113 protein-coding genes and 2 tRNA genes (1 of these 115 cut by a window edge) are annotated in these 113424 nt (G+C 57.0%); 3 read left to right on the top strand and 112 right to left on the bottom strand.

Features of this window, described 5'->3' with window-relative positions; all coding sequences use genetic code 11:
* The 30 genes from Q8Q08_08585 to Q8Q08_08440 all read right to left on the bottom strand — a co-directional run.
* The coding region (locus Q8Q08_08585) for a hypothetical protein (protein ID MDP2654072.1) at window positions 1-5032 on the bottom strand (5032 nt) is incomplete at its 3' end.
* Window positions 5033-5601: 569 nt separating this feature from the next.
* Window positions 5602-7353, bottom strand: coding sequence for a hypothetical protein (locus Q8Q08_08580; GenBank protein MDP2654071.1), 1752 nt, complete (start codon window positions 7351-7353; stop codon window positions 5602-5604).
* A 26-nt stretch (window positions 7354-7379) separates the two neighbouring features.
* Window positions 7380-8495: a tetratricopeptide repeat protein gene (locus tag Q8Q08_08575; GenBank protein MDP2654070.1), complete on the bottom strand. Its 1116-nt coding sequence runs from the start codon at window positions 8493-8495 to the stop codon at window positions 7380-7382.
* A gap of 123 nt (window positions 8496-8618) precedes the next feature.
* The gene (locus Q8Q08_08570; protein MDP2654069.1) at window positions 8619-10406 is read right to left on the bottom strand and encodes a secretin N-terminal domain-containing protein; all 1788 of its coding nucleotides are present in this window, start codon (window positions 10404-10406) and stop codon (window positions 8619-8621) included.
* Window positions 10403-11113, bottom strand: coding sequence for a hypothetical protein (locus Q8Q08_08565; protein MDP2654068.1), 711 nt, complete (start codon window positions 11111-11113; stop codon window positions 10403-10405). Before Q8Q08_08565 ends, Q8Q08_08570 begins: the two co-directional genes overlap by 4 nt.
* Window positions 11114-11125: 12 nt before the next feature.
* The gene (locus tag Q8Q08_08560; GenBank protein ID MDP2654067.1) at window positions 11126-12049 is read right to left on the bottom strand and encodes an AAA family ATPase; all 924 of its coding nucleotides are present in this window, start codon (window positions 12047-12049) and stop codon (window positions 11126-11128) included.
* 286 nt (window positions 12050-12335) lie between these two features.
* Complete coding sequence (locus tag Q8Q08_08555) at window positions 12336-13319, bottom strand: glycosyltransferase (protein ID MDP2654066.1); 984 nt, start codon at window positions 13317-13319, stop codon at window positions 12336-12338.
* 38 nt (window positions 13320-13357) lie between these two features.
* Entirely contained in the window at window positions 13358-14038 is a 681-nt protein-coding gene (locus Q8Q08_08550; protein MDP2654065.1) for a class I SAM-dependent methyltransferase, read from the bottom strand.
* Window positions 14035-14394, bottom strand: a complete 360-nt coding sequence (locus Q8Q08_08545; protein ID MDP2654064.1) for a DUF2304 domain-containing protein — start codon at window positions 14392-14394, stop codon at window positions 14035-14037. The genes Q8Q08_08550 and Q8Q08_08545 overlap by 4 nt, the downstream gene beginning before the upstream one ends.
* 1 nt (window position 14395) lies before the next feature.
* A complete protein-coding gene (locus Q8Q08_08540; GenBank protein ID MDP2654063.1) occupies window positions 14396-15154 on the bottom strand; it encodes a glycosyltransferase family 2 protein in 759 nt (252 codons plus the stop codon).
* Complete coding sequence (locus tag Q8Q08_08535; GenBank protein ID MDP2654062.1) at window positions 15154-15510, bottom strand: F0F1 ATP synthase subunit delta; 357 nt, start codon at window positions 15508-15510, stop codon at window positions 15154-15156. The genes Q8Q08_08540 and Q8Q08_08535 overlap by 1 nt, the downstream gene beginning before the upstream one ends.
* Window positions 15511-15681: 171 nt before the next feature.
* Window positions 15682-16992 (bottom strand): S41 family peptidase, encoded by a 1311-nt coding sequence (locus Q8Q08_08530; protein MDP2654061.1) that lies wholly within the window; start codon window positions 16990-16992, stop codon window positions 15682-15684.
* A 295-nt stretch (window positions 16993-17287) separates the two neighbouring features.
* Window positions 17288-17710, bottom strand: a complete 423-nt coding sequence (locus Q8Q08_08525; protein ID MDP2654060.1) for an EF-hand domain-containing protein — start codon at window positions 17708-17710, stop codon at window positions 17288-17290.
* 112 nt (window positions 17711-17822) lie between these two features.
* Window positions 17823-18581: a lipoate--protein ligase family protein gene (locus tag Q8Q08_08520; GenBank protein ID MDP2654059.1), complete on the bottom strand. Its 759-nt coding sequence runs from the start codon at window positions 18579-18581 to the stop codon at window positions 17823-17825.
* A gap of 44 nt (window positions 18582-18625) precedes the next feature.
* The gene (gene gcvPB, locus Q8Q08_08515) at window positions 18626-20137 is read right to left on the bottom strand and encodes an aminomethyl-transferring glycine dehydrogenase subunit GcvPB (protein ID MDP2654058.1); all 1512 of its coding nucleotides are present in this window, start codon (window positions 20135-20137) and stop codon (window positions 18626-18628) included.
* A 15-nt stretch (window positions 20138-20152) separates the two neighbouring features.
* Window positions 20153-21493: an aminomethyl-transferring glycine dehydrogenase subunit GcvPA gene (gene gcvPA / locus Q8Q08_08510; GenBank protein ID MDP2654057.1), complete on the bottom strand. Its 1341-nt coding sequence runs from the start codon at window positions 21491-21493 to the stop codon at window positions 20153-20155.
* Between the two features lie 50 nt (window positions 21494-21543).
* Entirely contained in the window at window positions 21544-21921 is a 378-nt protein-coding gene (gene gcvH, locus Q8Q08_08505) for a glycine cleavage system protein GcvH (protein ID MDP2654056.1), read from the bottom strand.
* A gap of 22 nt (window positions 21922-21943) precedes the next feature.
* Window positions 21944-23044, bottom strand: coding sequence for a glycine cleavage system aminomethyltransferase GcvT (gene gcvT, locus Q8Q08_08500; protein ID MDP2654055.1), 1101 nt, complete (start codon window positions 23042-23044; stop codon window positions 21944-21946).
* A gap of 185 nt (window positions 23045-23229) precedes the next feature.
* Complete coding sequence (locus tag Q8Q08_08495) at window positions 23230-23799, bottom strand: hypothetical protein (protein MDP2654054.1); 570 nt, start codon at window positions 23797-23799, stop codon at window positions 23230-23232.
* Window positions 23800-23801: 2 nt separating this feature from the next.
* Window positions 23802-24056 carry a GIY-YIG nuclease family protein gene (locus tag Q8Q08_08490; GenBank protein ID MDP2654053.1) on the bottom strand — a complete coding sequence of 85 codons (255 nt, stop codon included), beginning with the start codon at window positions 24054-24056 and terminating at the stop codon, window positions 23802-23804.
* 244 nt (window positions 24057-24300) lie between these two features.
* Window positions 24301-24377: transfer RNA gene (locus Q8Q08_08485), tRNA-Arg, on the bottom strand.
* A 112-nt stretch (window positions 24378-24489) separates the two neighbouring features.
* Window positions 24490-25263 carry a toxin-antitoxin system YwqK family antitoxin gene (locus tag Q8Q08_08480; protein MDP2654052.1) on the bottom strand — a complete coding sequence of 258 codons (774 nt, stop codon included), beginning with the start codon at window positions 25261-25263 and terminating at the stop codon, window positions 24490-24492.
* Window positions 25264-25285: 22 nt separating this feature from the next.
* The gene (locus Q8Q08_08475; protein MDP2654051.1) at window positions 25286-26788 is read right to left on the bottom strand and encodes a glycosyltransferase family 39 protein; all 1503 of its coding nucleotides are present in this window, start codon (window positions 26786-26788) and stop codon (window positions 25286-25288) included.
* The gene (locus Q8Q08_08470) at window positions 26785-27060 is read right to left on the bottom strand and encodes a hypothetical protein (protein MDP2654050.1); all 276 of its coding nucleotides are present in this window, start codon (window positions 27058-27060) and stop codon (window positions 26785-26787) included. The genes Q8Q08_08475 and Q8Q08_08470 overlap by 4 nt, the downstream gene beginning before the upstream one ends.
* Before the next feature lie 19 nt (window positions 27061-27079).
* The gene (locus Q8Q08_08465) at window positions 27080-27688 is read right to left on the bottom strand and encodes a thermonuclease family protein (protein MDP2654049.1); all 609 of its coding nucleotides are present in this window, start codon (window positions 27686-27688) and stop codon (window positions 27080-27082) included.
* A 4-nt stretch (window positions 27689-27692) separates the two neighbouring features.
* Window positions 27693-27890 (bottom strand): exodeoxyribonuclease VII small subunit, encoded by a 198-nt coding sequence (xseB, locus tag Q8Q08_08460; GenBank protein ID MDP2654048.1) that lies wholly within the window; start codon window positions 27888-27890, stop codon window positions 27693-27695.
* Between the two features lies 1 nt (window position 27891).
* Window positions 27892-29250, bottom strand: a complete 1359-nt coding sequence (xseA, locus tag Q8Q08_08455) for an exodeoxyribonuclease VII large subunit (GenBank protein MDP2654047.1) — start codon at window positions 29248-29250, stop codon at window positions 27892-27894.
* A complete protein-coding gene (locus Q8Q08_08450) occupies window positions 29243-29713 on the bottom strand; it encodes a histidine phosphatase family protein (GenBank protein MDP2654046.1) in 471 nt (156 codons plus the stop codon). Before Q8Q08_08450 ends, xseA begins: the two co-directional genes overlap by 8 nt.
* 28 nt (window positions 29714-29741) lie before the next feature.
* Window positions 29742-30656 (bottom strand): sugar phosphate isomerase/epimerase, encoded by a 915-nt coding sequence (locus Q8Q08_08445; protein ID MDP2654045.1) that lies wholly within the window; start codon window positions 30654-30656, stop codon window positions 29742-29744.
* Between the two features lie 42 nt (window positions 30657-30698).
* On the bottom strand, window positions 30699-31130 hold the full coding sequence (locus Q8Q08_08440; protein MDP2654044.1) for a hypothetical protein: 432 nt from the start codon (window positions 31128-31130) through the stop codon (window positions 30699-30701).
* A gap of 147 nt (window positions 31131-31277) precedes the next feature.
* Here Q8Q08_08440 and Q8Q08_08435 point away from each other — a divergent pair, with 147 nt between their 5' ends.
* The gene (locus Q8Q08_08435; GenBank protein ID MDP2654043.1) at window positions 31278-31874 is read left to right on the top strand and encodes a YceI family protein; all 597 of its coding nucleotides are present in this window, start codon (window positions 31278-31280) and stop codon (window positions 31872-31874) included.
* Window positions 31875-31955: 81 nt separating this feature from the next.
* On the opposite strand, the gene Q8Q08_08430 is transcribed toward Q8Q08_08435, so the two are convergent.
* The 7 genes from Q8Q08_08430 to Q8Q08_08400 all read right to left on the bottom strand — a co-directional run bounded on the left by Q8Q08_08430 (window position 31956) and on the right by Q8Q08_08400 (window position 36566).
* Window positions 31956-32462: an O-acetyl-ADP-ribose deacetylase gene (locus Q8Q08_08430; protein MDP2654042.1), complete on the bottom strand. Its 507-nt coding sequence runs from the start codon at window positions 32460-32462 to the stop codon at window positions 31956-31958.
* A 97-nt stretch (window positions 32463-32559) separates the two neighbouring features.
* Window positions 32560-32763: a DUF4032 domain-containing protein gene (locus tag Q8Q08_08425; GenBank protein MDP2654041.1), complete on the bottom strand. Its 204-nt coding sequence runs from the start codon at window positions 32761-32763 to the stop codon at window positions 32560-32562.
* Between the two features lie 357 nt (window positions 32764-33120).
* Window positions 33121-33666 (bottom strand): DUF2059 domain-containing protein, encoded by a 546-nt coding sequence (locus tag Q8Q08_08420; GenBank protein ID MDP2654040.1) that lies wholly within the window; start codon window positions 33664-33666, stop codon window positions 33121-33123.
* Window positions 33667-33803: 137 nt separating this feature from the next.
* Window positions 33804-34202, bottom strand: coding sequence for an HIT family protein (locus tag Q8Q08_08415; GenBank protein ID MDP2654039.1), 399 nt, complete (start codon window positions 34200-34202; stop codon window positions 33804-33806).
* Between the two features lie 20 nt (window positions 34203-34222).
* Window positions 34223-34831: a CDP-alcohol phosphatidyltransferase family protein gene (locus Q8Q08_08410; protein ID MDP2654038.1), complete on the bottom strand. Its 609-nt coding sequence runs from the start codon at window positions 34829-34831 to the stop codon at window positions 34223-34225.
* A 4-nt stretch (window positions 34832-34835) separates the two neighbouring features.
* On the bottom strand, window positions 34836-35531 hold the full coding sequence (locus tag Q8Q08_08405) for a protein-L-isoaspartate(D-aspartate) O-methyltransferase (GenBank protein ID MDP2654037.1): 696 nt from the start codon (window positions 35529-35531) through the stop codon (window positions 34836-34838).
* 96 nt (window positions 35532-35627) lie between these two features.
* The gene (locus tag Q8Q08_08400) at window positions 35628-36566 is read right to left on the bottom strand and encodes a hypothetical protein (GenBank protein ID MDP2654036.1); all 939 of its coding nucleotides are present in this window, start codon (window positions 36564-36566) and stop codon (window positions 35628-35630) included.
* 241 nt (window positions 36567-36807) lie between these two features.
* Here Q8Q08_08400 and Q8Q08_08395 point away from each other — a divergent pair, with 241 nt between their 5' ends.
* Window positions 36808-37143 (top strand): hypothetical protein, encoded by a 336-nt coding sequence (locus tag Q8Q08_08395; protein ID MDP2654035.1) that lies wholly within the window; start codon window positions 36808-36810, stop codon window positions 37141-37143.
* 431 nt (window positions 37144-37574) lie between these two features.
* Here Q8Q08_08395 and ftsA read toward each other — a convergent pair whose 3' ends face one another.
* The 63 genes from ftsA to Q8Q08_08080 form a co-directional block, all read right to left on the bottom strand.
* Window positions 37575-38813 (bottom strand): cell division protein FtsA, encoded by a 1239-nt coding sequence (ftsA, locus tag Q8Q08_08390; protein MDP2654034.1) that lies wholly within the window; start codon window positions 38811-38813, stop codon window positions 37575-37577.
* Between the two features lie 20 nt (window positions 38814-38833).
* The gene (locus tag Q8Q08_08385) at window positions 38834-39589 is read right to left on the bottom strand and encodes a cell division protein FtsQ/DivIB (protein ID MDP2654033.1); all 756 of its coding nucleotides are present in this window, start codon (window positions 39587-39589) and stop codon (window positions 38834-38836) included.
* A 40-nt stretch (window positions 39590-39629) separates the two neighbouring features.
* Window positions 39630-40589, bottom strand: a complete 960-nt coding sequence (locus Q8Q08_08380; protein MDP2654032.1) for a D-alanine--D-alanine ligase — start codon at window positions 40587-40589, stop codon at window positions 39630-39632.
* A complete protein-coding gene (gene murC, locus Q8Q08_08375) occupies window positions 40586-41986 on the bottom strand; it encodes a UDP-N-acetylmuramate--L-alanine ligase (GenBank protein ID MDP2654031.1) in 1401 nt (466 codons plus the stop codon). Before murC ends, Q8Q08_08380 begins: the two co-directional genes overlap by 4 nt.
* A gap of 5 nt (window positions 41987-41991) precedes the next feature.
* The gene (locus Q8Q08_08370; GenBank protein ID MDP2654030.1) at window positions 41992-42777 is read right to left on the bottom strand and encodes a peptidase MA family metallohydrolase; all 786 of its coding nucleotides are present in this window, start codon (window positions 42775-42777) and stop codon (window positions 41992-41994) included.
* 5 nt (window positions 42778-42782) lie between these two features.
* Complete coding sequence (gene murG / locus Q8Q08_08365) at window positions 42783-43868, bottom strand: undecaprenyldiphospho-muramoylpentapeptide beta-N-acetylglucosaminyltransferase (protein MDP2654029.1); 1086 nt, start codon at window positions 43866-43868, stop codon at window positions 42783-42785.
* A gap of 30 nt (window positions 43869-43898) precedes the next feature.
* On the bottom strand, window positions 43899-44993 hold the full coding sequence (ftsW, locus tag Q8Q08_08360; GenBank protein MDP2654028.1) for a putative lipid II flippase FtsW: 1095 nt from the start codon (window positions 44991-44993) through the stop codon (window positions 43899-43901).
* Window positions 44994-45008: 15 nt separating this feature from the next.
* On the bottom strand, window positions 45009-46262 hold the full coding sequence (murD, locus tag Q8Q08_08355; protein ID MDP2654027.1) for a UDP-N-acetylmuramoyl-L-alanine--D-glutamate ligase: 1254 nt from the start codon (window positions 46260-46262) through the stop codon (window positions 45009-45011).
* A 4-nt stretch (window positions 46263-46266) separates the two neighbouring features.
* Window positions 46267-47355, bottom strand: a complete 1089-nt coding sequence (gene mraY, locus Q8Q08_08350; GenBank protein ID MDP2654026.1) for a phospho-N-acetylmuramoyl-pentapeptide-transferase — start codon at window positions 47353-47355, stop codon at window positions 46267-46269.
* Window positions 47356-47370: 15 nt separating this feature from the next.
* A complete protein-coding gene (gene murF, locus Q8Q08_08345; GenBank protein MDP2654025.1) occupies window positions 47371-48738 on the bottom strand; it encodes a UDP-N-acetylmuramoyl-tripeptide--D-alanyl-D-alanine ligase in 1368 nt (455 codons plus the stop codon).
* Window positions 48739-48763: 25 nt separating this feature from the next.
* Complete coding sequence (locus Q8Q08_08340) at window positions 48764-50263, bottom strand: UDP-N-acetylmuramoyl-L-alanyl-D-glutamate--2,6-diaminopimelate ligase (protein ID MDP2654024.1); 1500 nt, start codon at window positions 50261-50263, stop codon at window positions 48764-48766.
* Window positions 50260-51963: a penicillin-binding transpeptidase domain-containing protein gene (locus tag Q8Q08_08335; protein MDP2654023.1), complete on the bottom strand. Its 1704-nt coding sequence runs from the start codon at window positions 51961-51963 to the stop codon at window positions 50260-50262. Before Q8Q08_08335 ends, Q8Q08_08340 begins: the two co-directional genes overlap by 4 nt.
* An 82-nt stretch (window positions 51964-52045) precedes the next feature.
* Window positions 52046-52441 (bottom strand): hypothetical protein, encoded by a 396-nt coding sequence (locus tag Q8Q08_08330; protein MDP2654022.1) that lies wholly within the window; start codon window positions 52439-52441, stop codon window positions 52046-52048.
* A 32-nt stretch (window positions 52442-52473) separates the two neighbouring features.
* The gene (gene rsmH / locus Q8Q08_08325; GenBank protein ID MDP2654021.1) at window positions 52474-53361 is read right to left on the bottom strand and encodes a 16S rRNA (cytosine(1402)-N(4))-methyltransferase RsmH; all 888 of its coding nucleotides are present in this window, start codon (window positions 53359-53361) and stop codon (window positions 52474-52476) included.
* Between the two features lie 42 nt (window positions 53362-53403).
* Entirely contained in the window at window positions 53404-53841 is a 438-nt protein-coding gene (mraZ, locus tag Q8Q08_08320) for a division/cell wall cluster transcriptional repressor MraZ (protein MDP2654020.1), read from the bottom strand.
* 271 nt (window positions 53842-54112) lie between these two features.
* Window positions 54113-55045 (bottom strand): bifunctional riboflavin kinase/FAD synthetase, encoded by a 933-nt coding sequence (locus Q8Q08_08315; protein ID MDP2654019.1) that lies wholly within the window; start codon window positions 55043-55045, stop codon window positions 54113-54115.
* A gap of 54 nt (window positions 55046-55099) precedes the next feature.
* Window positions 55100-55762, bottom strand: coding sequence for a tRNA pseudouridine(55) synthase TruB (gene truB / locus Q8Q08_08310; protein ID MDP2654018.1), 663 nt, complete (start codon window positions 55760-55762; stop codon window positions 55100-55102).
* A gap of 15 nt (window positions 55763-55777) precedes the next feature.
* Window positions 55778-56740 (bottom strand): bifunctional oligoribonuclease/PAP phosphatase NrnA, encoded by a 963-nt coding sequence (locus Q8Q08_08305; protein ID MDP2654017.1) that lies wholly within the window; start codon window positions 56738-56740, stop codon window positions 55778-55780.
* Window positions 56741-56753: 13 nt separating this feature from the next.
* Window positions 56754-57113: a 30S ribosome-binding factor RbfA gene (gene rbfA, locus Q8Q08_08300; protein ID MDP2654016.1), complete on the bottom strand. Its 360-nt coding sequence runs from the start codon at window positions 57111-57113 to the stop codon at window positions 56754-56756.
* Window positions 57114-57126: 13 nt separating this feature from the next.
* On the bottom strand, window positions 57127-58383 hold the full coding sequence (locus Q8Q08_08295; protein ID MDP2654015.1) for a hypothetical protein: 1257 nt from the start codon (window positions 58381-58383) through the stop codon (window positions 57127-57129).
* A gap of 19 nt (window positions 58384-58402) precedes the next feature.
* Window positions 58403-59290 carry a site-specific tyrosine recombinase XerD gene (gene xerD, locus Q8Q08_08290; protein MDP2654014.1) on the bottom strand — a complete coding sequence of 296 codons (888 nt, stop codon included), beginning with the start codon at window positions 59288-59290 and terminating at the stop codon, window positions 58403-58405.
* Complete coding sequence (locus Q8Q08_08285) at window positions 59287-59838, bottom strand: hypothetical protein (GenBank protein ID MDP2654013.1); 552 nt, start codon at window positions 59836-59838, stop codon at window positions 59287-59289. The genes xerD and Q8Q08_08285 overlap by 4 nt, the downstream gene beginning before the upstream one ends.
* The gene (gene ligA, locus Q8Q08_08280; GenBank protein MDP2654012.1) at window positions 59825-61846 is read right to left on the bottom strand and encodes an NAD-dependent DNA ligase LigA; all 2022 of its coding nucleotides are present in this window, start codon (window positions 61844-61846) and stop codon (window positions 59825-59827) included. Before ligA ends, Q8Q08_08285 begins: the two co-directional genes overlap by 14 nt.
* 8 nt (window positions 61847-61854) lie before the next feature.
* A complete protein-coding gene (locus Q8Q08_08275) occupies window positions 61855-62580 on the bottom strand; it encodes a metallophosphoesterase family protein (protein ID MDP2654011.1) in 726 nt (241 codons plus the stop codon).
* A gap of 28 nt (window positions 62581-62608) precedes the next feature.
* Complete coding sequence (locus Q8Q08_08270) at window positions 62609-62884, bottom strand: acylphosphatase (GenBank protein MDP2654010.1); 276 nt, start codon at window positions 62882-62884, stop codon at window positions 62609-62611.
* A gap of 374 nt (window positions 62885-63258) precedes the next feature.
* Window positions 63259-63335: transfer RNA gene (locus Q8Q08_08265), tRNA-Pro, on the bottom strand.
* Window positions 63336-63467: 132 nt separating this feature from the next.
* Entirely contained in the window at window positions 63468-63890 is a 423-nt protein-coding gene (locus Q8Q08_08260) for a DUF1318 domain-containing protein (GenBank protein MDP2654009.1), read from the bottom strand.
* On the bottom strand, window positions 63887-64120 hold the full coding sequence (locus Q8Q08_08255) for a hypothetical protein (GenBank protein MDP2654008.1): 234 nt from the start codon (window positions 64118-64120) through the stop codon (window positions 63887-63889). The genes Q8Q08_08260 and Q8Q08_08255 overlap by 4 nt, the downstream gene beginning before the upstream one ends.
* A 25-nt stretch (window positions 64121-64145) precedes the next feature.
* The gene (locus tag Q8Q08_08250) at window positions 64146-65486 is read right to left on the bottom strand and encodes a hypothetical protein (GenBank protein ID MDP2654007.1); all 1341 of its coding nucleotides are present in this window, start codon (window positions 65484-65486) and stop codon (window positions 64146-64148) included.
* Window positions 65483-65707 carry an RNA-binding S4 domain-containing protein gene (locus Q8Q08_08245; GenBank protein ID MDP2654006.1) on the bottom strand — a complete coding sequence of 75 codons (225 nt, stop codon included), beginning with the start codon at window positions 65705-65707 and terminating at the stop codon, window positions 65483-65485. The genes Q8Q08_08250 and Q8Q08_08245 overlap by 4 nt, the downstream gene beginning before the upstream one ends.
* Window positions 65704-67338 carry an ATP-binding cassette domain-containing protein gene (locus tag Q8Q08_08240; protein MDP2654005.1) on the bottom strand — a complete coding sequence of 545 codons (1635 nt, stop codon included), beginning with the start codon at window positions 67336-67338 and terminating at the stop codon, window positions 65704-65706. Before Q8Q08_08240 ends, Q8Q08_08245 begins: the two co-directional genes overlap by 4 nt.
* A 100-nt stretch (window positions 67339-67438) precedes the next feature.
* Window positions 67439-68014, bottom strand: a complete 576-nt coding sequence (locus Q8Q08_08235) for a hypothetical protein (protein ID MDP2654004.1) — start codon at window positions 68012-68014, stop codon at window positions 67439-67441.
* Window positions 68015-68142: 128 nt separating this feature from the next.
* On the bottom strand, window positions 68143-69216 hold the full coding sequence (gene ychF / locus Q8Q08_08230; protein ID MDP2654003.1) for a redox-regulated ATPase YchF: 1074 nt from the start codon (window positions 69214-69216) through the stop codon (window positions 68143-68145).
* 88 nt (window positions 69217-69304) lie between these two features.
* Window positions 69305-70000: a hypothetical protein gene (locus Q8Q08_08225; GenBank protein ID MDP2654002.1), complete on the bottom strand. Its 696-nt coding sequence runs from the start codon at window positions 69998-70000 to the stop codon at window positions 69305-69307.
* A gap of 47 nt (window positions 70001-70047) precedes the next feature.
* On the bottom strand, window positions 70048-70683 hold the full coding sequence (locus Q8Q08_08220) for a rhomboid family intramembrane serine protease (GenBank protein MDP2654001.1): 636 nt from the start codon (window positions 70681-70683) through the stop codon (window positions 70048-70050).
* A 65-nt stretch (window positions 70684-70748) separates the two neighbouring features.
* Entirely contained in the window at window positions 70749-70973 is a 225-nt protein-coding gene (locus Q8Q08_08215) for a hypothetical protein (protein ID MDP2654000.1), read from the bottom strand.
* 86 nt (window positions 70974-71059) lie between these two features.
* Entirely contained in the window at window positions 71060-72286 is a 1227-nt protein-coding gene (locus Q8Q08_08210) for a glycoside hydrolase family 1 protein (GenBank protein ID MDP2653999.1), read from the bottom strand.
* Window positions 72283-72735 carry a hypothetical protein gene (locus tag Q8Q08_08205; GenBank protein MDP2653998.1) on the bottom strand — a complete coding sequence of 151 codons (453 nt, stop codon included), beginning with the start codon at window positions 72733-72735 and terminating at the stop codon, window positions 72283-72285. Before Q8Q08_08205 ends, Q8Q08_08210 begins: the two co-directional genes overlap by 4 nt.
* Entirely contained in the window at window positions 72722-73429 is a 708-nt protein-coding gene (locus tag Q8Q08_08200) for a TIGR02206 family membrane protein (GenBank protein MDP2653997.1), read from the bottom strand. The genes Q8Q08_08205 and Q8Q08_08200 overlap by 14 nt, the downstream gene beginning before the upstream one ends.
* 37 nt (window positions 73430-73466) lie before the next feature.
* Window positions 73467-75656 (bottom strand): hypothetical protein, encoded by a 2190-nt coding sequence (locus tag Q8Q08_08195; protein MDP2653996.1) that lies wholly within the window; start codon window positions 75654-75656, stop codon window positions 73467-73469.
* Between the two features lie 244 nt (window positions 75657-75900).
* Window positions 75901-80691 (bottom strand): hypothetical protein, encoded by a 4791-nt coding sequence (locus Q8Q08_08190; GenBank protein ID MDP2653995.1) that lies wholly within the window; start codon window positions 80689-80691, stop codon window positions 75901-75903.
* A gap of 19 nt (window positions 80692-80710) precedes the next feature.
* The gene (locus Q8Q08_08185; protein ID MDP2653994.1) at window positions 80711-81112 is read right to left on the bottom strand and encodes a hypothetical protein; all 402 of its coding nucleotides are present in this window, start codon (window positions 81110-81112) and stop codon (window positions 80711-80713) included.
* Window positions 81113-81417: 305 nt separating this feature from the next.
* Window positions 81418-82173, bottom strand: coding sequence for an exodeoxyribonuclease III (locus Q8Q08_08180; GenBank protein ID MDP2653993.1), 756 nt, complete (start codon window positions 82171-82173; stop codon window positions 81418-81420).
* Window positions 82174-82188: 15 nt separating this feature from the next.
* The gene (locus tag Q8Q08_08175) at window positions 82189-82668 is read right to left on the bottom strand and encodes a hypothetical protein (GenBank protein MDP2653992.1); all 480 of its coding nucleotides are present in this window, start codon (window positions 82666-82668) and stop codon (window positions 82189-82191) included.
* Window positions 82669-82681: 13 nt separating this feature from the next.
* Entirely contained in the window at window positions 82682-85105 is a 2424-nt protein-coding gene (locus Q8Q08_08170; GenBank protein ID MDP2653991.1) for a DUF3536 domain-containing protein, read from the bottom strand.
* Window positions 85106-85297: 192 nt separating this feature from the next.
* Entirely contained in the window at window positions 85298-85861 is a 564-nt protein-coding gene (locus tag Q8Q08_08165) for an ABC transporter permease (GenBank protein ID MDP2653990.1), read from the bottom strand.
* A gap of 15 nt (window positions 85862-85876) precedes the next feature.
* A complete protein-coding gene (locus Q8Q08_08160; GenBank protein ID MDP2653989.1) occupies window positions 85877-86920 on the bottom strand; it encodes an ABC transporter ATP-binding protein in 1044 nt (347 codons plus the stop codon).
* A gap of 89 nt (window positions 86921-87009) precedes the next feature.
* Complete coding sequence (locus tag Q8Q08_08155; GenBank protein ID MDP2653988.1) at window positions 87010-87651, bottom strand: glutathione S-transferase family protein; 642 nt, start codon at window positions 87649-87651, stop codon at window positions 87010-87012.
* Window positions 87648-88049 (bottom strand): DUF2203 domain-containing protein, encoded by a 402-nt coding sequence (locus Q8Q08_08150; GenBank protein MDP2653987.1) that lies wholly within the window; start codon window positions 88047-88049, stop codon window positions 87648-87650. The genes Q8Q08_08155 and Q8Q08_08150 overlap by 4 nt, the downstream gene beginning before the upstream one ends.
* Before the next feature lie 14 nt (window positions 88050-88063).
* Complete coding sequence (gene elbB / locus Q8Q08_08145; GenBank protein MDP2653986.1) at window positions 88064-88729, bottom strand: isoprenoid biosynthesis glyoxalase ElbB; 666 nt, start codon at window positions 88727-88729, stop codon at window positions 88064-88066.
* 12 nt (window positions 88730-88741) lie between these two features.
* A complete protein-coding gene (locus Q8Q08_08140; GenBank protein ID MDP2653985.1) occupies window positions 88742-89476 on the bottom strand; it encodes a UPF0489 family protein in 735 nt (244 codons plus the stop codon).
* Between the two features lie 5 nt (window positions 89477-89481).
* A complete protein-coding gene (locus Q8Q08_08135; GenBank protein MDP2653984.1) occupies window positions 89482-90072 on the bottom strand; it encodes a glutathione S-transferase N-terminal domain-containing protein in 591 nt (196 codons plus the stop codon).
* A 55-nt stretch (window positions 90073-90127) separates the two neighbouring features.
* On the bottom strand, window positions 90128-90463 hold the full coding sequence (locus Q8Q08_08130) for a hypothetical protein (protein MDP2653983.1): 336 nt from the start codon (window positions 90461-90463) through the stop codon (window positions 90128-90130).
* Window positions 90464-90505: 42 nt separating this feature from the next.
* The gene (locus Q8Q08_08125; protein ID MDP2653982.1) at window positions 90506-91483 is read right to left on the bottom strand and encodes an FHA domain-containing protein; all 978 of its coding nucleotides are present in this window, start codon (window positions 91481-91483) and stop codon (window positions 90506-90508) included.
* Complete coding sequence (locus Q8Q08_08120) at window positions 91471-92751, bottom strand: serine protease (protein MDP2653981.1); 1281 nt, start codon at window positions 92749-92751, stop codon at window positions 91471-91473. Before Q8Q08_08120 ends, Q8Q08_08125 begins: the two co-directional genes overlap by 13 nt.
* A 94-nt stretch (window positions 92752-92845) precedes the next feature.
* The gene (locus Q8Q08_08115) at window positions 92846-94297 is read right to left on the bottom strand and encodes a trypsin-like peptidase domain-containing protein (GenBank protein ID MDP2653980.1); all 1452 of its coding nucleotides are present in this window, start codon (window positions 94295-94297) and stop codon (window positions 92846-92848) included.
* Between the two features lie 8 nt (window positions 94298-94305).
* On the bottom strand, window positions 94306-96225 hold the full coding sequence (locus tag Q8Q08_08110; GenBank protein MDP2653979.1) for a M48 family metalloprotease: 1920 nt from the start codon (window positions 96223-96225) through the stop codon (window positions 94306-94308).
* A gap of 43 nt (window positions 96226-96268) precedes the next feature.
* Window positions 96269-96754, bottom strand: a complete 486-nt coding sequence (locus Q8Q08_08105; protein MDP2653978.1) for a hypothetical protein — start codon at window positions 96752-96754, stop codon at window positions 96269-96271.
* On the bottom strand, window positions 96747-96965 hold the full coding sequence (locus Q8Q08_08100) for a hypothetical protein (GenBank protein ID MDP2653977.1): 219 nt from the start codon (window positions 96963-96965) through the stop codon (window positions 96747-96749). Before Q8Q08_08100 ends, Q8Q08_08105 begins: the two co-directional genes overlap by 8 nt.
* Window positions 96966-97035: 70 nt before the next feature.
* The gene (gene radC / locus Q8Q08_08095) at window positions 97036-97734 is read right to left on the bottom strand and encodes a DNA repair protein RadC (protein ID MDP2653976.1); all 699 of its coding nucleotides are present in this window, start codon (window positions 97732-97734) and stop codon (window positions 97036-97038) included.
* An 87-nt stretch (window positions 97735-97821) separates the two neighbouring features.
* Complete coding sequence (locus tag Q8Q08_08090) at window positions 97822-98622, bottom strand: trypsin-like peptidase domain-containing protein (GenBank protein ID MDP2653975.1); 801 nt, start codon at window positions 98620-98622, stop codon at window positions 97822-97824.
* Between the two features lie 129 nt (window positions 98623-98751).
* On the bottom strand, window positions 98752-99111 hold the full coding sequence (locus Q8Q08_08085; protein MDP2653974.1) for a CoA-binding protein: 360 nt from the start codon (window positions 99109-99111) through the stop codon (window positions 98752-98754).
* Between the two features lie 12 nt (window positions 99112-99123).
* Window positions 99124-101739, bottom strand: a complete 2616-nt coding sequence (locus Q8Q08_08080) for an AsmA family protein (protein MDP2653973.1) — start codon at window positions 101737-101739, stop codon at window positions 99124-99126.
* 197 nt (window positions 101740-101936) lie between these two features.
* On the opposite strand from Q8Q08_08080, the gene Q8Q08_08075 reads away from it, so the two are divergent.
* On the top strand, window positions 101937-102794 hold the full coding sequence (locus Q8Q08_08075; GenBank protein ID MDP2653972.1) for an LOG family protein: 858 nt from the start codon (window positions 101937-101939) through the stop codon (window positions 102792-102794).
* Window positions 102795-102812: 18 nt separating this feature from the next.
* On the opposite strand, the gene Q8Q08_08070 is transcribed toward Q8Q08_08075, so the two are convergent.
* The 12 genes from Q8Q08_08070 to Q8Q08_08015 all read right to left on the bottom strand — a co-directional run.
* Window positions 102813-104135, bottom strand: coding sequence for an MFS transporter (locus tag Q8Q08_08070; protein MDP2653971.1), 1323 nt, complete (start codon window positions 104133-104135; stop codon window positions 102813-102815).
* Between the two features lie 20 nt (window positions 104136-104155).
* Entirely contained in the window at window positions 104156-104356 is a 201-nt protein-coding gene (locus Q8Q08_08065; GenBank protein MDP2653970.1) for a hypothetical protein, read from the bottom strand.
* An 89-nt stretch (window positions 104357-104445) separates the two neighbouring features.
* On the bottom strand, window positions 104446-106272 hold the full coding sequence (locus tag Q8Q08_08060) for a chloride channel protein (GenBank protein MDP2653969.1): 1827 nt from the start codon (window positions 106270-106272) through the stop codon (window positions 104446-104448).
* 351 nt (window positions 106273-106623) lie between these two features.
* The gene (gene fabZ, locus Q8Q08_08055; GenBank protein MDP2653968.1) at window positions 106624-107058 is read right to left on the bottom strand and encodes a 3-hydroxyacyl-ACP dehydratase FabZ; all 435 of its coding nucleotides are present in this window, start codon (window positions 107056-107058) and stop codon (window positions 106624-106626) included.
* A 172-nt stretch (window positions 107059-107230) separates the two neighbouring features.
* Entirely contained in the window at window positions 107231-107974 is a 744-nt protein-coding gene (locus tag Q8Q08_08050; GenBank protein MDP2653967.1) for a 3-oxoacyl-ACP reductase family protein, read from the bottom strand.
* 18 nt (window positions 107975-107992) lie between these two features.
* Window positions 107993-109231: a beta-ketoacyl-[acyl-carrier-protein] synthase family protein gene (locus Q8Q08_08045; GenBank protein MDP2653966.1), complete on the bottom strand. Its 1239-nt coding sequence runs from the start codon at window positions 109229-109231 to the stop codon at window positions 107993-107995.
* A 71-nt stretch (window positions 109232-109302) separates the two neighbouring features.
* Window positions 109303-109917, bottom strand: a complete 615-nt coding sequence (locus tag Q8Q08_08040) for a riboflavin synthase (GenBank protein MDP2653965.1) — start codon at window positions 109915-109917, stop codon at window positions 109303-109305.
* Between the two features lie 3 nt (window positions 109918-109920).
* Window positions 109921-111033 carry a bifunctional diaminohydroxyphosphoribosylaminopyrimidine deaminase/5-amino-6-(5-phosphoribosylamino)uracil reductase RibD gene (gene ribD / locus Q8Q08_08035; GenBank protein ID MDP2653964.1) on the bottom strand — a complete coding sequence of 371 codons (1113 nt, stop codon included), beginning with the start codon at window positions 111031-111033 and terminating at the stop codon, window positions 109921-109923.
* Window positions 111033-111848 (bottom strand): PHP domain-containing protein, encoded by an 816-nt coding sequence (locus Q8Q08_08030; protein ID MDP2653963.1) that lies wholly within the window; start codon window positions 111846-111848, stop codon window positions 111033-111035. The genes ribD and Q8Q08_08030 overlap by 1 nt, the downstream gene beginning before the upstream one ends.
* Window positions 111849-111955: 107 nt before the next feature.
* A complete protein-coding gene (nusB, locus tag Q8Q08_08025) occupies window positions 111956-112402 on the bottom strand; it encodes a transcription antitermination factor NusB (GenBank protein ID MDP2653962.1) in 447 nt (148 codons plus the stop codon).
* 4 nt (window positions 112403-112406) lie between these two features.
* Entirely contained in the window at window positions 112407-112871 is a 465-nt protein-coding gene (gene ribH, locus Q8Q08_08020; protein ID MDP2653961.1) for a 6,7-dimethyl-8-ribityllumazine synthase, read from the bottom strand.
* A gap of 23 nt (window positions 112872-112894) precedes the next feature.
* Window positions 112895-113424: the 3' end of a bifunctional 3,4-dihydroxy-2-butanone-4-phosphate synthase/GTP cyclohydrolase II gene (locus Q8Q08_08015; protein MDP2653960.1), read on the bottom strand. Its footprint extends 673 nt past the window's final position; 530 of the gene's 1203 nt are visible here — the last part of the coding sequence; its start codon lies beyond the right edge, outside the window; it ends in the stop codon at window positions 112895-112897.

Raw genomic sequence — 113424 nt, 5'->3', positions numbered from 1 at the left:
TCAATTCATTGATGTCCTCACAGTTAATCCCCGTGTCAATCATCACATCGATATCCGCCCAGTTGATCCCCGAGTCACTTAAAACATCCAGATCCAGCCAGTTCACCCCGGCGTCACTCAATACATCCACATCCAGCCAGTTGATCCCCGTGTCGCTCAACACATCCACATCCGCCCAGTTGATCCCCGCGTCACTCAGCATGTCCAAATCCAACCAGTTGATCCCCGCGTCACTCAAGGCATCCACATCCACCCAGTTGATCCCTGTGTCGCTCAGCACATCCAGATCCACCCAGTTGATTCCCGCGTCACTTAAGTCATTGATGCTCACCCAATTCACCCCGGCATCACTCAAAACGTCCAGGTCCACCCAATTGATCCCCGTACGGCTCAACTCATTAATATCCGTCCAGTTGATCCCCGCGTCGCTCAGGCTCTCCACGTCCACCCAGTTAATCCCCGCATCGCTCAGCACATCCATGTCCAACCAATTGATCCCGGCATCGCTCATCACATCCAGATCCACCCAGTTGATCCCCGCGTCACTTAAAATATCCAGGTCCACCCAGTTGATTCCCGCGTCATGCATGGCATCCAGGTCAACCCAGTTGATCCCCGCATCACTCAAGACATCCACATCCACCCAATTGATCCCCGCATCGCTCAAGGCCTCCAGATCCAGCCAGTTGATCCCCGCGTCACTCAAACTGTCCACATCCACCCAATTGATCCCCATGTCGCTCATCACGTCCAGATCCACCCAGTTGATCCCCGCGTCACTTAAATCGTTGATGCTCACCCAGTTCACCCCGGAATCGCTCAGCACATCCAAATCCACCCAGTTGATGCCGCTGCGGCTGAGGACATCCAACTCCGCCCAGTTGATCCCCGCATCACTCAGCACGTCCAGGTCCAGCCAGTTGATCCCCGCATCACTCAAACTGTCCACATCCACCCAGTTGATCCCCGTATCACTCATCACATCCACGTCCAGCCAGTTGATCCCCGCTTCACTTAACACATCCAGGTCCAGCCAGTTGATCCCCGCGTCACTCAAAATATCCAGGTCCACCCAGTTGATCCCCGTGTCCGACAGAGTATCGATGTCAATCCAATTGATCCCTGCGTCATGCATCGCGTCCAAGTCCACCCAGTTGATCCCGGCATCACTTAGAGCATCCAAATCCATCCAGTTAATCCCCGTGTCACTCAGCACATCCAAATCCACCCAGTTGATCCCCGCGTCGCTTAAGTCATTGATGCTCACCCAGTTCACCCCGGCATCACTCATCACATCCAGGTCCAGCCAGTTGATCCCCGTACGGCTCAATTCGTTGATGTCCACCCAGTTGATCCCCGCGTCACTCAGCACGTCCAAGTCCAGCCAATTAATCCCCGCATCCGACAACGCATCAATGTCGACCCAGTTGATCCCCGTATCACTCATCACATCCAGGTCCACCCAGTTGATCCCCGCGTCGCTCAAAATATCCAGGTCCACCCAGTTGATCCCCGCGTCGCTCAAAATATCCAGGTCCACCCAGTTGATCCCCGTGTCACTCAGCACATCCAGGTCCACCCAATTGATCCCCGCGTCACTCAGCACGTCCAGGTCCGTCCAATTGATCCCCGCGTCGCTCAGATCATTGATGCTCGTCCAATTGATCCCCGTGTCACTCAAGACATCCAGATCCTTCCAGTTGATCCCCGTGTCACTCAAGACATCCAGATCCATCCAGTTGATCCCCGCGTCACTCAAGACATCCAGATCCTTCCAGTTGATCCCCGTGTCACTCAGCTCATCCAGGTCCACCCAGTTGATCCCCGCGTCGCTCAACACATCCAGGTCCACCCAGTTGATCCCAGCATCGCTCAAGGCGTCCAGGTCCACCCAGTTGATCCCCATGTCGCTCATCACGTCCAGGTCCACCCAGTTGATCCCCGCGTCGCTCATATCCCCCAGACTCACCCAATTGATCCCCGCGTCACTCATCGCGTCCAGGTCCTTCCAGTTGATCCCTGTGTCGCTCATCTCATCCAGGTCCGCCCAGTTGATCCCCGCGTCACTCAATGCATCAATATCCACCCAGTTGATCCCCGCGTCCGAGAGGGAACCAATGTCGATCCAGTTGATCCCGACATCCGACATGACCTCGATATCCTCCCAGTTGATTCCCGCGTCACTCAGCACGTCCAGGTCCACCCAGTTGATTCCCGCGTCCGAAAGGATGTCAATATCCCCCCAATTGATGCCCACATCGCTCAAGGCGTCAATATCCCGCCAGTTGATCCCCGTGTCCGAAAGGACCCCGATATCGCGCCAGTTGATCCCGGCCGTCGCCATTTCCCCGATGCTCGCCCAATTGACGCCGCTCGTGGACTGGACCACCATGTCCGCCCAATTGATCCCGGACGTGCTCAGGGAATCAAAATCTTCCCAATTGACCCCGGCGTCGCTCAGGACGTCGAGGTCGGTCCAATTGATGCCGGCCCTACTCATAGTGTTGATATCCCCCCAGCAGATGCCGGCGGTGGACATCTGACCGATGTCGCCCCAGTTGATCCCGGAGAGGGTCATGGTCCCGATGTCATACCAGTTCACCCCGGTGTCGCTCAACACATCCAGATCCAGCCAGTTGATGCCGGAGTCCGAGAGGGTGTCGAGGTCCACCCAGTTGATCCCGGCGTCATGCATGGCGTCCAGATCGAGCCAGTTGATCCCGGCGTCGCTCAAACTCTCCATATCCTCCCAGTTGATCCCGGCGTCATGCATGACATCCACGTCCAGCCAATTGATCCCGGATATGGTGAGGACACTCATGTCATACCAGTTGATGCCGGTCCTGCTCATGACATCGAAATCGGTCCAGTTGACGCCGGTGTCGGACATGACGTCGAGATCGGTCCAATTGATCCCAGCCGTGGTCAATTCGGCCAGACTGTCCCAGTTGACGCTGGCGGTCCAGTTCGTGCCGGAGCCGGACATGTAGGCGATGTCGCGCCAGTTGATGGCGGCGTTGGACATTTCACCGATGTCGGTCCAGTTGACGACAGCCATTTCGTCAGTTTCAGTCTTGATGCTTCTGACGTGAGAAAAAACCGGCTCATAGGCGATATAAGTCGACAAGGTGCCGATACCAGGTTTCGTAATACTTACGGCAGCATACTGGGCAGATGATGCCGCGTACATCGCCGACTCGAAGGTGCTGGTAGATGTCGCCACATTGGCGTTCCCTCCTCCATAGTTGATCGAACACCCCAAGTCGCCACGGTCATACGGCCCCCCGCCTTCAGAGTCCCACATGTGCATCGTGCAGGTTTCCGTGCCGTTAAATTCCACCAAAACGCCATTCAGCAGCGCCCAAGCATGGAGATACGTCCCGCCAGCATTGGGGTCATATATCCACGCCCCGTGGATAGCATAACCAAGACTGGTCGTGAGGATATTCCAGTTGATCCCCGCGTCGCTCATCTTATCCAAATCAATCCAGTTGACTCCGGAATCCGAAAGGGTGTCGAGGTCGATCCAATTGATTCCGGCGTCCGAAAGGGTGTCCAGGTCGATCCAGTTGATGCCGGCGTCATGCATGGCATCGAGGTCCAGCCAGTTGATGCCGGCGTCGGAGAGGGCGTCGAGGTCCATCCAGTTGATGCCTTTGGTGGTCATGACGGAGATGTCGTACCAGTTGACGGCGAGGTTGGTCATGGCGCCGATGTCCAGCCAGTTGACGCCGCCGGCGGTGATGGCGTCGGTGACGGTTTTGATGTCATAGAGCATCTTGGCAGACGGCCCCCAATCTCGACGGACAGAATATGTTTTCCCCCCATAATCCAATTCTGCGATGAGTACATAAGCATCTTCCGGTCTCGTGGGAACCAAAGACCAGGTGTAGCAAAGCCCACTTGCGAACGATGCTCCTGTCACAGCATCATTCATGTTCCCATCTGCATCATAAAGCCAAAAGTCGCAATTTGTGACCCCAGATGTAACCAGCCGCCCATTATAGTAAAGGGCAGATTCAGCTTCATAGGCAGAGGTCGATGGCTTATCTCTCATCCATACGTACATTTGATACCCCTGGAAATCCTGCTCGGACCAATTGATGCCGGCGGTGGTCATTCGTCCGAGGTCGGCCCAGTTGATGGCGGAGGTGCTCATGATCCCCAAGTCATCCCAATTGACCGAGGAGTCCAGGCCGCCTCCCCCGATGTCGAGCCAGTTGACGCCGGAGGTGGTCATCTTGCTGAGGTCGGCCCAGTTGACGGCGGAGGTGGACAATGTGACGACATCGGTCCAGTTGACGCTGGCCTGCTGGTCGGTGACGGCTTTGATATCAGAAATATTGGCTACCAAAGAGTCCATATTGGACCCCGGCGGCGGGACATTGGCTATCGTGTCGTAAGTTTGACCTCCATAAGTCATCGTGACCCTGATTTGGTACAAGTTATAATCCCCGGCCCCCAAAGAGATCGTATCCGAACATACGCCACTGGCGAAGCTCCCGGAGCCTGTGCTGTCCGGGGTGGTCGAAGTAGAATACAAATACCAGCTGCAAGAAGTGACTCCCGAGGTTATGAGCACCCCATTATTGTAAAGCCGCCACGTCGTAAACATATCCCCTTGACTGGCCGTTGATTCCCCAATAGACACTTTCACATCAAACCCGCCAATGATCCGGAACGCGTTCGACAGGCCGGTGACGAGCTTGGTCACGCCGTTCACCACGACGTTGGCCGTGGCCTTGAGGACATACATGTCGCCGGGGGTGGTGATGTCCAGCCCTTTGCCGGAGAAGTTCGCGACACCGGCGTTGAAGCGCGTGGTGGTGGTGCCGTTCAGGGCGACGCTGGCGCCGCCGGAACTCGAATAGATCGCGATGGAAACGGTCGTGGTTGTGGCGTAGGACGTCAGGGTGTTGCCCTGGGAGTCGACGATGCAGATATACGGCTGGGGATTGAAATCAACGCCGGGGTAAGAATCCGGAACGCCCCTGTTGCCCGCGGTGGGGTTACAGAAGAAGTCCAGATACATGCCGGGGTCGTCCGCATTGCCGCCGGCCAACTCGGATGAAGACGCGCCCGCGGAGAAGCCGTCGTAGCCGCCGCCGGTGTATTGGGCGGAGGCGGGGGAGGCGAGAAGGAAAATTGTTATGAAGATGGAAAATGGAAGATGGAAGATGGATAGACGAAAAGAAAATGGAGAATGGAAGATAGAAGATGGAAGATGGAGGATGGAAAAGAGAAGAGGAAATGGAGGATGGAAAATTGAAGATGGAGATGAAGGATGCCGGGCAGAGCCGGGCCCCTGGGGATCAGAGGCCTTATCCATGCTCCCTTTTCGATTTTCCATTTTCATTTTTCTGCTACAATCCGGCATATTTTTTAGTCGCCCCGTTGGGGTTGTTACTTTCCGCAACCCCTTACCGTCCCCAACCCCCGGGGATGGCATTCGCCAACCCCGGGGGTTGGTTGTCAGACCGGAGATGGCTCCCGCCAACCCCGGGGGTTTTTGTGCTTCTCGTCACATTAACCCCGGCAGCCCTTAACGCTTCGCAGGGCTCACCGCCGGGGTTAAACCGTCCCGCCGGTTGGCGGGACGATTTAAGGCACGCAAAAGCCGGCGCCTTCGCACGTGCGCACGCCGCGGCCGCCCCAATTGTTGCGCCGCTTCAGAGAACCGGCGGCGGCCCAGGTGCGGTTCGCCAGGTAATATTCAAGACTGGTCTCTACCCAGGACCCGCCGCGCAGGCCGGAAAAGGTCGCCTTGGTGACATATCCAGACGCATCAATACCTGGCCAATACGCAACATTGGCGAAGCCTATGGTCGAGCTGGTGGTGACGTCGCCGTCGCCATGGTTTCCGGTATACCAAAACGCGTCGGTGCTCAAGGCAATCACATAGGCGACATACTCGGCCACATTGCCGCTCAATTCCATGGCCCCGTAATACCCCGCGCCGGAGGTGTTGCGGGTGGAATCGCTGCGGGCGAAAAGGCCGGCCCGCACCGGGCCTTTCTTATATAAAGTGGGCGCACCCAAAAACGCATCTCCTTCTGACAATGTTGTGTCGTTATATCTGATGTTCGCGTCCGCGGGGGCACCGGGCGATTCGTTTCCCGATTCGGGACTGACGTCAAAACTGGCCAGAGGACGGTAGCTGGTGGCAACGCCCCAGACCGTTTCCCCGGGCACAACCGCGTTGGGGCCCCGGGCGACTTTTTCAAACTCCAACTCGGTCATGGGGCGCAGGGCAAACCAGTCCAGAACGGCCGCCAGATCCGTCCAGGACATATATGACATGGCCCTGTCCGGACGCGAGGTTGAATAAGACGTCGAGGTCCCTCCGGCGGACCCGGAGACCGTGTTGCGGTAAACTACACTGTCACCCTTGTCCGTAGTGATGTCCCGCGCGGCCTGCTGGGTGGCGTTCAAAGAATTGAGGAATTCCACATACAGCCCTTCGGTCACCTCGTATTTCATGCAGTAAAAGGACTGATAGCCCTTGGGAAAGGCTGCGGGGATGTCTGCTGTTGCTCCTGTGCTTGCTCTCTCGGCAGAGTTGACCGAGTTGGACGTGGGCGGGGCCACGTAATAATAGGCACCGGAGGTGGACGTCAGCTGGATGGCCGCTTCCGAGGAGATATACCAGGGCAAATTTGTGTACCCCAGGAATGCCCCCTCTGTTCCTGTGCCGTCCGTGGAATTTCCCACGTAAAACGGGCCCGTGGGGACAAAGACCATCTCGACGCCGACGACCTTGGCCGATATCGAGGTGGTCGACGAGACGGTGCAGCCGGCGCCGTAAATATCCGTCACCGTGAGCTCGACCCCGGAGGAACTCACGCCCCCCGAGCCCTGGGATTTCCTGCGGATGAGCGCGCCTTCCGTGTCCGGAGAGACCGCCAGTTCCAAATCCTGATTGGAGCCGACGGACGTGCCCTGCGGGTTGATCCCCGACGCTATCAAATTTTTCTGGCAGGTCGGGTTTGCCGCATCGATTAATCTGACGATGAGCCAAACCCCGTCGTGGTTCGTGGAGTTGCGCCAGGAGTTGTCCCAGGCGATGTCGAATTTGACTTTGAGATTGGTGACAGAGCCAGAGACGGTCCTGTCTTCCATGGTCACGTTGGTGATGCGCAGGTTGTTGGCGGAAGACGGAGTGGCAAAGAGCAAAAGGGCAATGAAGATGGAAGATGGAAGATGGAAGATTGAGGGATGAAAAGAAAATCGAGGATGGAGGATGGAAGACGGAGGATGGTTACCGCCGATCCCCCGTTCAACCCCCGGGGATGACTTCGTCAACCCCGGGGGTTGAGGAATGTATTTGCCCAACGTCCATCCTCGATTTTCCATTCTCATCGCTTTTCCTTTCATATTCGTCACTCCTGATAGGCGCGGTACATTTTTTTATTCACTTCCGATTCCAGGGAGGAATCGATCATGGCCTTCAGATGCAGCTCGGCCTCCACGATCTTTTCCATGACCAGGGCCGAATCCGCGGCCTGGGGGCTCAGGTCCAGATACTTCTTAAAATGGTCAAGCGCGGTCCTGTAATCATTCAGATATTCGCCGCTCACAAAGGCCAGGTTGAAATGGGCGGCGGAATCATCGGGCCACAGGCGCACCGCGCGGCGGTATTCGCCGATCGCCCTGCGGTAGTTCCTCTGCTTGACGTACATGTTGCCCATGTTGTAATGGACCTTGGCCTCGTTGGCCCTGACCGCGTCACGCTGTTTGTTGTACTTCTCGATCATGGCCAGCACATCCGCGCTCTTGGCCTTGTCCCCGACAACGGTGTCCGCCTGCCAGGGGTCGAACAACGGCTCTTCCATCGCGGCCGAGGTTTCGTCCTGCAGGACGTCCGGCGCCTCCAGCATCTTCGGCTGTTGCGCGGCCAGCTTCTCGGCCTCTTCCAGTTTTTTGCGCAGGTCCGCGACCTCCTGCTCCGTGGACAGGTTTCCCTGCATCATGGTCTGAAGCTGTCTTTTCAAATCCTCGATCTCATTTGAGGCGGACGTCAGGCGGTTTCTGTCGATCCTCTCCTGCCCCCGCAAGCGCCGGGCCTCGCCATCCAAATTTTTGTTCTCGCGGCTGAGCTTTTCGTTCTCCTCGATCATCTTGCGCAGCGTCCGGTTGAGCTTGATGACCTGGTGTTCGTTGAGCTCGCCCAGCCCCCAGCCCTCCCCGTCCGCCCGGCCCCCTGCCGGGGCTTCGTAACCGGTATCCGGCTTGAGCAGCATGTCCTTCTTCACGATGATCTGGTCCAGGCCGATCTCGGTGGTGATGAATTCGTCCGCGAGGTCCTCCTCCAGAATTTCCTGATTGGCCGCGGGATCATCGAGCATGAGATCGACATCCTGGGCCGCGACGGGAACAGAAACAAAAAGGAGAATTGAAAATGGGAGATAGAGGATGGACAACGGGAAAACAAAAAGACACCGCGGCGTCATTCCTCCCTTAAAGGCTTTTTCCATTTTCCATTTTCGATTTTCCATCTTCGTCCTCCATCCCCGCTCAACAACGTTCGCTCGCATGCTCGCTCACTTTCGCGGGGCCTTCGGTTCGCGCGGATGAGTTATGTCGCCCGGCGATCCCGGGCTCCATAACTCATGCGCTCATTAATCCTTTAACTTCAATGCCCGGACTTTCCCATCCGCCTCTTTCCGAGACCCGTCTTTTTTCAAATAAAAATCATTCGGCGGCTTGATCTCCCCCCGGACCTTGTCGTACGCCTCGGCGCCGGTGATGATGTGGGGGGTGATGAAAATCACGATCTCGGTGGACTCCAGGCTCTCCGACGTCTGGCTGAAGAGCTTGTTGATGTACGGAATATCCATCAAAAAAGGAATGCCGCGCTTGGTGGAAACCTTGTTGTCCTTCTTGAGCCCTCCGAGAATGATCGTGTTGCCGTCCTTGACCATGACCGTGGTCTCGACCTCGGTCTTGTTGACCTGCGGGATGCCGCCGCCCTGCGAGGTGATCCGGTCCACCACGGTCGAGATCTCGGGGCGCAGGCGCATGGTGATAAAGCCGTCGTCATTGATCATCGGGGTGACGTTGAGCTTGAGCCCCACATCCACGAAGCGCACGTCCTCGCTGGTGATGGCGTTGTCGCCGGTGCCGGAGGTGGTGGAGATGATGTAGGGGATCGTGTCTCCGACATGGATCTTCGCTTCTTCGTTGTTGGTCACCAGGATCTTGGGGTTGGAGAGGATCTTTGTGTCGCTCACCTGTTTGAGGGCGCGGATGGAGGCCTCGAAATCATTCACATTGATGTCGCCGATGGTGAGCCGGCCGTAACGCGTCAATAAATTGTCGCTGGAGGTCAGGCCGCTTTCGTTGAGCAGGTTGGACTTGAGGTCCACCTTCTTCATCTCCTTCCAGGAGCTGCTGGAAAAATCCAGGTCCCAGTCGATGCCGTAATCCATCTGCGGCTTGAACACGACCTGCAGGATCCTGGCCTCGACCAGGACTTCCTTGGTGGGGATGTCGAGGCTCCGGATGAGTTTCTCCACCTCCTCGCGCCGGCCGGGCAGGGCCCGGACCACGAGACGGTTGGTGCGCTCGTCCACGGTGATGGAGCCGACCGTGTGGGCGTCGATGCGGGCCCTGAGTTTTTCCGCCGTGACATCCGCTTTGGCATACTGCAGAGGATACACCACCGCCTCCAGGGGCGATTCCATGTTCTCGATGGCGGCCTTCATTTTCGCAATGGACTGGGGCGTGTCGATCATGACGACGGACCCGGTGTCTTCGTCAATGATGATCCGGCCGAGGTTGCTCTTGAGACTGTCGAGCGTGGAGAGCACGTAGGCCGGCTTGGCGTAATTGAGGCGCACGATCTCCACCTTCATCTTGTCGTTGAACCGCTTGCCGAGCATGGCTTCGTACTCGATCTGGGACATGACATGGACGATGTTGCGCTCCAGATGATACGCGAGGTTATTGGAAATCAGGATGATGTCGAGGGCGTCCTGGATGGACACGTTCTTCAAATAGATCGTGACGCGCCCCGCCACGGTCCCGCTCGTCACCAGATTGAAATCGCCCTTGAAGGCGAGAAACTTGAGCACGTCAATGACGTTCATGTCGCGCACATCCAGCGTGATGGCACGGCCGAGGCGTTTTTCGAGCAACTCGGTTTCCGGCTCGATGACGATCGGCTTGGCGCCCAGGCCCGGAGGCGGCAGAAGCGACGGCTGGCTGACGGCATTCCCCGCCTGGGCGTCAAGGGTCACGGAACGGGTCACAAACCTACGGGCCGCCTCGTTGGCCGGGCCGGACGGGGGAACCGCCGGCTGGGCGAGAACGATGGACGCGCACAACAGGCACACCAGCGCGAGAAGACCGCCGTCTCTGGCGCTGCCGGTCTGGGACGAACTGGATCGGGAGAGTTGCCGGGTCATAATCGCAGTTCCATTTCTTCATCCTCAAAACTCAGGATGATGCTGTCGGCATAAATTTTTTCCACTTTAACCCCGTTGATCTTTTCTCCTGTCCTGAGAAAATGCGTCACTCCGCTGGAGATGTTCTCGATCATGGCCGACGCGGATTCGGGCGTGTCGAGCCAGGAAACACCCACCAGCCGGAGGTCCCTGGTCTGCTGGATGATCCTCTCTTCCACCAGCGCTTCCCCGCCCTCGACCTTGGCCACCTTGGCCTCGTAGGGCTGAAAGATGTTCCGGCGGCCGACGGCGGTCAGGTATTCCGCGATGTCCTTGAGCACCGGAAGCTGGGGGACGTTCGACAGCGCTTCGGGAATCTCCGCGGAGAAATCAACCCCGCGGTTGACGGCCCGCATCCCGGAAAAAACACTCAAGATCAAAACAACGGCCGAAAGGAGGATGACCGCGACAAGGATTTTGTTGACCTGGGGCAGGCCCATGGGGACCGCCGCCCCGGAGGGGGACACGGACTGCCCTTTGAAAAAAGCGATGATCCGGCTGAAAACCGGCGGGACCTCAACGGCGGGAAGGCCAAGCCCTTTCACGGAGGCCGCGACCTGCTGGACCTCCGGCGCGCCGGCCGCCGGCGCGTCCGCGGACGGGGCGTCCTGGGCCTGGGTGCTCTCAATGATCTTGAGTAATTTTTTTTCTGCCGTTTCTTTTGCCATAGAAGTTCAAACTCACGGGTTGTGCGGATACGGATAATTTTTATCGACGTCTTGTCCCAGCAAGCGATGCCCCATGGGCGGCATTCCCGGGCCACCGGTGCGGAACTGCTCCTCTTTGTCGATCACCTCTTTGACCAGCAAGCGGTCAACCGCGTGCTTGTTCTGCATGATCAATTCCTTGAGGACCTGATGGCACAGCATCGTGATCCGGCGCGGATACCCGCGCGTGTAGTTATAAATTTCATGCACCGCTTCGTCCAAAAATAATTCCATGCGGCTGTTGTACCCCGCGGTGTGGATGCGGAAATTGATGAGCTCTTTCGTTTCTTTGGCGTCCAGCGGATTGAGCGTATATTTAAAACTGATGCGGTCCATCAGATTGGGCATGTTGACGAGCTTGGGATACAGCTCCACCTGCCCCAGCAAAACAAGCTGGAGCATCTTGAATTCGTTGGTCTCAAAATTCAAAAGCACGCGCAGGGTCTCGAGCGTGGGCATGTTGAGTTTTTGCGCCTCATCGATGATGAGGATCACAGTCTGCTTCTCTTCCAGGTTTTTTTGGATCAGGAATTTCTCGAACTCATCGCGCAGCTCAAGAATATCCATCGCGGCCGGATCGAGCCCCGAGGACCTGTCGATCTCAAAATTGCGGACGAGGGACAGGAGGAATTGCTTTTCATCGTTGAACACGGGATTAAGGATGATGTGAAACGTCATGTTGCCGCGCCGGCTCAGCTCTTTCACGAGCATGCGCGAGAGGGATGTTTTGCCCGTTCCGATGTCGCCGAAGATGACCGCCAGCCCCCGCTTCAAATGAAGCTCAATGAGGACGTTGGTCAAGGCCATGTCGTGTTCTTTGGTGAGATAAAAGAATTCCGGATCAGGGCTTGTGGAGAAAGGCTCTTTGTCAAAACCAAGTAATTTGTAATACGTCATCGGGGACCAGGGATTAGGAGATCACTATTAAATTCTATATAAAAGTATAATATAGCGCGGGGGCCCGTGCTAAAAAATTATATATACTTAAAATATTATCATAAGTCCTTATCTTATCAACTGTTTAATGGATTTTTTCACAGGTAAGCGTTTCCCGGAATAGCCCTTCTCACGGAGGGACATTCCGGCATCTGGAAGGGGGCGGGAACCGCGAAAAATTCCTGAAAAACGGGCTGCGGTATGGAAGCGTTAGCGAGGAAAAAGAAGCGAAAAACGGAAGGAAAAATCAGGGCTTCTTGGAGAACGGCCAGAAAAGCGCGCCCCACAAAAAGCCCCCGGTTCTTGCAAAGGCACGGGCACCGGAGACCCAGGCCCAGAATAAAATTTCGTAAAATGAGCGCTGAATTTTCAGCGAAAAATACAGCTCCATCAGGAGCAGGCCTGAAACGGCGGCAACCGGCAACAGGAGCGGGACCGGAAGACGCAGGGCCCATGCCAAAAATCCCGCAACAATCAGGCCGGACAACGGGACTTCCAGCATATCTTTCCAGAACGTGTAATTGTCCCCCCCGCTCATGGACGGGTGACGCGCGTACATCCTCACCCTCCAGAACCCGTGACGGCCCTGCTCGCGAAGATATTTGCCGACACGCTCGGGATGGTGATGATCGACGAGAGAACCCTTGTCGAAGTAAATTTTATAACCCTTGCCGAGGATCTTGTAACTCAAATCATTGTCCTCCCCGCTGGCATGGCGGTACCCCTCATCAAAGCCCCCGACCTCAAAAAACACCGCGCGCCGCACAGCGAAATTGTAGCTCCCGAAAACCTTGGGATACAACGGCATTCGTTCCTGATGCCGAAAAATGATTTCTCTGTGAATGCACCGGGCCAGTATGCTGTCCGGGTTGGCGATGCCGTAACTGCCGGCCACGACCGCCACCCGGGGATCGGAAAAATGGTTCAGCATACCGGAGACCCAATTCCCGCGCGGGACGCAGTCCGCATCCGTAAAAAAAAGATATTCACCCGTGGATTTTTGAGCGCCCAAATTCCTGGCCGATGCCGGTCCACGGTTTGGCTGGCGAAGATATTTGACCCCCGGGAATCCCCGGACGATTTCCGGGCTCTGATCATGGGAACCATCGTCGACAACAATGACTTCCATGAGAGACGAAAAGTCCTGCAATGCAGCGGCTTGCAGATTTTTTGCTATCGTTTTCTCGCCGTTAAAAACAGGGATAATGACGCTGACGACCGGGGATGGCATATTCACTCATTGAAGCCAGGCGGCTTTGTCCTTGGAGCTCATTGGGATACTGAAAAAAGCAACATGCCGAAACGGGGCCCCAAAAGCCTGTCCGGGGAAAACGCGAACGGGAAGGTGTTCACCCCTCCGGCCCGAAGCACGGTCATGGCGTTTCGCTGATTGAGGTCCAAAAGCTGGGACATCACAAAAGGCGTCTCCTGGATCCCGGGCATGAAAAACGGGCGGATCAATTCCCATGGCGACCATCGGTTGGGAACAAACGTGATGATCACTCCTCCTGAATTGAGCAAACTTTTTAGATTACGAAAGATTTGGTCCTGCTGGGACGCCGAAAAGTGCTCGAACAGGCCGTCTGTAAAGATCAGATCAAAACGGTCCTGAACGCGCCCGGCCAGTCCCTCCGCCAAAAGGTCGGCCTTCACCACCCTGGCCCGTCCCTGCGTCATGGCTTTCGTGATGTCCAGCGCCGCGTCGGCGTAGTCCATGGCCGTGGTCGTCATGCCGCGGCCGCAAAAATGCCGCGAAAAAAATCCGCTCCCGCATCCGGCATCCAAGGCTTTTTTCCCGGGCGCGGCATACTCGTCGATGATCCGGATGATGCGGCGCTTGGACCAGCTCACCGCGTCGGGCCTGGCCGAAAAATTCCTGGACCAGAAACGGTTCCAATCCTCATCGCGCGGCATGCCGCGCGGGGAGATCGAGGGCGATGTCTCCGTCATAATTCCGAACCGGTCTTTTTCTTGAGTTCCCGCAATTCTTCCTCCAGCAATCCCAATTTCTGAGCGATCGCGTCATTGCGGCCGTTCTGCTGGCAGAGGAAAATCGTCATGAGCAGGCTCAAAAAGACGAACCCGCCGAGGATCACGTAAAAAATGAAATTGCTGGTCAGCGCGAAGCCGAGCCGGTCCGACAGCGCGTAAAGCAGATCATCGAACACGGCGCAGAAAACGGCGAGGGACAGGACGAAAATCCATCCCATCGCGTACTTGAACGTGAGCTTTTCCCGGCGGACAAGTTCAAAAACGAACATCAGCACCAGGACGGAAAGGATTATGGATAAATATCGCGCGTTCATGTCATTCTCCCGTCTTGTTCACCTTGACCATGTCCAACAGGATGGCCAAGGTCACTTTGAACATGTAATACAACGTGGCCAGATAGCGGATGGAACTGTGCCCGGACAACCGCTCGCGCATCTGGACCGGGACTTCCTTCACCTGCGCGCTCATCCGGCTGGCGAGGACGATGGATTCGGGCTCCGGATAATCCTGGGGATACCGTCCGGCAAAAGTCTTGATCATCCTGCGATTGAAAGCCCGGAATCCCGATGTCGGATCCGTGACGCGGTATCCGGTGAGGGCGCCGATCAGCCAGGCAAAAAACTGGATGCCGATGCGGCGGATGAACGACGAACGGTACCCCACGTAGGGTGGGAGAAAACGGCTGCCGATCACCATGTCGGCCTCGCCGGATTCGATGGGGCGCAAAAGATCCGGCAAAAACCGGGCGTCATGCTGGCCGTCGCCGTCCACCTGGACGGCCGCTCGGTATTTTTTGCGCGCCGCGAACTGGAACCCGGTCTGGACCGCGCCGCCGATTCCGAGATTGAACGGCAGGGCCACGGTCAGCACGCCGGCCTCCCGGGCCTCCCGCAGGGTCGCGTCCCGCGACCCGTCATCCACGACGAGAATATCCAAAGGCAGCGGCACGGCCTGCAGCTCGCGCACCGTGCGCCCGATGTTTCCGCTCTCATTGTAAGCCGGGACAATCGCGAGGATGCGATCATTGGCATCCGGCCGGCGGGAACCCGGAGATCGATCGACCTCCGGCCCCATCACCACGACCTGGCCTGACGTAAACGGTCCCGCAGGCTGAAATCGATGTGGCGGAACCCGCATTGGATGATCATGCCGCCCCAGATCTTCGGATCCACCTGAAAAACCGGGTCTGCGGTGATCTTGAGGTGCTTCTTCAAATATTGCACGATCCGGGCCCTTGAGGACGCCCGGAGATTTTTATGCGTGGTGAGGGTCACGGCGTCCGTCAAAGGCCCCTGCTCGCCCCGGCGGGACCACTCCAGCTGTTTGAGCGCCGTTTCGATCAGGATATTGTCCAGGACCTTCTTCAGGACAAAGACCACGACCGAGATGGCCACCAATTGCGCCAGCAGGACTTGTGCGAGAAACGACATACGCCTCCGTATTTTCCGCGCCCGCCCACGGCCACGCGGGACGGCGCCTTTTTATCGTAGAACGGGGGGCAACGGATTGCAACCAAATTTGTCGCGGTTTCAGAGAAACAGCCGTCTGCGCCTGGGAATCAAAAACGGGAAATCAAAAGAAAACGGCAGGGCCCCCGGCCTTTATCTTCTATTTTTATTTTTCGCCGCCAGATATTCCGCCGCGCGCCGGATGATGTTGTCTTCCGGGGCTTTTTCATCCGGGACGACGCCGTCAAAACTGAAGGCCTTCCCGTCGGGATAATGGCCGCGGGCCGTCACCAGCAGCAGCATGGACTCGTCCTCAAACGGGAACATGCTTTTCAGAAAAACCTGGCCGGCGGTGTTCGCGCCCATCACCACGGCCCGGCCGCGGTCCTGAAGGATCCCGGTGAACAGTTCCGAGGCGCTTCCGCTCGCCTTGTTGACCAGGATGGCGATGGGGCCTTTGTAGTGGAACCGCTCGGGAATGGCGGGCACGTCCAGACTGGCCTTGGGCTGGTTCCTTTTCTGAAAGTACGCGAACTCCTCTTTCGGCGGCAAAAAGAACGCCGAGATCTCCCTCGCCGCCAGGGGCGGGCCTCCGGGGTTCCCGCGCAAATCGATGACCAGCCCCGTGTCCCCCTGTTTAAGGATATACGACATGAACATCGTCATGTCTTCCGACGTTTTCTGGTTGAACCGCTGGATCTGCAGGCAATAGATCCCGGGAACGTCAACGGGGACCATGAACACGGTCTGCTTGAAATACTCCTGGCTGACGACCTCGATGGTCTTCTCCTCTTTCACCGACGGGTCAAGATACAGCAGGGCCACTTTCGCCCCCTCGAGGGGCGTGAGGCGGTCCTGGATATCTTTCTCGGTCAGATCCCCGACCGGCGTTTCATCGATCTTGAGGATGATATGGCGCTCCCGCAGCCCTTTCAGAAAAGCGTCCGACCGCGGCTCCATGCGCGTGACCATGTACCCCACCGGAACGAGCCGGCCTTCAATGCCGAGATCGACGCGCTTGCCGAGAACGGTCTGCTCATAGGTCTTGGCGGCCTGGGGCGGAAAGAAAGCGGAAAAAATATCGTCGGGAGATTTCAGGAAATCGATGAGATAGGCCGAGCTCCGCCATTTGATGAAGTCGCTGGTCTTCCCTTCGCCTTTGAGCTGGGAATAAATTTTTGCGTTGAACATCTCGAGGAAGCGGTCAAACCCCTCCCGCTTGACGGGCATGAAGTAGTTCTCGTCCATCGTCGAGTAGACTTTCTCGAAAAAGACGAGGTACTGCTGATAATCGGCGTTTTGCGAAGATGGCGTGGTCTGGTTCATGGGAGGGTCCGGCGTTTCGCCCGAGGCCATGGCAGGGCTGCCGAAGAAAAGGGACAAACAGATTCCGGAAATAAAGATTTTCTCATGCATAAAGAATGGAAAAATCAGGACCGGAGGCTTTCGGGTCCATAAGCTCATGACCCCGGCTGCCCTAACCGCTTTGCAGGGCAAGACGGCCGGGGCCTTCGGTGGTTTGGCCATTCTGGGCTAAAACCACCCTGAGCGAAGTCGAACGGGTTCGCACGGATGGCTTACGTTCGCCTGCGGCTCCGTAAGTCCTCATTACCCCCGCATGATTGCTGACGCAATCAAAACTGCGGGGTTAATTCGGGCATTGACTTACGTTCACTGCGTTCCGTAAGTCAAGCCCTCATTAAAAAAAATCCCACTGCCGGAAGGGCAATGGGATTTATGATTCAAGGAGACTCAAGGGTTAATCCGCAAGGTCATTCGTGATGTCGAGCATCTCGTAACGGCTGACCACGCCATCCTTGCTTTTGTCGTATTGCTTGAGGATGTCCGTGTCGACCTTGATCCCGCCTTTGGATTGGATGGTCTGAATAACGTCGCGGAGATAGATCTTCACTTCCGCAGGCTGAAGTTTGCCGTCGCGGTTGACGTCATACTTTTTCTCGACGGCATTAGTGACCGCCGGCGCTGTCTGGGCCCAAAACGGCGCTGGTTTCTCGGCCTCATCCGTGCTCGCAGCTGCGGCCGGGGCCGGTTTGGCCGGGGCCGGGCGTGCGGCGCCTGCTCCCCGACGGCGGTTGTAATTGATCAACTGGGCTTGGGCGACCTCGCTGAAAACAAAAAGAACGGAAATACCCGCAACCAACAAAAGGAACGACTTTCTCATTTCCGCACCCTCCTTGCCGATGGGATCATTTTGAATAAATTCATTATACAGTCTTACCGGTGGCTGTCAACCCTTTCGGAGAAATAAATTTACGTGAAAATACGGAACCGGGTCACCGGCGTCCCGGAGAAGGATCCCGGGTCTCATCCGGAAGGTCAACGGCCACGGCGCGGCCGGCACACGCCTCTGCGAGGGCCTGCCGTTCTTCGGGAGGCCATTCCACATCCACGCCGATGACGCTGAATTCTTCACACAGGGCCTGCCGGAAAACCACCGGATCGAGCGGAACGTTCACCACAAAATCCAGATGCCCCCGCTTGCGGCGGTACTCCGGGACCTCCCGGGGAATCGCAAGATACCGCTCGATCTTTTCCAAGTCAAAGGCGTAGAGGATGGTCCCGTGATGGAGGATAAACCGCCGCCCCCGGTGCTGGGCATTGCCGGAGAACTTCTTTTCTCCGTCGGGAACGGCAAGGTCCGAAATCGGACGGAAAACGGCCCGCACGCCGGAGCGCCCCAGCGCGGCGATGACCTTTCCCAGGATCCAGGCGTAAGATTTTCGAAGATCATTGAGCGCCGGGTCGCGGTCTTTGGAAATGATCAAGGAATAATTGAGACAGCCCGGCCCCTGCAGGACCGTCCCTCCGCCCGAAAACCGGCGGAGGACAGGAACGCGGTCGCGCCGCGCATCCGCCGCTTTGACATCGTCTCCGGCCTTTCCTGTCCGGCCCAGGACCACGAACAGTTCCGGGGACTCCCAGACGCGCAGGGCCTCCCCGCCTTTTCCCTGATCGGCCAGGGACAGCAGGACCTCGTCATAAAGGATGTTTTCCGCGGGGGTCGTCAATACCGGCTGTTTCCAGATCATCATCAAGCTCCTGCGAAGGCGCGGGACGCAAACGGCGGGGAGAAAGCCTACAAATGACGCGACACCGGCATGGACGGCGGCTCGGGAGAAACCGCGGCCGGGGAGGATTTGCCGAGAAAATAGCTGGTGTCGAGGTCCCGCGCGGCCCTGACCTCGTCCGGGCGGGAGACCGGCATCGACCGGGGCATGTCATGAAAGGCCCCGGGGGCCGTGCGGCTCAGGTCATCGGCTTCCACCATGGCGTCGATGAACTGGTCAATGGTTTCCTTGGATTCAGTCTCGGTCGGTTCGACCATGATGGATTCCTTGACTGTCAGGGGAAAATACACCGTCGGGGGATGCATGCCCCTGTCGATCAGAAATTTGGCGATGTCGATGGCATGAACGCCCCGCTGGGCCTGACGCGAAGCCGAAAATACGCACTCGTGCATGCACGTCCGGTCGTAGGGCAGATCGTAATTCTCCTGCAAACGGCGCATGATGTAATTGGCGTTCAGGACGGCGTGATTGCCCGTCTGGATCAAGCCCTCCCGGCCGAGCATGACAATATACGCATACGCCCGCAGGAGGAGCGCAAAATTCCCGTAAAACGGCGCGACATAACCGATGGATTCCGGATAACCGTAGTTCAGGGCAAAGGTCCCGTTGTCACGCTTGACCACGCGGGAGATCGGTAAGAATTTCGCCAGGTGCTCCTTCACCCCCACCGGGCCGGCTCCCGGGCCGCCCCCGCCGTGCGGGGTGGTGAACGTCTTGTGCGTGTTGATGTGCATGATGTCAAACCCGATGTCCCCCGGGCGGCAACGGCCGAGAATGGCGTTCAGGTTCGCGCCGTCGTAATACATCAGGCCGTCCACGGCATGGATGATCTCCGCGGTCTTGTCGCTGTCGGAATCGAAGATCCCCAGAGTGTTGGGGTTCGTGATCATCAGGCCGGCCGCTTCGGACGTGACCTTCTCCTTGAGCTTACGGATGTCCATGACCCCGCGGCTATCCGACGGAACGGAAACAATGTCATAGCCCGCGATCGCGGCCGTGGCCGGGTTTGTTCCGTGGGCCGAGTCCGGGATGATGATATATTTTTTCTTGTTGCCCCTGGCCTTGTGATAGGCCGCCATGATCATGACCCCGGTCAGTTCTCCGTGGGCGCCGGCCAGCGGCTGGAGCGTAAAGGCGTCCATGCCGGTGATCTCGCACATCAACTGTTCCGTTTCATAAAGGACGCGCAAGGCCCCCTGGACAAGGTCCTCTCCCCCGCGCAGCTGGGGCAGCAGCGGATGAAGGTCGCTGAACCCCGGCAAACGGGCCACGCTCTCGGTAAATTTCGGGTTGTATTTCATCGTGCAGGACCCAAGCGGGTAAAACTGGCTGTCCACCGAAAAATTCCGGTGGGACAATCTCATGAAGTGGCGGACCGCGTCGAGCTCGCTGACCTCGGGAAGGCCGGACGGTTCCTTGCGCAGGTATTTCTCCGGCAGAGAGACCTCGGCCGGCACGTCGGGTTCCGGAAGACGGAAACCGCGGCGCCCGGGTTTGCTCTTTTCAAAAATTAATTCCATGCGATGATCCCTGTTCTATTCATTCAAGACCGCGCGCAGGCCGTCGGCGAAGCGGAGGATTTCTTCTTTCGTCCGCTTTTCCGTGACCGCGACCGTCATGTAATGGTCCATCCCGCCGTAATAGCGCCCCAGGGGAAAACCGGCGGCAAAACCTTTTTTGATCATGGCCTCGACCACATCCGAGGCGTCCTTGCAGAGCCGCACCGTGAATTCATTGAAGGTCGGGGAGCTCCTTTTGACCTCCACCCCATCAATTTTTCCCAGCACCTGCCGGGCGAATTCCGCCTTGGCCAGATTCAGCCGGGCCAGGTCCCTGAGGCCTTCCCGGCCCATGACCGTCATAAAAATCTGCGCCTGCACCGCGCACAGCGCCACGTTGGTGCAGATGTTGGACGTGGCTTTTTCCCGGCGGATGTGCTGCTCGCGGGCCTGCAGGGTGTTGACAAAACACCGGCGGCCCTGCGCGTCCACGGTCTGCCCGACGATGCGGCCGGGCATCTTGCGGATAAGCTTAGACCGCGTGGCCATGAACCCCAGATACGGCCCGCCGAAATTGAGCGGAAGCCCCAGGCTCTGGCCTTCGCCGGTCACGATGTCCGCACCCATCTCCCCCGGCGTTTTCAGGATCCCCAGAGACACCGGATAAACGCTGGCGATCGCCAGGGCGCCGACGCGGTGGGCCTTTTCAATGATGTCGGAATGATCGTCGACCGCTCCGAAAAAATTCGGGTTCTGCAGGATCACGGCCGCGGTCTTGTCGTCGAGAAGGCGGGCGATGGCCTCCCGGTCGCTCTGACCGTGCACAACCGGTGTTTCCGTAAATTCGATGTCGAGATTGCTGGTGTAACTCCTGATCATGGTGCGGTAGATCGGGCTGACCCCGCCGTCCATGAGGACCTTGTTGCGGCCGGTGGTCCGCACGGCCATCATCACGGCTTCATAGATGGCGGTCCCTCCGTCGTAAAGCGAGGCGTTGGCGGCCTCCATGCCGGTCAAGGTGCAGATGGAACTCTGAAATTCGTAGAGGGCCTGCAGCGTCCCCTGGGAGCACTCCGGCTGATAAGGCGTATAGGCCGTGTAAAGCTCTCCGCGGGAGATCAGGGCGTTGACGGCCGCCGGGATATAATGGTCGTAATACCCGCCGCCGATGAAAAGGACCAGGTCGCTTCGGTTCAGCTCGGAAAGCCGCCGGCAATGCTCGACGACCTCCCATTCCGATTTTCCTTCGGGGAGCGCGAACGATTTGGGGCGTTGGTGAGGACGGATGTCGGCAAACAGGTCGTCTATGCTCTTGGCGCCGACCGCGGCCAGCATCGCGTCGACATCGTCAGGGGTATTGGCAATATAAGGATTCAAGAGATTACCTTTCGGCGGTCATCACCACGGATGACCGGAAAACGACAGGATCATTCCAGGGTTTTCAGAAAACTGCGGTATTCGGCGGCCGTCATGAGGTTGGATTTCTCCTCGGGATCGGAGACTTCGATCTTGGCGATCCAGCCCTTTTCGTAACAGTCCTTATTGATCAGCCCCGGGTTCGCCTCCAGGTCATGGTTGGCCTCGACGACCTTCCCCGAGACGGGGCTGAAGATATCGCTGGCCGCCTTGACCGACTCGACCGACGCCAGGTGCTCAAACTGCTCAACCTCGATGTCCGGGGCGGGAAGCTCGACGAACGTGATGTCTCCCAGCGCCTCCTGGGCGTACTCGGTGATCCCGACCGTCGCGACCGCGTCGTCGATGTTCACCCATTCGTGTTCTTTGGTGTAAAAATAATGGTTGATGATTTCCATAAGAAGATCTCCTTCAAGATTTGAGTGAACCCTGCGGATAAACGGGCCGTTTCACGATTTCGCCCGGAAGAGCCTGGCCTTCGCCGCCGAACAGGATTTTTTCGCCGGGGGTCCCATGCCCGGCCCCGACAAACCCCAACCCGACGCCTTTATTCAGAAACGGTGAAAATGTTCCGCTGGTCACGGTCCCGATTTCCTCGCCGGACGCGGCATAGAGACGATGGCCGACCCGCGGCGACCTGCGGCTTTCAGACGCAAAACACGCCAGCCGGCGGCTGACGCCGGAATTTTTCTGCAGCAACAGCGATTCCTTGCCGAAGAAATCCTTGTCCCAGGCGATGAACTTGTTCAAGCCGGCGTCCAGCGGAGAAATGGCCTCATCAAGCTCATGGCCGTAAAGGCAATAGCCCATCTCGATCCGCAGGACATCCCTGACGCCGAGCCCGGCGGGTTGGGCGCCCAGGCGGAGGATCTCGCGCCACAATTCCGGCGTGCGGCCCCACGGGAAATAAATCTCATAGCCCAGCTCGCCGGTGTAGCCGGTCCGGCTGACAATAACGTCTTCGCCCATAACCTCGAACGTATCGAAAGCGTAATAGTCCAGTCGCCCGATGCCGCGGACCAGAGGGCTCAGGAGGTCGCGCGCCTGCGGACCCTGGATATCGAGTTTGCCCGTTTCAAAGGAAACATTGCTGAACGCGCCGGGGACCTTCACGATGTTCTGGAACTGGCGCGCGTCCTTTTCCATCGTGGCCCCGTTGACGACGACCATCCAGCGGTCGGCGCTGATGCGATAAACGATCAAATCATCGATGACGCCGGCCCGGTCGTTGAGCATCACGCCGTAACGGCACGTTTTCAAGGGCATGTCGGCCAGCGGCTGGGTGACGACCCTGTCCAAGCCGCTCTCCAGCGCATCACCGGAGATGAGGAACTCCCCCATATGGGACGTGTCGAAAACCGTGACGCGCTTGCGGGTGTCTTCGTACTCGGCGAGGATCCCCTCATACTGCAGCGGCATCTCCCAGCCGCCGAAGGGGACCATTTTGGCCTTCAGGCGGAGGTGCTCATCATAAAGAGGAGTTTGCTTAAGATCCGTGTCAGATGACATCATGGGGAAGTCTGGTGTGATCGTTGAATTGGGAATCCTTCGTGGCTCGTCCTCGCGGGGCGAACACCGGAAAACATCGAACCTCATCTTATTAAATTCTTTTTCGGTTGTAAAGATAATTCCCTGGAATTGCTGGCCTGGACATAGGGGGACTCCACGGAATTCGCAAACACGCGTTTTTGCTATCTTTAGTCTGCCTTTTTGATTAACGAAACCATTGGCTTAGATGCTTTCCCTTTTGCGTCGATCCAAAAACCCTGTATCCTTAATTGGTTGCTTTCTGACTGCTTTTCGGAATCGGGTATATTTATAATAAGATACTTTTCTTCCTCGAAAGTGAACCTGGCACTCCTTACGCTCTTTAAAATTTTCAATCTTCTCTTGCGATAGAGCTTCTTCCCATAAGAACATACCCACACTTTACGAACAGCCTTAATATCGATAAGTTTAAAGAAATCAGTGTCTATTTCATCTTCAGTATCAATCCATTCCGATTCAAGAGCCAATTCTAACCAGTACTTTCCTCCCTGTTCTTTCCACCAGCACACGTCGACAAGATACTCGCCTTCACCGCGCTTTTTGGTTTTTGATAATTCAACGGCGATTTCTTCACCCTTGGCTTTTTTCTCATCTTCAGCAAGATCACAGAATGAGTCTTTGATCCAATTTGTCCAACTATGGTAATCATTCCTGTCCCAAGGTATATTTCGCTTATTTTTCTCCCAATAAGCAATAATCTCCTGGTAAAAATCTTCCATGATTATCCTTGGATAAGATGTTTTCTCAAAAACACCCTGCCGGAATGACTTTTAAGATAAATTTCAAATTTTTGAGCTAATTCCTTGCTTTGGAAAACAACATGAGTTTCTAAATTCCATGGGGCATATTGCCGGGTGTATGCACTGGCTTTGGGGTTTTGGTGGTCTTCCATCCGTTTTTCAAGGTCTGCTGTATAGCCGATGTAAAACTGTTTAGGGTCTTTTTGGCTTTTAAGGATGTAAACGTAATATTTCATTACATGACTGTTCCGTCTTCGTCCCGATGCTCGCCCTTAGGTCGGCTCGGGACTTCGCCGGACAACAGGCTTCGCCAAATTGATCGATTTTTGGTCGGATCGGACTTCCCGGCTTCGCTCAATTGCTTTCGCATTGAGCTACGCCGGGCAACAGGCTTCGTTTTCTATAATCGCGCTGAACTTCGCCTGAAAATTATCTGGCGAAGCCAGGCGAAGTTCAACGCGAAAGCTGTTGAACGAAGCCTGGCGCGCCTGGAGGGACTTGAACCCCCAACACCCTGCTCCGAAGGCAGGTGCTCTATCCAATTGAGCTACAGGCGCAAATTTCCTCTAAATCTATAAAGGCGCCGCAGGCGCCAAACATCCAGAAAGATTTGCGCCTAGCCCCTGCGCTTTCCAGCAGGGGCAGGCGCAAGGCAACTCAATATCCCTTTCAATTCACCCCAAACCCCTGCTCGTATTCAACCCGGCCCTTTTCATCAAAAAAACGCCGGCCGACATACTGCCCATCCGTATAAACGTCCTCCTGAAACACCCTTTTCCCTTTGTACGTTTTAAAAGATCCATGGGGCTTGCCGTTCCGGTAGTCCCCCTCCACGGCCAACCGCCCATTCTCATGATATTCTCTGCTGACCCCGTCGCTGACGCCATCCATGGCATGCCATTCCCTTTTGAGCCGGCCGCTGGAATAAAATTCTTTCATCATCCCCTCCTGGCGGTCGTTCACTGCGGTTCCCACGCGCCAAAGTTCCCCGGAAGGATAATATCGCCGAAATATCCCATGCAAAATGCCGCCCCGGTACTCTTTTTCGAGGGACAGTTGCCCATTGTCTTGATATTCGCGATACCACCCGTTCAATTTGCCATCCTTGTAAACGGCATACACTTTCACATGATCATAGACGCTGTATTCTTTCCGGTCCCCGTGCAGGATGCCGTCTTTATAATTTTCCTCCAGCTTGATTTTCCCGTAATCAAAATATTCCTTCCGCTTGCCGTCCAACTGGCCGTTTTTATATTTCGCGGCCACCTTGATCTTCCCCTCCGGATAATACTCCACATACTTGCCGTCTTTTTTCCCATCAAGATACGTCGCCACCGATATCACAGCCCCGGTCTCATCGCGTGTCTTGACGGTCTCCCTCTTCCCGGAACAGGACGCGAGCCCCACCGCCAAGACCAGCATCCCGATTCCCGCAACAATCATCGAATTTTTCCGCACAGTCCCATCACTCCTTGATGTCCCGCGCCGGCCGTTCAAAAATCCAAATAGCCGGGGCCAGGAGCGCACCAGCGCCTTTGTCGGCATGATACCGCATCTTCCCGAAGGTTGCAACAACCCTGAAGCCCTGGCTCTCAAAGAAAGAAATCTGGCTCGAATCAAAAGGGTCCACCAGCGACGCATCGGAGGACGACCAGTTGTCAAGCTGGACCAAAATGCCCTCCGCATGGCCCTGGAAGATATTCCGCAGATCCGCGTAGGCCAGAGGTAGGCGCTGGATCTGGCCGCCCCACTGAAGGTATTCGATGCCGGAAAAATACCGGATCTGCCGTTCAGAAGAGCACAGGATCAAGGTCCCCGGCCGGGCCTGGTCCTTGATCCTGTGCCCGGCCTCATTAAAATTTCTGAAATATTTGTTTTCATCCGCCAAGCGGGCGGTCCTCTCCGGAGTCAAACCCAGCATCATGACGACAATGCCGGCAAGGACGGCGCTGATCGCCGCCCGTAAAGCGGACGGATGGCGAAACACCCGCCGGAGGGCATCCTCAACGCCCCAGGCCGCGAGCAAGCAGACGCAGGGCAGGATCACAATGGCATAACGCGTGGTCAGTTGCGGAACGAGAGAAAAAAACGCCAGGGAGCAAAGACCCCAGCCCCCCAAAAGAAAAGCGGCCGCGCGCCCGCTCAAAAACAGAGAAGCCACGCCCCAAACCAGGGCAAAAAATAAATATTTCCATTCCAATAATCTCGGTAAATACCAGAGGTATGGCCAAACCTTTTTCCATGACGCCCCGGCCAGGACACCCTGGTCCGTGACGACGGACGTGTGTCCCTTGAGGTTCATCGCCACGACAATGGCCAGAGACACGGCCATGCACGCAGCGGGAATCAGCATGCGCCTGGCCTTTTCCTGCCATCCGGCTTTCACGCAAAACCCATAAAACAGGGGCACCAGGAGCGCAAATAAAATACCGTACGACTTAAGCAGAATCAACCCGCTCCCCAGCAAGCCGACGGCCCATCCCCAAGATCGCCGATCGTCTTCCTCCTCAAGCAACGCCCAGACAAGACCTGTCAAAAACACGGCAAACGCGACATCGCTGAGAATCCTGACCGATTCCCGCAGGTAAAGTCCGCTGTTGGCCAGCAATAGTGCCGACAGCAATCCGGCAAACGGAGTTGCCAGCTTCGCTCCCAACCGGTAAATCACATAGATCCCCAAAATGCCGATCAGATAAACGATCATCTGGCAGGCCTGCAAAGGCGGGAAAATCCCGTGGCCCAGAGACAGCAGGACGGGAAACAACGGCGGATGAATCTCAAAAATCTCAGGGGACAAAAGAAAAGCCGGATCGCCGAACAACCGCTTGGCATACCAGGCATACAGGGCCTCGTCCGACCAGAGCCGGTCTGTGAACACATACGGCGCACGGACCAGGGCCGCATAAACCAAAATCCCGAGCAGGAGAAGGCCGCAGACAAAGCGCTCGCTGATTTTCACATGCGTCATCTCGGAAGACTCTTGTCCAATTGGTCCACCTCTTCTTTGGCCTTCTGGTCGTTCCTGCGAAAAATCCGGCGGTAAACCCGCAAGGCCAGGTCTTTTTCCCCTTCCAGAAGGAGCCGCCGGACGTCAAACATGGTGGGATGTTTCAACAGAGGGTCGTAATCCTTCCGCCGGGAATGGCGATAATGCCGGACCCAGTTTGTCCACCCGAGGATTAAAAAAAACGCCGCCGTCACGATACACGTCAGCACCGCCACAAGGATCAGTTTTCCCACCGGGCCCTCCCTTCATGATTCATGCCGGATCAGCCGACGCCGGGATCACGCCGTCCCGCCACAGACCGCGCCCGGCCTCCCGGGCTTCCCGGGACAGCCGGCGAAAAAGTTCCGTATATTTCGTGTTCGGGGGGATCGTCATCGGGACAGCATACCCTTCCTCCACGACCGCGGCGTTCAGAAAATACCACGTCTGCCCGTCGATCTCCAGCAGGCTGACCGGGCGGCTCTGCCCGGCGGGAATGTTTTCTGCCGGCAAAAACACATAGGCGAGCAGCCGGCCGTAACGGTCGCGGGTTTCCGCGTCGAATTCGAGCCGCGCGGTCCGGCCCAGGGCCGCGCGTTCTGCGAAGCGGTGCGACTCTTTGCCCATGGCCATGATCGCGCGGATATCCCGCCTGCTCCGTTTGGCGTCCCGGAAAATCTTGTCGTTTTCAAAACTCTCGGGGCAGTCGATACCGATCAGCCTCACCTTCTCACCGCCGGACAAGAGCAGGGTGTCGCCGTCGAAAACCTTGACGACCTTGACCCGGCTGAAATCGGTTGGAGCTCCGCAGCGGATCGCCGAGACGCAAGCCAGCAGAGACAGGGCGAGCAAGACCACCCGGCGGACAACGCGGCCATCCACCCCATTATGCCTTGCCCTGGTCCTCAAAATCTTCCACCGCCTGTTTCACTTCCAGTTCGGCCTTCTCGATTTTCTGCTTGCACATTTTGATCAGCGAGACCGCCTCCTTGACCTTCTCCGAGAGTTCGTCCACATCGATCTCGTCGCTCTCGATCTTGGCGACGATCTCGTCCAGCCGTTTGACCGCCTTGCTGTATTTCATGTCAGCCACGTTTTTCCTCCTTCAAAAATTTTTTGACCTGGCTCTCGACCGAACCGTCGGCCAGGTGCGTTGTGATGGTCTCCCCTGTTTTGACATCCTTCAGGCCTCGGACCAGAACGCCGGCTGCCGTCCGGGTGATGCTGAAGCCCCTGCGGACGGTGTTCAGCGGATCCGCGATATCTAAAAGTTTTTTCCAGTGCCCGATCCGTGTTTTCTGCTGCAACAAAAACGCGCCGGCTGTTTTCCCAAGCGCGGCCTGACGGTCGGAGAGCCGGGCCGCATGTTCGCGCAATATCCGGGGAGACTGGCCCCGGACCACTTCCCGAAAACGGGCCATCCTCTCCCGGTGGGACTTTAAAAAACCGCCGGTGCGTGCCTGAAGGTCCACGGCCCTTGCCTGCAATCCCTGCCTTTCACCGGCCAGCCGCGCCTGCGCGGCATCGAGGATCAACGAGCCGCGGGTTTCAAGCGCCGACAAAAAATCCTGGACCCGCTGGACCAAAAACCGGGCGATCGCCGTCGGGGTCTTCTGGTAAGTGTGCGCGGCCATATCGGTGATGGTGATGTTGATCTCGTGGCCGATCCCGCTCAGGACAGGGACCGCCGAATCCGCGATCTCCGCGGCGATGGTCTCGTTGTCGAAACAGCTCAATTCCGCGATTGAGCCGCCCCCCCGGGTTATGACGATGACATCCAAGTCAGGGACACGGTTGAGCTGCCGAATCGCCCGGCAGACATCCGGCGGGGCGCCTTTGCCCTGCATCAGGGCATTCCGGAAAACGACGCGGAACCCGAGGCCGCTGTTTCTCAACTCCGAAAAAAAATCATTGTAGGCGGCCGAATCGTGCGAGCTGATCAATCCGATGTTCAACGGCACCTCGGGCAAGGGCAGCCCCTTGTTCTTATCGAGAAGCCCCTTTTGCTTGAGCAGGGCGATCAGCCGCTGGCGCTCCTGGGCGATTTTCCCAAGAGTATAAACAGGATCGATGCTTTCAACGATCAGGCGGACAGCGCCGTGCGGGGGATAGAAATCGATTTTGCAAAGGAATTTGACCTCGATGTCGTCCTTCAACTCAAAGGCGTTGGAGGATTCCCTGAGAATCCCGTCGATCAAGGCCCTGCGGTTGGCGAAGATAACGAGCCCGATCTTGGCCACGACTTCGTGCGTGACCGGGGCCTTCTCACAGAGCTCAAAAAAGACGTGCTTTTTATCCTTCTGGCGGTCATAGCCCTGGATCTCCCCGCAAACCCACACCGCCGACGGAAAGCCCTGGGACAGGACCTCGCGGATCGTTTCGTTGAGCTGGGAAACACTGAAAGCCGCCGAATCGGATCGGGGAAAAAGGTCGAGATTATCCATGGGATAGCCCTGAGGGCGTTATGACCGCGGTAATGGTCCAGGGCTGATGCGCCGCCCCTTCCAGGACGACCACCGCAGCGGTCGGCATGTGAACAATATTTTTGTCTTCCCCGTCGGTCACGAGCAAAGACACCAGCCGCGGCAGGAACGGGATATGCGAAACGATCAGAAGGTCGCGCCGCAGGTCCCGTATCTCGCGGGCCGCGGAACCGGGCGGGTCGTCCGGGGACAGGAAACCCTTTTCCTCGATCCCCCGTCCGGGGGCCAGGACATCCCGCAGGATCCCGGCGGTTTCCCGTGCCCTCGCCTTGGAGCTGTGCCAAAACGCCTCAATGGCCGCGCCGCGTCTCTTTAAATCCGCGGACACCCGGGCCACATCGTCCCGGCCCTTCGGGCTCAACTTCCTCTGAGAGTCCCCGGTTTCCGGGACCGCTTCTCCATGACGGACAAGATAAAGAATCATACCTTCCCATCCCTATTCGCCGGCCTCGTCAACAACACAGCGGGCGCAGCGTCCGGACCGCCGCCTTCATCTGTTCCGGCGTGGCGGTGGCGTGCGATTCAATGACCTGAAATTTATCCGCGGATAAATACGGAGACACGGACAAAAGATCGAAATCCCCCTCGAGAGGGGCCTGGTGGTCTTTCAGGATTTTGACCCCATGCAAATGAAAGCCGATCAACCGGTCGCGGTACTTTTCCAGATAACGCGCGTGCGGCGCGAGCCCGAGCCGACCGTTCACTTCCGCGTGCCCGACATCATGCCAGTATCCCATGCCCTGCCCGTGAAACAGCTCCAGCAGTTCTCCCACCTCATCGCAGTTGGGAATTTCCGTCGGATAATACCGCGTCTCCAGGCCGATCAATATTCCCCTTCCGCTGGCATAGGCCATCACGTCCCGGAGACTGCGGATAACGCTGTCCATATACGGGCCGCGGTGCTCCCGGCGAGATTTGAGAAAGGCCTCACGCAGAACGGCGAATTCCTCCGTGCCTCCCTGCCCCTGCCGCCACATCTCCAGCAAACGGCAGGACGGGTCTTCGGGAAGTTCCACGGACCCGGCGTGGATCACCACAACCCGAGCGGCCGTCCTCACGGCCGTATCGATCGCCTGTTGTGTCCACTGGACAGCCTTTTTGCGCTCATCGTCATCCACGGCGGACAGCCGGTAATAGTTCGACGGGTGCCGGGGCGACGGCCCGTCATGGGGGACAGGACAAAAATTGTGCACGCTGGACACCGTCAGGCCCAGATCGCCCAAAAGAGGGATGATTTTTTCCAGGTCTTGATGGACGACGCGGTAGCCCAATTCAATGGCATCGACTCCGGTCTCTTTGATCTCCGCCAGCATCTGGCGGACGTCTCCTCCGGACTCGTAATTCCAGGCCGTGGAAATGGCTAACATACAACTCCTTTCAAAAGACGAAAAGAATACCCCTGGGTTCAGCTAATGTTTAAGGACTTTCCGGGATTGTAACTGCGCCTCCAGCGCACTCAGGGCGGCCTTGATCAGACCTTCAAAAGCCGGGAAATTCTTCTGCGGGGCGTCCCGTTTCTCGTGCAGGATCCTGGCATTGGCCTGCGTTTTATTGTCCAGATCAGAGGAATACCAAGCCTCAAAATTGCTGAAATCCTCCAAAAGGCGGTTGTGCTCCTCCATGGCCCGGAAACACCGAAGGATGTTCTCATCTGAGCCGATAAACCCCAGCGGACTGACCCGGGACCAGGCCTCAAGCCGGAAAGGACGAAGCCGGCCGAGCTGGTCCATCACATAAAAAGATTCCAGGTTCTTCCGGAGTTCAGAGTGGAATTCCAGAAGGGTCCTGCGCAGCTCACGGGCTTCACGCCATTTTTGGAAAGGCCGAAACATTGTGTCCATTCTAACAAATCCCTGCCAGGAGATAAAGAGGGATTGAAAAAGATATCGGCCTCCCCACTATAAAAGGTATTGACAAAGCGGCTGATTTGTCTTAAAAAGACTTTGCTGTTGCGCAAACAACCTTATCCCCACTAAAGGAGGAGGTACATGCGAGTTTCTGAAATTTTTGGAGTCCTGCTGTTGAGCGCCACGATCTTCTGCTCCCAGGCCACAGCACGGGCGGCAGACACCTACACCGTTGACAAGGACCATTCGTCCATCGGCTTTTCGGTATCGCACCTGATGATCAGCACCGTTCGCGGGGAATTTACAGACTACCAGGGGACCATCGTCTTTGACCCGGCTGATCCCGCCACCATCCAGATCGACGCCGTACTCCAGGCCGCGAGCGTGAACACCCGACAGGAAAAAAGGGACGAACACCTCAAGACCGCTGATTTCTTTGACGTGGCCAACAACCCCACGATCACCTTCAAAAGCAAGGATGTGAAAAAGGACGGCGACCAATACCTCATCACCGGGGACCTGACCATCCGCGAGGTGACCAAGGAAATCCAGCTTTCAGCCGCGATCCAGGGCCCGGTCAAGACGCCCTTCGGGGCCGAGGCCATAGGGATCTCCGCTCAAACCAAGATCAACCGCCAGGATTTCGGAGTGTCCTGGAATAAAACCATGGATGAGGGCGGGTATGTCGTCGGCGACGAAGTCCTCCTTGACGTGAGGATCGAAGCCCAGAAAATGTAACGGCTCCCCGAATCCTTTTGGCAATCCATACGGCCATCCGGAAAAAACCGGATGGCCGTCTTTTTGAAAACCCGCCGACTCTCATGCCGTTATCAGCGACCGGTAGATCTTCAAATCACCCTCTGAAAAACAGGCAAAAATCACTTTTTCGATGCCGGGATGGACCTGCAAATGTTCCCGGACGGTCTTGACAGCAATTACCGCCGCCCTTTCTTTGGGGAACCGGTAGACCCCGGTGCTGATGGCCGGGAAGGCAACGGACCGCAGTCCGTGCAGACCGGCGATTTCAAGACACCTGCGATAGCAGGCCGACAACAGTTCGTCTTCCCGCCTCTTTCCCCCTGACCACACAGGACCAACGGCATGGATCACATGCCGTGCCGGCAGCCGGTAACCGCGGGTGATTTTGGCATCGCCGGTTTCGCATCCTCCCAGACCCCGGCACTCCTCAAGCAACTGAGGACCGGCCGCTCTGTGGATGGCTCCGTCAACCCCGCCGCCCCCCAAAAGCGTGGTATTGGCCGCATTGACGATCGCATCCACCGGCAATGCCGTGATGTCTCCGAGCACGGTCTCCAAAACAGCCATATTTTTTCTCTCCCCAAAACGAAGAGGAGTCCTTCCCTAAGGAAGAACTCCTCTCTTAAACACCTGCCACAGGATGCCTTGGGCCAAACCAGCCGGATTACTTCTTCGCTTTGGCCTTGGAATTTTTCTTGGCATCGCCGTTCTTTAACCAATCTTTGGAGAAGCGCTTGATCCAGTCTTCAGCGGCTTTGTCAAAACCGATGTCATAGCCGAGTTTCTCGCTCTCGAACCATTTGTGACGGTTGATCTCGTTGACCACCCGTTGATCCTTTAAAAGTTGTTTGGCGTTTGAAGTAAACATTGTGAGCCTCCCTTTCAAAACTTTGATCATTTTTTAAATGCGGGTCCCTGGGACTTCAGTGTCTCCATATTGTAAACTTCGCCACCGATGGCAAAGTCGAAGGGCTGTTGGATAAAAGCATTCTAATTCCGTGCCCGACAATTTGTCAAGAAATACTTTTGATGCACCCCAGACAGATGGCCCCGTCGCCGGCAACGCGCTCGTCTTTAACCATTGGGACTGAAAGGTTTGCAATGGCCCTAAATCAGGGGTCCCTGCCGGCACCAAAGAAAAACCCCGGTTCGCCGATGGGAAGGAACTGCTGGAGTTCTTCCTAACGGCAAACCGGGGTAAAATGCCGCTCTCTGGTCGTGGCCCTTAAGGATTAGCAGGAACGGGAGCGTCTACAGTCGCCGGTGTTTCTGCCGATACGCCGGATTCCCCTTCAACGTCCTTGAAATACCCCTTTTCTATCAATTTCTGGCGGATCTTCATCCCCAGATCATAACCCCACTTCTCGCCTGCCATGTAAGAGTCCTCCGCGATTTTAGGAAGGACCTCGATGAACTTCTTGCCGACCGGGGATTCATAAAAACCGATCAGCCCTTTGACCTCCTCGTGCGAGAGATACTTGTCGTAAATCGGGACGTTGAGCTCAATCAGGGCGTTGGCGTCGGCTTCTTTCAGAAATTCATCCCAAAATTCGGCAGGGACATCCGGCGCATTGGCCTTGAAGGATTCAATCATCTGGGTCATGATCTGCCTGCCCAAATCCCCCCCACCGGTCAGGTTCATCAGTTTACGGATGTCCTGAAGTTTGGCCTCATCCGCAACAGGTTTGAGCTCCTGGGCCTGGGCCGGGGCCGCACCCCACATGGACACAAGAACGAGCAGTCCGAACACCCCAAATCTTGACTTTAACATCCTGTTCTCCTTTCCATTGATACATCGCATATCCATCCCACGCTCCGGGAGCATGGGGTCGAATCAAAAAGACGCCCAATGATTACCCTATAATAATGGAAAACCTGCGGTTTAGCCACTATTTTCCCGCAGAAATTTCAACCTCCCTTTTCCCCCTGCCGGATTCTGGCCGCGGTCTTGGCCAATTCCTCCGGAGAGGCCGGCCTGGCCTTGGAAAAGCTCAGGTCATGGACGTCAAAGATCGGCACCAGATGGATGTGCGTGTGCGGGACTTCCAGCCCGGCCACCATCACCCCGATCCGTTTGCAGTCCACAGCCCTGCGGATCATGCCCGCCGTCTTTTTCGCAAAAGCCATCAGGCCGTTGAGCGTCTCGTCATCCAAATCAAAGATGTAGTCCACTTCCTTCTTGGGGATGACCAACGTATGGCCCGGGTTGATGGGTTTGATGTCCAAAAACGCAAGATAATTTTTATCCTCCAAGACCTTATGACACGGGATCTCCCCCTTGATGATTTTTGTAAAAATTGTCGCCATAGGAACCTCCCTTCCCAAGCTTATCGAGCCGGCCTTGAAATTTCGGCGATATAGACCATCCGCTGGATCGCGGTCAAATTCGATAAAATGGCAATAAGGACCAGGACAGCCATGAGGGCATACTCGTGGATGATCGAACCGAAGCCCAAAAGGACGATCCGTTCCGGCCTCTGCATCCAGCCCACCTTGCACTCAAAGCCAAGCCCCTCGGCCCTGGCCCGGACATAACTGACCATGAACGACCCGCACAACGCGGCGCCCACGACCAAAACGGACAACAGGACATCGTAATCCTGCTGGATGAAGTAAACGAGCACGCCGATCAGGACAAAAAATTCCGCGTACCGGTCCAGAGAGGAATCGAACAAGGCCCCGAATTTGCTGGACCGGCCGGACGCACGCGCCACGGCCCCGTCAACGATATCGAACGTGCCGGAAAACAAGACCAGGATTCCGCCCCACACGAGAGAGCCGGCCGCAAAAGCCACGGCGCTGGCCGCGCTGACCGCCAGAGACAGGGATGTGAAGACATTGGGATGGATCCGCAGAGAGGTGAACCAGCGGACCCCCGGAGCCAGCACCGAGAGATACCATTTTTTCAGCCATCCGGGAATCAGATCTTTCCCCATTCCGCTACTCCCCCTCGACCATAGGGACGAAGCGGACAGGGATCAGTTTCTCTTCCCTGCCGCCCCGCTCTGTTTTTGTGATCAAATAAAGCTCCTGAGTGACGGTCCCCACAGGGATCACCATCCGGCCGCCGACCTTCAGCTGATTAACAAGCTCTTCGGGGATTTCCGACGGCGCGGCCGTCACGATGATGGCGTCATACGGGGCGTGTTCTTTCCAGCCCTGAAAACCGTCTCCCGATTTCACATGAATGTTCCTGTACCCCATCTGCTGGAAACGCCGGGAAGACTGCTCGGCCAATTCCTTGACGATCTCAATGGTATAAACCTCGGCAACGATCTCGGCCAGAACGGCGGCCTGATATCCGGAGCCGGTACCGATCTCCAGGACCTTGTCCTGCTTCGTTAATTTCAAGACCTCCGTCATGTAGGCCACGATGAACGGCTGGGAAATCGTCTGGCCGTGGCCGATGGACAAGGGATAATCCTCATACGCGAAATCCCTCGCTGCCGGCGCAACAAACACATGCCGCTTGACCTTGCGCATGGCTTCCAGGACCGCGGGATCGGAAACGCCCCTGGCCCGGATCTGGGACTCGACCATGGCGTCCCGGCGGGACGCGTAAGGGTCGTCCTCGACAGCCCGGACAACAGACGACAAACCGAACATCAGGAAGGATGTAAAAACCAGTGTTTTCATGGCTTTGCGCGCCCCTCCTGGCGGGAATCCGGGGCGGAAGAGGCATCGGGCAGAGACCGGACAGAAGGGCATCGCCGCATTCTTTCAGCAAGAAATTTAAAATTTCTGAACATTCAACAAATTGCCCTGAACATCGTATTCTTCCGTCTTCAGGAGAAGGCTGTCCTTGTAGTATTTTTTGTACATCACGCTTCCGGTATCATAATATTCATTGAGCTGGACCATCTGGCCGTTCTGCAGGAACTTTTCCCTCATGGTGGCGCCTTTGGGATAATATTCCGTGAGAGAAACGGTTTTCCCGCCCTCAAACCGCGTCAGGCGCATCATCCTCTTGTCCTCATAAAATTCCTTGGTAGAAACCAATTCTCCATTGGCGTATGCATGCACATATAGAACGGTCCCTCCGGAATCGAACTCCGTGGTGATCCCGTCCAAGACGTCGTCCTTGTAATTCTTTTCAAACTTCAACTGACCGTTGGCCACAAATTCCTTGGTGATGCCGTTCATCTTGTTATTAACAAACGTCTTCTCGGCGGTCAACTGGCCGTTGAGGTATTCGCGAACCAGGCCGTTGAGTTGATCGCCCCGGTATGTCCTCTCCGCCTCGATGACACCCGTGGGTGAATACTCCTTGAGAGGTCCGTCCAACTGATCATCCTGAAAATAACGCTCCATGTGCAGGGTGCCGGAGGAATAGAATTCCTTGGCAATTCCGTTGCGCTTGCCGTCCACAAAGTTGACCACGGACTTGTTCCTGCCCCCGACGTAATAATCGTACCGCGTCTCGGCGACCCGCCCCCCCTGGATCACGCCCTCCACCAGGAGGTTGTCGTTTTCATCATATTCGCGGAATTTCCCCTCTTTGACGCCGTTCTGGTAGGTGTATTCGCTCTTGATCTTGCCGCTTTCGTAAAAGGTCTGCCGGATGCCGTCTCTGGGGGGTTGCGCTCGGAGAGCAAAGAAAACGGCCGCACCCACGGCCAAAAGGGCGAAGACGAAAACAATAGGAAGGGCGGTTTTTTGTTTTTTCTTCATAGCGACACTGCTGCCGGACACTATACGCATCACGAATTTTTATTGTATAGCCAAATTTCGCCTCTCTCAAGTAAAAAAACGTTTCTATGGGTCTCCCCGGTGGACCGCGCGAAGCAGCCCGATTCTCCGGGGCTTCCCGCTGCGGACAGAAAAGACAGGAAAAAAGGGTTGCGGAAGAAAATAAAATTGACTATGATGAGAATAAACAAAGCTGGAAAAAGATAAAAAAGGAAATGGCAGCATGTCTTTTGAAGATTTCATGGCAAAAATCCGCTACTGGGACAACCTCTTCGCCCGGTGGATGATGCGACATTTTTACATGCTGTTTTTTGAGTTTGTCCTGGTCGTGATCTTTTTCTGGTTCATTTTTACCACGTTCCGGGCAATCGACATCGCCTCGACCGTGTCCAGGGACAATGTGATTGAACAGCTGATGCTCACGCAAACCACCAGCACCCTGATCATCGTCCTTCTGATCCTGCTCAATTCCTTCTGGATGCTTTACATCTTCAACCATATCAACCGGGTGAGGGCGATCCTCAAGGAAATCAGCTTCTATCTGACCCGCCGGAAGTAAGGCCTGTCCTGTAACTGCACCAAAACCCCCAAAAACATAAAAACCCCAGCTGCTGCAACCGCCGAAAATCGTTTCACGATTTCGGCGAAGCAAATCGCTGGGCCAAATCACCCTGAGCCAGGCCGAATGGGTTCGCGCTTATCATTTACGCCGCCCTGCAGGACTCCGTAAAGCTCATTGCCCCTGCCGCTTTGCTTTGCAAAGCGAACCGCAGGAATGCGTTCCGCAAACTCATTAGCCCCGCTTGGGAATCAGCGGGGTTAGTTCGCTCCTCAAATTTACGTCGCCCTGCTTCTTGCCCCGCCATGACGCAAGGGGCAGCAGGACTCCGTAAACTCATTACCCCCGCATCCCGCCTTCGGCGGGAACCTGCGGGGCTAATTCGCACACACGATTTACGTTCGCCTACGGCTCCGTAAATCGTGTGCTCATTAGAAATATTCCTGATAAAGTTGTTTGACGCGGTGGGCGAATTGGGCTGTCCACAGGCCGTTCTTTTCCCGGCTTGCGACAGCGGCGTGGGCTTTCTGGAAACCGGCCAGGGAAAGGCCGATCGTGGCCGCGAACTTAGCGGCATGGTGCACTTTGTCCTGAAGGAGGCCTACCTTGGCCATTTTGACAGGAAGATTCGTGGTCTCTCCGACCCTTTCGATCAAACCCGGGAGCAGGGCCCCGCCGCCGGCCAGGATCACGCCGGCATTCAACTGGTCATGGAGCGCGGATTTTTTGACCGATCCGGCCAGAGACGACAGAAACTCCGCGATCACGGGCTCGATGGAAGCGGAAATCAATTCTTTCTTCACCGGAATATAGCCGTCCTCGCGCTTGACAAGGATCTCCTCTTCATTCTGCGCGGCGGCGCGCGTGGCCACCGCGTACGACTGTTTGATATCTTCGGCCAAGTCATACGTCAAATTCAGCGACTCGGCAATGCTGCGGGTGACAAACCCTCCCCCCGCCGGCAGGTGCTCGATCCAGCGAAGCTGGCCGTCTTTAAAAATCATGACGCTCGTCCGGCGGCAGCCGATATCAATAAAAAGGCACCCCTGGCGTTTCTGCTCCGGCGTCAGGCAAACATCAGAGGCCGCGGTCCCGGAATACAGGATTGAACCCACCTCCAGCCCGGCCTGGTTGACCGCCTTGGTCAAATTTTTAATCAGGGTGTTGTGGGCCAGAATCAGCAGGGACTGGACTTCCAGCTTTCTGCCGTAAAGACCGGCGGGATTGACCGCCGTATGGGCGTCATCCAGACGGTAATGCTGGGGAAAATCGTGCACGATCACTTCTTCCATGTTCACGCCCAGCAGCCGCGCCTGGGTCTGGACCTTACGGATGTCCTGGTCGGTCACGACCTTGGTGTCCCGGTCGCACAACGGAATGACCGCCTGGCTGAACCGGTCCGTGATCAATTCGGCGCCAACCCCCACCGTCACCTCTTTCAGCTTGATCCCGGTATTTTTGGAAAGGCCGGCCACGGCGGCATTGATCGATTCGGAAAATTCCCCCAGATCGATGATGGAGGCCTTGCCGAACCCGCTGGTTTTTGATTCAAAGACGCCGACCACCTCCGGCTGGTGGGATTCATTGGTCCTCAGGATGCTGGTCTTGATGGTCTGGGACCCCAGGTCCAACCCGGCAAAATATTTTTCACTGATCAGATTGCGCAGCATAGCGGCCCTTTCCTTTGATATCAGTTTTTTCCCAACACCGGCTGTTGAAAACGCAAATCCACGTATTTGTAATCTTTGAGGTTGACGTCGCCCTGGGTGGTCAGAATACCCAGTTTCCGGATTTTCGGATAAATGTCCTCATCATCGATGATCACCTTCAACCCGTCTGACGTGTGAAACTCGATATTGGACAGGTTTGCGACGTCGATGGAAACAACGGACATCGCGGACAGGTCCGAATTGGTCTGCACGGCCTTGAGGACGGACAACGCCGCGCCGATGGTCTTTTCATTCACGGGCTTGCCGACGGCCACCGGCTGGCTGATCCTGGCCCCGGTGATGGCGGGCAGGCGGAGGCTTGGAATCGGGGACAACGACACCACGGTCCCGTTTCTGTCCAAAATTACCTCCCGGTTATGGAACCGCACGCCGGCAAACGGCTCGCGGCGCTGGGCGGTGACATGGATCTTGTCCGGAAGCCTGCGCAGGATCCGCAGATTGTGAATTTCGGGGTATTGCAACTGGACCTTACGCTGAACGGCCCGCAGATCAACGTCAAAAATATTTTTCCCTATCAGGCCCTCCAGGTAGCGCGACTTGACCGGTTGAAGCGACGGGTCCAGGATCACGGCGCGGATGGTGAAAATCCGCGACGTCTTTAAGAAATCCGTTGCGGCGAAGGCCACGGCCGCGGCCAGCCCGGCCACAAGCCCGAGGACAAGGACCGCTTTGAACACGCCCTTCAGGACATCATTTTTCTTGCTCTTCTTGGCCAATGGACAGCTCCTCTTTTCTCAACTCATTCACGGCATCTTGTCATATTTTGGTCGGCGTCTTGGCGCGCTTGCGGCACGCCAGCTCCACCAGTTTCACGCACAAATCCGGGAACGCATACCCGGCCGCGGCCGCGGCCTTCGGCAGGAGGCTCGTCGGCGTGAATCCGGGGATGGTGTTGATCTCCAGCAAAAACGGATTGTTCTCCTCATCCAGCATGAAATCCACACGCGAAAAATCGGCACAGCCCAGGACGCCGTGCGCTTTCACCGCCATCTGCTGGATGCGGGCCGCCACGTCTTCGGGCAAGGGCGCCGGCACAAGATACTCGGTCATCCCTTTCTGGTACTTGGCTTCAAAATCGAAAAACACGGCCTTGGGACGGATTTCCACAAGAGGCAAGGCCCGGCCGTCCAGAATTCCGGCGGTCCCTTCGCGGCCACGGATGAACCGCTCGACAAGGACGTCCGGGCCATATGCAAAAGCTTTCTCCAGCGCGGGAGACAACTGATCCATGGCCCTCACGATCGTCACCCCAAAGCTGGACCCTTCCCTCGACGGCTTGACCACAACCGGAAACGCCGGCAATGGATCAATAATATTTTGAACAGCGTCGGCCCCCTTCCGGATCACCCAAAAATCCGGCACCGGAAGTCCCGCCGCCTTCCAAAGAGTCTGGGTGGTAACCTTATCCAAAGCTTTACGGCTCGCCTCCGGGCCTGACCCCGTATACGGGATGTCCAGCTTCTCGAGGATCGCCTGGACCGTCCCATCCTCCCCGAACCGCCCGTGCAAAGCGATGAACGCGACTTCGATTCCCGAATCGCGGACCAACCGTACGATGTCCGCCCCATGTTCGGACGTCACCACAAGCGGACTCACTCGGCATCCAGTCGACGCCAGCGCCTCCGCAACCCCGTGCCCGGACTTGAGGGAAATGTCGCGCTCCGACGAGCACCCCCCCATCAAAACGCCGACATGGCCCGGTTTCGCCGCGTTCATATTTTCTTACCGACGCTCAGCAAGGTTTTCCTGGCCTTTTCCGTCAGGTCCCGGACAAGCTCTTCACCGATGCGATAAATATCCCCCGCGCCCAGCGTCAGCACCAGGTCCCCCGGCCTGACCGCATCCCGCAGGTGAGCGAAGATATCTTCTTTCTTCAGATACACCACGGGCTTGTCCGTTTTCTCCCGAAGCCGGCCGCAAATCGTCTCGGCGCTGATGCCCTCGATCGGCGGCTCGCTGGCGGCATAAATGTCCGTGATGATCACATAATCGCTCAACTGCAGGCTTTCCACGAACCCGTCCATCAAAAATTTCGTGCGGGTGTACCGGTGCGGCTGGAAGACCGTCACGACGCGTTTCTTCCCCAAAAGCCGGGCGGCCTGCAGGGTGGCCTTGATTTCCGTCGGATGATGGCCGTAATCGTCCATGACGCAAATGTCCGTGATGTCGCCGACTATCTGCATGCGCCGCTTCACGCCGCGGTACGCCTTGAGACTTTTCTGGATGACAGGCACCTCGACGTTCAGGGCCAGACCCAGGGCGATCGCCGCCATGGAATTGAGGATATTGTGGCGGCCCGGGACTGAAAGCTCAAAGGTCCCCAGGGGGTTCCGGTCAGCCAAACAATCAAAGCGCGACTGATAACCGTCCAAAACGATACGGTCCGCAAAAATATCGTTGTCTTTGGAAAAACCGTACGTCAGGTGCCTTTGGCCGACGGACTCCAGAATCCGGCGGAGGTTGGGATCGTCCCCGCAGGCGATGACCGTTCCGCCCTCGGCCGTGCGCTGGACAAACTGGGCGTAGGCCGCCAGGATATTCTCCCAGGTATGGTAGTAATCCACGTGTTCAAAATCGATGTTGGTGATGATGGAATAAAACGGCTGGAAATACAGGAATGACCCGTCGCTCTCGTCCACCTCGGCCACGAAATACTGGCCGCGGCCCAGATTGGCGTTATAGGACGTCCCGTTGATGATCCCGCCGACGGCGGTGGTGGGGTTGATCCCGGCGCTCATCAGAAGACAGCTGATCATGGATGTCGTTGAGGTTTTGCCGTGGGCGCCCGCCACCGTGATGCCGACATGATTGCTCATCAGCTCCGCGAGCAGTTCCGCGCGCCGCAGCACCGGGATCTCTTTGTCCCGCGCCGCCTTCATCTCGGGGTTATCTTCCCCCACGGCCGAGGAATAAACCACGAAATCCGGCTGCCCCACGTTCTCGTAGGCATGCCCGAGAAACACCGCGGCCCCCCGGTGCCTGAGCTCTAGAAACAACTGGCTCTCCTTCAAGTCCGACCCGCTGACCCGATGGCCCTTGGCCAGAACAAGGGAGGCCAAAGCCCCCATCCCGATCCCGCCGATGCCGATGAAATGATAATGTTTGTGCGCCATAATGTTTATTTTCTCTTCAAGTAATCAACCCAGGCCTTGTTCAGGTCGTCGACATTTTGAAAACGGCTGTAAGCGGAGACAAAGGCCGCCTCAAACGTCCGCCCTTCCTTCAGGGCCCGGCAGAAATTCACGAAACGGTGGATCCCGAACTCGGTGATCAGATAATACACGACGCTGGCCGACTCGGTATAGAACAGATCGACCGTGGCCCTGTCCGTGTCCTGCGTCAGGGATATCTGGGTCAGGGCCTTCAAGGGGATGAATTCCCCCTTCTCGATGGCCTTAAGGACCATCTGATGGGCTCCCCAGCGCTTGGCCTTCTCCTGGTGCATGGCCACGCCCTCTTCGAGCCACAGCGGGATCATCGCCCGATAACCGATGAATTCCCGAAAAATGATATGCCCGAGTTCATGCGGAAGGGTCGAATCAAAAAAGCCGTGCGCCGATGGAAACGTCCGGATCACTTTCTCCCGCGCGCTGGCCATGCCCGAAGACCAGCCCGCCTGCCGCGAGGACTCCACATAATCATCCTGATCGTCGTATATAAAAATCTTGGCCCGGCCTTCAAAGGCCCAGCCCTGATAACGGGTGAATCCGAGATTTCGGGTGATGGCGCTGTAATATCCCTCAGCGGCCTCTTCGACTTCTTTCACGAAATCCATCGGCACATTTTTATAATAAATAAGGAAATGCGTGCACCGGTACTCCTGCCATTTCGGATTCTGGCAGTCGCCCCGGACGGACGCCAGGCCCGCCAGCAACATCGTCACAAAAACAATTTTCCGGAACATCCCGGCTACGTTCCCTTTCGCTTGCCCCGGCCAGCCGCCAGGGACAAGACTTCCCCGGCCAGCCGTTCCGCGGCATCCGGCGGCATGACGGCCGCGGCAAGCCTGTTTCCCCGGTGGGTCATCCGATCCAGGATCAAGGTCTCCAACAATTTCGCCGAGAGGTCCTTTTCTTCCACCATGTCGGCCCGTCCGGATTCCGCCAAGACAAGCGCGTTCGCCCTCTGATGGCCGCCGGCATACGGATAGGGGATCAGCACCGCCGGGACACCAAAAGCGGCGATCTCCGAAACGGTCACGGCCCCGGCGCGGGAAATCACCATGTCCGCGGCGGCATACGCCGCTTCCATTTCGTCCAGGAATTCAAACAACCGGACATCCGCTCCTATCCGGCGGTATTCCCGGCCCATTTCCCCGAAATCCGCCTGGCCGCAAAGATGAATAATCTGTAAACCGGCGGGTGTTCCCATCCCTTCCACCGCCGAAAGGAACTCCCGGTTGATCCTCCGGCTACCCTGGCTCCCTCCTAAAATCAGGACCGTGAATTTTTCCGGATCGAGGCCAAAATGTTCCCGCGCGGACCGGCCGGTCCAACGGGGGTCGGGGCGATGGGACGGGCACCCGGTGACAACAGCGTCCTTCCGGCGGCAATAGGATTTCGTCCGCTCGAAACTCAACGTCACTCTGTCCGCGAATTGAAAAAGGACACGGTTGGCGCGTCCGGGAATCACGTTCTGCTCATGGATCATCGCGGGCCGGCGCTGAACAATGGCGCTTGCCACAACGGGAAACGAACCGTATCCGCCAAAGCCCACCACGGCGTCAGGGCGGATCTCCCTCAGCATAGTCCCTGCCCTTGCCATTGATTGTATCATAGCCGCGGAAAATTCCAGAACGGACTTTAGCGAATTTGTCTTCAATCCTTTGGCCGGCAGGTCCCTGAACGAATACCCGTGCCGCCGGATCTTTTCTTCCATCCCCCCAAAGGCCCCGGCAAAGAAAACTTCATGGCCCCGCACCCGCAGGACATCGGCGACATACAGGGCCGGGAACAGGTGCCCCCCGCTTCCGCCGGTTGCCATCACGATTTTCATGCCGCACCTTCCTCGAAAATATTCGCGGCCTCAGCCGGACTGGTCCTGGATGCGGGAAATATTAAGCAGGAGCCCCACACAGACCATGTTAAACACCAGCGCCGATCCGCCGTAACTGATGAACGGCAGAGGAAGCCCTTTGGTCGGCAGAGCGCCGATGCTCACCCCCACGTTGACCATGGCCTGCAGACCGATGATCCCGACGATCCCCGTGCTCAAGTAATACCCGAACGGGTCCATGGTCCGCTTCGCGATCCTCGCCCCCTGCCAGATAAAAGCGACGAACAGCAGGATCACGGCAAACGCGCCGACAAATCCCAACTCTTCACCGATGATCGAAAGGATAAAATCCGTGTGCGCCGCCGGAAGATAATACAGTTTTTGCATGCTGTGCCCCGGCCCGACACCGAACAGGCCGCCGGACCCGAATGCGATCTGGGACTGGGTCAGCTGAAAACCCACCCCCTGGCTGTCTTCCCAGGGATTGAGGAAGGCCACGATCCTCTTCATGCGGTAAGGCACGCGCGCCACCAGAAGAAACAGGACCGGCAGGGCCAACAGGCCCAAGGACAGGATGTGCGCCGGACGCGCCCCGGCGACGAACATCATGATGAAAACGATCAGGGCGATCAGGACAGAACTTCCCAAGTCAGGCTGCTTGAGGATCAGCAGGCACGTGATTCCGACCACCATGACGATCGGCAAAAATCCCCGGAAAAAATCCGTAATTTTCGTCTGCTTGCGGGCGAGAAAATCCGCCACATAAATGAGCATGGCCAGTTTGACGAACTCCGACGGCTGAAAGAAAAAAGGCCCCAGCTTGAACCAGCGCCTCGCCCCGTAACTTGCCTTGCCGATGTGCGGGATCAGGACAAGGACCAGGAGGACGATCCCGATCACAAGGAGCGGCTTGGCATACTTCCGGAGGTCCCGGTAATCAATGGTCATGGCCGTCAGCATCATCGCAGAACCGATGACCAGGAACATCAAATGGCGACGGAGGAAATACATGCTGTCATTCAGTTCCTGAAGCGCGTAAATGCAGCTTGCGCTGTAGATCATCACGATCCCGACAAAGATCAGCAGGATCACGATCATGGTGATGGATAGACGGATTTCTCTCATAAGGATTCCACGGCTTCAGCGCAAGCTGCTAACGATCTCCTTGAACACCCGGCCCCTGTGCTCATAGTTCTGAAACAGATCGAAACTGGCGCACATCGGACTCAACAAAACGCAGTCCCCCGGGCCGGCGGATTTGCGGGCCTGCTCGACGGCTTCCGGCAGGCGCTCGCGCTCGTCGACAGCGACCACGCCCTCAAAGGTCTTTTTCAGCTTGCCCCGGGCCTCGCCGTAGGCGATCATCCGCTTGACCTTCCGGCGGACCAGGTCGTTCAGAACCGAAAAATCGATATTTTTGTCCCGGCCGCCGCAGATCATCACGATCGGCCTGTCGATATTCTGCAGAGCCCAGCGCCCGGATTCTGCCGTAGTGGATTTAGAATCGTTGATGTAATCCACTCCGTCCAGGGTCCGGACCGTTTCCATCCGGTGCTCCACCCCTTTGAATTCCCCGAAGACCTTGCGGCAGACCTCTTCGCCGATGCCCAGGACCCCCGCCACCTTCAGTACCGCCTGATGGTTGGGATTGACAGCCGTGTCCTCATTAAAAAGAACAACGCTTGCCCGCAATTCAGGGACCAGATCGCTGATGCGATCGATCTGGGCGTTGAGAACGGCATAATCGCCGGGACCCTGGTTCATAAAAATCCGCTTCTTGGCGTCAAAATATTCGTCAACGTCCTTATGCCGGTCCAGATGGTTCTGGCTGAAATTCAAGAAGACCGCGATGCGCGGCCGAAAATGTTCAATGGTCTCCAACTGGAAGGAACTGATTTCCAGGACGACATAATCGATCCGGCTCATGTCCTGGACAAAATCCGTGAACGGTTCGCCCACATTCCCGCACAGGCACACGCCGAAACCCGCCTCGGCGAGCACGTTGCGGATCAACGTCACCGTCGTGGTCTTGCCGTTACTGCCCGTAACAGCGATCACGGGCTTGGAGCAGAACCGGAAAGCCAGCTCGACCTCGCCGATCACGGGGATCCCGGACGCTTTGGCCCAGGCCACGGGCTGAGAAGCGATCGGCACACCAGGGCTCAAAACAACAAGGTCACTCGACGTGACAAGCTCCCGGGTGTTGCCGCCCCACTCCATGGCCACTCCGGCCTGCTCCGCCCAAAGGCGAAACTCTTCCGGCAACTCCATGCGAGGGGATTTCTCGGAAATTTTCACGCGTCCGCCGTTGCGGACAATGAGCCTCGCCGCGGCCAGGCCGCTGCGGCCGGCGCCGATGACGGTCACGGTCTTGTTATGCAAATCCATGGCCATGGGGCTACCTGATCTTCAACGTGGTCAATGTTAAAAGGGCCAGAATGATCCCGATGATCCAGAAACGGATGATGATCTTGGATTCATGCCAGCCGGACAATTGCAGATGGTGATGGAGCGGAGACATTTTGAAAACCCTCTTGCGCCGGGTCTTGAACGAAATCACCTGGATGATCACCGACAGGGCCTCGATCACAAAAACACCGCCCAGCAGGCCGAGCAGCAGCTCCTTTTTGATCAGGACCGCGATCGTCCCCAGGCTCCCGCCGAGAGCCAGCGAACCGACATCGCCCATGAACACGGACGCCGGATGGCAGTTAAACCACAGAAAACCCAGGCTGGCGCCCAGGATCGCGGCACAGATCACGGTCAATTCCCCGGCGTTGGCAATGTAAGGGATAAACAGATATTCGCTGAATTTCAGGTGTCCGGCCACGTAACTCAAAATGCCCAGAGTGAGGCTCACGATCATCACACATCCGATGGCCAGCCCGTCAAGGCCGTCGGTAAGATTCACGGCATTGGTCGTTCCCACGATCACTAACGCCACAAACGGAATATAAAAAAGTCCCAGAGTGATCACCAGATTTTTGAAAAACGGCACGTCCAGCGTCGTCATCTGGTCCGGGCCAACGAACAAATACGCCCCGATCCCCAGCCCCAGCAGAAGTTCCATGTAAAATTTGAACCTGGCCCGCAACCCCCGCTGCTTGCCCTTCCGGATAAGCTTGAGGTAATCATCCCAAAATCCTAAAATGGCCAAGAACACACACGCCAGAAGCGTCAGGAGGACGTACCTGTTGGAAAGGTCCGCCCAAAGAAGGACCGAGAGCACGATGCTGCCGACGATGAAAATTCCTCCCATGGTCGGCGTGCCTTCCTTGGAATGATGAAAGCGGTCCAGGTCCGGGCAGTCGTCGCGCTTGGCCTTTTCCCGGATCTGACGCTCATGAAAATAGCGGATCAGCATCGGCCCGAGAACCATGCACAACAGGAAGGTCGTGACCGCTGCCATCGCCGCCCGGAAGGTGATATAGCGGAAGATGTTGAACCCGATGAAGAATTCTTTCAATTGGGACAGGTAGTAAAACATGCGTCGCTCTTTCTGTCAGTTGAGATTTTTCTCAAGAAAATCAATAATCCGTTCCATCTTCATGCCCCGCGATCCCTTGACCAAAACAGCGTCACCGGGCCGAAGGTATTCTTTGAGTTTTTGATTGAGCTGCTCCGCGCTCCCGAAGTGACGGGCGACCACCGGCACACCGGCGGATTTCGCCTCCCGGGAAACGGCTTCCGACAGCTTGCCCAGCGACAGCACAGCATCCACGCCGCAGTGGGCGACAAATCGGCCGATGTCCCGGTGAAGGCGGGCGGACCGGCCGCCCAGCTCCAGCATATCACCACAGACAAGGATTTTACGGCCCTTATTATTAAGAGAAGCCAGCGTCTGCAGGGCGCTGCGCAAGGAAACGGGGTTGGCGTTATAGGTGTCGTTGATCACCCAGCAGCCACCCTCCTTCTTCAGGGTCTGTCGTCCCTGCGGAAAACGGAACGAAAAAATCCGGCCCTTGATCTTGCCCTCCGGCACTTTGAACAACCGCCCGCAGGCGATGGCGGCAAGCGCGTTGGAGACATTGTGTGCGGCCGGCGTGCGGATCGACCACTTTCGGGAATTCACGGAAAACGAAATTTTCGCGTTCGCGGACAGCGTCAGATCCCGCGCGCGCAGATCGGCGGGGGAACTGGTGCCGTAAGAAATCATCCGATGGCCTTTGGCCAGGGCCGGGACCCGCCGGAGATAGGGGTTGTCCGCATTGTAAATCACGCACCCGCGCTCCGTCATCCCCCGCACGAGCTCAAATTTTTCCCGAAAAACACCGGAGGAATCTTTCAGCCGTTCCAAATGCGATTCTCCGATATTGGTCAAGACCACAACTGTCGGACGGATCACGTGGGCCAGCCAGCGGATATCCCCCGGCTGGTTGGTGCCGGTCTCGATCACGGCGATCTCGTGGGAAGGCCTCAATTTCAGCAGCGTCATGGGCACGCCGATATGGTTATTCTCCGTGCCTTCGTTCTTGAGCACCCTATATTTCGCCGCCAGGACCCGCGCAGCCATTTCCTTGGTGGTCGTTTTTCCGGCGGAACCAGTCAGGGCTATGACGGGCATCGAGAACCGGTCGCGGTGATACCGGGCCAGCCGGCCAAGCGCCTTGACCGTGTCATCCACCAGAATGACCGGAACGCCGCCGGGAAGAGGACCGGCCCGGCGCGACACCATCAGGGCCGTCGCCCCTTTTTTCACGGCATTGGCCGCAAAGTCATGCCCGTCAAAATTTTTTCCTTTGATAGCGATAAAAAGATATCTGCGGCGGATCGTGCGGGTGTTAATCGAAACCCCCCTGAGCCGGACAGAGTCCTGCCCCTGCAGCAGCTGCCCTTTGGTCGCTTTGCGGATATCTTGGACGGTGAACATTCTGCCTCTTCCTGACAGGCCCGGCTCAGGGTCTCTCGGTTCCGGCCGGGGTCTTGAGCTCGCGCAAATATTGGCGAATGACGTCGTGTTCCTTGAACGGCACGGTCTTATCCTTAAAGATCTGGTAATCTTCATGCCCCTTGCCGGCCACAACGACCACATCCCCCTTGCCGGCCATTCCCAAAGCGGTGCGGATCGCCGTTTCCCGGTCCAGGATCACGGTATAGTTGTTCCGCGCAAACCCGGGGATGATCTCATCCACGATCGCCTGAGGGTCCTCACTGCGGGGATTGTCATCGGTCAGGATCACGCGATCCGCCAGTTCGCTTGCGACCCGCCCCATGCGGGGCCTCTTGGTCCTGTCGCGGTCCCCGCCGCAGCCGAACACCAGAATGACGGGACGATCGCTCACCCCCCGGATACTGGTCAAAATATTCTTGAGGGCGTCTTCTGTGTGCGCATAATCCACAAAGACATGAAAATCCTGTTCCCCGCGGATCTGTTCCAGCCGGCCGGGCACATTGTCAAGCCGTTCCAGCCCCGCCCGGATCTGGGACAAGGGGATTCCTTCGACGGCGCAGACAGCTGTTGCGGCCAGAATATTGTAAACATTGTGGAGACCGATCAGCCGCGTGGCCAGGGGGATTTCCCCTTCGGGAGCGCGGATCACAAAGCGCGTTTCCGACAAGCCCATGTGCAGATCTTTCGCCCGAAAATCCGCGGGCTGCGTGACGCCGTAGGTCACAACCCTGGACTTGGTCATTTTCACCAGGCGCTGCCCGTATTCGTCATCAGACGGCAGAATAGCCGCGGCCTGATCGGACAACATGGCGAACAATTTCGATTTCGCCAAGAAATAATCCTCCCGGTCCTTATGGTAATCCATATGGTCGCTGGTCAGGTTGGTAAAAACCGCGGCTTTAAAATCGATGAGATCCACGCGGCCCTGCGCCAGGGCGTGAGAGGAGACTTCCATCACGCAATATTCCACGTTCGTTGCGGCCATCTCGGCCAGGAAGGCCTGGTTCTCCACGATCCCCGGGGTCGTGTTGTGGGACGGAAGGATCTTGGACCCATAACGGTAATTGATCGTGCCGACCACCCCGCAACTGTGTCCGGCCGATCCCAGGATGGACTCCAGAAGATAACTGATCGTGGTCTTGCCGTTGGTGCCCGTAATCCCGACCGCGCGGACCTTGGCCGACGGCCGGCCGTAAAATCTCTCCAGGAGTCGGCGGAGGATCTGCTCCGGGTCCCGGACAGGCAGAAAACAGACATCCGCGTGCTTCTGCATATAAGAAATATCCAGATTGGACTGCGGGCAGACAACGATACGCGCCCCCTTGCGGACGGCGTCATCAATGAATTTCTGCCCGTGCCCTGTCACCCCCTGGACGGCGACAAAAAAAGTCCCCGGTTCGATTTTGCGGGAATCACAGCTGATGGATTTAACAATCTGGGAAGCGAATTCCAGAGGGATGGGCTGCTCGTAGAGATCTTTGAGTAAATCCGCCAAAAGCATCATCGGTTTTTCACGATCACCTGTTCCTCTTCACCGGCCTGCAGGTATTTGAGGGAATTCTCAATCACTTCCTGAAAAACGGGCGCCGCCACCGTGCCGCCGAAGTACGAAGGATGGGGCTCGTCAAAAACAACCACCGCGGCCAAACGCGGATTTTCCACCGGGGCAAAGCCAATGAACGTCGCGTAAAATTTGTCGTGAGAGTGAGCCCCGCCCAGGACTTTCTGGGCCGTCCCGGTCTTCCCCGCCACGGACACCCCTTTGATGGTGGCCTTTTTGCCCGTGCCGTTCTCCACGGCCCTCTGCAGGATGGCCTGGACGCGCCGGGCCGTTTCCGGAGAAATGACCTGATCCACGGCCTGCGGCTCAAATGATTTGATCAATTCGTCCTTATTGTCTTTGACATATTTTACCACGAACGGCTTCATATACGTGCCGTTATTCGCGATGGCCGAGATCGCGGACAACAGCTGCATGGGCGTCACCGTGACTTCGTGCCCCATCGGGATCGCCGAGATGGTGACCTTCGACCACTGGGCCGTCGGTTTCAACAGCCCATCCACCTCGCCGGCCAGGTCAATATTGGTCTTCATCCCGAACCGAAATTTCCTTCCATACTGATACAATTTTTCACCCCCCAGCTTCTGGGCGGCTTTCACGGTCCCGATGTTGGAAGACTTCTCAATGACCTCGGAAAATGTCAACGTGCCGTGTCCATGATGGTCGTGCAGGACATGGCTGGCGACACGGTATTGTCCGTTTTCACAAAAAATCTTGTCGGTTTCCTGGAAGACGCCTTCCTCGAGCACGGCCGAAGCGGTCACGATTTTGAAAACAGATCCCGGCTCATAAACGAACGCCAGGGCCCTGTTGGTCCGGTTCTCCATATTGCTGGTCTCAACTTCGGCCAGATTATAGGTGGGACGGTTGGCGAGAGCCAGGATCTCCCCTGTTTGGGGGTCCATCACGATGATCGTCGCGCCCTTGGCGTTGTGTTCCAGGAAGGCCTTGTCCAGCGCCCGTTCGGCGATATACTGGATGGTTTCGTCAATGGTGAGGACCAGACTAAATCCGTCTTTCGGCGGGAGGTAATCTTTTTCGATCAAAAGCTCCCTCTGCCGCGCGTCGCGGAGGATCCGCATCCACCCCGCCTCCCCGCGTAAATAAGAATCATGCAGAAGCTCGATCCCTTCCAATCCCTGGTTATCGACCCCGGCGAAGCCGATGACATGCGCAGCCAGCGACTGATTCGGGTAATACCGCTTGCTTTCCTTGATAAAGTCCAGCCCCTGGATCTTAAGGGCCTTGACCTGCTCGGCCTTTTCGACGGGGAGCTTCCTGGCAAGCCAGACAAAATATTTCTTCTTGCTCATCCGCTCTTCGATGAACTCCGGGGATAAAGACAGCAATGAGCTCAGTTCCTGGACGGCCCTGGCCTTGTCTTCCGGCTTCATCATGCGGGGATTGGCAAACAGCGAGTAAACGGCGACGTTGAGGGCCAACGGCCGCATCTTGCGGTCATAGATCGTTCCGCGAACCGGCTCGATCTTGACGGCATTATTATGTTGTTTTTCGGCTAAGGAGGAAAGGTGTTCGGAACGGAAAAACTGGATGCGAAGCAGCTTAACGGAGAACAGGCCAAGACAAAAAATAAGGAAAAGAAATACGCAGCTGAATCTCAAGGAGCGTTTTTGAATATGCACGTAATGGCTCTTCTATGGGTCTCGGTTAGGGATGGAAAAATCTCAAAAAAGTCCGGTCAACACCAGCTCGCTTTCCCGCATCTCACGGCCGCGGCCCCGCGGTTCGTTCCGCGGCACGGGCCTCGGCCTGGCCACGAAACGGGATCCAGCTCAGAAGATCACCGGATTTGCCCTCAGCCGACGCCGCCAGTTTCTGCTCGGAGGACGGCTGGGAGGTTACCAGCTGGATCACGTTTTCCTGGTCCAGAAATCTCAGTTCCGAGTCCTTTGTCAGAAGCCTGATCCCCAGGTTGTTCGAGGACTTCAGTTCCAGGATGTTCGATGACAAAGCGCTGTTCCTCTCCTGGATGCGCGCGATGAACAGTTCCCGTTTTCGCCCCTGATAAGCCAGGGCAAAAATCTGCATCTGCATGTGGATGTAGATCAACGTCAACATGCTGATCATCAGGATTGCTCTCGTGAACCGGAATAATTGCATCAGAATCTCCCTCTGGTAATCTGGTCGTTGGTTTAAATCTTTTCCGCCGCCCGCAATTTGGCGCTCCTGGCGCGAGGATTCTCCACGATCTCATCTTCCATCGGCTGGATCGGCTTCTTGGTCAACACTCGGAAATTCCCCTCCTGCGCCCATGACCGAAACTGCTGCTTCACAATCCGGTCTTCCAAAGAATGGAAGGAAATGACGCAAATCCGTCCGCCCGGCTTCAAAAAATCCGCCGCCCGCTCCAAAGTGATCTGCAGGGCTTCCAATTCCCGGTTGACAGCGATCCGAAACGCCTGAAATGACCGGGTGGCCGGGTGGATCTTCTGCCGCAAGGACGACGAAGGCACCGCCTTCACAATCGCCTCACGCAATTCCTGGGTTGATTGAAACGGACGATGAGAGACCAAATACCGTGCGATGCGGCTGTGCCATCGTTCTTCCCCAAAATTCCTCAAGATCGCGGCGATCTCCTGTTCCGAAAGTGAATTGACCAAATCATAGGCCGAGATATAACTCTCCTGATCCATCCGCATGTCCAAAGGCCCGTCGGATCTGAAACTGAAACCCCTCTGGGGGTTGTCCATTTGAAAGCTCGATATGCCAAGGTCCAGAAGGATTCCGTCGACCTGCGAAACACCGCGCGCGCTCAGGATTTTGTCAAGATGGCGAAAATCGTCGTGCACCAGATCGCACTGCCCTGAAAATTGCTGGAGCCGTTCCGCAGCCAGCGCCAGGGAATGTTTGTCGCGGTCGATGCCGATGACACGTCCCTGCGGCCCGATCATCTCGACGATCATCCTGGAATGGCCCGCCAAGCCCAGGGTGCAATCGACGATAAACGCGCCGGCCGACGGCCTGAGCCATTCCAGGACCTCCCGGTACATCACCGGGATATGCAGGTCTCGTCCTTCCATGGACTCCTCCATTTGTCCCATAGATAAAATCATCGGTTCGGTTTATATCCCCAGCACATTTTCTGCGATCTTCTCAAAGGATTGATTCGTCGTGTTATAAAATTCTCCCCACAATTTGCTGTCCCAAATTTCGATTCTGTTCGAAACGCCGATCACCACGGTGTCGCGTTTGATCTGGGAATAATCTTTTAAATATTGCGGGATGATGAAACGCCCCTGGCGGTCGGGAGCGACTTCAACGGCGCCGGAAAAAAACAAACGGTTAAAACTGCGGGATTCCTGCTTGGTAAACGAAAGGTTTTTGAATTTTTGCTCCTGCGAACGCCATTCGTCGGCGCTGAACATGAAGATACACTTGTCCAGGCCGCGGGTCACAAAGAATTTTTCGATGCCGAATTCTTTGCAGACGTCACGAAAACGGGCCGGCAAAATCAGCCGTCCCTTACGGTCGATCGCATGTTGGTATTCGCCGTAAAACATGTTGGGGAAACCCCTCCTCCACCTTACTCCACTTTATTCCACCACATGCTCAGTATAGTAAGGGCCCCCAAAGTTGTCAACAATAATATTTCCTTATTTTAATGAAATACAACGAGTTGTATAAAGTGGAGGATTTTTATCAACATATGGGGATCCTCAGGCGGATGGCGATCCCCAGGAAAATATTTTGACCCATTTCACAAGGATCGAACAGCAGATGAACAGTTGAGGAATGACAGGAATGCGGTGGGGCGGCTTGAGGGAGAAGGACTCAGCGCGACCGGGCAAAGAATCTTCTGGCTGTCGCCTCATCCCTGCGGATCTGGCCGATCAGGGCATCTCGGGACGGGAAAATTCTTTCGTTGCGAATTTTTTTGACAAACTCGACGAGGAGATCGTGGCCGTAGAGGTTCCCCTGAAAATCCAGGAGATGGACCTCCAGGGTCAACGGAGAAATCTTCCGAAAAGACGGCCTGCGGCCGACGTTGGCAATCCCCAAATACATGCCCCTCTTGGTAAAGACCCGCATGAGGTAAACTCCCACGGGCGGGATCACCTCGCCGGAAAGCAGCAGATTCGCGGTGGGATATCCCAGAGCCCTGCCCCGCCCGTCCCCACGGATAACCCTGCTGTAAAAGGCATACGGCCGTCCGAGGAAACGCGACGCGTCTTCAAATCGGCCCCGAGAAATCAGCCGGCGGATCCGCGTGCTGCTGATCCGATGATGATTTTTATTGACGAGATGCACGGGAAGGACTTCAAAACCGTAACGGCGCCCAGCCTCATGAAAGAGATCCATGGTCCCGGTCCGGTCCTTGCCGAACCGAAAGTCATCGCCGACGATAACGGCCCGGGCCCCGATCCTGTCAACGATCAATTTTTTGATGAAAATCTCAGGCAAAAGGCGGGAAAATCTCTTCGTGAACGGAACCACCAGGCAGGCATCAACGCCGATGGCCTCCACAAGTTTCAACCGGTAAGGGAGCGACACCAGTAGCGATAACCCGCTTTCGGGATGGAGGACATGCACGGGGTGGGGATGGAACGTCATCACAACCGAAGTGCCCCGGATATCCCGGGCCTTGGCCACGGCCGTCCGGATCAGGCGCTGATGCCCCAGATGCAGGCCGTCAAAAACACCGATGGCAACGACAGGCTTCTTTAAATGCGCCCTGAGGGACTGGATTCCACGGAATATTTTCATGGTACGTACACGCGCCGGGGCGGGGAACTCTTGCTCCCGACAGGAGGCCGGCATCTACCCCTGCCAGCTTCTGACATGGGATTCATTGAGGTCCTCCAAAGACACAGCCTGTTCGATGAGAAACGGCCCCACCTTGGTCCTCTCGATTTCCGCGATGCACGCGCCGCAACCCAGGCGCTCGCCGACATCTTCGGCCAATTTGCGCACATACGTGCCTTTGGAACATTCCAAAAAAAACGAAACGCGCGGCGGGTGGAAATCCAGAAGTTTAAGCTCCCGGATCGTGATCTGCCGGGCCTGACGTTCAATTTCAACCCCCTGGCGGGCGAGCTCATACAGGCGGCGGCCTTTCACCTTGACGGCCGAGACCATCGGGGGGGTCTGTTCAATCTTCCCGACGAACTGCTTGAGCATCTCCTCCACCTGTTCCCGGGAAATATGCTCGTACGGGGCGGTCCCGGTGACGGTGCCTTGAATGTCGGCGGTGGTCGTCCGCGTGCCGAGGATCAGCGTGGCCCGATAGGCCTTGTCAAAGGCCTCGAATTTCCGGAACAATTTGGTCGACTTCCCCAGCAACATCACCAGGACCCCGGTTGCCAGCGGGTCCAGCGTTCCGGCATGTCCGACCTGGCGCATCTTGAATTTCCGACGGGTCCGGTTGACCACGTCGTGGGACGTCATGCCCGTCGGTTTATTGACAACAACAATTCCTTCCATGAACCCCTTCTCTCGTTACAAAGATTGTTTGATGCGGGAAATGATTTTCCGCTTGGCCGCCTTCAGGTCCCCCGCAATCTTGCAGCCGCTGGCGCGCGGATGTCCACCACCCTGGAAACCGGACGCGATCCGGGCGACATCGACGCCCCCCTGCGAGCGCAGGTTCACCCGCGTCTCGTTTTTCCGGTGCTCCGTTAAAACCACCAGGACCTCCACACCTGCGATGGTGCGCAAATATTTAAAAACACAATCCCGAAGATCGATGGCGTCCGAAAATTGACGGAGCATCTGCTTCGAAACTTCCAGGCAAACGATCCGCCCCTTTTCAAAAACTTCAAAATGGTTGAGAAGCCTGGAAAAATTCTGGAGATCTCTCAGCGGGACCGTTTCATACAAGCGCCGGTAAAGCTCGCTGATTGAAAAACTGAATTTCAAAAGATGCCCGGCCACTTCATGGGTCCGGGACGTGGTGTTTTCATAACGAAAACACCCAGTATCGGTCATAATGCCCAAATAGAGCAGAACGGCCATGTCCTTTGTCAGGGACGCGCCGCCTTCGCGAAAAAGCTCGTAAATGACTTCCGCCGTCGAAGACGCCGAGGGGTCGTTCAAATTCAAATCACCGAACAGGTCATTGGTGATGTGGTGGTCGATGTTGATAAGCAGCCTGTCCGGCCGGAGCAGTTTCCCAACCGGGCCGATCCGCCCCAGATCGCCGCAGTCAACAATGATGGCGGCATCATAATCCGCGATTCGCGCCGCACGGCAGGAACGGATCATCTTCGCGCCGGGAAGGAAGCCGTAACGGACCGGGACGGTCTCCTCGTTCACGATCACGACTTGCTTCCCCATCTTCCGGAGAAACATGGCCATGGCCAGCTCGGACGAAAGCCCATCGGGATCAGGACTGACATGCGTGCTGATAAGAAACCTCCTGTGCTTTTTGATCGCCTGAAGAATCTCCCGGGTTGCCTTCATCGGATCTTTCCCTTCAGAGCTTTTCGCTCCCGTTGCCCTGCTGATGGATTTCATTAATCATCTGCTCGATGTGGATACTGTAATCCACGGATTTGTCGTAAACAAACTGGATCTCGGGAATATGCCTGAGCCGGATCCTCTCGCCGACCAGCTTGCGCACAAAGCCGCTGACCCGGCTGAGATTTTCCTGAATTTGTTCTGTCTCGTTCCCCTCGCCCAACACCGTATAAAGGACCTTGGCGTAACGCAGATCCCGGCTCACGCTGACCCCTGTCACCGTGACCCTGAGAAAACGGGGGTCCTGGAATTCCTTTTGCAGCATATCGCTGATTTCCCTCTTCATCAACTCATTGATCCGTTCCATGCGCTCCATGGTGTCATCTCCTTTAATGCAGGATGAGCGATTTTGCGTAATCCAATTCCTCGCGCCGGGTCGCCAATGCCCCGTTGATCTTGGCCGCCAGCGTTTCCTTCAGGATGCGACCCGTCTCCCGCCCGTCCTCAAGCCCGCAACGCTTCAAATCGTCTCCCGTGATCGACAATCTCTTGCGGCTGTAAATTTTGGAGAAATCGTCGACGCGTTGACCCACTATCTTAACCGAAGTCGCTGCCCGAATAAAGAGAATTGTTTCTGCGGACAGCGGGTTCAGCAAATCGTGAACATCGCTGGGGCGGAGATTCCGCCCTCCCAGCTTTGCCGCAATTCCCAGCGCCGCCCCGGCAGAAATCAAATTTTTTCTCTCGTCCCGGCTTAAGCCGAAGCGTTCGACCATCTTTTGCAAAGATTGCGGACGGGCCCCATGAAAGAACGCCATCAAAAAAACAGACGCCCAATCCCTGTCCCTAAAAAACCGGTCTTCCCGGAGACAAAGAATACGATGCTCAAAACGCGAAAACCAGGCCAAATCCGGACAGAGGGCATCCCCCAAGAAATTCAGGGCCCCCAGGGCATGAGCCCGCCGGAGAGCACATGCGGGGGAAGCTTCCTTAAAAATCTTTTTGAATTCAGCGAAATAACGCTGGGGCTTAACCCGTCTTTCTGCTCCGCTCCGCAAAGCGGCCCTCAAGAGCTCCAACGTCTGGGGCTCTATGCGAAATTCGAATCTCTGCTCAAAACGGATCGCGCGCAGGATCCTCGTGGGGTCATCCACAAAACTGTTGTCATGAAGGATCCGGATATTCTCCTGAGCGAGGTCTTCGACGCCGCCGAAAAAGTCCGTTACCTCTCCAAACCGGCCCGGCAGGATCGTCGCCGCGATCGCGTTAACGGTAAAATCCCGGCGAAACAAATCCTGGCGGATCGACCCCGGCCGGACCTGGGGCAAAGCCCCCGGGAAAAGATACACCTCCGAACGGGCGGTCGCCAAATCAAGCCGGAGGCCATCCGGCGAGACAACCGTCGCCGTCAAAAACTGCGGATACGCCGTCAGGTGGCCATGGATGTCCCTGGCCAGTTCCCGCCCGACTTGGCGCGCGTCTCCCTCCACCACAATATCCAGATCCTTAACCTCATGCTTCAAAATATCGTCCCGCACGCATCCCCCGACCAGATAGGCGGCAAAACCGTTCTTTCGCGCAATCCGTCCCGCGGCCCGTACCAGAGCTGCTCGCTTTGTACCCAAACCTGTCAACCGGACCTTCATGTCTTCCTTTCTTTTTCCATCAACCGCGGGGATGAAATTGCTTATGAATCGTCTTCAGCCGTTCACGGTCCACGTGGGTGTAGATCTGCGTCGTGGAGATGTCTGAATGCCCCAGCATCTCCTGGACGGAGCGCAAGTCCGCCCCCCCTTCCAAAAGATGGGTCGCGAACGAATGCCTCAGGGTGTGCGGCTTGATGACCTTCTTGATGTTGGCCTTCCGGGCATAAAACTTGATGATCTTCCAGATGCTCTGCCGGCTTAATTTTTTGCCGAGACGGCTCAAAAACAGAACCGCTGTCGGCCTGGTTTTCAACGCAGGCCCGCGGACATCGCGGCAATATTTTTCAACCGCATCCCGGGACTTCTGCCCGATGGGGATGATCCGCTCTTTCTGTCCCTTGCCGATGCACCGCACGTATCCGACGTCGAAATTGATATGTTCGTAATTCAGGTTCGCCAATTCCGAAACGCGCATGCCGCTGGCGTAAAAAAGCTCCAGGATCGCGTGGTCGCGGATTTGCTGCCAGCCCTTGCCCTGCGAAGCGTTGATCATGGACTGGACTTCCTGCTGGGTCAGGACATCCGGCACGCGCTGCCAGATCTTGGGCGTTTCCACCAGGGTTGTCGGGTCCTCTTTGGAGAGACGCTCCCGGACGAGATAGCGGTGAAACATTTTCACCGCCGCGAGATTCCGGCAGATCGACGGGGTCGAAAGCTTCTGCTGTTTGAGCCTGTAAATGAAATCCGTGACGTGGTCACGCTTGACCGCATCCGGCGACGCAATTTTCAATTCGGCAAGGTATCGAGTGTACTTTTCCAGATCACGGCGGTAGGAGACCAGGGTGTTCTGGGCCAGCCCCCGTTCCACGGAGAGAAAATTGATAAAATCATCGATCAACGCCTTCATGGGCTTTTCGGAGACGCGGCGGCGAGGGAATTCTCCACGTCCGCGAACCGGAACCCTTCCCGCACGGCTCTGCCGATGGATTCCAGCTCCCGCTTGATGGTCTCCCGGCCGCGCACGGCGGAGGAAAATTTAAGATCATTCTCGACACCGGCCAGTTGTTCGCCCAGCCGGGCGAGGGACTGCTGTTTGCTCCCTGTCAAAAGCTTGCCCATCTCCTCCACCTCGACCCGGACTTTCGCCAGGGCAAAAAGGATCCTTTTATCGCTGGCCCCCTCTTCCAAATCGGTCAGCAGGTCCCGGGACCACACCTGCCAGAATGCGAAATGCTGGCGGTAAAGTTCGGCCGGGGTCGCCATCTGGTCGGGATAATCGATCGGGTCCAGGATAGGCTGGAGCTCCTCACGCTGACTCTGGTCCGCCTTCTTCTTGCGCACAAATTTCTTGCGCAAGGGTTCGCAGCCGGCCGCTGTCATGAGGACGGCGCCGGCCAAAAATAGAATCCCGAAAACCCGAACTTGCCCATGGATCGTTCTCTCAATTCGCTTCATGAATCATCTCCTCGAATTCGCGTTCGTTGATGATCTTGACGCCCAGGCTCCGGGCCTTGGCATATTTGGACCCCGGGTTCTCACCCGTGACAATAAAATCCACACTTTTACTCACGCTCGACAGGACCTCACCGCCGTTCCGGCGGACCAGTTCCGCCGCTTGGGCGCGGGAACGGTTGGCCAGCTCGCCGGTAAAAACAAATTTCTTCCCGGACAATTCCCCAACCGGGATTTCTTTGACGGGTTCCTTCATTCCCAGGCCGGCCCGGCGGAATTTCTCGACAAGCTTCCGGGTGGACGCCGGGAGGAAGAACACCGCCAGGGATTCCGCCATGACGCGGCCGATCTCATGTATGGCCTGGAGGTCATCCGCCGAGGCCGCCATCACCCGGTCGATCGTTCCAAACCGGCGGGCCAGAACCAGCGAGGCTTTTTCCCCGATGTTCACAATCCCCAATCCAAAAAGGAATCGCGACAACGGCTGTTGTTTGCTCTTCTGGATGGCCGACAAAAGTTTTTCCGCTTTCTTGTCCTTAAAAAGCTTAAGGCGGAGCAAGTGCTCCTTCTTCAAAGCATAAATGTCCGAGAGGTCTTTGACAAACCCTTTTTCCAGCAACTGTACGACCGCCGACTCCCCGAGTCCCTCAATGTCCATGGCTCCCCGGGAGGCAAAATGGATCAACCTGCGCTCCAGCTGTTTGGGGCATGACGGGCTGGCACACCGGTAAGCGACCTGCCCATCCTTTTCCTTCACCACCGGCCCTCCGCATTCCGGACACCGTAAAGGGACCGTGACCCGCTTCCCCCTCGGGTGGGCCGGCTCGACGACTTTCACGACCTTCGGGATGACATCTCCGGCCCGCTCGATCAAAACCCTGTCGCCGACCCTGACCCCGAGCCGTTCCACCTCCTCAAAATTATGGAGTGTGCACCGCGAAATCGTAACACCGGCGCAGGGAACCGGTTCCAGTTCCGACACCGGGGTCAGCACCCCTGTCCTCCCGACCTGAATGACAATGTCCCGCACGGTTGTGGTCGCCTGGGACGCCGGGAATTTGAACGCCACGGCCCATCGCGGGCTTTTCAGCGTCGCGCCCAGCCGGCCCTGCTGGGCGAAACTGTTGACCTTGATCACAACGCCGTCCACCTCATACGGGAGCCCGCTGCGTCGCTGTTGAAATTCCGCATAAAAATCCATGACCTCGCCGATGGACCGGCACAAACGGTTGTGAGGGTTCACGCTGAATCCGTATTGCTTCGCCTTCGCAAGAAATTCCCACTGGCTGCTGACCGCCATGTCCCTTTCTATCAGCCCAAAAGAGTGGATAAAAAACTGCAGGTTCCGCCGGGCGGTCACCCGCGAATCCAGGAGCTTGACCGAACCGCTGGTGGCATTGCGGGGATTGGCGAAAATTTCCTCTTCGTTCTTCTTCCTCTCCTTGTTCAGGGCCTCAAAATCTTTCCGCAGCATGTAGACCTCGCCGCGCACTTCGAGGATCTCAGGAAGGGGGTCCCGGCCGGACGATTTGAGCTTAAGCGGCACGGACCGGACGGTGCGCAGGTTGTGTGTAACGTCCTCGCCCGCGATGCCGTCGCCGCGGGTCGCACCCAGAACGAATTCACCACGCTGATACGTCAACGCGGCGCTCACGCCATCGATCTTCAATTCAACGACATACTCCACCGCCTGGCCCGGCAGTCCTTTCAGGACACGGTCATGCCACTCCCGCAATTCTTCGACGGAATACGTGTTGTCCAAGGAATACATCTTCAGACGGTGCGTCACGGGTTTGGCCGCGGCAGCCACTTTGGTCCCCACCCGCTGAGTGGGGGAATTCCCGGACCGCAGCTGAGGGAACTGCTCCTCAAGCCGGATCAACCGTTTGAGCAGATCATCGTATTCCTTGTCGGCAACCTTCGGCTGGTCGAGGACATAATAACGGTAATTATGTTCCTCGATCTCGCGGGAAAGGCGCTCTATCTCTTTGACGGCTTTGGTTTTATCCATGGAAAGAATTATTGCCCGTGCGCCAAACGGCTCGCCAGCCAGGGCGGCAGTCCGGATTTCAAGATTTTTTCCTGCGCCAGCTCCACGTCATAAGACACCCGCTGAATGGAAAGAGTCCGGAGTGCCGCATCATAAATCCCGTACGCGGCCCGGGGGTCCCCGTCGCGCGGCTGGCCGACGCTTCCGACGTTGACAATATACCTGGCGCCCGCCTTCAGGGCCAAGGTCCGTTCGCGTTCGAAAGACACGGTCCCATCCTCGCTTTTGACGATGTCCGGCACATGCGTGTGGCCGATGAAACACACCGGTTCCCGAAAATGGCGGAACATCGCCGTGGCTTTGGGGACGTTGGACAAATAATCAAAATCTTCCGGCTCCGGCAACGTGCTGTGGACCATTATCAAATCCTGATTGTGATACCGGCCGGGCAGACGCTGAAGAAAATCCAGATCTTCGTCGCTGAGATGCCCCCTCGTCCAGAGGACAGCCTCTCTGGCCAGCGGATTAAAATATTCCAGCTGGATATTTCCCAGGACGGCCCAATCGTGGTTGCCTGCCACGCAAAACGCGTCCAGGTCCCGCACCCGCCGGATGCATCCCGCTGGATCAGCCCCATAGCCGACCACATCTCCCACACACAACCATTGGTCTATATTCTGCGATTTCAGGCAACGGATAACAGCTTCAAGCGCTTCCAGGTTCCCGTGGATATCTGAAAAAATTCCGTATCGCATGAGACCCTCAAGCCGGAAGGCATTCGTATCAAGGAAGGATTTTAAATTCGCGGAACTGGCCGCTGGCGGGATGGAGGGTGATGTCCTTGCCCCGGACATAACTGCTGAAATGTTCGTCGATCCGGCGCATGAATTCTTCGACGTTTTCCCTGGCCCCCTCCAACTCCAATTCCACGCGGCCGTCGCTCAGGTTCCGCACCCAGCCCTTCAGCCCGGCGTCCGAAGCAATCCGGTGGGATGTGTAGCGGAAGCCAACCCCCTGGACCATGCCGGAATAGAAAATGTGCGCCAGGACCATGGGCATATGAACACAGGAAAAGCAAATTTTAAAAAACAGAAGGGACAATGACAATGCTGCGAAAGGGATAGAGACTATGGCGCTCGGAGAATCCTCCGGCTCCGATCACATCTCGCGGGGCGTTCGTGGCGGGCGTTCCTTATTCGTCGCACCACGAGCCCTCAAACCCCTTTTCTAAAATAAATGGTCGGCTACCTCAAAAACAGTCCGAATCGACCATCCAGAGAAGTCCCGACTTCCTCTGCCTTAATAAAGAATGGTCGGGACGGAGGGGTTTGTTCTCCCCCGCCCCGCTATTCAGCGGGGCTCCTCCGAACCCGGCCGCCCTCGCTCGGACCGATGGCGCTCGGGTCGGCTTCAAACCCCTGCACTAAAATAAATGGTCGGGAAGGTGGGGTTTGAACCCACGACCTCAACGTCCCGAACGTTGCGCGCTAGCCAGCTGCGCTACTTCCCGACGACCAAATTTAATATCCGAGAAAGTCCCCACACCGCTGGGACTTGCGGCGGACATTCCAATATTCAATGTCCTGATAAAATGAAGGCATCATTCTACCATTAAGCCCCGGACCCGTCAATCATCCCGCAACTACTTGGTTGCCCAGTTCCCGGACGCATCCTGAACTTTATGCCCGGCGTCGGCTTTGCCGCGCTGGACCTGGGCAAAGGTTTTTTCCACAGTCGCCAGTTCGCTTGCGGCCAGGTTATTCTGCGCGACAATCGCTTCGTAGATCAGCCTGCGGTCCTTGTTCTCGGCGGAGGCAACGCGTTTGGCTTCGGCGTCATCCGCCAACGTCTCGACGTATCCCCGGTTGTTCTCACCGATGGCCCCTTGATCCTTCAACGCGCGCAGCTGTTCAAAACGCTCACGGCGGCTGTCCAGGGCCGCCTTGACCTCCGGGGTCATTTCCTTAATGTCATAGGACGCCGCCCATGCGGCAGGAACCAGCCCGGACAAGAAAGATATCGCGCTCAACATAACGATCATCGTGATGGTCATTATCGTTTTCATTCTTTTGCCTCCCCGTTCTTCGACGAATTTTGATCCAGCGTCGGTTTTTCGCCGCTGACGTAATCCTCGATGCTGCTGGCCGTCTTTTCCAGTCCCCGGATGTCGACAATGACATGGGCGTTGATGGTGATGGGACGGTTAGGGTCCCCAACGGCTTTCACGGTGCACCCCCCCAGCGCCAACACAGCCGGAAGAAGATAACAAACCGCACCCAACGGCGTCTTTCCCATAATCCCTCCCTTTTCGCTCAAGTCCCTAGAAAGCCCCGGACTTCAGCAGTGGCCCCAGTTTACCCGAAATTTTCTCCCAATATTGAATAACAGAAGTGACCTTGCCGTCAATCAAAATATCGTTCTGGATATTCAGATCAACATTCAGCTCTTTGCTGGAAATCTTGACCAGTCCTTCGAGCTTTTGATCGCTGACGCTCTTCACCGCGAGGTCAGCCACCTCAACCAGGACCATCCCCCCGGTGCTAAGGAGAAATTCCAGGTCACGGCGCTCCAAAGAACGGGCCGGAAGATACTGCAGGACAAAACGCAGGAGTTCCGCGCTGATCTTCCCGCCATCGGGCATCGTCATCTCCAGGCCGAGAGAATCGACGCCCTGGGGGGTGCCGCTGGCCTTCATCTCCCCGCTCAAACGTCCCTGCAGTTGAGCAAAGATCGCGTCGTTGACCTGCTTCAGCTGTTCCACCTCCAGATCTTTCAGGTGGATATCGACCGCATATAACAACGCCGGCGGATACTCCAGGGAGAACTCCCCGGTCAACACGCCGCCATAAGCCTCGGCTGAAAAATCCGGCAAATGCATGGCCTTGTCATCCCCGAGAATCCTTGATGACACTCCGGTAATCTTCAAAGGCACCGACTCAAGCGAGGACGCCTTCAGGCCGCCCTCAATGCTTTTGATCCTCTCCCTCTCAAGAACGGCTTGCACGGTCAGGACAACATCTCCTGTCGAGATCCTCGCGTGCCGAAACCCTTGCCCTTGCAAATTCGCGTCCACCAGGATCTCCGGCAGGCGGCTGAAATCGGCGTGCACCCGCCCCTCGAGACGGCCTTGAAAAACCCCGGCGGTCATGTTCGTCACATCCACCTGCCGGGCGTTTCCCGAAACACGGGCGGAAACGGGCCGCGCGGACACGGCATCAGCCTGGACACTCGCCAACAAAAGATCCGCCTCAAAGGACGGCCAGGGCTCATCGGAAAATAAAAGATGGCCGCGGCCTGCCAATCCTTTCAAAATCGTTTTCCCGGCATGAAAACTCAACCCTTCCACACGGACGGCGATTTTCCGGGGGCCCTCGAGCCCCAGAGAGCCCTTTTTGAAAAAAAGAACGCCGGAGGACGGGGATCGCGACGCGTCGTGGGACTTCAATTTAACGACAAAATTTTCAAAATCCAACCGGGCCGGGAAACGGAAACGTTGCTTGGCCAGGACCAGCGCCTCCACCTTCCAGGACGGCTGGTACCCGGCCAACCAGCGCCGGGCCATCCACACAGTCAGTCCGGCGGAGTTCAGCGCGGCGAACATCGCGGACATAACCACAAACACAAGCAGAAAAAACGCGACGAGCCACCGCCGCCATTTCATACGGCTTTCCTTTCGACAATGAGGACCGCGCCGTCAAACTCCACCCGTTGTCCGGGGTGAATTTTGCAGGCTTTGCGCCGTTCGATCCGGCTGTCCACCCGGACAAGGCCGTCCACAATGGCCTGTCCGGCGCTGCCGCCGGTCGGGCAAAGCCCGGCCGCCTTCAGCAGCTGCTGCAGCTCGATGGTCTCGGTGTGGATCGAAAAAGGGTTCATGGTCATGCGACCGCGGTGGATTGCGCGTACAAAGCTTCACGCTGCTGATGGATCCTATCATCGGACAGATATTCGTCGATCGTGGTATGCTGACGGTCGATGAAACCGTGCGGAGTGATTTCAATGATCCGGTTGGCCACGGTCTGAACGAACTGATGGTCATGGGACGAGAACAGCACGGTGCCCTTGAACTGCTCAAGGGCGCTGTTGAGCGCGGAAATCGATTCCAGATCCAAATGGTTGGTCGGCTCGTCCAGAATCAGAACATTGGAACCGGCCAGCATCATCTTCGCCAGAAGGCAGCGGACCTTTTCCCCGCCGGAGAGCACGCGGACGCTTTTGAACGCTTCCTCCCCGGAAAACAGCATGCGCCCCAGGAACCCGCGGATGAAATTCTCGTCTTTGACCTGGGAAAACTGGCGCAGCCAGTCGATAAGGCCTAAATCCGTCTCAAAATATTTCTTATTGTCTTTAGGGAAATAGGAAATCGACGTCGTCATCCCCCATTTGAAGGAACCCGCATCTGCCGGCATTTCGCCGGTCAGGATCTGGAACAGGACGGTCTTGACGCGGTCGTTCCGTCCGGCAAAGGCGATCTTGTCGCCCTTGTTCAGGTGCACCGTCAGGCCCTTGAACAAAACTTTGCCGTCCAAAGATTTCGACAGATGGTCGATCTCCAGAAGATCATTGCCGGCCTCCCGTTCCTGCTTGAAATCGACGTACGGATAACGGCGGGATGACGGCTTGATGTCTTCCAAATTCAGCTTTTCCAGAATTTTCTTGCGGGACGTGGCCTGCCGCGACTTGGAAGCGTTGGCGCTGAAACGCGCGATAAAGTCCTGTAATTCCTTGCGCTTCTCCTCCACTTTTTTATTCACGTCCTGCTTCTGCCGCATGACCAGCTGGCTGGCGTCCTTCCAAAATGAGTAATTCCCGGAATACAACTGGACCCGGCCGAAATCAATGTCCAGAATATGCGTGCAGACCTGATCCAGAAAATGGCGGTCATGGGAAACGACAACGGCAATATTCTTGAACTCACAGAGGAATTCTTCAATCCACATGACGGTCTCGACGTCCAGCTGATTGGTGGGCTCATCCAGGAGGAGGATGTCGGGATTTCCGAACAGGGCCTGGGCCAAAAGCACGCGCACCTTCTGTCCGCCCTCAAGCTCCTTCATCAGGGACTGGTGGTGCTGTTCCGCGATCCCCAGATAGCTCAAAAGCTTGGCCGCTTCGGATTCCGCGTCCCAGCCGTTAAGATCGCCGAACTGGTGCTCCAGGTCCGAAGCCCGGATGCCGTCGGCTTCGGAAAAATCCGGCTTAGCGTACAGGGCGTCGCGTTCTTTCATGATCTCATAGAGCTTTTGATGCCCCATCACTACTGTCATCAGGACGGTGTATTCATCGAAAGCGAATTGGTCCTGGCTCAGGACCGACATGCGCGCGCCGGGCTGAAGATACACCTCCCCGGCCGTGGAATCGATCTCTCCGGAAAGGATTTTCAAAAATGTGGACTTGCCGGAACCGTTGGCTCCGATAACGCCGTAACAGTTCCCCGGCGAAAAAGTCACCGTGACGTCTTCGAAAAGACGGCGTTTGCCGTACTGCAAACCTATGCCTTTGGCCGCAATCATATTCTGTTCCGTTGATCGTTTTTGAGGTTACCGAACAAAGCCGGCATTATATCACAAACCGTCGGGAGACAAGAAAAATCCTTTGGGGGATACCGCAGAATTATCGCCGATGGAAGTAGATCGTCGTAATGTTTTCTTTCAGGAATTCGGCGATCTTTTGGGCGGCCGCTTGGGAGGCCTCCCGGACGGCGGCGTTCCCATCGCCGTTATGAATTTCCGCCTCTTTCGAAAAACTTAAAACCACGGCCCCTGTCTCCAGATTGATCATTTGGACGTAGAGGGCCACGACTTTCTCTTCAGACAGAAAAGATCCAAAAATAACGGCATCCGGGCCGAAAGCAGAGACGACCTTGCCCCGGCGCTCATCCCCGTCGGCGGCCTCAGGGGTCAAGTCGAGGGCGCCGTAATCGTCCGGCTTTTCGAAATCCATGCCCTGAATGAACGCAAGGCCGACTTTGTCCGGCCCGGTCACTGTCACACCAGGGGCCTTCCCGAGCTCCTCGGCCAGGATGTTCCCGGCCAAAATCCGGATGTCCTCCTCAGCCCGCGTGAACGGCAGAATCAAAATTTTTTTATAACGCAGCTCGATTGCCTTCATGACTTCGGGTTTGGGCGTGGTGGAGGCACAGCCCTGCAACACCACTGCTAAAGCAGCTACCCAGACAAGGACTCGCATGTTAAACCTCCGGAATTAGGAAATCCAGGACACCCCGCATGATTTGCTGTCGCAAATCAGAGCTGCGGGGTTAGTTCGCCCAACAAACTTGCGTTCGCCTGCGGCTCCGCAAGTTTAGGACTCACTAATTATACACTAAATCTGAAATACGCAACATCTCCATCTTGGACCTCATAATCCTTGCCTTCCAGGGACAAAAGGCCTTTTTCCTGCACGGCTTTGTAAGAACCAAGCTTTACCAGATCATCGTACTTGTAAATTTCGGCGCGGATAAATCCCCTCTCGATGTCGGTATGGATCTTGCCCGCGGCTTTGACGGCTTTTGTCCCCTGGGGAATCAGCCAGGCCCTCGTCTCCTTGGGGCCGGCCGTAAAGAAACAGGCAAGCCGCAACAATTCCCTCCCAGCCCTGGCCAAAGCGGCCAGTCCCGGCGAAGTGATCCCGGCGGCTTCGTAATACGCCGACCTCTCTTCCTGCGGTAATTGGACGATCTCGGCCTCGATTTTTGTACACAAGGCGACCAGCCCGGCGCCCTCCTGCTGGGCCCTCTGGCGCAGCGGCTCCAGGAGATTGGGATCCGCGTTCCCCTCATCGGTATTGGCCACATAAAGGACCGGCTTGGCTGTCAGGAACTGGTACTCCTCGATCGATTCCGGGGGCAAGCCCTGGTTACGGGCGGCCTTGCCTGCGTTGAATCCGCTGATCAGCGTTTCCAACAGGGCCATCTTGTCCTTGGCTTTCTTGTCGCCGGCATTGGCCGCGCCGCGGATCTTTTCGGCCGCTTTTTGGCACTGCTGAAGGTCGGCTAAAAGAAGTTCAGTCTCGATGATCTCGGCCGAATTCAGGGGATCAAGCGAACCCATGACGTTGATCACGTTATCATCGTGAAAACATCGAACCACATGCGCGATTGCGTCCACGGCCCGGATGTTCGATAAAAATTTGTTCCCCAGCCCCTCCCCCTGGCTCGCGCCTTTGACCAGCCCGGCGATGTCCACAAACCGGATGCCGGACGGCGTGATCTTTTCCGAATTCCATTCGTCCGCCAGCCGGTTCAGCCGGGGGTCCGGCAGAGGGACCACCCCGACGTTGGGTTCGATGGTTGTGAACGGGAAATTCTGCGCCGCCACCATGGCCCCGGTCAGGGCGTTAAACAACGTTGATTTGCCGACGTTCGGCAATCCGACAATTCCAATTTCCATAGAAGTCCTTTACGATGTTTTGTGAATAAACGGCTCTCACAGCACGATGGATGGATATCCCCATCCCTTGTCAAAATCCTTTTCTCACTCACCCGCGGTAAGACTGGAGAGTCATGATTTTCTGCCAAATCTTGCGCGACAATCCTGTTGTTAAAACTTCGATCTCGTTGACCGACTCCACGGCCTCGGTGTCCTCAAAATCCTGGACATATAACGCCGCGATCTTGCCGATCATCGCGAGCATCTCGCTGCAGTAATCCAGGTATCTCTGCAGTTCAAAGGCCGTCATCCTCCTTTGAGGAGAAGAACTTGTCTGGAGGTAATCTTCCTCAAGCGTTTCCGGGTCCTTGGGCAGCTGGTGCATGTCGATCACATGGGCAATGGCCCGGAGTTGATGGATCAGAGACAGCACGCGATTGCGCTTGATGCGCGTCTCAATTGTGACGAGAAAAAACACGCCCGCGCCCAGGAAAACGATGTCGTTGATGCCGGACTCTAGGACCTGAACAAATTCCCCAAACGTCAGGGGGTGGGCCTGCAGGTCCAGTCGCAAAAATGCCAGGACCAAGCTCACCGCCATCAGCACCACCAGAAACCACAGCAGAAAACGCAGTTCCCAATGCGGGCGGGCCACCCACCGGCTGCGGTCCTTGGATTCCTGGCCGGTCTTCAACAGTTCGGCGGAAACTTTCGCAAGCCCGGATTCGGGGAACCGCTCCCTGATCCTCCGGTCCAACAGTTCGATGGTTTGAACGATTTTCTCAGAATCCAGATGACGATACATGCCTTTTCACCTCAAATCCGACGGGATCAAAGCCGCCCGTCCGCACCTCACACCAACAATCGGGCGATGAACGCCCCGCCGACCCCGAAAACGAATCCGCCGATATGCGCCCAATAAGCCACCGGGCTGGCCTCCACATTCAGCATGGTCCCTCCCCCGGCCCACAACTGCTCCACAAACCATATCCCCAAAAAAACAAACGCCGGCCAGCGGAAACGGATGATGTTATAAAAAAATAAAATCACGACGCGGACCTTGGCGTGAGGGAACAAAATGACGTATCCTCCCATGACCGCGCTGATCGCCCCGCTGGCGCCCACGCAGGGAACCGTTTTCATGACCTCATTGGAGAATGCCGAGTGCAGGAGTGAGGCAAAAATCCCACCCAGGAGATAAAACCCCAAAAACCCCAGCTTCCCCATCCGGTCCTCAAGGTTATCGCCGAAAAGCCAAAGATACCACATATTGAAGATCAGATGAAACCAGCCCCCGTGAAGGAACATGCTGGTAAAAAAACTCAACGTATTGAACCGGCCCGGGATAAAGCCGTATTCATGGACAATCGCCTCATAGTCCGGCCGCAGTCCGAACGTGACAAAGACCACCATATTGACGACAATCAACAGGATCGTCATCACCGGAAAACTCCGGCTGGGATTATCGTCACGGTAAGGGAAAAACATATCGGACGGCAGGGCCTTTCACAACCGGGAAACCCGGCCGCACTCGGCAGGGGCCGGAATCCGGGTCAACGCTCAATCTTCTCCGACATCACGATCATCGCAATCCGGCTTGACACTTTGACCAGCGCATAACCGATCGCAAACTGAAAAATCCCGGTTTGGATATGCTCGAAATCTTTGCGGAGAAAATCCATAAAAATGACCACCGATCCGATAAAAACGGAGAAGACGCCGCAATAATGGCAGACGGCGCTCAAGCTCTCCAAGGAACGCATATTTTCCTGTTTCATCTAAATCGATCCCTTCTTGTTTCCAAAATTATACTACGAAAACCCGCCCCCAGAGGGATTACCTTAAAAAAATGTCGCACCCGGATTCACTCCTCCAGCCGCCCGGTGCGGCAGACCTCCGCGAAGCGGTGGGCGCTCGGCCGCAGGGTGCGCGCGAGGCTGTCGTAATCCACATGGACCAGGCCGAACCGCGGCCTGAATCCGTGGTCCCATTCAAAATTGTCCAGCAAGGACCAGTAAAGATAACCGATTACCGGGATGCCCTCTTCAATGGCTTTATGGACCTGCAACAAATGTTCCCGGATGAACCGCCAGCGGAACGCGTCATCCTCTTCACAAGTCCCGTTTTCGGTGATCAAAACAGGTCTGCGGTAACGCTTCAGGTATTGAAGGACTTGATGGATCCCCTGCGGGTAATGGTCCCATTCCAGCATATTGAGATGGCCGCCGTGCCCGTGAGGGACATTGCACCTTTTGCCCCAGGGCCCCGCCCCCAGCAACGGGTCGCTCGTCAAAATTTCCCTCATATAATAATTTAGTCCGATAAAGTCCATCGCGCCCCGGATCCTGTCCAGAAAACCCAGATTGAAGAGCCAGTGCCTCAAAAAAACGTTACAACGGCAAAGGAAGCCGCTTTTTCCCGGGCAGGGCTGGAACACCACCATGTTGTGAGCGATGCCGACCGAAGGTGACGGTAAACGACGGCCCCGGAACAATCCGTGAATTTGCCGGTACGCCAAACCGTGGGCCTTAGCCAGATGATCGGCGGCGCGAAAGGCCGCGGGGAGCGAACGCTCCCCCGGCGGCCATTTACCAAGGACAAACCCGTGATAAACAAAAACCAACGGCTCGTTGATCGTGACCCAATATTTTACGCCGCCTCCCAACGCCTCGGCCATCCTCTGCGCGTAGCGTCCGAACCACCCGATGACCTTGGGATTGAGCCACCCGCCCTGGCGGGAGACCCACAGCGGATTGGCGAAATGGTGCAAGGTCACAACGGGCTCGATGTTGCGCTCCCGCAACGCCGCCACGACCCGCTGGTAATGCCGGATGGCCTCCCCGCTGAATTCCCCTTCCCTCGGTTCAACTCGGCTCCACTCGACCGAAAAACGGTGCGCATTCTGGTAGAGCTGCCGCGCCAGGTCAAAATCCTTCTCATGCAAGTCATAGTGCCCCGCGGCCCGGCCGGACAATTCCTTGGTGTGCCCCGCCTGCTCCCAGGCCCACCAGTCGTTGTTGGAATTGTTTCCCTCGACCTGGTGGCTGGAGGTGGCCGCGCCCCAATAAAAATTTTTCGGAAATGTGATCATTGGTATTTCCGCGGGGTGTTCACAAGCGTTTTAATTTTATGCCGCGTCAAAAAATAGACGGGAAACAGCACTTGAGTCAAGAAATCGGTTCCCCAAGCCAGGAAAAAGTCCTGGATCTCCTGAAATGCCGGCAATGCCTGGCCCGGCCGCTGCAAGCCATAATCCATGACCAGCGCCCGGCCAATCATCGGCAGGGCGGCCAGCAGCACTGCCGCGTATCCGCAGGGAATGGACAAGGAATACCGCAATAATATCCCGGCCCCGCTCAAAATAAAAAGTCCGCCCGTGATGGCCGGGCCGATCATAGCATACGATGCCGCGCCCGCGCTGTACTTTCCGGCCAATGCGTCCGGGAAAAAAGCCGCGCCGACAAACAAAAAGTAAGCGCCGACGGCCAGCAGTTCCCCTGAGATGCTTCTCCCCCTGGGCAAAGGTTCAGGTTTGGTCATGACGTTGGGTCCTCCGGTTCACAAAGACATACGGCAAATAATAAAATCCCAGAGAAAGGACCAGGAGCGCCTCCAAACCCAGTAGATAAACCGGCCATGGTCCCAGATAGTCAAGCAACGACGGTTGCGCGGGCTTGCGCATCAAATACAAATAATTGGCGCCCGTCAGTGCGTTGAACACAATGACAAACAGCGCGTAAACGTTGGTGATGACCCAGACCCTGAGCGCGGAAGAAAAAAGGATCGGACGCCGGAGCCCGGCGGCGAGATAGATCACCGCGATCACGATACAGCCGTGCGTAATGAAAAATTTAAAAAAATAATACTGCGGGAATGAGACATGGAGATCGGGAGTGATCAGGGCCTGCAGGGTCGCGCCCAGCCCCCAAAAGTACGCCAGCTCCCAAATCAGCTGATGATGGCGGAAGAGGCAATAGGCGCTGGCAAAAATGGCCAGGTCGCAGATCTGGAGAGGAAGTCCCCAGTTGGCCTGCCAAAAGCCTTTCGCGATGGCGATCCCCCACCAGAGGAATTCGTTCGCCAGCAAAAGACCGGCCAGGAAAAAGTCGGCCAGCCTTAACCGCCCGGAAATCCGGGGACTGCGCGCGAGAACAACCAGCAGCAACGCGGTCCCCAGGATCACGGCCAGAGCGGCCCCATGGGCTATGCTGAAAAGTCGGAATTCACTGTCCAACGCGGATCCGGATGTCCTTTCCCCGGGAACCGGAAGTTCACTTGCGAACGGCTTTTCTGATCATTTTCACCAGCAGGACGATCAGTCCAATGACCAAGGCCAGGATGATCCAGCCGCCGAACTTCTTCATGACGTCCGAATAACGCAGCGTCAGGCTGGGGCTTTCTTTCTCGGTGACCAGGAGCTTGGTGAAACGGAAGCTCACGCCCCGCTCCGGCACGCTGATCTTGATCGGGAGGATCCCCTTGCTCTGGATCGATTCTATTTCTTTGCTGATGGAGGCCTTGCGGGGCGCTTTAGCTGCAACCTGAACGTTCCCCGCAGAATATTGCTCGCCGATGTCATCCGTGGCCGAACGCAAGCGGCCCTGGATCCCGCGGCTCAGTCCGAAAGTCGGGACATTGGGACGGTACGGCGACTCCACCAGTTTCACGTCACCGCCGAAGCTGAAATAAGAAAATTCCGACGGAAAATACGCCGACCACTGGATCTCGCTGATCGGGATGTCCACCCGGGGAAGCCCCAGCGTGAGCCGGCCGAATCTCTGCATCTTGGTCCCCTCGTTAAGATATACGATCTCCACCGGGAAACTCGTCAGGCTTTCGCCCTGCAACTGGGATTTTTCCAGCGGAACCATGATGCTGCCGTTCTTGTCCTTGGCCGGCTTGACCGGTTTGCCCGCGACAAACGTGCTCCAGAGGGTCGCGCCCTCCGGCAGCCCCAGGCGGAGGAACTGTTTGACGTTGTTGCGGACCTGGTAGGTGGCGCGGGTCAGCACCTTGCCTTCCGCCGTGTAAAGGGTGAAGAAATCCGCCCAGTCGATGGCCGCCACCAGAACCGGCATCTCTTCATGGCGGGTGACATCGATCGTGATGTTGAACGGATGGTTCAGATATTTAAAGGCAAGGAGGATCGGGTTTGAAGAGCTGCCCCAGATCGAGGACGGCAGCTCCTTGACGTCGATCTGCGTCACGTGCTCGATCTTGCTCACGTCCAGCTCGACGTTGGTGCGGGCCGCGATCCCGAAGAACCCGTTTTCGCGCTCGACACCGGTCGCCTTGACCCAGGGGATGTCGGCGACCACCGAACCTTCGCCGATATTCCGTTCATAGGTCATGGTGAGGACATAGTTGCCCTTGATCCCGAAATTGAGATAAACGTCCAGATACTGCACGCCGTCGGCTTTCGACACCTTCCAGTCGCGCAGTTCGCTGCCCTGGACATCCAGCAGGCTCACGTCCTCCGGGATGGAGATCCGGAACGTGGACACTTCCGACTGCAGGATGGAATAACTGACCGTGGTCTGGGAACGGATGATCCCCTCGCCGACGGAGACATACGTGGCGGTATCCGCGTAGACTTTGGGTTCCATCTTGACCGGGGCGATCTCTTCCTTGGGCAGGGCCTTGGTCCAACGCGCGGTGATGCTGTTGGTGTTGGGCATGACGGCCCAGGCCGAGGTCTTGTCCGCGTCTTTTTTCACCTCGACCTTGATGGCCGGATCGACAAAAATCTCCACCCCGGTTTCCGGGATGATGAACTCAAACTGGGAGATCGGGGCCGGCATGACGTCGAAATTGAAATGCCCCGGGCCGCGCTCGCGCTCGCGCGAGGCCTTGATGAGGAATTCCACGTTGAGGGTATAACGGCCGGGCTTGTCCACCATCAGGTAATATTTCCCGCCCTGCATGGTGACGAACGCCGCCCCGCGGTTGACGCTGACGTTGATGAGCCCGACGTTGCTTTTGACCAGTGGAAGCTGGGTCCAGCCTTTTTCAAAAACTTCAAAGACGACCTTGCCGTTGACCGTGACAACGTTATCTTCCAGCTCGGCCGTATATTCGGTTTGATAAATCGCGTAACGGGAAATGGCCGGCACAACGGCCGCGGTCGCGACAACGGTTGACGCCAAAGCGGCATTGTAATTAGACGTCTGATACCCGCCGGCGCGCAAATTTTGCCCGGCCGCACCGGAGGCGCCGCCGTCCATGCCCATCATGGCCGGGGCCGCCTGCTGCTGGGGCGCCGCCTCATCTTTCCTGACCTGGTAATCCGTCTGAAGATAGTACGGCTCGTACTGGATATTACTCTGCTGCGTGCTGATTTTTTTCTGGACCCGTTCGCGAAACCCTTCCTTCCCACCTCCGGCCAGCGCTTCCGTTGGGACCCACAAGGTCAACGCCGTTAACATCAAAAACAACCCAAAACCTCTGATCCTTTGTGCCATGGCTGTTTCCTCCCTTTTCCTATATATCTCCTGTTGGGGGCCTCTTGGATACCTGATCGCTGTCGGCGGCTGTACGAAAAACTCCCACCGCAAAAATCTGTCGGGCTGAAAGGATTCCTCGCAAATCAAATTCTAAAAACAGGAACCGTCTCTAATATGACATAAATTGAAAAACGCGTTGTCACCAAATCGTAAAATGTTTGTAAAAAACTCGTAAAAAGTATGGGGACAATTTATCAAATTTTTATTTCCCCTGAATTGGGGTACATTCATAACACTTAATGACCGCGCTTTTGGCGGAAGGATAATACACGATCAACCCGAGTTCGCTGCAATCTTCGTTTTCCCCGCACGACTGACAGCTCTTATGATAACCGTTCTCGACACATTCTTTTTCCCCCGGCTCGATCCCGCACTGATAACACTGCTGTCCGTCTTCGGCCTTCTGGGCGCGCAGGCAGGTCTGGCCGGGCGCGGTTGAACAGCTGCCGCATTCCTCCGTGGTCAGCAGGCCGAGCTCCTCGCATCCCTTGTATGTGTTGACGCACTCAAAGCACACGACACCCTCGGGGGCCTTGGGGCTCTGCACGCATTCCGTTTTGGGATCGGCCTGACATTGCGAGCATTGCTTGGCCGTGAGCAAGCCGAGATTCGCGCATTGCTCGGACGTCTTGAGGCAGGAATAACATTGTTCGCCGTCCGGTGTTTTCTCGGCCGAGAAACACTCGGAGTCGGGGTCTTCCTGGCAGCGCTTGCATTCGTCGGCGCCGATCAGTCCCATCACGGGACATCCGGAGGGCTTGTCCGTGCAGCGGAAGCACGGTTCCCCACGATTGGTCTTCTGGGCTTCCTCGCACAATTTCCACGGGTCTTGCTCGCAAGCCGGGCAGTCGCCGGTGGGCATCAATCCCAGATCAAAACAGGACTGCGGTTTATCCAGGCACGAAAAACACTCTTCCCCCTGGTCCGTTGTCCGGACCGAGGCGCAAAGTTTCAAAGGATCCTTGCGGCAATCTTCGCACCCCTTGGCATCCAGCAATCCAAAATCTCCGCACTGCTGCGGTTTTTCCTCACAGACAAAGCACGCCTCGCCCTGTTTGGTTTTTGGGCCGGCAACGCAGTGCGTTTTGGCATTGCTATCGCAGACGCGGCAGTCATCCGCACTGAGCAAACCGATATCGGCGCAGGTCTGGATCTTCTCCCGGCAGTCAAAACACTGTTCGCCCTGCTTGGTGGTCTGGGCCGGCACGCATTCCTTGGAAGGATCGTCGCGGCAAGGCTGGCAATCCCGGTCTGATAAGAATTTTATATCCGCGCAGGTCTGCGGTTTTTCAACGCAAGTAAAACACTGAATTCCTTCCCGTGTTTTCTGGGCCGGCTGGCATTCCCTGTCCAATTCCATGCGGCAGGAACGGCAAGCTTTCTCGCCCAAAAGGCCGAGGTCTGCGCATTCCTGCGGCTTGTCATTGCAGGCATAACACGGCTGGCCTTCCCTGGTTTTTTGCGACGGGACGCATTCTTTCTTGGGGTCCTGGCGGCAATCCGCGCAACCCTGTTCGTTCAACGATCCCAGATCGGCGCATTCCTGAGGTTTGTCCTTGCAGACAAAGCAGGTTTGCCCCTCTTTGGTCTTCTTGCCTTCAACGCATTCTTTCTTAGGGTCGGTCTGGCATGTCGCGCATTCTCCAGACGCTAACTGTCCCAAATCGGCGCAGGCCTGCGGTTTGTCCTGACAGCGGTAACACGGCTGGCCTTCTTTCGTCGATTGGCCGGGCAGGCATTCCTTCTTGGGGTTCTCCCGGCATTGGGCGCATCCCTGCTCGTCCAAAAGATCCAGGTCGCGGCATTCCTGCTTTTTCTCCTGGCAGCGGTAACACGGCTGGCCTTCCCGGGTTTTCTCCGTGGTCACGCATTCCTTGCCGTCGCGACGGCAGTCGCGGCACCCTTGCTCGTCGAGCAACTCCAGGTCCCCGCAGGTCTGAGGCTTTTCCTGGCAGCGGAAGCACGCCTGCCCTTCTTTGGTCTTCTCGGCCCGGGCACATTCCTTTTTCGGGTCCTGGGCGCACGCATCACACCCGGGCTGATCAACCAATCCCAAGTCAGCGCAGGTTTGTGGTTTATCCTTGCAGACAAAACATTGTTTGCCTTCTTTGGTTTTTTTCCCATCAACGCATTCTTTTTTAGGATCGGCCTGGCAATCGGCGCATTTTTCCACATCAAGCTGGCCCAAGTCAAAACAGACCTGCGGTTTATCGTGACAACGGAAGCAAGCCTGGCCGTCCCGGGTCTTTTCCGCCGGAACGCATTCTTTTTTGGGGTCATCCTGGCAGGAGCGGCATCCGGGCTCATCCAGCAATCCCAAATCCCCACATTGCTGCGGCTTGTCCTGGCAGCGGTAACAGGCGACGCCCTCTTTAGTTTTTTCCGCGGAGACGCATTCTTTTCCCGGTGTCTGGCCGCAGGAACGGCAGGCCTTGTCGTTCAGCAATCCGATGTCTTCGCACGTCTGCGGTTTGTCCTGGCAGCGGAAACACGCCTGCCCCTCTTTCGTCTTCTCACCCGCAACGCATTCTTTCTTCGGATCGCTCTCACACCCGCCACACTCATCCTTGCCGATCAATCCGATATCGCTGCATGCCTGTGGCTTCTCCCGGCACTCAAAGCACTGCTGGTCTTCCTTCGTCTTCTTGCCAGCCACGCATTCCTTCTTCGGGTCCTTCACGCATCCCTGACACCCGCCATCATCCAACAATCCCAAATCTCCGCACGTCTCCGGCTTCTCCCGGCAGGCAAAGCACTGTTTCCCTTCCTTCGTCTTCTCCCCGGCAACACATTCCTTGCGGATATCCTGCGTGCAGGCCCCGCACTGCGACTCGTCCATCAACCCCAGATCCGGACATTCCTCCGGCTTGTCCTCGCAACGGAAGCACGCCTCGCCGCCCTTGGTCTTCTGCCCTGCCACGCATTGTTTTTTCGGGTTCCTCGCGCACGCCTTGCAGTCTTCATCCGACATCAGCCCCAGGTCAACGCACTGCTCGGGCTTCTCCTGGCATTTGAAGCATCCGCGCCCTTCCTTCGTCTTCTCTCCGGTGACACATTCCTTCTTCGGATCGCTTTCGCACCCGCGGCATTCGTCCTTCTCGATCAGCCCGATATCGCCGCAGACCTGCGGCTTCTCCCGGCACTCAAAACATTGGCGGCCTTCTTTGGTCTTCTTTCCCTCAACGCATTCCTTCTTCGGATCGGACGAGCACTGCGCGCATTCGGATTCTTCGGCCAGCCCCAAGTCCCCGCACGTCTGTGGCTTCTCCTGACACACAAAACATTGTTTGCCTTCTCTGGTCTTTTGACCGTCAACACACTCCTTCTTGGGATCGGTCTGGCAGCCGGCGCAGGCTTGCTGATCAAGCTGCCGCAATTCATCGCAGGTCTGGGGCTTATCCTGGCATGCGAAACACGACTTCCCTTCTTTGGTCTTCTGGCCCGGAACGCATTCTTTTTTGGGGTTCGCTATGCATCCGGCGCACCCTTCCTGGTCCACCAACCCGAGATCGCGGCATTCCTGCGGCTTATCCTGGCAAAGATAACAGGCCAGCCCCTCTTTGGTGTTTCGGCCGGCAACGCACTCCTTGCGGCTGTCGCGCTCGCAGGAACGGCAATCCTTTTGGTCAAGAAGGCCGATGTCCGGGCACGTTTCCGGTTTGTCCTGACAACGGTAACACGGCGCGCCCTCTTTGGTTTTATCGCCCGGCACGCACTCTTTGCGCGGATCGCGGGCGCACGCCTCGCAACCGGCCGTATCCAATTGCTCGAGGTCAACGCACGTCTGAGGCTTGTCCTGGCAGGCGAAACACGGACGGCCCTCTTTGGTTTTCCTGGCCGGAACACACTCTTTCTTGGAATCCGCGGAACAGCCGGCGCAATCACGTTCCTCCATGAGGCCGAGGTCGGAACACGCTTCCGGACGGTCTTCGCACCGGTAGCAGGGCTCGCCCTCCTGGGTCTTCCGGCCGGCCACACATTGCTTCCTGGGATTTTCTTCACACGACTTACATTCCCCGGCGCTCAACTGCCCGATCTCGCGGCATTCCTGCGGCTTCTTTTCGCAGGTGAAGCACGGGGTCCCTTCTCTGGTTTTCTTGCCCGGGACGCAGCGTTTTTTCAGGTTGGACTCGCAGGACTTGCACTCCTGCTCGCCAAGCTGGCCAAGCTCGCCGCATTCCTGTGGTTTATCTTTGCACTGATAACATTCCAGGGGGGGGCGGCCGCCACCGTAATCATAACGGTTCACGGCAAGACAGAGCCTGTCGGGCTGGCCGCATTCGGCCTGGCAAGACGCAAGGGATTTTGTCCCCGGGAAACGGGCCGAACACTCATAATCGCCTCTGGGCTTGCAATCAAAACACTGCTCTCCCCAATTGGTCTTGGAGCCGGGCACGCATTCGCTGTCTCCTTTGGCCCAGCAGCCGTCGCAATCATCACGGTTCATCAGCCCCAGGTCGCGACAGGACTGTGGTTTTTCCACGCAGTTGAAACAAACCAGTTCTCTGCCGTTGGGGAGCGTTGTGACCCCGTCCGCCATGCACGACGCGCTCTCCTGCGTGCAGGTCTTCTTGCAGGTCATCTCGGAACTCATCCCCGGAAAATATTTCGCGCATTCCCCATCCACAACGGAAAGGCAGCGGTAACAGGATTCCCCCAGGTTGGTGGTGCGGACAAATTCGCAATTGTATCCCGCGTTCCTGGCGCAGCGGCCGCATTCATCCGTGTCCATCAAGCCCAGGTCCCGGCACTGCTGCGGCTTTTCCACGCACTCAAAACACGCGACACGCTGGCCCTGGGAAATGATCACGTCCTTGGCCACGCAGGCCTTGCCTTTGGCCAGACATTCCGACGGGCAGGAGGATTCCGGAATCGTTCCCGGATATTTGGTCGCGCAGGGATTATTATTTTGGGCGGAAGACGCCGAGGCGAAAAACAGGATCAATAACGAAGGAAAAACGAATTTAGCCGCGAATGAAGGGTATCGTCTCATGGGAATGAAATTTCAGGGATCAAGGGGCGGAGGGCGTTTTCCGCTCAACAAGAAAATTGTCTTTGTAAACTTCTTCGGCCTTCAGGCTGCCGTTCTCCGCATAATAACGGAATGTGCCGTCCATCTGGTCATCTTTATATAACCCCTCTGTCTTCAGGGTACCATTTTCGTAATATTCCCGATAGGGTCCGTTGAGCTTGGAATTCTGGTACTGGCGTTCCGCCTGGATCTGGCCGTTCTCATAATAAAGACGGATAGCCCCTTCTTTTTTGCGCTCATCCACCCGCGCCGGCCGGACCACCTGGGGGACAACAGGTTCGGACTCCTCGACCGGCTTCTTGGCCCTGAGGTCACACCCCCAGGAACCGGAAACAAGGACCGCAAGCAACAGAAGCAAAAATTTTTTGTATATAAAATTCATAGTATCTATATATGTTTATGACCACCTCAAATGACTATCAGACTTGTAGATATTGTAAACAGTCTTTTGAAATCCTACAAGAAAAATCATTGATTCTGCGGATTAATACCGCCTGCGGCTCCCGCAAAGCTCTCCATCCCGCATGATTGAGTACACAATCATGCCTACGGGATTAATTCGTCCCGTTTCTTGCCCCGCCACGGCGCAAGGGGCAGCGGGACTCATTAAAAAAATGGCGTTGTTTCAACCTTCGAAACAACGCCATCAAAACACCTGACACTAACGGAGCGCCGCGCCAAACGCTTTCAATCCTTCAGCACGATGCCAACAGGGCAGTGGTCTGACCCCATGACGTCCTTCAGGATCATGGCTTCTTTAAGCCGCGGCTTCAACGACGACGAAACGCAGAAATAGTCGATCCGCCACCCGATGTCCTTGGCCCGGCAGTTGCTCATCGGGCTCCACCAGGTGTACTGCCCGCCGTCCTTCTGGAACTCGCGGAAAGTATCGATGAACCCGGCCTTGACGATGTTGTCGAATCCGGCCCTCTCCTCCGGGGTGAACCCGTGGTTCTTGACGTTGGCGGCGGGGTACGTCAGGTCGATTTCCTTGTGGGCCACGTTCATGTCCCCGCAAAAGACAACGGGTTTCTTTTTCTCCAATTTCTTGAGGTATTTAAGGAAGTCCACGTCCCATTCCTGGGTCCGATAAGGCAGCCGCTCCAATTCGCGCTTGGAATTGGGGACATAGACATTCACAAGAAAAACATCTTTCATCTCGGCCGTGAGGACCCGGCCTTCCTGATCGTGTTGGGGGATCCCGAGCCCCAGGCTGACATGGAGCGGTTTGGTTTTGGTCAATATCGCCGTGCCGGAATAGCCGGGCCGCTCAGCCGGGTTCCAATACTCTTCATAACCTTTGAGTGCCAGTTGAAACCCTCCGGCCGGGGGCTTTGTCTCCTGCAGGCAGAGGACGTCCGGGTCATGTTTGCGCACAAATTCGACGAAGCCCTTTTTCAAAACGGACCGGATGCCGTTGACGTTCCAGGACAACAGTTTCATCAAACCGCTCCGCTGTTATTCATCTTGTTGTTTGACCGACGGCTGGGATTTCTTGTCGTAATAATCGGTGCTGGGAGGGAGAGCATTCTCGGCATCGAGCCCGAACGTATCCACCCGGCCGTTGACGTCGACCCGGTAGTTTCCCGACGGCAGGTCCCGGGTGTCCAAGGCGACCCGCTCTTCAAAAGGCTCCAGGACCTGGATACAGCCCTGGGCGGTTCTTTGAACGGTCAGGGTGATATAAAACGTGTTGCCGCGGCGCTCCTGCAGGACCCGGCTGATTTTCATGCACGGGTTCGCCAGATGGCCTCTGGCAATGACATGCACCTGAACGGGGAACGATTCCAAAAAAAGGACATTCACGTCTTCAACGTAAAGTCCCTCGGTCTGGGACCGCTGCGGCGGCCCGTATCGGCTCACGCTCCCGGCCGGAGGCGCGGCATCGGCCACGCCGCCGGACAAGATCAATACCGAAAAAGCGATCGCGCATTTCATAACAACGGCCCCTCTAAGGAATTTTGACATGCAGGTAATCGCCGACCTTCTCCAGCACGTCCAGAGACTGCCGCGCCTGTTCGTCACCGGCGTCCCGGCGGTCGCGCAATTCGGGCAGGATCCGGTTTCCGACATAAAAATAAATATTCTGGGCCTCCCACAGGTCCAGGTCAAAGGACAACGGCTTAATGGAACGCAGGATCGCTTCCACGGTCTCCATCGGCCGGATCTCATCCGGCGACGCCTGCCAGGATTCCATCAGGGCATTCACCCGGTGCCGGACCACGACCCCCAGAGTGACGTGATCGATCCCCAGCCCCCACTCCTTCACCTCGGCCACCAGCTCTTCCAGCCGGCGGAAATCGACCGGATCATTGCCCAGGACTTCCAGGAGGTCCTTATCCACCATCGCCACAACGGTATTGGCGATGATCTTCGGGAGAGGCATCTTGAGCTGTTTGATCACCTGGATGATCGGCTCATGGTATTCCGTGATCTGCCTCATGGATTTCTCGATCTCGGACAGGGTGGATTCCAGGACCCGGTACAAGACCTTCATCTGCTCGTCCTTGAACAGATTCCATAGACTCGAAATCTCCGGGCCAAAATAGTTTCCCAGGGCGCCGCGCAAACCGTCGATATCCCTCCGGGCGAACAATTCGCGGAGGTCTTTCTGCATGAGGAGATACTGCTTCTCATCCGTGTATTCCGCCACTCCGCCGATGATGTCAACGATCCCCAGGTGAAAGACCGCGTACATCAATTCTTTTTCCTCCCAGGTGATGTCGGACACGGCCTTGAGCCGTCCAACGGCCATCTTCCGGTCGGCCTGCTGGTCGCGTTCGCAGATCTGCTGGGTCACGGTGAAATTGTAGGACTCGGGCTCCTCCCCTGCAGATTCAAAAAGCGCCGACAGGGCGTAATGCCCGCCCAGGCGGACAAGGCCTACGGCCGAGGGCTTGACGAATTTTTCATAAATCTTGGCGCCGTTGCCGTATTCGGGGATATTGCTGACGGCCTTCTGCAGGTATTCCAAGAACTGGCCCTCCAGGTCCGGCCCGCCCACTTCCCGGCAGAGGTCCATGGCCCGCTTGGCGTACTGCATGATCTGCACGGTTTCGATGCCCGAAATCTCGTCGAAAAACCAGCCGCAGGACGTATACATGAGCATGGCCTGGCGCTGCATCTCCAGCAGTTTCAGCGCCTGGATCTTATCTCCGGGAAAAAGCTCCTTGCGCGCGTGCCGGTCCAGGAACTTCTCCGTGTTCCCGCGGGAACGGTCCAGGATGACTTCGATATAATCATCCCTCGCCAGCCACGGGTCCTTCACATACGCCGCGAGCTGGGATTCAAAAACCGGGACCATCTGGTCGCGGACCCAGTCTAGCGCTTCGCGCAGCGGGGATCGCCATTCCTGGTTCCATCCCGGCTTGCCGCCGGTGTGGCAGCCGCAATGCTTGCGCCAGCGGTCCACCCCGTGGCTACAACTCCAGGCGGAACGCTCGAGGATCTCCGCTTCATAGACCGGCGGAAATTTTTCCAGGAACTCGCCGTAAACCGTCAGTGTGACCGCCGGATTTTTCTCAATTTGGTAAAGGCAGTAGGACAGGGCCATGTTGCCGAACCCGTGGTGATGTCCGTAGGTCTCGCCGTCGGTCGCGATGTTCACCAGCTGGGCCTCGCGCCGTTCAACGAAACACGACGTCAGCCGGCGGGCGAACTCTTCGCCGTTTTTCAATAGCCCGGCGAACGCCACGTCATGCGACACGTTACCGTCATAAAAAAAGACGCTGATCGTCTTTCCCGACGGCAGATGGCACAGGTAGGGCCGCTTGGGGTCCACCTTCGTGCCGCTCACGTCCTTCCAGGTCTTGTCCTTGAGCCGGTGTACGGCCTTGGCCTGGTTCGGGGCGAGGACCGTGAACAGGATCCCGCGCTCCACCAGGATCTCGAGGGTCTCCAGGTCGACCGCCGTTTCCGGCAGCCACATCCCCTCGGGCTTGCGGCCGAACCGGGATTCAAAATCCCGGATGCCCCAGACGACCTGCGTGCGCTTGTCGCGGGCATTGGCCAGGGGCATGATCATGTGGTTGTAACACTGGGCGATCGCGGCGCCGTGCCCGGAAAAATTTTTGCAACTCTCCCGGTCGGCTTCCAGGATAGCCTCATACGTCTCCGGCTCATGCCGCTCCATCCAGGACAACAGCGTGGGGCCGAAATCAAAATTGATCTTGGCGTAATTGTTGACGATGTTGGTGATATTCAGTTCGCGGTCAAGGATGCGGGAACACGCGTTAGGGCCGTAGCACTCGGCATGGATACGCTTGTTCCAGTCGTGGTAGGGATGCGCGGAGTCCTGCTGCTCTATTTCTTCAATCCACGGGTTTTCGCGCGGGGGCTGATAAAAATGGCCGTGGACGCAAATGAAGCGATTCATGGATGCCTCCTGACTTCCTGACCCCGGCAGCCCTCATCGCAGGGCATGGCTGACAGCCGGGGCCCTGAGCGCAGCCGAATGGGTTCGCACATGTGACTTACGTCGTCCCGCTCCGCGGGACTTCCGTAAGCTACGTGCTCATTAATTGTAACCGAATTCACAAAAGATTCTATTGCTTTTTGCGCGATTCCGTCATTCCGACAGCCGCACAATGATCCCCTTCTTGCGCGCCTGATGGAAAGACCATTTCAATAGCCCCAGCCCGGCCAGCAAATAAAGCGCGGTCAGGCTGAAGCCCTTGAGCAGCGAATGCGGGACGACCGGATCGAACCCGAAACCCTGGCGGAAATATTCCAGAAAATACGTGAGCGGCACCGCCTGGGCCAGATAAAAAAAGAACGGCGGCAGCGTGTCGATCGGATAATAGATCCCGCAGAGGAGCATGAACAGGTACGCGAACATCCAGGCCGTGATGTCGGCCTTCTGGCCGAAAAGGAGCAGAAGAACGCTCACCAGAATGCCCAAGAGCAACGAACTGCCGAAAAGACCCGAGAGAAAGATCAACGTGACGCCGAGCGGCGGGAACCGGAACCCGAACAGGGCGAACGCGGCCAGCCCCAGAAGCCCGAAGATCACAAGCCCGCGCGCGATCCCGATCAGCCACGAGCCGAACAAAAATTCATTCTCCGAAAGCGGGGTCAGGAACGTGTGCTTCATGCTCTTGGACCAGATCTCGTAGAGAAGGCTATACGCCACGTCCAGCTGCGTGACCTACAAAATCCCGCCGGCGATCGCGCCGGTCAGGATGAAGGCCAGGGCCTTGTCGCCCAGCTCCAGGTAATTCCCCAGAAGGCCGATGGAGACAAGGCTCACCACCGGCCAAAAGATCAATTCCACGTAAGCGAAGATGTTCCGGATGGCGATCAAAAAATTGCGGTAGGCAAAGGCGAGGCAGCGGAGGACCCAGCCGGACGCGCAGGCCCACGCGTTGTCCCGGGGGCCATCATCGCCGGCCCCCGCCGGCAAAAGGACGGGCAAGGCCGCGCCGGCCGTCGCCTCCGCCGGGGAGTGGGCCAGTTCGATAAAGACCTGCTCCAAATCGTCCTTGCGGTGCGCGGATTTCAGTTCTTCCGGGGACGCCAGCCGGAGCAAACGGCCTTTGCGGATGAACGCGATCCTGTGGCACATCTGCTCGGCCTCGTGCATGTAATGCGTCGTCAGGATCACGGTCACGCCCGATTCCCGGATGATCCGCAAAACCAGCTCGCGCGTGCGGACCGCGACGTCCGGGTCCAGGCCGACGGTGGGTTCGTCAAGAAAAATGATCTTCGGGTCGTTGATCAAGGCCTTGGCCAGGGACAGTTTCTGCTTGGTCCCGCTGGAGAGCTCGTCGAACCGGGTCTTTAAAAAATCTCCCAGCTCAAAGACCTCGGCCAGCGCGCCGATCTTTCTCGCCAGGTCGCGGCCGCGCAGGCCGTAAAGCCATCCGTAAAATTTCAAATTTTCCTCGACGGTGAGGCTCCACGGATAGTTGGGATAACCCGAGGACATGTTCAGGAGGCGCCGCAGGCGGTTGATGTTGCGGGGGGTCGAACGGATGCCGAGAATCTCGATCTCGCCGGCGTCCGGCAAAAGGAGCGTCGAGAGGATGTTCAGGAATGTGGTCTTGCCCGCGCCGTTGGGGCCGAGAACGCCGAGGATCTCGCCCTTACGCACGTCCAGGCTCACGTCATCCAGAGCTTTTATGGTTTTATGTCCGGCCGATTGGGAAACAAACGACTTGGAAACATGCCGGACCCTGATGGCAGTATTCATAAAATAATGTACACACGCACACAGGAACGCACGTACGCAGGATGGCTGCTTTTATGCGCTCTTGTGTCCGCGTGTCCGTGCGCTCCTGTTTAAGACATGGCGAACGGTTCTTTGTCCGCCAGGTCTTTCCACTCTTTCATGGCCGGGAGGTCCAGCATGGCCTCAGAATATTTCCTCGCCGCGCCGTTGAGCTCGATCCCGTAAGTGCGGAACCGCCAGATCACCGGGGCATACATCCCGTCGGCAATTGAAAACTCCCCGAACAAAAAGTCCCCTCCCCCGCCGAACTCCTTGCGGCAGTCCTCCCAAAGCCGGATGACCTCTTCGACGTCCTTCATGGCTTCGGGTGTCCGGATTTTATCGGGCTTGCGCGCCCGCACGTTCATCGGAAAATTCTTGCGCATGTCCACAAACCCCGCGTGCATCTGGGCGCTGACGGCCCGCGCCGCGGCCCTGGCCCTGATGTCCGGCGGCCACAATCCCTTGTCCGGAAAAACGTCCGCCAGGTATTCCAGGATCGCGACGGATTCCCACACGAGGATCCCCTTGTGCTTCAAGACAGGGACCTTGCCCGAGGGGGAATGCTCCAAGATCCTGGTTTTGCTGTCCGGCCGGCCCAGCGGGATCACGATCTCATCGAAAGGGATGCCGAAATGCCTCATCACCAGCCAGGGCCGCATGGACCAGGAAGAATAATTTTTATTGCCGATGACCAGGGTGAATTCGCTCATGCCTTTTCTCCTCCGAGTTGATCGCCGAACAGCCATTGTTCCGGGACCGGTTTGCGGCCGGCGTAGCCGTCATCGAGACCGTGGTACCAGAGAACTTCCGGCTCGTCACTGCGCCAGCACAGAAGGGCCTCCTCCCCGTCAACCCGCGCGGGAAAATCCACCAGCCCGATCTCAAAATTCCAGTCCTTGTAATAACAGCCCAGGGCCTCCAGTTCGCGCATCAGGGACACCATCCGGTCTTCGATCTCCTGGCACCGGGAAGAAAGGTCAGGGGCCTTATCGTCCTCGAACAGCTTTCGCAAGGCCTTTCCGTCGGCCAGGATCTCGGCCACGATCTTGCGCACCAGCGGCAGGCGGCGGTTGGCTTCCTTGGGCGTGAAGTATTTTTTAAACATCATCCTGGACCTGGGGTTCACGGGTTCATCAGCCGGACCATCGCGTCAACGGCGTTCCGGGCGCCGTCGGCGACCTGGCCGATGTCGGCGTCGAACATGTAACAAGGCGCGGTCACGACTTTATTTCTTTCATCCACGACCACTTGGGAACAATCCGCCGGTTTCGGCACGGCGCCCATCTTGACCAACGCGGCGTCCACATCCGGCGCGCGACCGACCGTCAGTTGAACACCGTTCAGGACCTTGGCCAGGATCACGGGGGCGATGCACAGCGCCCCGACGGGTTTCCCGGCGCGGTGCATGGCCTTGACGGCCTTTTCCACGTCCGGATTGACCGAACAACCGGGGCCGTCCGTCCCGAACGAACACAGGTTCATGGACGCTCCGTAACCGCCCGGAAGGAGAAGCCCGTCAAACTCGCTCTCCCTGAATTCACTCAAAGGCTTGATCTTCCCCCGCGCAATGCGGGCCGCCTCCACCAGCACCCTGCGGGTTTCTTTCATCGCCTCGCCTGAGAGGTGATTGACCACGCCGGGCTGGACGATGTCGGGGGCGAAGCACTGATACGCGCCGCCGGCCCGGACGACCGCCAGCAGGGACAGCACGGCCTCGTGGATCTCAGAGCCGTCCTTCACCCCGCAGCCGGACAGGACAACCGCCATACGGAAATTCGCCTTGTTCATGCGCCCCCCTTTTCAGGACAGGATCTCCCGGATCAGCTCAACGGCCCTGGCCTGGTCCATGAAATATGGACTCGTCGCGACAGTGACCAGAGCCGCGCCGGCGATCAGATCCCGGATCTTTTCCCTTTTAAGGTCCTCCGGGATGTAATTCATTTCGTCGGAAAAAATATCCATGTCCAGGTCCAGGACATAGGACAACGGCGGCTTCTCGGCAAACGCGGCGCGGCTGTCAACAATCTGCAAAGTGGAAAACATCCCCAGGGACAGCGCCGGCCTGATAAAATTTCCGACATTCAGGACAAAATTCGTGTATTCAAAGACCGGCCGCAGGTCCATCCCCTTCCCCATCACAACGGACGGCAGGGACGGCGGCTCCCGCGTGTCCCGGTGCTGGTCCACATGAACAAGCGGCAACCCGACAGCCATTCTACCACCCTTGAGCGCCGCGGCCCAAAAGAAAAAGGCGTGGTTGTGGTTATCAAAAATGAAAATATCCTGACTTTGACGGGAGAGATGCACAAAATTCTTGAGCCCCGGTCTGTTCATCTCCCGGCCGTCCTGGATCTCGCTGAAAGCGGGAAGCTCCCCGACCGCGAGATCCTTTTCGCCCCCTTCGATCAGCGGGGCGACAAAGATCCGCCGGTTTTTTCTCTGCTCAAAGGAGAACGCGTTGTTCCCGACCGGGCGGTCGATAAAGAATCCGCTGTAATGCGCTTGCAAAGCCGGGATGTCGAACGGACGGGTCATACCGCTTAGGAAGGCTGGGTTTGCTGCATACTGGGACGCCGGGAGAACTCTTCGAGCCAAGCCGCCAGCTTCGGATGCCCGTGGGCCGGGCCGGCATGGGGCAAACGGAAGTTGACATAAGCGACCGCGCACGCTACAGCGATCGAAGCCAGGGAAAGCTTCTGCAGTTCTCCGAGCCGCGTCTCCAGGAGCGCCAGGGTCCGGCGGACGCCGTCTTCCTGGTTCTTAATGAAGGCGGTATTAGAATTGTCCGGATGGCGGACCTTTTCCAGGTAAGCGGCGACCGCGATATCCATCAGCCCGTCGGCTATGGAGGCCAGCGTCAGGACCTTGAAACGGTCTGGCCCCTCGGGCGGGATCAAGGCCGGCCCTTTCAGGGCATCGAGGTATTCGCAAATCACCGGGCTGTCGCAGATCGTCTCACCGGAATCCAGAAGCAGCGCCGGGATCTTTCCTAAAGGGTTGGCTTTGATGAGCCGTTCGGATTTCTGGGCGAGGTCCTCCTCCACCAGATCCAGCTTGATGTCTTTTTCCAAAGCCAAAACACGCACCTTGCGCGCGTACGGCGAACGTTTTGTGTAGAGCAGTTTCATCATGGCCTCCTTGAACGGGGGATCTCGGATGAAAGGGACGGGCCTGTGGCATGGATCATTAAAAGTCGTATTTTTCTTTGTCTTCCACGTCGATCTTTTCACCCATCTCCTTGGCCGCCTCTTTCTCCCAGGTGTCGATGACCACCGCGGTCTGCAGGACGCGCCGGATCTCCCGCTGGGCGTCGCCTTCCTTGTCGAGATCTTTAATATACAGATCGACCAATTTTTCACGGATTTCACAACTATACTTATCTTCCAGCGTGATCTGGTAATCCATGTAGTCTTCGCGATAGAGGATGTACGTGATATCACGTTTATCACCGACCTCGCGCATCAGGGCTTCGATTTTGGCCTTGATGATTTCCGGTTTATGCGGCATTTCATCGCGCGGCATGAATCACCTCTTTCTGAAAAGGAACGTTCTCCGGCAGGGCCGTCAGGGCGTTTTTTTCTTGGCTTTTTTCAATTCTTCCTCCAGGTCGGCAAAGACCTGTTCGTTTTTCTTCATGAACTGGGCGGCGGTTGTCCGGGCGTCGGGGTTAAGGACCGTCGGCTTCAGACAGTTGCAAAAATCCGGGGCGGAACGGAAATCCCCCTGGCGGCTGAGGTTGGAAAAAAGAGCCAGGGTATGGACCGCAACCGCGATCAGGATGGCCGGGACCAGTTTTTTCTTGAACGAAAGGCGGGTCGCGAACGACAGGTTGCCATACAGCAGCAGGACGATCTGCCCCACGCCCAAAATCGAACGGGTGACGCTTTCCACCATGTTGCTGCTGAGAAGATACCCGAGATAGTTGCTGAACGCCGTGCCCAGATAGGCGAGGATAACCAAAACGGCCGTCAGGTTGTATTGAGCGCGGAATTGCGGTCGGTGCCGCAGAAGCTGGCCGACGAACGCCCAGCCGCTGCCCCAAGCGACGACCAGCACCGGGAGGATCGAAATCCGAAGTAAATACCGGCTGAAATCCTGGTCCTCAAAGGTCTTGATGTATTTGTCAAAGGCCTCAATGGCCATCAGGGCCGCCGTCAACGCTAAAAGCGCCCAAGGTCGTTTCAGCCATTCCAGCGCTTTACTGGCCGTCGCCAGCCGCAGGGCGGACGAAACGGGGTGGTCAGGGGCGACAAACCTCAGGCGTGTCTGGCCGACCACAACCTCGTCACCGGACCGGATCCGGACGCTCTTGGAGACGCTTTTCACGCCGTTGATCTCAACGCCGTTGTGGGCGCTGATGTCTTCCAGGAGCCACCCCTCCTCGTCCTCCGTCAGGACGACATGGCGGGCGCAAACATGAGGGTCATAGAGAATGACATCGTTGTCGTATCCCCGGCCGATGCGCACCGGAAAGACGTTGACCAAACAGTAAGCGCGGGGGACAGGGCCTGGCCCGTATAATTCAACGACTATTTTTGCCATTTCACTTCCCCGATGAATTTGGAAACAAACTGGAGGGCCTTCTCCCGGCTCAGCCCCAGGGCGTTGAGTTCCACCAAAAGGGCCCGGTCGTCCTCCGCGAGGGACGCCATGAACAATCCCACGTCGTACAGGCGCGGATATTTTTTGTACTGCCGGGCGCAAAAAGCGATCTTCCAATTTTTGCCGGCGATGTCCACGAAATCCGTGTGACAGGCGAAATTGGTGACCTCTTCCTTGGTCGCGGCATTATCGAAATCATCAATAGCAAAAAACGACTCATTTAAATTATAAAACCGGAGCGGATCGAGCTTTTTGCTCTTCACCCAGTGCTGGGCGAACAGCACCCGGCCCGACCACAAATCCGAGGAGACAAAGATGTAATCGTCCATGGCGCAGTACAGCGAAGATTTGGTATACAACATATGCTCCTCATCCTCGGTCTTGCCCCAGCATTTGAAAATATTCGAGATCTCCGCCGGCACCACGGTCTCGCCGAACGGCACCGTGTTCCAGGGCGCGGCCAGCAGTTGGGGCAGGTATTCGTCCTGGTGTGCCAGGAGCTGCTCCTCGATGTACACATTCTTTCTGGACAAGGGCGGGACCTGCCGGGACTTCGCGTGGCCGTAAAGTTTTTTGAGGTATTCGACGGGGACAAGGAAGCTCAGGGCGTTGCCGCCGGTGGAGACATTGATCCCGATGATCTTGCTGCTATGGTCCAGGGCGGGACCTCCGCTCATCCCGGGGTTGAGCGAACCCGAGAACAGGATCTTGGGGTACAGGCTCTTTTCCATCAGCCCGTTGTAGGTCCCCTCGATGATCGTCATGCCGAGATCATAAGGGTTTCCCATGGAAAAAATCTTGGCGCCTTTGGAGAACGACGACTCCCCGAGCGCGATATGGGTCGCCTGCGGGAAATGGCCTTTCAGGACCGCTAGGTCATGGATCACGTCCACGTCCAGGAGCTCCAGGGGCCCGGACTGGCCGCCGTCATCCAGGTATTCGATGCGGTACTGGCCGGGCTTGTGCACGGCGTCGGAAACCACGTGATAATTCGTGGCCACGTGCCCTTCGGATGAGAACACAAAGCCGGACCCCGTGGTGGACTTTTTCCCTGAACTCAGGTCGATCACCCGGATCTGAAAGACATGGGCCTTGTGCGCCTTGAAAATGTTCTCGGCCTCATCCGTCAGGAGGACGGTTTCCGCCTGGACCATAAAACCGGAGAGTCCGAATAATGCGGACAGGGCAAGGAATCGAATCAATCGCATAGGAAGTGAGGTGAAAACGAAAACCCTTTCTGTTCAATTATAGGGCTCGCGCGGGAGATTTCAAAGCAAATCTGCACTATCCCGGGACCGGCGTCTATCGATAAGGCTTGAGCAGTTCCAAAAATTCCCCGGGGACCGGATATCCCAGCCGGGCGGCCCGGTCGCAATGCTGAACCGCCAGGTCGTACCGCCCGGTATTGTAGTAGGCCGTGGCCAGATTATAATGTCCCGGGGCATAATCCCGGTTGGCCTCCACCGCTTTCTGGTGCGTTTCAACGGCCTTGTCATAGCGCTTCAGCCGGGCATACGCCACGCCCAGATTGTCGAGGGCTTCCACCCGGCCCGGATCCAGCGCCAGGGCGGCCTCAAACCCGTTCGCCGCCGCCTCCCACATCCCCTTCTGAAATTGGCTGACCGCCAGGTTGACCCTGGCTTCGACGTTGTTGGGGTCTTCCTGCGTGAGGCGCGCCCAGACCTCCAGGGCCTCCTCTGTCCGGTTGGCGGCGATGTAGAGCTCTCCCAATCCATAAAGGGCTTCCAGGTATTCCGGGTCCGCGGCCACGGCCTCTTTCGCCGACGTGATGGCGGAATCCAGATCGCCCGCAAAATAGGCCGTCTGCGCCTCTCCGAACAATTCATACGCGCGGCTGATCGTCTGCCGGAAATCGTCCACGCTCACTTTGACCTCGCCCTCGATCGAGCCCTTGACCTCATTGATCGGAATGGCATAATTGTAACCCGACGTCCCGATGCGCTTGAACGTCACGATGCCGACGGCCTCCCCTTTCAGGTTCAACAGCGGGCCTCCGCTGTTGCCGGCGGAAATCGGCGCGGTGAACTGCAGGTGCTTCAGCCGGCAGAATTCCGTCAGCCCGCTGTAAATCCCCCGCGAGGACGAAAAACGGAGACCTTCGGGCGAGCCGATGACCACGACCTCTTCGCCGGGCGTCAGCCGGTCAGAATCTCCCATAGCGATAGGGACAGGATCATAGGATGAAATCTTCAAAACGCAATAATCCCGGACCGCGTTATAACTCACAACTCCTTGCGCCTCGTAACTTCTGCCGTCACGGAATTCCACCCTGATGAGTTCCGCTCCGGCGACAACGTGAAAATTGGTGACCACCCGCCCCGGGGCCGCCACAAATCCGCTGCCCACATATTGCCCGTTGCCCCGGACAGCTTTCACAAGCACGGTGGCATCGACATTGTCTTCATAAACGCGGTCCAGCGACGAATCGTCAGGCGGAACGCCCCCCTCAGGAAACCGGACAACAGCCGTTTCCTCCAAGGAGGGCCGCGGTGCCTGCGCCTCGGGGGACACAATCGTTTCCGCGTTTCCGGCCAGGGCTCCCTCCTCGACGCGCTTCACTTCATCGCTGTAAAACGTGACCGGAACGCCCTGATAATCGATCTTCACAAAATCGGAGGTCTTTTCAAGGATCACGCCATTGACGCTCCGGCCGGACGTGAGGATGACCGTATCCGCCCGGGACACAGCCCCCGCGGCCAGGACAAAAAGAAAGACCCCCATCGCCGTTTTCATCTCCGGCATCATCCTTTCCCTGGTTTCCCGCGCCTGAAAACAAGCGACCCGGAGATCTTGCGCGCGGCCCCGAGGCATTTCGCGTCTTCCACCACCACGATCGCCATGCCGCGATCCAGGTCAAAATCGATTTGATCGGCCAGCCGCTGCGCAACCTGTTCCTGGAACCCGCCGGGCCGGTATCGGAACCACGGCGAGTACGTTTTCACCGCCAGAATGACAAACGGCTGGTCCGGGAAAACTTTCACTTTCTTTTTCACCAGATACGCCCTGTCGATATCATCTTGAAATCCTTCGAGCTGCTCGCGGATATACGCGACCTTTTCATCGGACAGGCCGTGCGCCTCGATCGTCATGCCGGACTGATACCGGCGTTCATCACTCGCCTTGGCGATGGCCGAGTCCATCTCGTCCATCTTCCGGTCATAATCCTTGGCCTTCCCGTATTCCCCCCGCCTCTCATGAAAAAATACCAGGTTCCCGCAGCACGTAAAAATATAAAACGGATTGATAGCCATGGCTTTTTCCAAAAGAGGCACGCAATCCGGATCGTCCGCGTCGGACAAAATAAGGCCCAGCCGGAAATTCGCTTCCCGGTGATCGGGCGCAACTTTGAGAACGTCCCGCAGCGCGGCCGCCGCATGTTCGGGGCCCTGAATGTCGTAGATCAGCAAAGCCCTCTTCCACAAATCCTGGCGGCGGAGCGTCCCGCCCGCGGCTTTCGTGTCCAGCTCCCCGATCTCCTTGAGTTTGGTCTGGACGAACTCGTGCCGGGCCTTCCAGTCGGCGGCCATGTCCTCTTTCCATTTCCGGTCGAATTCCGTGATCATCTTCTCCCAGGATTCCTTGCCGAGCATCTCCTCGCCGGCGCAGACCCGCACGTTCTTGATGCGCAGATCCGACAGCGATCCGGCGTCCAGGACCTGGTATCCCAGTGCCTTGAGCCGGTCCCGCAAACTGGGATGGGTGTCGGAGGTGTGCGTCTGGAGATTGAAGGCCTGCCTCAAATAAATCTTTTCCTTCTCCTGGTAGGCCTTTTCCTCCAGCTTCCGGTCAAGGTCGGAGAAGACATTGTCCGGAGGGGAATCCGACTGCGTGACGCGGCCGTAGACCGACGGCCAAAACACGCGTTCGATGTATTCCCCCTGCACGGCCAGGTTGGACAGGGCTGAGGCCGCGGCATTGCGGCCCGCGATGTCCCCGGCAAAGGAATCCGCCTGATACTCGTGCTGGCGGGCCAGGACAAACGAATAGGCATTGAAGAACGGCAGGTACCAGTTGAAAAACGGGGCGAACAGAAAACTGCCGAAGTGCTCCTGGTGCTGGAGGGTCTCCACCAGGCGGATCCAGGACTCGCGGATCCGGTAGATCCACGTTCCCGCCTTCCCGTGGGACGAGGCAAGGTGCCCAAACTCATGGGCGACCACCGAGCGGAATTCATCCGGCGACATGGCCGCAAGCAGCGGCAATCCCAGGCACAGGGTATTTTTATACCAGCCGAAGATTCCCAGCCGGGGGATCTGGTAAATGCTGGCGTTGAATTGCCCGTCGAGAACAACGGCGTCGGGCCTGGGGCATTTCAACCGGCGGCAGATGTCCTCCAGCATGTCGAAAAGCAGGGGAGCCTCCTCGCGTTTCAGGTAATATCCCCAGGGCGGCGGCGTGTGAATCCACAAGGACCTCAGGACAATGAACGCAAGCCCGCCCACAAAAATCAGGAGCTGGAACGTGAGGCCGCGGCCATGCCGATTTTGGAACAGAAAATAGCTCCCCGCCGCGATCGCGGCCGCCAGAAACAACAGGATGAAAAGAAGATAGGCATACCCGAGGACGCCCAGGAGCAAAACCCGGACCTTATATCCCCCGGGATTTTTCTCGGCGAATTCCTGCAGGCGATGGATGAGCGTATCGTATTTTTGTTTTTCCACTCAAATGGACCGTCGTTGGACAAGGATCTGATGGAAACAGGAATTACGGATTGTTCCCGGCGTCAACGCCGCCGTCCAGAGCTTCGGACTGGAGATGAAAATGGCGCGGCAAAGGGGCCTCCCCGCGCGATTCCAGGAAACGGATGGGCTGCCACTGAAGAAACGGAATCACCCCTTCCGGCCCCATGGCGGCCGCGGCTTCCACACCGGCCTCGATGATCTGCCCGGCTTTCAAGGAATCCGGAGAACTTCCGCCATTGGTCTTGACGACCTGCCCGAGCCGCAACATGCCGCAATAGCCATTGAGCAAGGTCGGCTGCAATTTGAGGACGCTCATCTTCACATATGGGACATCATACTCCCGCGCTTCTCCGTTGGCCCCAGTAGCCGTTCTTTTTTCGCTGCCGACCTCCAGTATCTCCGCCTGGGCCTGGCAGGTCGGGCCGGAAAGGGCCGTCGCATGAATATCCGTCGTGAAACCCGTGATCAAAAAACAAACAGCCGCTATCACAACACGGAACTTAGCCATGGCTTCCCCCCTCGGGTGTCTGATCGGACGCGGCACGCTTGATCTCTTTGAGAAATTTCGCGGCGAACGTCTTGCGGCGGTCCGCCTGGCCAGCGGAGGCGGGCGGGGACGGCGCGGACGCCGCGGCCGAGCCATGAGGTTTGAGAAAGACAGACGGGATCATCTTCCCCTTCTTTTTGTGCCAGACGACTTGTTTGCCTTTGCGAGCCATAGGATGTGCCTGAACGCACTGATATTAGTATAAAACAAAACCCTCGCTTCGTCCTGTTCCGAATGTCTTTTTACACACCCCCCTCATCCGCAAAACTGTAATAGGCATTGTCGCCGACAATGATGTGGTCAAGGACCTTGACCCCCAGGGCTTCTCCGGCGGCCCGGATCTTTAACGTGAACTCCCTGTCCTGGGCGCTCGGCGTGATATCGCCGGAAGGATGGTTATGGGCACAGATGAGGGACACGGCGAACCGCTGGAGCGCCAATTGGAAGATCTCGCGGACCATCGGCGCGGCGCTGTTCACCGTGCCCTCTTCCACATCGGCCATTTCGATCACCCGGTGCCGGCTGTTCAAAAAAATAACGGTGAAGACCTCCTTTTTCAGGTCTCGCATCCGAGGCATGAGGACCTCGGCCGCTTCCCGGGACGATCCGATCTTCAGAGGCCGGCCGTCGGACGCCTCACTGCGGAACCTGCGGCCGATCTCGATGGCCGCCCGGATCCTCGCGATCTTGGTCATCCCCAGGCCGCGGATATCCTGGCACTCCCCCGCGTCCAGGCCGGCCATGTTCCGGAACGACTTAAAGCGAGCCAGGACCCGGCGGGACAGGTCCAGCGCGCTGAACCCCCGCCCGCCGGAATTCAACAGGATGGCCAGCAGTTCGGAATCGGAGAGTTTTTGTTCTCCCAGGCGGAAAAGTTTCTCCCGGGGTCGGTCCTGTTCGGGCCAGTGACGGATGGATGTGCCGGGTGCGGATGTGTCCATAGTACCCCTCCTTAAAAAGAACACAGGATTTCAGATGAGGGGAATCGGGGAGGAAAGCGGGATAAAAAAACAACGGCAAGAGCGGCGTCAGTCGCCCTGGGGGATTTTGATCTTCTGTCCGGTATAGATCTGCGCGTTCGCCAGGCGGTTCAAGGCCATGATCTCGTTGACCGTGGTCCGGAAACGGCGGGACAGGCTGAACAGCGTGTCCTTGGGCTGGACGACGTAAAACTCAAAATCGTCCGCCGACTGGGCCCGGCGGATCAACGGTTTCGCGTAATTGATGGGGACGGCAAAATTCAGGTTCTGCCCGCCGGACAGCGACGCCGTGGCCACACCCACGGCCCGGCCCTCCAGGTCGAACAAGGGCCCGCCGCTGCTTCCGCCGGAAAGCGGCACGCTGATCTGGATGAGCCGCAGCTCGTCGTCCACGTCCCTCCAGGCGCTCACCAGGCCGTCGGCCACGGTCTGCTCCAACCCCTGGGGATTGCCGATGGTCACCACCCGCTGTCCGATCTCCAGTCCCTGGCTATTGCCCAACTGCACGGCCGGGAACCCGCGCCCGGGAATCTTCAGGAGAGCGATGTCCCTTTCCGGGTCCACCTGGGCGACCGCGACCTTGGTGTGAACATGGCCGTCGCTGGTCTTCACGGCGATCTTGCGCGCGTTCTGGATCAAATGATAGTTTGTTAAAATCAGCCCGTCTTCGCTGACAAAAAATCCGCTGCCGGAGCGGTTGTCCTTTTTTCGTTTCTGGACAGACCCGACCAGCACGATCGAATCCACATTGCTCCGAAAAAGATCAGAGACCGGGTTGTCCGCGGCAGCGGCCGGAGAAGGGGCGCAAAGGGAAAGAAATAAAATAAAAAATAAAGAGTATCGCATCATTGATTTGACCGCTTCGTCGGCTCAACCCCGGCTGATTCACTTCTCCCCAATCGCTGCGCGATTGGGGAGAAGTGAATCAAGGCGCCGGGGCTTCGCCGCCTTCCCCTGACAAAAACAAAGGCAGGCGGCTCAGAATTGTCCTGTATTCAACATCACCAGGGTGCAGGCATTGAGCGTCAGGATGCCCTGACCGCGGGCCCTGGCCTCGAGCTCGGCATTTTCCGCGCCCGGGTTAAAAATGATCCGGCGCGGTTTTTTAGCCAGGATGTCCTCGCCGATTTTCGTCGATATGTCGGCCGCGACATAGAGCGACACCGTGTCAATCGGGTCCACAATATCGCGGATGGAAAGATACACGGACAAACCCTCGATCTGCTTGATCCTCTGGTGAACCGGATAGACCCGGTGCCCCTTCTCCTGCGCAAGCTTGACGGCCTTGTACGAATATCGGTCGGTTTTGTCCGACGCGCCGATGACCGCGACGTTCATGCCGAACTCCTTCTACTTGAAAATGGAATCCAATATCCCCTCAAGGATCTGCTCTTCAGGGCGTTTTTCCGTGTTTGCCGGCTGCCGGGGCTGCCCCCCCTCCGGGGCCGTTTGGGGGTTCTCCTCTTCCGTCCCCAGCACTTTGTCCAAAACTTTCCGGAATTCTTCTTTCCCCTTGTTCATGATCGCGTTCTTGGTGACCGCCTTGATGTCCACGGAAAACTTGAACTGCGGCCCCTGGCCCCAGAATTTCAGGAGAAACGCAATTTCCTGCCGGTCATTGTAGAAATATTGAAGCTCCGGGACAACGCCCGCCATGGCCATCGATAAATCATTGGCCACCAGGACCGAACCGTCGATCGCGTAGGATTGCGCGACGTCCGCCGTGCCCTGCCCCTTGAACAAAAATCCGTCGGCCTCGGCATCCAGAGGAGCGATCGAGACCTGGCCGTCCTTCATCGTCGCCGACAACTGCGCCCGGGAGATCTCCGTGTCCTTGTTCTGCAATTTGGCCTTATATTCTTCGGGCAGGGACGCCTCCAGTTTTTCGGACATGCCCGGCACCACCCCGGCGGCATCCAGCACGGCCTTGAGCACATTCAGATCCTTCAGCCGGCCGCCCCTCACCTCGGCCTGGGCCTCGGCCGTGACGGCCTTGAGCATGTCCGGGGAACTCAAATTTGAACCGTCGGCCTTGACAGTGGCAAACACCGCGCCCTCGGCCTTGACCGGCTGCTTGGACTGGTCCATGACCTCCTCGATCCGGACCGCCTTGGCCTGGGCCTCCAGATGAAAATTCTGCGCACCCAGGAAATCCTTGACCGTGGCCTTGGCCGTGACGGTCCCCTTTTTCCCGATGGCGGCCGACATGTCATCGATGGTCAAATCGTTGTCCGCGGCATTGAATTTCGCTTTGATGTTCTCAACCGGCACGGCGAGCTGGGGCAACTTCACAGACCCGCTGAAAAGTTCCCCGCTGGCCAATACCTCCCCGATCCCTTGCGGCCCCGCGGCCAGATTTTTGATGCTCAAGCGGAGCTGCCCCCGGAGGTTTTCCGGCAAAGGGACGTCTTTCAGGGCCGCGACCGAAGATTTCACCTGGTCCATGGAAATTTGGGACAGGTCCACGTTGACCTTCGAGTCCTCCAGCAAAACTTTTTGAGCCGCCGTGTCCAGCCGCAAATATCCGTCGGCGGTGACGCTGGGCAGTTTTCCCCAAACGGCCGAGGACACTTTGAACGCGAACGGCTTATTCTCAAGGGTCAAATGCTTCACGCTCGCATCTAAAAGGGAAACATCCAATGTGACCCCCGGAGACGCGTCTTTAATGACCACCCGTCCTTCCGTGAGGGCGGCGTCCAGGTTCAAGGATTCCAGCCCTTGGGCGCCGACCCCGGCCTCATGCAGGGTAACGACCGCCTTGCCCTGCAGAATGTCCGGAAGTTTCATATCTTTCAGCGCGGGCGAGGAAGCCCGCAATTTTTCCAAAGAAATGGACGACAGGTCTGTGGTCAACGTCGCGTCCTTGATGTCCGCTTTCCCGGATTCAAGGTCCACCATGGCCTTGCCTTCCCAGGTGACATTGGATTGGCTGGACAGGCAGGCCATTTTTAATACAAACCGGAACGGTTCCGCCAAAGAAAAATTCATGATCGAGAGATTGATGTCGGGGACATCCAGGGCCAGCCCCGAAACAGGATCTTTGATCCTGGCCTGGCCCTGTTTGAGAAGGATGTCGCCGAACATTTTTTCAATCCCTCCGGTCCCGGCCGCGACATTCTTCAGCTCCACCTCCAGCACCCCGCCCAGAGTTTCCGCCAGCGGCGCCCCTTTAAAAAATTTTAAGGCGCTGTTGATCTTCTCCACATTCATCGAGGAAAAGTTTAAGGACAATTTCAACGACGGCGCTTCCACCCTTTGCCGGGCGAGGTCCAAAGCCAGCGTGCCGTTGACCGAAATATTCGGCAGTTCGCTCCAGACCGCAGCCTGGAAGGACACGTCAAACGGCTTGTCGGTGGAAAATTCACGGATCGTCAGGTCGATCCGGGAAACCTCAACGGTCAGCGCCGGGTCGGAGGTTTGGTCCATCAGGACGATGGTCCCGCCCTCAAGCCCGATCTTATGGACGTGGATCGCAGGGATTTCCGCGGATTTTGAGGGCGCAGCCGCCGGAGGGCTTCCGGCCGGGGAAACGGCAGATGCCGGAGAAGGCGCGCCCGGCTTCTGGCCGATGGTCTGAACGTTCAACATCCCGTTAGGACGGCGGGCGAGGATCAGCTGGAAGCCCTGGATATCAATGTCCTGCGCCTTGATCTCTTTTTGCAGAAGATACGCGGCAACGTCCAGGCTCAAAAAGATCTCTTTGACGCGGAGGAAATCCCCCTCGGCGACACCTGCTTCCTCTCGGATCGCCAGGTCCTGGATCCGGAGCCGGACCCCGCCCCGCCAGGAGATCTCCAGACCAGCGTTGCGGAAATCCACGTCCCGGCCCAGCGCGCCGGACAGGGCGGAAACGATCTGCGGTTTGTATTTATTGACATTCAGCGTCTTGATGAAGGCCACGGCCCCGAGACAGAGGATCAAGACCAAAACAACGGCCATCACGCCGATCATCTTCAAAATTTTCATGGATTGTTTGTCTCCGCAAAAATGAACGCTCACGATCTCACAATGAGAGTTATTTTATACTGAAGCCCCGCCCGCGACAAGCACTTTCCTGGCAGCGGCGAAGATCTGCCAGGATATCCTATCACGAAGGTCAGGAAATTCGTGGCAAACCTCCGCGGCTCTGATATAATTTTTTTGAAGCTCAACCAGGAGACCCCATGACCACGCCCAAAACCGGCAGTCCTTCCCCTTCCAAATTCCAGAAATCCTATGAAAACGTCAACTTCCTAAAAAGCGCTCAGGCCCGGCTGATCCGGGTCCTGTGCGAAATGATCGAGCCCGAGGCCAGGTTCCGGCAGCACAAGATCAGGGACACGGTCGTCATGTTCGGCTCGGCCCGGACCCTTCCGAAGGAGATCGCCCAGCAAAAACTGAAACAGGTCGAAGCCCTGGCCGCGGAACGCCGGAACCCCTCTGCCGAGATCAAACAGCAGGTGGAAGACGCTAAAAGCGCGGTCAAGCTGTCACGCTATTATGATGACGCTGTGAAACTTGCGGAGAAGATCACGCGGTGGTCCAACGATCTGGCCGACCCCTGCTACCGCTTCATCGTCTGCTCCGGCGGCGGACCGGGCATCATGGAGGCCGCCAACCGGGGCGCCCACCAGGCCGGCGGTCCGACGATCGGGCTCAACATCAGCCTCCCCTTCGAGCAGGTCCCCAACCCTTACCAGACCAGGGACATCTCCTTTGAGTTCCACTACTTTTTCATCCGCAAATTCTGGTTCTTCTATATGGCCAAGGCCCTCATCGTTTTTCCAGGCGGGTTCGGAACCCTGGACGAATTTTTTGAACTGCTGACCATCGTGCAGACCAAAAAATCCAAAAAATACATGCCGATCGTTCTCTACGGGAAAGATTACTGGAATGACATCCTGGACTTCCAGGCCATGCAGAGGTGGGGCGTGATCAGTAAAGAAGACCTGGATTTGTTCCGCGTCTTTGACGACGTGGATTCCGCGTTCAAATACCTCACGGAAGAATTGACCCGCCTGTATCTCAAGAAGAAGGCTTGACAGCCGCGGGGGCCGCGGCTATCCCTCGTACTGGATCGTCTTTCGCTCAATGCCCAAAAGCGGCCGCATGCCGATCATGCTGAAGAACAGCCGTTCGCTGGAGATTTTCTGAACGGTCCGGACTTCCTTGATCAAAGGCGGCATCAAAAGGGCGACGGCCATGCGCAGGCAGCCGGAGACGGCGAACAACGCCAGAATTTTATAACCCATCAAAGGCGGCAGCCGGTCCAGCAGAAAACCTCCCAGCAAAGCCCCGGCGCAAAGCGCCAGCCCGTTGAGCACGTTAAAATAAGCGATGCAGCGAGTCCTCTTCTCAGGCGTGACCGCGTCATAGATGAAGTTTGACGCGCAGAGGTTGAATCCGGCCCAGGCAAAGCCGGAAACGATCTGGGCCACGATCAAAAAAGCCGGATGCCGGTTAATGATCCACCAGAACGGGATCATCGCGATGATGGGCGCCGTGAACCGGAGGACCTTGAGGTTGCCGACCTGGTCGGCGAGGCGCCCCCACCGCCCCATCAGGAGATAGATGGTCAGCGTGGCGGAAACGGTCACCACCGAGAACAGCAGATAATTGAAATGGAGTTCTCGCAGCATCAGAACCGGGAAAAACGGGGACGCGAGATTCACCGAGAAATTGAGCATGGCCACAAACAGCACGAACTTCGCGAAATTGCTTTCCCGGATCCTGGCCAGGAACATGACGATATTGAAATAATGCTCCTTGCGGTGCTGCTGGGGCGGCTCGTACATCCGCGTCAGGAAATACCACGAGACAAACCGGAACAGGCTGGCGCACGCGTAAATCGCGGCAAAACCGTAGAAAATATTGATCTTGTCGATTTCGTGAAGGACGGCTCCGGCGGTAAAACTCATCCCCACCACCACAAACCCCAGGATCTTGTTCCTCCAGCCGAAATATTCCCCCCGTTTTTTCTCCGGGACCAGGTCCGACATCAGGCTGCCCCAGGCCGGCGTGGCAAACGCGCCGGCGGCTGTGAAGACCGTGACCATCAGGATGAAGGCCATCGGGTGAGTCCCGCCGCAGAAAGCCGTAAACGCCATCGGCAACAGGACAGCGGCCTGCAAAAAAACGAACAGGTTGATGATTTTCTTGCGGGAACCGCAATGCTCGGTGATGTCGGGACTTTTAAGCTGGACCAGGGCCGCGACAAAATTCGGGAGAGAGCTCAAGAGAGCGACATACTTGGCAGGGGCCCCCAGCAGCAGCAAAAACGGGATAAAGTAATCCTGGGTGAAGCCCACCATGCCGCTGGTAAACACGCCGTCCCAAAGCGACGCGCGTAAGCTTTTTCGGACCTGCTCGCTGGAAGGGGGCATAAAAGGAAAAACCCGGGAAATTACAAATTTTTGAATCGCGGGGAAGAATTCTTCTGCGCGGGGAGGAATGACGACAGGGACGCCTGGACATCCTGGAGAAACTGCACGTACTCGCCGGCGCCCTGGGACGGGAACAACCCCAGCATGTCTTCAGGCGTGCGGTTCGGACGGCACGGTTCGCCGTCTTTGAACATCTCCGGATTGTCGTGAGATTCAGACATGGGTCAATCCTTTGTCCCTGAATTTAAAATATCACGTCTCCAGCCGCTTTCCAAACCATTTTTTAGAAAATAAACCTGACAGCCGCAAATCACCCGGAGGATTTCTCCACGGATGGCCTTTCTTGAAGCTTGAGCCACCGCTGAAAATCCTCCCTCTGCGCAAGGGGAAGAACCGCCCAGATCCGGTCTTTTGCGCAAAGGGGCATCTCCCCATGAGGGATCAGCAATTTTTTCCCTCTCTTGACGGAATTGAAACGTATCCCCGGGGGAAGATCAACATCCCGGATCAATTTGTTTACCAATTGCGAACTGGGCGAAATCACAAAAGGGACTGTCGTGACATCCTCCGGCAAAGTTCCTTCCAGCCCCGCCCTGTGTTCGATTTCAGTGCGGCGAAGGATTTCATTGGAATAAACTCTCAGGATGTCCTCCGAATGTAAAACCCCCACGACTTTCGTCGGCGTCTCGGGATCCATCACCGGCAGATGGGAAACATGGGAAGAAGCCATTTGCAACGCAGCGTCGCTTAATGGGTCTGTCGCGAAACACCGCTCGCGGACAGGGAGCGCCACGTCATCAACCAAAATCATCTGAATGTTATCTTCAAATAAAAATCTCTGCACTTCCTGATAATCGATCATCCCTGTGATGTTCCCCTTGGCATCCGTGACAAAGACGGTTTTCCCGGTCCGGCTGGAAAACTTGGCGATCAGTTCCTGGGCCGGAAGAGTATTGAGGGCTGTCTCAAAGTCTTGCCCCATCGCATCCCCGACCTGTAAACCGCCCAATATCCTCGCCTCTTCCAGAAATCCGATATCTATGCCCTGCTGTTTGAGTTTGACCGTATAAATCGAATCACGATGCAGGAACTGGGAGACGGACGTGGCCACTACAACAGCCGCCATGATCGGGAGGATCAAATGATAATTGCTTGTCATTTCGAACACGATCAAGATGGCCGTGACAGGGGCATGGGCGCATGCGGCAAAAACGCAGGCCATCCCGACAAGGGCATAAGCCCCCGAATTTTCCATCGGGAAGGCCACCGAGTGCGAAAGAAGTCTCCCGACGGATCCCCCCAGAACGGCTCCAATAAAGAGGGCGGGAGCGAAAACGCCCCCGGAACTGCCGGATCCGATGGAAATGGCCGTCGCCGCTATCTTCAAAAAAATTAACATCAATAAAAGGAACAACGGTACATTGCCGTGCAAGGCGTCTTCAATCGTCGAAAACCCGGAACTGAAAACCTGGGGGAAATACACACCTATCAACCCCACCAGTAGCCCGCCCAATGCCGGCTTGCACCATCCCGGACTTTTAACCCGTTCCCAGAACGCCTCCGATTTGTGCAATGACCATATGAACGCCACGGCGGCGAAGGCGGACAACACTCCCAGGATCAAATAGACGATGATTTCCCAGGGGCTTTGAAGCCGGTACGGGGGGACGCTAAAAGCGGGAAATTCTCCCAGAAAGGAATGGCTGATGATACTGGCGGAAACCGCAGCCACAACGATCGTACGCAAATTATTGACGCTGAAATCACGCAAAATCACTTCGGACGCGAACATCACGCCCGCAATGGGCGCATTAAAAACTGCCGCAATCCCGGCGGCGGCCCCGCAGGCAATCAAATTTTTCGTCCTCATCAAATTCAACCCGAGGACCTGCGCCGCCGTTGATCCGATAGCGGCGCCCACCTGGACAATGGGGCCTTCCCGGCCGACCGAAGCCCCTGACCCCAAGGACAGGATGGACGCCAAGGCCTTGACGATCACAACCACCGGCCGGATCTTCCCTCTTTTAATAGCGATCGCTTTTAAAACCTCCGGAACGCCGTGTCCTTTGGCCTCCGGCGCAAAGTGGGTCACCAGAGGGCCGACCAGCAAGCCCCCCACCGCGGGGATCAAGATCACCGAATAGGGGCCCAATGTCTCAAGGAGCCTTCCCCCCTGTACAAAAAATAAACGATGGCAAAGATCGACCATCTTAATAAATCCAACGGCAATGAATCCGGTTCCGACACCAACCGCCGTTGCAGTCAATATGGGCATTAAAAAACGCGGACTCGCTGAGAACTCCTGAAAAGCCTGTTTACAAGAAGATGAAAAAGCAGACATTCAAAAACCTTCCTGAATTATTGCAACCAATTACAAATCAATACCCGCCTCGCCCTTCTTCCCAGAAAAAAGCCCCAGGATTCAGAAACTCTGGGGAAAAAGGATGAAGATAGTCGTGAAAGACAACTTGCGCCATCTGCCGGCGTTTCAATTTTCTTTGATTCCGAACCCGATTTCCGCTTCCGCCACCAGTTTTTCCCCGACAAACGCCTGGGTCTTCAAGATGCCGGCCTTGCTCATCAACTTGACCGTGGTGACTTCATAACGCAGCTGGTCGCCGGGAGTGACCGGCGCAAGGAACCTGGCCTCCGCCTTGGCCAGATAATAGATCAGGTTCTTGCCCTGCAGATTTTTACTGTAATAAAAATAAACGCATCCGGCCTGGGCCATGCCCTCGATGATGAGGACCCCCGGCATCACTTTTTCGTCCGGGAAATGGCCGACAAAAAACGACTCGTTGATGGAGACGTTCTTGATCGCGGTCAATTTCACGCCCGGCTCAAGCACGGTCACGCGGTCGATGAGCAGAAACGGGAAACGGTGCGGGATGATCTTCTGGATCTGCCGGATGTCGAGTTCCATGACGATGCCTTTCTGATAAAATTCGCGGGATACCTTCCGTTGCCACTTCGGGGGGCCGGGCTGTGTCCCGCGCGCAGTTCGAGACCGCTTTTACTAAAATTTTGAATCAGAAAAAAGCGGGATCGCGGTTTGAGCACGGGACACACCCCGGCCCTCAGGGGCAAAATTTATTCTACCGGACGGCCAGCCCGCCGTCCACCTGAATCACCTGGCCCGTGATGTATCGGGACTGCGGCCCCAGCAGGAACCTGACGCACGCGGCCACGTCTTCAACACTGCCGATCCGTCCCAGCGGGATGTCCTTAATAATCTTTTCTTTCTGCTCGGATGTAAAACCGGCCAGGATCTCGGTCTCGATGAACCCCGGGGCCACGGCGTTGACCCGGACGCCGTATCCGGCGGTTTCCTTGGCCAGGGCCTTGGTGAAGGCGTTGATCCCGCCCTTGGAGGCGGAATAGTTGGTCTGCCGAGGAAGCCCGACCACGCCGCTCACCGATGAAATATTGACGATGTCGCCGCTCTTCTGCCGCAAAAATGTGTAGATACAGGCCCGGGAGGCGTTGAAGCATCCGTTGAGATTGGTGTCGATGACTTCGCGCCAGTCCTTTTCCTCCATCATGACCAGGGCCTTGTCGATGATGATGCCCGCGTTGTTGACCAGGATGTCCAGCCGGCCGAATTCCTTTTTGACCTCTTCGACCCACGCCTTGACGGCCGCGAAATCCTTGATGTCCACCTGGCTGGCGCGGCATTTCACGCTTAGGGCGGCCGCTTCCTTCTCCAGGGCCGCGGCCTCGGCCCGGCTTTTCTGATAATTGAACGCCACATGGCACCCTTCGCGGGCCAGCATCAATACGATCGCCCGCCCGATGCCGCGCGACGCGCCGGTGACAACAGCCACTTTATTTTCCAAAATCTTCACGTCCGTCCCTCTTCATTTTTCATAACGGCCCAGCACCATGCAGTTATTGCTGCCGGTCGGGCTGAAATTCATCACCAGGATATTCTTCAGCCGGGCCTTGCGGCCCGTGTTGACGACATAATTCAAATCGCAGTCCGGGTCCGGTTCCCGGTAATTGATCGTGGGCGGGATGAAATCGTGGTTCAGGGCCATCAGGGCGGCGGAGACGTTGAACGCGCCGCAGACGCTGAAAGATTCGCCGATCATGGACTTGACCGCCGTGACCGGGACCTTCTTGGCATGGTCGCCGAAGACCTCTTTGATCGCCAGGGCTTCCACCTTGTCCCCGCCAGGGGTGGAATTGGCGTCGGAAAAAATGCAGTCGATATCCGACGGTTTAAGCTCCGCGTTGTTCAAGGCCTCGGTCATGGCGATCTTCAGCCCTGTCCCCCTCGGATTATACTTGTAGCGGCGGGCCGTGTCAAAGCTGTACCCGAAGGACAAGACCTCTCCCAAGATTTTGGCCCCTCGCGCCAGGGCGTGCTGTTCCTCTTCAAAGGCGATCAGGCACGCGCCCTCCGCGAAGGCGATGCCGTTCCTGCGCTTGTCAAACGGACAATTGATGAAAGGCTGTCCGTCCTTCGAACCCGACATAAACTTGAGGGCGTAAAATCCGAAGAACGTCTGCATGCACAGCTCTTCCACCCCGCCGGCATAGACCAGTTTGGCCCGGTCCCACATGATGAACTCGCAGCCGTACTGGATCGCGTCCATGCTGGCGGTGAACCCGGTAGAGATGGTGGTATTAAATCCCTTGATGTTGTTCCAGATGGAAACCTGGCTGGCGGGAGAATTAATGACCGTGTTGGGAAACAGGGCGGGGTTGGTGTTGCGCGGGCCTTCGCGGAGCGTCACCTCGTCGAAATCACTGATGCTTTTCAAACTCCCCAGCGTGGTGCCGCAGGAGACGCCAACGTCGTCCGTGTTCTCTTCGGTGATGGTAAAACCGCTGTCCGCGATGGCGAGCCGTGCGGCCGAGACCAAAAGCTTGGTGCTCCGGTCCAGGGTCCGCAACCCTTTTATGCCCATGTAGATCGTGGCGTCAAAATCGCTGACCTCGCCGGCCTGTTTGACGTTGAACTCCGCCGTGTCAAACAGCGAAACCGGACGGATCCCGTCACGCCCTTCTCTAAGGGCCTGCCAGTAATCCTCCCGTCCCTTGCCGTTGCAGGTCAGGATGCCAAGTCCGGTGATGACGACGCGTTCAGCCATAAGTCCTCTATGTCAGCGCTTTCACAACAGTCATTATTTTAACATATGCCGGGCAGGATGCGGCGCGCGACTTAGAACAATTTTTGAAGGGCTTGTCCCCGGCGTTTCTGAGCGCCCAGGATGTATTTCGCGAGGATGTCCGTTTCCACATTGATGGAATCCCCGGCCCTCGTTGTCCCCAAATTGGTCACGGCGAGAGTGTAGGGGATCAGGTAAACGTCAAAATCATCCTTGCGGACTTTGCCCACGGTCAGGCTGACCCCGTCCAGGGCCACGGACCCTTTGGGCACGAGGTATTTCATCAAATCCTTTTTCACCGAGATCCGAAACTCAACGTAATTCGGCTTACGCACGATCGCGCGCAGACGTCCCACGCCGTCGATATGCCCGGTCACAAAATGCCCGCCGAGAGGGCTGGTCGGTTTCAGGCAGTGCTCGATGTTGACCCGGCTGCCCGGACGGAGGTTTTTGAACGTCGTGGACTCCAGGGTCTCCTTCATCAGGTCGAACGTCACCCGGCCCCGGCTGTTGCCTGTGACGGTCAGGCAGACGCCGTCCACGGCGATGCTGTCCCCTTTACGGCTTTTGCGGAACAGTTTGGCCTGGGCCAGGGTCAAGGTGTACAAATTCAGCTTCCTTTTCACAGCGACGACTTTCGCCTGCCCTTCCACGATCCCGGTAAACATGCGTCACGTCCTTTTTCTGACCGGAGGATAATCCACGGCCCCTTCGATGACAAGGTCCCCCCCGATTTGTTTGACGGAATAATCCCTCAATTTCAAGAAATCCCCAACGCGCGGCGCCGAAAGCCCCTGCACCGACGGCTTGGCCTTTTCATCCCCGGTAACGCGGGCCGCGATCACGATCATCATCTTGTCCACCAGCCGCGCCTTGAGCGCGCTGCCGATCACGCTACCGCCGCCTTCGATCAACAGATGAGAGATTTCCTGTTCCGCCAGATAGCGCATGAGCCAGGCCAGATCCACCCGGCCGCTCCGGGACGGGCAGACCGCCACCGTGACACCCCGCTGCCGAAGAATGTCAACTTTGCGGCGCGAAGCCCGGGCCGTGGTGGCGATGATGCAGTCTTCGGGAGCGGTCTTGCGGAACAATTTGGCGTTGGGGGGGATCCGCAGGCGGGAATCCACGACGACCTTCCGGAACCGCTTCAAACGGTGCGTGGGATTCAGGCCCGGGTCATCCTTGAGCACCGTCCCGATTCCCACCAGGATGGCGTCGAAATACGCCCGCAGACCGCGGGTATGGGCCCGCGCCTCGGCCGAGGAGATCCACTTCGAATCCCCGGAACGCGACGCGATCCTGCCGTCGATGGTCTGCGCCGTTTTAGCCACCACAAAAGGTTTGCGCCGTTTGATATATGTCACAAAGGCCTCGTTCATGGCCCTGATCTCTTTTTCCAGGACCCCGGTCCTCACCCGGATCCCGGCCCGCCGGAGTTTCCTCACAGACTTTCCGTTGGTCAAGGGGTTGGGGTCTGTCATGCCGATCACAACCTGCCGGATCCCGCTCGCGACCACCGCGTCCACGCACGGCGGCGTGCGGCCGGAATGAGCGCAGGGTTCCAGGGTCACATAAAGCGTCGCGCCTCTGGCTGCCGATCCGGCGTTCTTTAAAGCGATAATTTCGGCATGCGGGCCGCCGCAGCGGCGGTGCCAGCCCTCGGCGATGATCCTCCCGTTCTTCACGATCAGCGCTCCGACCATGGGGTTGGGAGACGTTTTGCCCCTCCCCTCCCAGGCCAGCTCGCAGGCCCTAATCATATAATCAACATCCGGATTCATCATGACATTCTCGAGGCGGCGCGCTCTTTCATCCGATCCACAAGATCATAAGGGATCATCGTCTTGGCGATCCAGGTGTTGCGCTTGGCCTTGCCGTGGGCGTCGGAACCGCCGGTCCTCAGAAGGCCGTGTTTCTGGGCGATCCCCTCGTAAAACTGGATCACGGTCCCGGACGTGTTGGGGTAATACACCTCAAGCCCGTCGAGACCGGCCTCCACGAGCCGGGGGATGATCTCGTCCTTGTTCGTCACCATCGGATGCGCCATCACGGCGATGCCTCCGGCCTGATGAATGAGGTCAATGGCCCCCTCGGGCGTGATCTTGAATTTCGGCTCATACGCCGGGGCCCCCTCGCCGATATAACGGGGAAACGCCTGGCGGACATCGTTGATGTGCCCCTTCGCCTTCAACACCGTGGCCAGGTGCAGGCGGCCCAGCGCCCGCGACTGCGCCAGGGCGGCCACGTCCTCGAAGGTGATGTTATCGACGCCGACGGTCTTGAGTTTTTCGATCATGCGGTGGATCCGGTCCGTGCGGGCCTGCTGGAATTGTTCGACCGCCCGCTGGAATCCCTCGTGGGCAAGGTCAAAAAGATAACCGAGGATATGCACGTCCTTTCCCGCGTCCTCAGAAGACAACTCGATCCCGGCCAGGACCTCCAGGCCGAAGGACGCGGCGGCCTCCCGGGCCGGGACGATCCCGTCAACCGTGTCATGGTCCGTGATCGCGATACAGCCCAGCCGGGCCTGCACCGCCTCCTCCACGACTTCCCGGGGGGACGAGGTACCGTCGGAAAAATGAGTATGGATATGCATATCTGCGTTTGGGGATATCATATTCATAAATATGGGATGGCGCTCAGCGTATAGAAAGTTTAATCCTGACGAGATCCCCTGAGCGCTAACCGCTGAACGCTGATCGCTTATTTTGCTTGAGAGGATTTCTTCGTGGTGTCGGTGGCGATTTCGGTCTTGTGGATCTTGTCCAGGATCCCGTTGACGAATTTGCTGGAATCCAGATCGCCGTATTTCTTGGCCAGCTCGACGGCTTCGTTGATGGTGACCTTGGGGGGGATGTTGGGCGCGAAGTGCAGCTCAAAGACCCCGATCCGCAGGACGTTGCGGTCGATGATGGCCATGCGCTTGAGCTGCCAGTTGGTCGCGTATTTGGAAATTTTCTCGTCAATGGCTTCCCAGTTCGCTTCGATGCCGGCCACAAGAAAATCGGTGAATTCCCGGATGTCCGGGGAAAGCTCCTCTTCAAAATTTTCCCAGAATTTTTCGGCCGCCGCCGGCAAAGGCCGCGCCGTGACTTCCTTCTGGTAAAGGATCTTGAGAACGCACTCCCTGGAAAAGGTCCGTTTGCGCATAGGGTCAGATCTGGTTCAAGGTGTCGATCATCTCGACGGCCGTCCGGGCCGCGTCGCGTCCCTTGTTGTCCCCTTTGGGTTCTGACCGTTTGTACGCCTGGTCCACCGTGTCGGTCGTGATCACGCCGAAGACGACCGGCTTGCCGGTCAGCAGCGACACCTGGGACATCCCCTCGGCCGCCGCCCTGGACACCAGGCTAAAATGGATGGTTTCCCCGCGGATCACGGCCCCCAGCCCGATCACGGCATCGACATCCTTGCGCCGGGCGCATTTCAGCGCGGCCACGGGGATCTCAAACGACCCCGGTACCCACACCACGGTCACGTCCGTTGCTTTGACGCCCAGCTTCGGCAGCTCGATCAGGCATCCGTTCAACAGGCGGCGGGTGATGAAATCATTGAATTTGGAAGCCACGATCGCGACTTTTTTCGCGCGGCCGCGGCTTTTGGACAGGCGTTTCTTAGGCATCTGCGTGTCGCCTCGAAAGGGTTTTATAAAATATGTCCCAGTTTGTCTTTCTTGGCCTTGAGGTATTTCTGGTTGACCGGCGTGTGCGGGACCTTGATGGCCACCCGCTCCACAACGGTCAAGCCGTAGCCTTCGAGACCGACGATCTTGCGGGGATTATTGGTCAACAGCCGGATCTGCTTGATCCCCAGGTCCACCAGGATCTGGGCGCCGATGCCGTAATCCCGCAGGTCCGCCCCGAACCCGAGAGCTTCATTGGCCTCGACCGTGTCCATCCCCTGGTCCTGGAGATTATAAGCCTTGATCTTGTTGACCAGCCCGATCCCGCGGCCCTCCTGGCGCATGTACAGCAGCACGCCGGAGCCGTTGGCCTGGATCGCCTTCATGGCGCTGTGCAACTGGGCGTTGCAGTCGCAGCGTTTGGACCCGAACACGTCGCCGGTCAGGCATTCGGACTGGACGCGCACCAGTTCGGGCACGGTCCCGTCCACGGTGCCCATGACCAGGGCGATGTGCACGGAGCCGTCGATCTCGGATTCATACGCGGACATTT

The organism is Candidatus Omnitrophota bacterium, assembly GCA_030688425.1.
Taxonomy (GTDB): domain Bacteria; phylum Omnitrophota; class Gorgyraeia; order Zapsychrales; family JANLHA01; genus JAUYIB01.
This window is presented reverse-complemented; position numbering and strand designations above follow the sequence as displayed.

Bases quoted from the DNA above. Each gene is read 5' to 3' on its own strand.
- Q8Q08_08235 (MDP2654004.1), bottom strand. From the start codon at position 68,014: ATGCGAGTCCTTGTCTGGGTAGCTGCTTTAGCAGTGGTGTTGCAGGGC.
- truB (MDP2654018.1), bottom strand. From the start codon at position 55,762: ATGGAAGGAATTGTTGTTGTCAATAAACCGACGGGCATGACGTCCCAC.
- Q8Q08_08305 (MDP2654017.1), bottom strand. From the start codon at position 56,740: ATGAAGGCAACCCGGGAGATTCTTCAGGCGATCAAAAAGCACAGGAGG.
- Q8Q08_08220 (MDP2654001.1), bottom strand. From the start codon at position 70,683: ATGTTTTTCCCTTACCGTGACGATAATCCCAGCCGGAGTTTTCCGGTG.
- Q8Q08_08075 (MDP2653972.1), top strand. From the start codon at position 101,937: ATGACCACGCCCAAAACCGGCAGTCCTTCCCCTTCCAAATTCCAGAAA.
- Q8Q08_08415 (MDP2654039.1), bottom strand. From the start codon at position 34,202: ATGGCGACAATTTTTACAAAAATCATCAAGGGGGAGATCCCGTGTCAT.
- Q8Q08_08170 (MDP2653991.1), bottom strand. From the start codon at position 85,105: ATGAATCGCTTCATTTGCGTCCACGGCCATTTTTATCAGCCCCCGCGC.
- Q8Q08_08135 (MDP2653984.1), bottom strand. From the start codon at position 90,072: ATGATGAAACTGCTCTACACAAAACGTTCGCCGTACGCGCGCAAGGTG.
- Q8Q08_08445 (MDP2654045.1), bottom strand. From the start codon at position 30,656: ATGTTAGCCATTTCCACGGCCTGGAATTACGAGTCCGGAGGAGACGTC.
- ftsW (MDP2654028.1), bottom strand. From the start codon at position 44,993: ATGAGAGAAATCCGTCTATCCATCACCATGATCGTGATCCTGCTGATC.
- Q8Q08_08525 (MDP2654060.1), bottom strand. From the start codon at position 17,710: ATGAGAAAGTCGTTCCTTTTGTTGGTTGCGGGTATTTCCGTTCTTTTT.
- Q8Q08_08245 (MDP2654006.1), bottom strand. From the start codon at position 65,707: ATGACCATGAACCCTTTTTCGATCCACACCGAGACCATCGAGCTGCAG.
- gcvT (MDP2654055.1), bottom strand. From the start codon at position 23,044: ATGATGTCATCTGACACGGATCTTAAGCAAACTCCTCTTTATGATGAG.
- Q8Q08_08150 (MDP2653987.1), bottom strand. From the start codon at position 88,049: ATGATGTTTAAAAAATACTTCACGCCCAAGGAAGCCAACCGCCGCCTG.
- Q8Q08_08080 (MDP2653973.1), bottom strand. From the start codon at position 101,739: ATGAAAATTTTGAAGATGATCGGCGTGATGGCCGTTGTTTTGGTCTTG.
- Q8Q08_08130 (MDP2653983.1), bottom strand. From the start codon at position 90,463: ATGCCGCGCGATGAAATGCCGCATAAACCGGAAATCATCAAGGCCAAA.
- mraY (MDP2654026.1), bottom strand. From the start codon at position 47,355: ATGTTTTACTACCTGTCCCAATTGAAAGAATTCTTCATCGGGTTCAAC.
- Q8Q08_08195 (MDP2653996.1), bottom strand. From the start codon at position 75,656: ATGGCACAAAGGATCAGAGGTTTTGGGTTGTTTTTGATGTTAACGGCG.
- Q8Q08_08180 (MDP2653993.1), bottom strand. From the start codon at position 82,173: ATGAAACTGTTGTCCTGGAACGTCAACGGCATCCGGTCCGTTTTGAAA.
- murD (MDP2654027.1), bottom strand. From the start codon at position 46,262: ATGGCCATGGATTTGCATAACAAGACCGTGACCGTCATCGGCGCCGGC.
- Q8Q08_08100 (MDP2653977.1), bottom strand. From the start codon at position 96,965: ATGGCTCGCAAAGGCAAACAAGTCGTCTGGCACAAAAAGAAGGGGAAG.
- Q8Q08_08400 (MDP2654036.1), bottom strand. From the start codon at position 36,566: ATGAAGAAAAAACAAAAAACCGCCCTTCCTATTGTTTTCGTCTTCGCC.
- Q8Q08_08085 (MDP2653974.1), bottom strand. From the start codon at position 99,111: ATGAACGTCGCGGTCATCGGCGCGTCGGACAAAACCGACCGATATTCG.
- Q8Q08_08370 (MDP2654030.1), bottom strand. From the start codon at position 42,777: ATGTTCCGGAAAATTGTTTTTGTGACGATGTTGCTGGCGGGCCTGGCG.
- Q8Q08_08115 (MDP2653980.1), bottom strand. From the start codon at position 94,297: ATGAAAACGGCGATGGGGGTCTTTCTTTTTGTCCTGGCCGCGGGGGCT.
- radC (MDP2653976.1), bottom strand. From the start codon at position 97,734: ATGGACACATCCGCACCCGGCACATCCATCCGTCACTGGCCCGAACAG.
- Q8Q08_08190 (MDP2653995.1), bottom strand. From the start codon at position 80,691: ATGAGACGATACCCTTCATTCGCGGCTAAATTCGTTTTTCCTTCGTTA.
- Q8Q08_08475 (MDP2654051.1), bottom strand. From the start codon at position 26,788: ATGACGCATGTGAAAATCAGCGAGCGCTTTGTCTGCGGCCTTCTCCTG.
- Q8Q08_08120 (MDP2653981.1), bottom strand. From the start codon at position 92,751: ATGCGATTGATTCGATTCCTTGCCCTGTCCGCATTATTCGGACTCTCC.
- Q8Q08_08420 (MDP2654040.1), bottom strand. From the start codon at position 33,666: ATGTTAAAGTCAAGATTTGGGGTGTTCGGACTGCTCGTTCTTGTGTCC.
- Q8Q08_08575 (MDP2654070.1), bottom strand. From the start codon at position 8,495: ATGGAAAATCGAAAATGGAAAATGGAAAAAGCCTTTAAGGGAGGAATG.
- Q8Q08_08125 (MDP2653982.1), bottom strand. From the start codon at position 91,483: ATGGCAAAAATAGTCGTTGAATTATACGGGCCAGGCCCTGTCCCCCGC.
- Q8Q08_08045 (MDP2653966.1), bottom strand. From the start codon at position 109,231: ATGGCTGAACGCGTCGTCATCACCGGACTTGGCATCCTGACCTGCAAC.
- Q8Q08_08480 (MDP2654052.1), bottom strand. From the start codon at position 25,263: ATGATTGTTGCGGGAATCGGGATGCTGGTCTTGGCGGTGGGGCTCGCG.
- xseA (MDP2654047.1), bottom strand. From the start codon at position 29,250: ATGGATAATCTCGACCTTTTTCCCCGATCCGATTCGGCGGCTTTCAGT.
- Q8Q08_08065 (MDP2653970.1), bottom strand. From the start codon at position 104,356: ATGTCTGAATCTCACGACAATCCGGAGATGTTCAAAGACGGCGAACCG.
- Q8Q08_08520 (MDP2654059.1), bottom strand. From the start codon at position 18,581: ATGATGATCTGGAAACAGCCGGTATTGACGACCCCCGCGGAAAACATC.
- Q8Q08_08205 (MDP2653998.1), bottom strand. From the start codon at position 72,735: ATGACCAAACCTGAACCTTTGCCCAGGGGGAGAAGCATCTCAGGGGAA.
- murC (MDP2654031.1), bottom strand. From the start codon at position 41,986: ATGGCGCACAAACATTATCATTTCATCGGCATCGGCGGGATCGGGATG.
- Q8Q08_08240 (MDP2654005.1), bottom strand. From the start codon at position 67,338: ATGATTGCGGCCAAAGGCATAGGTTTGCAGTACGGCAAACGCCGTCTT.
- rsmH (MDP2654021.1), bottom strand. From the start codon at position 53,361: ATGGAAGGACGAGACCTGCATATCCCGGTGATGTACCGGGAGGTCCTG.
- Q8Q08_08550 (MDP2654065.1), bottom strand. From the start codon at position 14,038: ATGACGGAGACATCGCCCTCGATCTCCCCGCGCGGCATGCCGCGCGAT.
- rbfA (MDP2654016.1), bottom strand. From the start codon at position 57,113: ATGGAGCGCATGGAACGGATCAATGAGTTGATGAAGAGGGAAATCAGC.
- fabZ (MDP2653968.1), bottom strand. From the start codon at position 107,058: ATGGAACTCGACATCCGGCAGATCCAGAAGATCATCCCGCACCGTTTC.
- ribH (MDP2653961.1), bottom strand. From the start codon at position 112,871: ATGCCTAAGAAACGCCTGTCCAAAAGCCGCGGCCGCGCGAAAAAAGTC.
- Q8Q08_08270 (MDP2654010.1), bottom strand. From the start codon at position 62,884: ATGCCCATGGTCCTGGCGCACATTTTCTATTCCGGCATGGTCCAGGGG.
- Q8Q08_08315 (MDP2654019.1), bottom strand. From the start codon at position 55,045: ATGAAAATATTCCGTGGAATCCAGTCCCTCAGGGCGCATTTAAAGAAG.
- Q8Q08_08495 (MDP2654054.1), bottom strand. From the start codon at position 23,799: ATGGAAGATTTTTACCAGGAGATTATTGCTTATTGGGAGAAAAATAAG.
- ftsA (MDP2654034.1), bottom strand. From the start codon at position 38,813: ATGCTGCGCAATCTGATCAGTGAAAAATATTTTGCCGGGTTGGACCTG.
- Q8Q08_08105 (MDP2653978.1), bottom strand. From the start codon at position 96,754: ATGGCTAAGTTCCGTGTTGTGATAGCGGCTGTTTGTTTTTTGATCACG.
- Q8Q08_08530 (MDP2654061.1), bottom strand. From the start codon at position 16,992: ATGAGCTTATGGACCCGAAAGCCTCCGGTCCTGATTTTTCCATTCTTT.
- Q8Q08_08440 (MDP2654044.1), bottom strand. From the start codon at position 31,130: ATGGACACAATGTTTCGGCCTTTCCAAAAATGGCGTGAAGCCCGTGAG.
- gcvPB (MDP2654058.1), bottom strand. From the start codon at position 20,137: ATGGAATTAATTTTTGAAAAGAGCAAACCCGGGCGCCGCGGTTTCCGT.
- Q8Q08_08155 (MDP2653988.1), bottom strand. From the start codon at position 87,651: ATGAGCGAATTCACCCTGGTCATCGGCAATAAAAATTATTCTTCCTGG.
- Q8Q08_08425 (MDP2654041.1), bottom strand. From the start codon at position 32,763: ATGTTTACTTCAAACGCCAAACAACTTTTAAAGGATCAACGGGTGGTC.
- Q8Q08_08215 (MDP2654000.1), bottom strand. From the start codon at position 70,973: ATGAAACAGGAAAATATGCGTTCCTTGGAGAGCTTGAGCGCCGTCTGC.
- Q8Q08_08545 (MDP2654064.1), bottom strand. From the start codon at position 14,394: ATGAACGCGCGATATTTATCCATAATCCTTTCCGTCCTGGTGCTGATG.
- ychF (MDP2654003.1), bottom strand. From the start codon at position 69,216: ATGGAAATTGGAATTGTCGGATTGCCGAACGTCGGCAAATCAACGTTG.
- Q8Q08_08395 (MDP2654035.1), top strand. From the start codon at position 36,808: ATGTCTTTTGAAGATTTCATGGCAAAAATCCGCTACTGGGACAACCTC.
- Q8Q08_08160 (MDP2653989.1), bottom strand. From the start codon at position 86,920: ATGAATACTGCCATCAGGGTCCGGCATGTTTCCAAGTCGTTTGTTTCC.
- Q8Q08_08275 (MDP2654011.1), bottom strand. From the start codon at position 62,580: ATGCGATACGGAATTTTTTCAGATATCCACGGGAACCTGGAAGCGCTT.
- Q8Q08_08330 (MDP2654022.1), bottom strand. From the start codon at position 52,441: ATGCAATTATTCCGGTTCACGAGAGCAATCCTGATGATCAGCATGTTG.
- Q8Q08_08030 (MDP2653963.1), bottom strand. From the start codon at position 111,848: ATGCATATCCATACTCATTTTTCCGACGGTACCTCGTCCCCCCGGGAA.
- murF (MDP2654025.1), bottom strand. From the start codon at position 48,738: ATGTTCACCGTCCAAGATATCCGCAAAGCGACCAAAGGGCAGCTGCTG.
- ligA (MDP2654012.1), bottom strand. From the start codon at position 61,846: ATGGATAAAACCAAAGCCGTCAAAGAGATAGAGCGCCTTTCCCGCGAG.
- murG (MDP2654029.1), bottom strand. From the start codon at position 43,868: ATGAAAATCGTGATGGCAACCGGCGGAAGCGGGGGGCACCTGTTCCCG.
- Q8Q08_08255 (MDP2654008.1), bottom strand. From the start codon at position 64,120: ATGGGAAAGACGCCGTTGGGTGCGGTTTGTTATCTTCTTCCGGCTGTG.
- Q8Q08_08185 (MDP2653994.1), bottom strand. From the start codon at position 81,112: ATGAATTTTATATACAAAAAATTTTTGCTTCTGTTGCTTGCGGTCCTT.
- Q8Q08_08410 (MDP2654038.1), bottom strand. From the start codon at position 34,831: ATGGGGAAAGATCTGATTCCCGGATGGCTGAAAAAATGGTATCTCTCG.
- Q8Q08_08340 (MDP2654024.1), bottom strand. From the start codon at position 50,263: ATGATGCTTTTGGCGGATTTACTCAAAGATCTCTACGAGCAGCCCATC.
- Q8Q08_08295 (MDP2654015.1), bottom strand. From the start codon at position 58,383: ATGAAGGTCCGGTTGACAGGTTTGGGTACAAAGCGAGCAGCTCTGGTA.
- Q8Q08_08450 (MDP2654046.1), bottom strand. From the start codon at position 29,713: ATGATTCTTTATCTTGTCCGTCATGGAGAAGCGGTCCCGGAAACCGGG.
- Q8Q08_08540 (MDP2654063.1), bottom strand. From the start codon at position 15,154: ATGGGGCCGGAGGTCGATCGATCTCCGGGTTCCCGCCGGCCGGATGCC.
- Q8Q08_08580 (MDP2654071.1), bottom strand. From the start codon at position 7,353: ATGGAAAATCGAGGATGGACGTTGGGCAAATACATTCCTCAACCCCCG.
- Q8Q08_08435 (MDP2654043.1), top strand. From the start codon at position 31,278: ATGCGAGTTTCTGAAATTTTTGGAGTCCTGCTGTTGAGCGCCACGATC.
- Q8Q08_08175 (MDP2653992.1), bottom strand. From the start codon at position 82,668: ATGAAATGCGCGATCGCTTTTTCGGTATTGATCTTGTCCGGCGGCGTG.
- Q8Q08_08040 (MDP2653965.1), bottom strand. From the start codon at position 109,917: ATGTTTACCGGGATCGTGGAAGGGCAGGCGAAAGTCGTCGCTGTGAAA.
- Q8Q08_08260 (MDP2654009.1), bottom strand. From the start codon at position 63,890: ATGAAAACGATAATGACCATCACGATGATCGTTATGTTGAGCGCGATA.
- Q8Q08_08535 (MDP2654062.1), bottom strand. From the start codon at position 15,510: ATGTCGTTTCTCGCACAAGTCCTGCTGGCGCAATTGGTGGCCATCTCG.
- Q8Q08_08405 (MDP2654037.1), bottom strand. From the start codon at position 35,531: ATGAAAACACTGGTTTTTACATCCTTCCTGATGTTCGGTTTGTCGTCT.
- Q8Q08_08140 (MDP2653985.1), bottom strand. From the start codon at position 89,476: ATGACCCGTCCGTTCGACATCCCGGCTTTGCAAGCGCATTACAGCGGA.
- mraZ (MDP2654020.1), bottom strand. From the start codon at position 53,841: ATGTTTTACGGCGAATACCAACATGCGATCGACCGTAAGGGACGGCTG.
- xseB (MDP2654048.1), bottom strand. From the start codon at position 27,890: ATGAAATACAGCAAGGCGGTCAAACGGCTGGACGAGATCGTCGCCAAG.
- Q8Q08_08090 (MDP2653975.1), bottom strand. From the start codon at position 98,622: ATGATGCGATACTCTTTATTTTTTATTTTATTTCTTTCCCTTTGCGCC.
- Q8Q08_08210 (MDP2653999.1), bottom strand. From the start codon at position 72,286: ATGATCACATTTCCGAAAAATTTTTATTGGGGCGCGGCCACCTCCAGC.
- Q8Q08_08560 (MDP2654067.1), bottom strand. From the start codon at position 12,049: ATGACGTATTACAAATTACTTGGTTTTGACAAAGAGCCTTTCTCCACA.
- Q8Q08_08430 (MDP2654042.1), bottom strand. From the start codon at position 32,462: ATGGCTGTTTTGGAGACCGTGCTCGGAGACATCACGGCATTGCCGGTG.
- Q8Q08_08225 (MDP2654002.1), bottom strand. From the start codon at position 70,000: ATGTATCGTCATCTGGATTCTGAGAAAATCGTTCAAACCATCGAACTG.
- ribD (MDP2653964.1), bottom strand. From the start codon at position 111,033: ATGAATCCGGATGTTGATTATATGATTAGGGCCTGCGAGCTGGCCTGG.
- Q8Q08_08285 (MDP2654013.1), bottom strand. From the start codon at position 59,838: ATGAAGCGAATTGAGAGAACGATCCATGGGCAAGTTCGGGTTTTCGGG.
- xerD (MDP2654014.1), bottom strand. From the start codon at position 59,290: ATGAAGGCGTTGATCGATGATTTTATCAATTTTCTCTCCGTGGAACGG.
- elbB (MDP2653986.1), bottom strand. From the start codon at position 88,729: ATGAACAAGGCGAATTTCCGTATGGCGGTTGTCCTGTCCGGCTGCGGG.
- Q8Q08_08250 (MDP2654007.1), bottom strand. From the start codon at position 65,486: ATGAAATGGCGGCGGTGGCTCGTCGCGTTTTTTCTGCTTGTGTTTGTG.
- Q8Q08_08380 (MDP2654032.1), bottom strand. From the start codon at position 40,589: ATGAACGCGGCGAAACCGGGCCATGTCGGCGTTTTGATGGGGGGGTGC.
- Q8Q08_08570 (MDP2654069.1), bottom strand. From the start codon at position 10,406: ATGACCCGGCAACTCTCCCGATCCAGTTCGTCCCAGACCGGCAGCGCC.
- Q8Q08_08070 (MDP2653971.1), bottom strand. From the start codon at position 104,135: ATGCCCCCTTCCAGCGAGCAGGTCCGAAAAAGCTTACGCGCGTCGCTT.
- nusB (MDP2653962.1), bottom strand. From the start codon at position 112,402: ATGCGCAAACGGACCTTTTCCAGGGAGTGCGTTCTCAAGATCCTTTAC.
- Q8Q08_08490 (MDP2654053.1), bottom strand. From the start codon at position 24,056: ATGAAATATTACGTTTACATCCTTAAAAGCCAAAAAGACCCTAAACAG.
- Q8Q08_08565 (MDP2654068.1), bottom strand. From the start codon at position 11,113: ATGGCAAAAGAAACGGCAGAAAAAAAATTACTCAAGATCATTGAGAGC.
- Q8Q08_08555 (MDP2654066.1), bottom strand. From the start codon at position 13,319: ATGCCATCCCCGGTCGTCAGCGTCATTATCCCTGTTTTTAACGGCGAG.